Source organism: Sessilibacter corallicola (genome assembly GCF_021290925.1).
Classification (GTDB): domain Bacteria; phylum Pseudomonadota; class Gammaproteobacteria; order Pseudomonadales; family Cellvibrionaceae; genus Sessilibacter; species Sessilibacter corallicola.
The window spans coordinates 115344-230686 of record NZ_JAJSLX010000004.1; the positions used below are offsets into that span (position 1 = coordinate 115344).

The following is a 115343-nucleotide window of genomic DNA, read 5'->3' on the forward strand; positions in this document are numbered from 1 at the left end:
GAACCTATGGTGTTCGATGCCTGCAATCAAGATGGCGTGTCTGTTTATCACACCAATGTCATGATGAGTATCGGTTCTGAGTATTCGTTGATTGGGCTTTGTATGATCAAAAATAAAGCGCGACGCGAAGAAATTGTGCAGCGCTTAGAGCAATCTGGAAAAACCGTGATTCCTCTTAGCTTTGAGCAAATTGCTAATTTCGCAGGCAATGCACTTGAATTGCAGGGTGAGCAAGGCCGAATTTTGGCACTTTCCGCCAGAGCAGCAGCGTGTCTCACCCAGCAGCAGAAAGACCTTATCGAGCAAAGTGCTAAGTTATTGCCGTTAGAAATCCCCACCATTGAAAATTCCGGTGGTTCTGTTCGCTGTATGCTGGCGGGAATCCATTTAGCCGCAAGATTTTAATCATTTCGCCAATTCGCTCGATAATTAATAGAATTAGTTGTCGAGTGAATCAAGAGCCTTGTGTCTGTTGTCTTATTGGCGCATCAGATATTTGGCTGCATTTAACGCGTTTCAGGCGTTAATCCTCAGTGCCCAAATTAAATCGAATTAACCTGTTCAAAATACGCAGAATATTTTGTTTTTAACGGTGTTTAAAACACTAATTCGACTGGAAATCCCTATAATCTTAAGTGTGAGCAAGAGTTTGATCAAACTCTTCGGGCGATTTGGTTCTCTGGTGAAAAAGTAATAGGTAGCCTTAATATGAAAAGTGCAGTTGAATTAAAAAACAGTGCGTTACCCTTTGTCGGCGTTGACCAGATGGTTGATCTTGTCACGACGGTGGGTGTTGAAAAATTTATGCGTGGGCTTGCCAACTACATTGAGGAAGATTTTAAACGCTGGCCTTTGTTCGATAAATCTCCGCGTTACGCTTCGCATTCGCAAGAGGGCGTTATCGAATTAATGCCCACCAGTGACGGTTCTTCTTTTACCTTTAAATACGTAAACGGACACCCCAAAAATACCAAAGTGGGTTTGCAAACCGTGACTGCTTTTGGCGTATTGTCAGATGTTAATTCTGGCTACCCAATACTATTATCCGAAATGACCGTGTTAACAGCACTTCGTACGGCGGCGACCTCGGCAATGGTGGCTAAGTATTTAGCGCCCGAAGATTCCACCACCATGGCTATGATTGGTAATGGCGCTCAGTCTGAATTTCAAGCATTAGCGTTCAAAGAAATTATTGGTATTAACACAGTTCGACTTTACGACATTGATCCTGTTGCTACTGAAAAAGCGGTAAAAAACTTAACCGGTAAAGGGTTAGAAATTATTGCTTGTAAATCCAGAGAAGAAGCTATTGACGGTGCGCAGATTATTACAACCTGCACCGCAGATAAGCGATACGCCACTATTTTGGAAGACAGCATGGTTTCCGCGGGTGTTCATATTAATGCCATTGGCGGGGATTGCCCGGGTAAGACGGAATTAGACGGTAATATTCTTAAGCGTGGCGATATCTTTGTTGAGTACGAACCACAAGCGCGCATTGAGGGTGATATTCAACAATTGGATTCCGACCATTCTGTGACCGAGTTTTGGCAGGTCATACTGGGCAAAGCGCCGGGCCGTAAAAACCGAGAACAAATTACAATTTTTGATGGTGTGGGTTTTTCGGTAGAAGACTTCTCGGCGTTGCGTTTTCTGTATGATCAACTGAAAGCGGTTAACAATATTCTTGAGATCGACTTAATTGCTCAACCGAATGATCCGCGCAATCTTTTTGGTTTTTTCGAAGACAAAGCCGACAACAAGAATGAGAATTTTTGCGGTAACGTCAGTCAATTTGGGTAACACTGCTCTGATATAACCAGAGGTGCCTGTATTTATCAGCATGCGAATGGTTGCGTGCTGATAAATTTTCGTTTCTTTTTGCCTTCCTTCCGCCTTTCTTTTTATTTCTTTATAAAACAATCGACTTCTATTGGTTGGTTTATTTCTACTCGATTTTAACTCTATTGCTTGTTAGCCTGAGTTAATGAACTAGGTAGCCATTATGACCAAGAAATTGCCCTCTCTTAATGTTTTAAAAGTATTTGATACAGCCGCGCGCCAAGGCAGTTTTAAACTCGCGGCGCAAGAGTTGTGTTTGTCGCCATCCGCTGTCAGCCACCAAATCCGGGTGCTGGAAGAGCAGTTGGGAGTAATGTTGTTTGAACGGTTAAATCGTTCCATAAAGTTAACCATTGAGGGTGAGCAATATCACAAGGATATTCAAACGGCGATGTCACTTATTGAGCGAGCCACTGATCGGTTAGTGGGTGTCAATCAAAAGAAAAGTATCACCATTAGCTGCATTCCTTTTGTGACAAATCATTTTTTAATTCCGCATTTGCCCACTCTCAAACAAGCGCATTCGGATTACAGCATTAAGCTACTTTCTCAAATTAAGTTAGTGGAATTAAAACACGGCCAAGTGGATTTGGCGGTGCGTTACCAAAAACAAGACCGCAATGATCTTGAATATGTGCCGCTGACCAACGTGAGTTTAACTCCCGTCTGTAACCCCGAATATTGGCTTAAGTTCGAGCAAACTGGGCAGGGTTTTGACGATCATAAATTTATCAGTCTTAGCGTTGATACTAAAACCTGGACGACGTGGTTATCGCAGTTTCGTCCCACTAATACACTGCCGGATTTCGAAATTGAACTGGATAATTACCAAGCCGTCAAACAGGCGGCTGTGCAGGGGTTGGGATTGGCTATGGGTTATTGGCCCGCAGTTCAAGACGAGGTTAGCAAAGGCAATTTAATCGCTCCTTATGGCGAACAAGTCTCTGAATTTGGGGCTATGTATTTGGTGTATCCGAAAGTGGATCAAGACCGAGATTCGGTTAGGATTATCCGAGACTGGATGGTGAGTGTATTTCAGCAGTTTACAGTCAGTTGAATTAATTTCACGTGAGCGCTAGAGAAATCTCGTTTGTTTATATATGGCAGCAGACCTAACCTGCTGGAATGTACTTGAAGTAGGTTCCGCCATGAAAAAAATAATGATCACTGCAAGCGACGGTATTGAGCTTTCTGCCAATGTTTATACCCCCATTGATAGTTCGCAGCCCTCTGGCGCCAAAAACTCCTGCGCGTATGTAGGTGGCGTCATCATTAATTCCGCAACTGGTGTTAAACAAAGTTATTACCGCTCGTTTTCCGAATATATGGCTTCTCAAGGTTATGTGGTTATTACCTACGATTATCGTGGAATTGGTGCGTCTTTGAATTTGCCTTACCGCGACAGCAGGCTGACGATGACCAATTGGGGCGAACAAGATTTTGAAGCGGTTTTAAGCTTTGCTTTGCAAACACACCCTAGTTTGAATTGGCACTGCATTGGTCACAGTGTAGGAGGGCAAATAATAGGCTTGGCGCCAAGTAGCCATAAATTAACCTCAGTGTTTAATGTGGCTTCTCAAAGCGGTAATTGGCGGCTTTGGACAGCCAAATTCAAACTGCAATTAATACCCGTGTGGTATGTATTGATACCGCTGTTGAGTCGAGTGTTGGGTTATTTTCCTGGCAGTATTATTGGCGGCGAGCATTTACCAAAACATGTGGCATTAGATTGGGCCAGATGGTGTCGCAACAAAAACTACATTTGCGATAAAAGCGGAAATACCTACCGTCCTCACTTTAACCAGCTCACATTACCCATGCATTTTCTTGTGATTGATGATGACCACAAATTCGCGCCAGAAGTGGCCGTGAAAAGTTTGGCCGGATTTTACGAGAACGCAAAAACCGATATTAGCAAAACCACGAAAGACGAGAGAGACGGTGGATTTCTGGGCCACTTTGGTTTCTTTCGACAAAAACACCAAGTGCTTTGGTCGAAAGTTACCGATTGGTTTGAAGCCCACAGTGATGTGTTGCTCGTTAAATAAATTTACAGAAAACAAAAAGGCCTTCGTTAATGTGAAGGTCTTGAAAACACTTGTTCAGTTTATTTCCTCGATTTAAATACCTTCTCTTAACCCGCATCTTCATTGACTGCCAGTCGAACGCCTGTAAGTAATATTCTCAACAGAGTAATTGCCCGCGATTTGACGGATTTCGAATGATATTCCCCTTTTATTCGCCATAGTGTGTTGGTTTTATGCCCATATTGAGCGGCTTTTTTGGTTGGCTGTTGAGGTTGGTCTTTAATTATCGTTCAATATTGCGTGGTTGGTTTGCGTGAGTTTCGAAGGTTTTAACACACTGGTTGATAGAATTGCTGTCGTTTGATTCCCTTAATTGGTATAAATCTAAAAAAAGATATTGACATAATCTAACCGTTACTGAACAATTGCTGCATTGCAGCATACTGATGGGTTTATGATTTGGCGTTGAATTTCTGAGTTTAAATGTCTGAGGTAGTCATCAACCCGATTGAGACAGCCCCATTGGGCTCGATCTATTGAACTAGCGATCTAATGATCTAGACAGTTAATTTATGACCACCTATTCCTATTTAAGGAGCGCGTTATGACAGATGATATGATGAAACCATTCGAATCAATGAAATCACTTTTGGCTATGCAAGCTGATGTGATCTCTAAAACTGTTGCCCAACAACAAAAAGCGGCTCAGTCACTTTCTGGTTTCTTCCAAGACGAAGCCAAAAAAGCACAATCTCTAAAGTCTCCTGAAGAGCTTGTTCAGTTCAATATGGACACAAGCAAGGCACTTTTTGAGTTGTTGAAGTCTCAAGGTGAAGAGTTCTCTACTATCGCCGAAGAAGCTCGTGAAGCCTTCGTGAACGAGATTGGCAGCTACTCACGTTAGTAAGCCGAGCTGTTCATGCACAAACCCCGCTATAGGCGGGGTTTTTTATGTCTGTTCAAAATGTGCGTGATCGCATTCGAAAAGAAACTTTGGTGTCGGCGGCAGCTTCGCTATACTGCGGGCTGGTTTCAATTTGAGTGAAGATTAATGTTTTTCGGAAAAATCATTGGTGGATTGTTCGGCTTTTCCATAGCAAATATCCCAGGTTTAGTGATTGGTGGGGTTCTTGGTCACTTTTTCGACAAGGGTTTGAAGCAATTTCGGCCTACGTTATCGGAGCAAGAGCGCGCAGACGTAGAATCGGTCTTTTTCAAAACGGTTTTCCAATTGATGGGCCACGTGGCGAAATCAGATGGCCGTGTTTCTGAAGAAGAAATCGCCGGTGCCGAACACATTATGGCGCACATGCGTATCTCTGGAGAGATGCGAACCAAAGCCATCGGCTTTTTCAAGCACGGCGCATCCGACGAATTTGATCTCGCTGCGGTTGTTGCTGAATTTAATAAAATTGGCAACAAAATACCGAGCTTACGTCAAACCATTCTGATGTATCTCATCAACATTGCGCTGGCCGACGGTAAAATTGAAGCGTCTGAAGAAGCCTGCCTAGAAAAAATCTCTGAGCATTTGGGCATCTCAAAGTTTGCCTTCAAACAATTGATGGCCATGCTCAAAGCCCAGGCTAATTTCCACGAAGGCGGCGGACAAACGCAAGCCACTCGCGAAGACGAATTGGCACTTGCCTATGAAGTGTTAGGTGTAGACGCCGATGTTTCTGAGCCAGCGTTGAAAAAAGCGTATCGTAAATTAATGAGTGAGAACCATCCCGATAAATTAATGGGGCAGGGCGTTCCTCAAGATATGGTTGAAATGGCGACTGAACGATCACAGAAAATTCAAGCCGCTTACGATTTGATTAAAAAACACCGCAAAAGCCAAGCATGAGTCAAAACGACACTAATATTAAAAGTAATACCAACACCAAAGTATTTTCCCGTTCAGCAATGGCGGATGCTTTAGGCGTAAGCTTAAAAGAAATCACCGAAGCGTTGCTGCGCGCTGGTTGGGTTCAGCAAGTCGATAATTCCTGGAAATTAACCGCCAAGGGTGAATTCGAAGGCGGTGAGATTCGCCAGAGTAAAAAGTTTGGCGACTATTTGGTGTGGCCTGAATCTGCTCTTTCGCACCCCATTTTTCGGTTTGATAAAGACGATACCTTAACCGCCAGCGAGTTGGGTAAAGAAATTGGTTTAAGTGGTCGTTTAACGAATTTATTGCTGCAACACTGCGGTTGGCTTAAGCGCGAACACAAAGGTTGGGTGCTTTCAGCCTCTGGTTTAGCGCAGGGTGGTATTCAGCATGAAAATGCAAAGACCGGAGTGCCCTGGTGTTCTTGGCCAAAAAATTTATTGGCAAATGAATACTTTCAACGTGCGTGCGTGACTTTAACCAACGCCGAAATTAAAGAAGACATTACCTCGCTAAACGGCATTGCTGTTTCCAGCCCGCAGGCGGCGGCGTTTCATTCGTGGTGTTATTTAACCGGAGTGGTGGTTGCCCAAAACGTTAAGCATCCCTTGCGCGATAGCTTAGTGTTCGATTTTTACATGCCCAGAATTGGTCTTTTTATCGATGTCTGGAATCAATCGCTTGGACCAAGTGAATTGGCGGCGCGCTTAGAGCGAAAAAGTGTGTGTGAAGATTTAGAAATCGATTATTTGGTTTTCGAAGATGTCGACATAATGACACTTGAAGAAGAGTTGCCAAGAGAACTCCTAAAACGTGATTTAGAAGTTCTTTGATACCTGACTCAGAGGTTTTTTATAAAAAGCCTCTGATTATTTCCCCACAATAATGTCTAACCATTCCTTTAAATTGTGGGTTTTACCAAGCTCTGACTGAGTTTCTTTCTGAATTTCCAGTGTGCCTAACGCTAGGTCAACAATCGTTGAGTGATAAACCGAGTTTGGATGACTGAAGCCTTTTTCTTTGGCTCGCGCTTCTAACAAATCCGCTAGTGCTTGCAAATCTTCCGGGAAAACGCCTTGTTTTTGTAACGGTTTTAAATAGTTCATAAATAATTAATGGTTTTCTTTCGATGAAGTCGCTGGGTTGAGTAAGGTAACTTCCCGCTGAGGGAATGGAATTTGGATATTATTATCCGCTAACGCGTTAAAAATCGCTTGGTTAGTTTTAAATTTTTGCTCGAAATAAGTAATGGTCGGCGCCCAAAAACGAATACTGAGATTAATGCTGCTGTCGCCAAAGTTATCGATACCCACTTGCGGTGGCCGTGGATCATTACCTTCAATGTTGGCAAGAGCGGCGGTAATAACGTGTTTTGCCAAATCAATATCTGCGTTGTAAGCCACACCAATAGACAGCTCAACAACTCGGCTTTCTTTTGAGTTATGAATAATCTCGCCAATCACATGCCGGTTCGGAATCGTAATTAATTCTTCGTCTTCGTTGGTTAATAGCGTGTGTGAAAGATTAACTTCTTTAACCACGCCAGTAACGCCCAATAACGAAATGGTATCGCCGACAACGTACGGACGGGTCACGATAATATTCAAACCGGCGCTGTAATTGGTGAGTAATCCCTGAACAGCCAAACCAGCACCCAAAGATAAGGCACCAATGGCGGCGACCATGGGTGTGATGTTAATACCGAGTTTGTTTAAAACGATAACGACAACAATTGCGACAATAACAATTTTTGCCACGTTGGCGATAAATTGAGAGAGCGTAACATCCAGTTTTTTAGTCAGGCAAACTGCCTTCACCCAGTTAGACGCTTTGTTGGCAATAAATAATCCGAAGATTAACACCACAACAGCACCAATAATTTGGAAGCTATAATTAACTAAAAATGTTGTTATCAACTCATAAAGTGTTGTTAACTGAGATATCGAAAGCTCCACCGGGTTCTCTTCCATCAGATTCTTTTCTCTGTGTTTTAGACTTAAAAATACAGACGCTAATATTTGGTCACTTAACTACGAGCTGTGCTTTTATTTTTTTGCCGATACTTCGTAAGGCAATTTTGGCAGCAGTGGTTGCAGTGCTTCGGCGGTTTCGTCGTAGATTTTTTTAACGTTGGGTTGTAAGCCCACTTCCATGCGACGCGATAACATGGTGATTGGAAATAAACAGTGCTCGGTATCTTTAAAGCACACTGCGCGGCTTCTTCCGGCTTGGTCTTCGTAAATGCGCCAAACCAAATTGAATTCACGCTGAAATTGATCGCCAATAATGACACCCAAGGCTTGCAATTTAACGCGCTCATCTGAGGCAATTAATCGAGCGTCGATAATGCGTTGCAGAACATCAAGGTCTGATTTATTGCCGCGAATAGCGTCGCCCAATTTCAATTTCGCCAGCTCATTTACCGAGGCTCGTTGATTGTTCAGGTGCTGATTGTCCAGCCAACCCAATTCTTCGATTTTTGGCCATACTTTTTCGTCGCCAAATTGAGCAAGGCTGACTTGGGTAAAGCACAACAGGGCAAAGCCAACCAATAACTTGGCAATCACGGGAGTGAAACGTACGTCTGTGTTGATCGATTTCATATTCAGGAATGGAAGCGTTAACGTTGTTTAAATTGTTTGCAATGGTAGTAGAAAACGCCGGTTTTGTCTGGTTAAAAGTTGTTCGCAAAGTGCGGCGTTAACTACCGAGAGGTCGTGACTTTTGAGCGGCTATTCTTCTTGGCCTTCAGTTGTATCGACAACCTGAAGGCGCAATCAAAAACTCAGGTGAATGGGCCTGATTGTTCATGGACCTGATTGTTGATGGACTCAGTTGTTTAGCGCTAATTGGGTTTTCGCGTCTGACAGATTAACCGCATTGGCTAAATCCGTCGCTGAACTGAATGGAATGATTTCGGTGGTGTTTTCTAGTTCAATGGTTTGGTTGAGTTTGTTGCTCAATACACGTTCAAGCGCTTCAACATCGACAGAACCGTTTACGGTGATTTGCTTGAGTTCTTCTTCGGTCAGCTGGCTGGTTTGAGTGCCCGGTAAGTAAATGGTGCCGTTGTAGAAATCGACTCCCAGAGCAACGATACCAGGTATTAAAAACAAAATTAGGCCCAGGCCGTCCAACGCGACGATAGCCGGGTCGAGTCGACCACCGGATAATCCCTTGCGCTCTGGGTAAAAGAGGGTGCCGCACCCCGTTAATTGAGTGACCAGTGCAATACTGAGAAAACTCGCGGCAACCGCTTTGAATTTACGCTTAGGCTTAAGGTGGCTGTTGGAATTCATCATTGGGTGTACTCTTGTTTTAAAACGATAAATATCTGTGATTCACAGGGATGCGTATAATACGACACTTCGAAACATCGTATTGAGACCAATCCTAGACATTTTTAAACGCATTTGTCTCCGATCTTTCGGCAGAATCTATTCAATTGCTATCGACAGGCGTCTACTATTCCATGATTTCCGTTATTTTTGAGAACGACGACTTTATTGTCGTCAGCAAGCCTGAGAATGAAGATTTTCACGATACCGATGAGCAACTGGGTTTTTTCAACCGAGTCAAGGAAACTCTGGCCTTAGATGAGCTGTATCCGATTCATCGTTTGGATAAGGTGACCTCAGGATTGCTGTTGATGGCGAAAACCTTGACTGCGTGTCAGGCGCTTAATCTCGGCTTTGAAAACAGAACCACGCGCAAATTGTATCTGGCGATTGCCACCGGCAAGCCTAAGAAGAAGCAGGGGCTAATCAAGGGCGATATGGAGCGGTCTCGGCGCGGCAGTTGGCGTTTATTAAGAACCACCCAAAATCCGGCAATCACCCGTTTTTTAAGCAGTGGTTTGGGGGAGGGCACGCGTGCCTATTTGCTCTCGCCAAAAACCGGAAAAACTCATCAATTGCGTGTGGCGATGAAATCCATAGGCGCTCCTATTCTGGGGGACAGCCTGTACGCGGGTGACGCCGCTGATCGAGTGTATTTGCACGCATTTGCGCTGCAACTGACATTCAACAACACGCCTTATGTTTTTAGCTGTTTGCCCACTACCGGAAAGTACTTTCAGCATCTGCTTGAGCACGAATGGCTAGCACCTCTGTTATTGCCTGAAACTGATACTGGCTCTCAAACTGATTTAAATCCGGAAATTTGCCACAAGCAGTATTTAGAAGGGTTGTTTGAGCGCTTGTCTTGATCAGTGTGTTCGAGCTTTCGATCTCCGAATACGTAACCTGGTAAGCTGACGTGATGTGTTAAACCGTTACTCTTTGCTGCTTTCGTGATTTAATCAGCGTTGCTGACGTGTGGCGTCTTATTCCTATTTACTTACTTTACTTCTATCTTTCTTATCCGACTGTTTGAGCATGCCGAAATCCAGATTCGTTGTTTCCATAGTGTTGCTCATCGGCATGGCTTTCATATCCGTTGTTGCAATTGATGGGTCGCCAGAAGAGGGGGTGTCTGATCAAACTCAGGCATCACAGAACCTGACGTTAACCGAGTGCCAATACGAATTTACCAACAATGTTAATCTCTTATGTGGATATTATACCACCCCCGGAAATAACACTGTTCAGTACGAGCTTCCCTTTGTTGTAATCAATGGGGAGGAGAGGCAAAACCCTAAGACAGATTCAACGAACAGCACGAATTCAACAAACGGTTTACGGGAATCTATTAACGAAGCGCTGATGGTGTTGCACGGTGGACCGGGCGCCGGAGTTGGTTTGGGGCGAACTGAAATTCATTCTTGGATTGGTTGGTATCAACAGCAAAGAATTTCAGGGCCGTTGATTGTGTTCGATTATCGCTCTACTGGTTTATCGACACCGTATTACGACTGCGAGCCTCGTTCGTTTGCGCCAGACCGCTCTGGATCTTCTCCAATTGAACAACAAGAAAACTTATTCGCAGAATTTAAGCTTTGTCTTGAGCAAATAAAACACCAGGGCGCGCACGAACTGGATTTTAGCTCCGAAACCACCGCATTGGATGCGATTGCTCTCGCCAAGGCTTTGGGTGTTGAATCTTTGAATGTGTACGCCAATTCTTTTGGTACGCGGGTTGCGCTCTGGCTTGATCGATTGGAGCCAAATTTGATTAACCGCATGATTTTAGATGCGCTACATACACCAACCAACGGCGATATGAATCGATGGCCCCAACGCTACGTAGGGGCGTTTAAACAATGGTTTGCTTTTTGCGCGAGCGATCGTTCCTGCGATGCTAGCGAACAAAAATTATTTCGGGCATTAAAAGTCAATAACCATTTAAACGTATATCCAACAGCTGACGCTTTTATCGAGACGCTGTATTCAAATTTGTATTTTGCAGGCGGTTACGTAATTAACAATCAATTGATTGATGAGGTAATACGCAACCAACAGGTTTCGTCTGACAATAATCGTCAGGAAGACGTTCAAACACGGCCTTTGTCTTCCAATTTAAAGCGAACGCAGTTTAATAAATTCGTCCATTATTTAACAAACTGCGTCGATAATCCGCCGGTGTCGCTCACGCAGTTTGATCGTAATAAATCTGAATTTCCGCGCTGGCAATCTTTGATTCATTACGACCCTTCAACTGATGTATGCCATCACGTTAAAACCAATAACCAAATCGCATCGGTGAGTTGGGATTCTATTCAGGCAAAAAGCTTAATTTTATCGGGCGGACTGGATCCGGTAACCTCGTATCGTTCGGCTGCGGAATTTTTCTCCAATTTTAACGATGCCGTTCATGTCAGTATTCACGACGGTGGTCACGGATTGGTGGAATCACAAGCGTGCTTTACTGGCCTTATTTCTTCCTACCTTTCCGGTTACAATATCAATCAGTTTTTGGAAGCCAATTGTAGCCACCGAAGTTTTAATATTACTCAATAATTATAAAAGTATGGCCGTTCTGTTCGATCAAAACATTTCTGACAATCGTTATCGTGTAACTAAAGCGGGCAACAGCATTCGCTTGTACACCAACGGTTTGTTTCATTCCCAGTTTAACGAAAAATCCATTTTAAGCGGTGCGGTTTGGGATTTGCTGTTTTTACCGTCGTTAGCGCTTAATCATCGGTTAAGTAAGGCGCTGGTTTTGGGGGTTGGCGGTGGTGCGGCTTTAAGAATGCTGAATTATTTTCACGATAATGTCGCGATTACCGGTGTTGATATTAATCCCGTCCACAACGATTTGGCGTGCCGATTTTTCGGTTTAAACCAAAACGACTACCGTTTGATAACCGCGAATGCCTTGTCTTGGATTCATCAGCAAAAACGCGCCACCTTTGATTATATTGTCGATGATGTATTCGCCGGGCGTTTAGGCGACCCCAATCGATCAATTTCTGTATCGCCACAATGGGTTGAACGATTAGAGCAACGGCTTAGCGCAAACGGTGTATTGGTGTTTAATTTCGACCGGGGTGTGGATTTAAACCGAAGCGTTAACGAACTCTCAAGACACGAATTTGCCGACAAGCGTAACCTGCGCGATTTGTTTCAATCGGCGATTAAATTAACCTGCCCAGGTTATGAAAATACTATATTAATGTTGTCAAAAGCGGCTGTTAGCGCCAATGACCTTGATGGCCGAATTTTAAACCACCCTAAAATTAATCTGCCACACATCCGAAAAAGCTTAAAATATCATCTAAGAAACATTACGTTGTAACTTGGCTGATTGTTTTTTATCGATTAATTTGCCAATACTAATACTTTAAAACCGTTTTCAGTGGTCAGTGTTTGAATGGTTTTAAAGTAACTCTGGCCGAATTTTTCTACCGGTATAAACTGGTTAGCAACAAGAAATACCTTGCCGTTGTGTTTGATGAGGCGTTTTAGGGCTTTTAAAAACGTATCGGTTAATGGATAGCTGTGATCAAATCCTTTGTGAAACGGAGGATTGCAGAGAATTAAATCGTATTGTTTATCGGTGGATTCTGCGCAGTGGTCAGCCCAAATCGAGAACGCCAAATTATTTTCTTTTGCCGTTGCCGTTGCCGTTAATGCGTTGACGGCGGCGGCGTTATTATCGGTTGCGTCAATATGAACGTACCCCAGCCGATGCAACGAGAGCGACAAATAGCCCCAACCACAACCCAGATCCAATACACTGAGTGATTGTTTTTCTTCTTTGGTTATCATCTGCGTGTGACTTTCAAATTGCTCCAATAGCAACTTGCTGCCTTGGTCAATTTTATTCCAACCAAATATGCCTGGTTTACTGTAGCATTGATAGTTTGCGAGGCCGTCAATTTCTCGAAGTGTGCAGTAATCTTGATCGTCTAGCAGGTTTTCAGCGTGATCTGATTGGGTTTTGGTTAATACAACAAGATACGTATTTTTGGATTTTTTAATCTCTGACGATCCAAACAGCGCTTTGGCTTTTTTCTCGTAAGTTTTTACGCCTTCGTTTTTCTCGCCAGTAAGAATCAGTTGGCCGCCTAATTTTAGCGCGTTAAAGCTTTGATTGATAATGTGGTGGACAACCGCTTTTTCTTTGCACAATCGAAAAAATACTGTGTCTAATTCACGATAAGCGGTTAAATCGTAATCCGAGAAATTACCGTGTTGGTTCAATTGCGTGTGAATGTCCCAGCGGTTAGTCACGTAAAGACTGTTTTTATCGTTGCGCAAATTTCGCGTTAGATAATCTGAATTCTCGTCTAACACCCACAGTGTGCTTGGGTCACTTTCAGTACATTTGTCTGTATTGCGGTACTGATTCAGCAAAAGCTCTTGGCACGGATCAATCATAAATAAATTGGTTAATTTCTTGGATGGTAAGATGTTGGTATTGGCTCTGGGTTGGAATATCGTTTAAATCAATCTCGCCAATTTTAAGACGGTGCAGTTCGACCACTTTATTGCCCACCGCCGCCAGCATTCTTTTGATTTGGTGATACTTACCTTCACTGATGGTCAGACTGATGTCGGTATCGTAATGCTGCTCTATTTTTGCCGGTTTGGTGGGTTTGGGTTCACCTTTCAGAGTAATACCGCGAGTTAACGCTGCTATGTCTTGCGCCGATATTGGTTGCGCTAGTTGTACCCGGTAGGTTTTATCGCAGTGACTTTTGGGGGAGGTGATTCGATGATTCCACTCGCCGTCAGTGGTTAACAGCACCAGGCCCGTGGTGTCTTTATCGAGCCTACCAACAATTTGTAGATTGGCTTTTTCGATGGCCAACAACGTTTGGGTGTCGTTTTCTAATTCTGCTTGCTGAAAAAGCTCGTCTATGACCGTCGGGTTTTCAAAATCCGATGTTGCACAGACAACCCCTTGGGGTTTGTGCATTTTTAAATAAAGGTGTGTTTGCTCTACAATGTTTTTGCCTTCAACACTAATGGTTTCTTCGCCCGAAACTTGAACGGCAGTGTTGGTGATAACAGAACCATCCACCATAATGCGTTTTTGTTTTGCCAGCCGTTTGATTTCACTGCGCGTAAACAAGCTGTTATCTGCAATAAATTTATCTAAGCGCATAATAATAAACGGTCTAATATTTCGTCGGCGTTTGCAAATTGAGCAACCACGGTTTGCAGGGTTTCATCCAGCGGTGCGGTAATGTCTATTGTGCGTTCTTGTTGGTAAGGGTGGGGCATCGATAATTTGCACGCGTGCAACAATAATCGGTGGGCGTTAAATTCGGTTTGAAAAATACGGTTGTGTTGGCTTTTGCCGTATTTCGGATCGCCAATGATAGGGTGACTTAAATGTTTTAAATGTCGCCGGATTTGATGTTTGCGCCCGGTTTGCGGTTTGCACAATACCAAACCGTATCGACTGGTTGGAAAGCGATCATTGGCAACAGGAATTTCCAGAGTGCTCAATGGCGTAAAATCGGTGATGGCATCTTGAGGCGGTTTGTTTCTGCGTGCTTTTTTATCGGTGAATTTATCGAGAATTTCTTTCAGCGCATGATCGACGTGAACCGCTTCGCGCATCCAGCCGCGCACCACCGCTAAATAGTGTTTTTCTACCTGATTTTCTTGCCAAACTACCTGAATATCGCGAGCGGCTTGCTCGCTGAGTGCAAACAATAAAGCGCCAGAAGTGGGTTTATCCAATCGGTGGACCGGATAAACCCATTGACCAATCTGGTCTCGAACACGTTGCATAGCGTATTCGGTTTCATGCTTATCTACCGCGCTTTTATGAACCAATAAACCCGAAGGCTTATTAATGGCAATAAAATGCTCGTCTTGAAAGAGAATCTGGAGTGGGGCGGTTTTCTCAACGTTATCAGTTGTTGAGCTATTACAAGTCAGATTCTCTTCTAGCATTGAATAAAAGTTTATCGATTAATTGGTTGTTGGTTGTTGGTTGTTGGTTATTGAGAGGTGATTTTCTTTTCGCCAGAATCAACAGATTGATAAATCAGCGTGTTAATGGTCATTGGACCAACGCCACCAGGAACAGGCGTATACGCGGCAACGCGATCTTTTAGCGGCTCTAGTTCGATATCGCCAACACCGCCTGGATGGTAACCCGCATCGACAACAACGGCTCCGTCTTTAATCCACTCGGCTTTAATAAATTCCGGCTTGCCCACTGCACCGACAATAACGTCTGCCTGCTTGATGTGCTCTTGCAAATTTTGAGTGCGCGAATGGCAAATGGTTACGGTTGCGTTCGCGTTCAACAGCATTAATGCCATTGGCTTGCCCAAAATAGGGCTGCGACCCACGACCACGGCGTGTTTGCCAGAAAGCTCAATATCAAACGCTGCTAATAAACGCATGATGCCTTTAGGGGTTGCGCATCCGTAGGCGTCTTCGCCCATACTCATACGGCCAAAACCCAAACAAGTCACGCCGTCTACGTCTTTTTCCAAGGCGATAGCATCAAAACAGGCGCGCTCGTCTATTTGTGGTGGTACGGGGTGCTGCAACAAAATACCGTGCACGTCGGGGTTGTTGTTGAGGTTGTCGATTTCTTGTAAGAGTTCTTCGGTGGTGGTTTCTTCTGGTAGCTCAACCTTCAAAGAATCCACGCCAATGCGTTCACACGCGTTACCTTTCATTTTAACGTAGGTCGCGGAGGCGGGATCACCACCGACTAGAATGGTCGCTAAGATTGGAGTTTGGCCGCCACTTTGCTCTTTGAGCTTGGCAACGCGTTGGCTGAGTTCTTGTTCAGTTTTTTTGGCGATGGCTTTGCCATCAAGAACCAATGCTGTCATTTGCTTAATCCAGAATAATGGTGTCTTCGAATTTGCTTGCTGTAATTATGATTCAAGAATATGACTATGTTCTTGATCGACTCTTCATAGAGCGTAGTCGTTATTTGAATATATTATCTCTACAGCGAAGGCGCAGTATTCTATATCTAAGAGGGTATAAATTGGAGTGAATCTTTTATCGGCTTTCTGGTTTATTAAATTGATCGTTATTTGTTGTACTTATAACAACCAGTTTTAGTTGCCGAAATTAGGAATCGATCAGGAAGTATTCGCGCTGGATTAAAAATTGTACCAAATTGGCTAAGTGCTTAATTTAATTTAAAAGATTTCCATTTTCTTGCAAATTAATCGTTGACGGATCGGAAACCCATGCGTATTATGCGCCCCACTTGAGAGGCACAGCCACTTAGCAAAATTCTAGTTGCAATTAGCAATTAAAATTGGCTTAATACGCAGCTTCTTGAAGAAGTACATCGGAGTGTAGCGCAGCTTGGTAGCGCATCTGGTTTGGGACCAGAGGGTCGGGGGTTCGAATCCCTCCACTCCGACCATTTTAAGAGACGCAAGGTAAGTGACAGCGATGCGCCCGTAGCTCAGCTGGATAGAGCAACGGCCTTCTAAGCCGTGGGTCGCAGGTTCGAGTCCTGCCGGGCGTGCCATTCGGAATTCGTAAAATCCTTGTTGGCTCGGTCTAAGATGACCTAAACTCTTATTATCTCGATGGTGGCTGTAGCTCAGTTGGTAGAGCCCCGGATTGTGATTCCGGTCGTCGGGGGTTCAAGTCCCCTCAGCCACCCCATTATCTCCTCCTGATCTAACGATCTCTTCAATCAAAATCTAAAAGTCATCATTCCTAATATTCTTATTTAATAGAATGTTATTTCGGTTATATCTCCCTAGTAGTTCAATTTTGTTAAACGCCAAATTACCAGAATTTTCTTTACTGTCGGATTTAGTCTGTAATGCTTTTAAAAACTAAAATATTAGTAGGGTTTAGTTTTTTAATTTTTATCGTCTTGGCAAATGTTCTTTATTTGGTTTTTTCAAGAGTTAATTCTGGCTCAAATTGTTTTGTAGCAGACCAACCATACAAACTATCTTCAAACCAAATTAACGGCGAATCCTATTCAATATACGCGGTAATTTCTGGGTTTCATGAAAAGTCTCAATATTTCTACTTGTTAAAAGAGCCAGTGGAGTTTGACGATTGTGGTTATTTTTATGGCTCAGCTGTGTTCTCTAATTCTCCAGATTTTCCTGTAACAGAGCATGGTATTACCGAAATCTTGGTAGATTCTAATCTTACGTTTACCTTTAAATACTCTGTGGGAGTTCCTACTAGCCATGATGAAATCATAGTTGTTTGGAAAAACGATCAATAAAATTTCTGCGGTTTTGAAAGTTGCGCAGAATTCTATTTTTTCTTTCTCGGGTTATTTTTGAAATTGGGGCTGCAATTTAATAAATAAAAACACCTCTAATTTTTATCTAGGATTTATAGCTAAAGCCTAAGCTAACAAACAACCGTTAACTTGATCGTTGAGTCAAAAATTGTCACCGCTTGTCTAACGGGTTTCTAACAATAAAAAATTAAAACGTTAACAAACCGTTATTTTTGTCGGATGAAAAATAAAACCCATTTATAAAATTTATTATTATTTTTTCTGTGTTCAGCTTTTGTTTAGATTCAGTCGTGAGTTAAAGGCTAGTAATATAAGTGTTTTATAGTAAAAGCACAGTGCTTTTTAATTTTTTATTAGAAAATGATAAGTTAAAAATTAATTTTATTTTTTAGCAAAGTTCCGCTGTTTTTCTTTGTGCTTTTCTATCTTGTTGATAAAAGATAACCATCGATTTTTTTAATCCTTTTTTACAGTCCCGCGTAAAATCTCCGGTACTTTTCATTTACACAAACGCTCAGCGTTCTGAAATTAAAAGTATTCATGCGATGAGTTGATCGCGATTAAAAATAAAATAAGAGTAAAAAAGGTTAAACAAATGCAGAAAATCAGATCATTGGCCATGATCGCTGGCGCTTCCGCTGTTTTAGCAGCATGCGGCGGAGGAAATGGTGGCAATAATAACGTGGTTGTTACTCAAGACTGTCCTGCTGTTGGTAATTTAGAGCCGGTAGATATCGGACCGAACCAATGCCAAATTAGCGGAGAGCTAACCCAGGACGCAACATTAAGTGCAAACTTTATGTGGTTTTTAGAGGGACGACTCCAAGTTGGTACCGCTGAAAGCAACGCAACTTTAAATATTGATGCCGGCACCGAAATTCGCGGTGATAACGCAGGCAGTGTTGATCATCTCTTAGTATTTCCTGGTTCGGCATTGAGTGCCAATGGAACCAGCGCCAACCCTGTTAGATTTTTATCCGACGATGACAACGTCGACGGAACCGCCGAGTGGGGTGGGTTGTTTCTGCGCGGTTTTAACGGTTTAACCAATTTAAGTGGTACTCAAGGAGAAAACCGACTTGACTACGTCGTGGTTGCCGAAGCGGGCGCCGAGGTTTCAGTGACTATTGATGAGCAAGAAGTTAATTATCAAGATAATATCGTTTTAAACGGCGTTGATAGTTCCACCACACTTACCTTTGTACAATCTCATAATTCTGCTCGTGATGGTTTGCATATTTTAAACGGTGATCCACGTTTATCTTGGATTTTAGCCACAGGCAGCGGTCGCGACGGCATATGGTACCGCGATTTTACCGGTCTTATTAAAGATTTGATGGTCATTCACAATCGCGACATGGATGGTTCAAGCGGTCGCGCCGGAATTTACGCCAGTGAAACCATGGCTGGAAATTCCAATCCGCGAATCGTTAACGCAACTCTGGTTGGGCGTGACAACAGCAGTGATGTTGCCGGGATGAACGACAATGAATTTGGTATTTTATTCGCCGACAATACCGATCAAATTCGATTGGCGAATGTATTAATCGCTAATTTCCGCAACGGATGCTACGAAGCCGATTCTGGCGCTGATTTGAGTCAGATTGATGTCAGTGTGCCTGGGCCAACCTATTTAGATGGTGTTCACTGTGCGAATGAAGCCGGTGCAAATCCTAACTTTGGCATTGTCCGTGACGGCTCTATGGGCTTCCCCGACGGAGTCATTGCCGCGTCTAACAGCATTAACGCAAATGGCTTGGTGTATTACAACGGTGCCGTTAATGGCGTTACCTTTACCGGAGAAATTGCCGATCGCAGCGAAAACTTCACCGCCAGTTGGTACCTCAATAATATTGGTGGTATTGGCAATGGCTTAGCGGGTGACTCAACATCATTAAATGCTTTTCTCGATGGCGATACCAATAACGACCGCGTTGTAGACAGCAATGATACTAATTCACCATTTATTATTATGGATGATGGCGCCGATGGTTTTAATCAAGATGTAGCAGAAGATACCGGCGGTTACGATTTAACTCACATCGGTGCCGTACGTGGTGGTGCAATCACCAATACCCAATTTGATGGCTGGACAGTCGCTACCGATTCCGATGACGGTTTTGTGGTTGGTATTAACGAAAACTTAGTTGGTATGTCGCAATGTCCAGAATTTCTTGGTGGTGCGTCGGTTAATCCTTTAGAGCGTATCAGCGGCAGAAATGTGTGTGAAATTTCTGGTGTGATCAGTACCGATGCCATGCTAACAAGCAACATTGATTGGCAGTTAGAGGGCGCATTACAAGTTGGTGATGAAACCAATTTTGCGACGCTAACCGTTCAGAGCGGGACACGGATTACTGGCGACAATGTTGATGCTACCGACTATCTTCTAGTATTCCCAGGTTCCGCCATTGATGCACAAGGCACGAGTGCAAGGCCCGTTCGATTCACGTCAAACGACGCCGACATTAATGGCAGTGGCGAGTGGGGTGGTTTATTTATCCGAGGTTACAACGGTTTAACCACCTTAAGCGGAACCCAAGGTGAAAACAGTTTGGACTACGTTGTTGTTGCAGAAGCTGGTGCTCCGGTTGCAGTAACTATTGATGGGCAAATGGTAAATTACCAGGATAATCTTGTTGTGAATGGCGTTGATCGCACATCCACCTTTACCTTTGTTCAATCCCATAATTCCGCCCGCGACGGTTTGCATATTTTAAATGGTGATCCGCGCATGTCTTGGATTTTAGCAACCGGTAGTGGTCGTGATGGTATTTGGTATCGCGATTTTAACGGCTTAATTAAAGACTTAATGGTTATCCATAATCGCGACATGAATGGCAGTTCAGGCCGTTCGGGTATTTATGCCAGTGAAACCATGGCTGGAAATTCTAACCCGCGTATCGTTAATGCAACCTTGGTGGGTCGAGACAATAGCAGTGACGTTGCCGGAATGAACGACAATGAATTCGGGATTTTATTTGCTGATAATACCGATCAAATTCGTATGGCGAACGTATTAATTGCCAACTTCCGTCACGGTTGTTATGAAGTGGATTCTGGTGCTGATTTAAGTGCAATTGATACCACTGTACCGGGTCCTAATTACCTAGACGGTATTCACTGTGCAAACGAAGCCGGTGCAAACCCTAATTTTGGCATTGTGCGTATGGGATCAACAGGTTTTCCAATGGGAACAGTAGCGGCTAATAACTCCAACGGTGATGGTTTGGTTTATTACAACGGTGCCGGAGCTGAACTTGCTAATGCCAACACGCCATTTTTCTCCGAATCGGGCGGTATTAACTTTACTGGCGAAATCATGGAGCGTGCGAACAATTTCACTGCCGGTTGGTATCTCGACAATATTCGCGGTATTGGCAATGGGTTAGCCGGCAATGCAAACTTCCTCAATGGTTTCCTTGATGGCGATACCAATCGAGACGGCGTTGTCGACGCTGATGATACTCGCTCGCCCTTTATTATCGCCGATGATGGTATGGGTGGGTTCAATCAGGATGTCGCCGAAGATACTGGCGGTTACGATTTAACGCACGTTGGTGCCGTTCGAGGTGGTGCTGTCAGTAATACTCAGTTTGATAACTGGACCGTAGGTACAAACCGCAGTGGTCAATTTACCGTTCGGTTAACACAATAATGATTTAACCTATTTGTTTTGCAAAGCAGGGTTTGTAAAAACTCTGCTTTGCTTTTTGTCGATTTATTCATTATTCCTTTATTTCTCATCCCTCTATTTATCATCTCTCCCGGAAATCCACTTTATATCTCCTCTTAATAATATGAACATAAATTCAATTTTGTGTATTGAAATTCGATAATTTATATATGTTTAAACGTCATATAAAAGCCTAGAAATAACCCGATTTCTACGAGTTAACAAAATGAATAAATTCTGGTTTCTGCTCGGATAAAGTTTTATTAGAATTTCTCAAAAATGAATGTTGATATTTTCACGGAAGCAATCACCAAGGTCGATTATCCAATTCAAAAAAATTCAAAAATACTCCATAACTGTGCCAATGTTTATCAATAAATTAACTGTTTCTTTCGCTGCCTTGTTATTTCTTGCAACTGCTGCTGGGCTATACGTTTACCGTCCTGTGCAAGAGTTTTCTAAGGATATTGATCCTCAGTTAGAGCAAGTGGTTGCAATGCTGGATGGCATTAAAAAAACAAAAAATGTGGATGTAATTGATTTGTTGGATGGAAAGTTAAAGCAGCAAACGGAGATAAGCCCAAACGAACGCACTGTGCTAGAGATTATGGATCAGCATAACATCAAGCGTGTGTTGTATTCTGATGTGGTGGAACCGAGGGCAATGTTTATTCTTAGCTCTTTTAGCTTGGGTGCCATTTGGTATTACATATACTCCCCTGACGGTTACACTGAAGAAGAGCAAGTCAGCTCAATTTACGAAACGGTAAAACATACCACCAACGATGTTTATCATTTTTGTGAAAAAATGAATCAAAATTATTGGTTTTTATGCACAAGTCGTAATTAATTTTCTCGCCTATTATCTATTAATATTCCTTTCTCTAAAGTGATACTTCCTAGCATAATGATCCCTAAGCGGTTCATTACGTCACTCTTTAATTAAATTAGAAGTAATAAAAACGATAAAATATTGTGGAGTGGAATTTTACATTTGGTAAAAGCCTGGGAGTGCCGACCGCTTATTTATCTTTACAATAATTAATCAAAATCCCCTTATATCTTTTACCTTACTCAATTTACTGAATAAGTTAACAAATTTACAGAACCATTATTAAACATTCGACAAATATTCAATATCATTAAAAACTTTATGTGAATAATAATAAGATTCATATCACGCCAACATAAGTCGTTACATGATGATTAGGTGAATGTTTATGGGAAATGCGGTTAAGCTAGGCGACATTGGAACCGGGCACGGGGGATTCCCGCCAACGCCAGTAATATCTGGCTCCTCAGATGTTTTTGTTAATGGTCTGCCTGCCGGTCGTGTGGGGGATAGTTTATTGCCTCATTTAAAACCGAAGCATCCACCGCATCCTCGATCAATTTCTTCCGGTTCGTCTTCCGTATTTATTAACGGTAAAGCCGCAGCGTTTACTGGCGGTAGCATAAGCTGCGGCGGTACGACTGTCGGCGGCGGCAACGTTACCATCGGTGATAAATGCGTCGTAAAAAATTCATCGTTTGCCGACATTGAAGAAACCGTTAACTTCAACCGAAAATTCATTTTTAAAGACAACGAAGGCAACATTATTCCCGGCGTGCGCTACAAGCTTGAATTAAGCAATGGCGAAATAGTAGAGGGAACCTCTGATGAGAATGGCGAAAGTGATTTCGCAACCTCGGAGGGATCGGCTGTAGCGGTAAAAGTACTGATACAGGCTTAAACAATGAGTATTAATTGGGTAGAAATTCGAGAGTTATCGACAACTCCAGACAAAATTAATGATCCAGTTGATATTGTTATTGATTGTCCACATGAAGACAGCGCACTCGATATCGCGATCTACATGGTTGATGAAATTCAACGCAATACCAAATCGGACGCTGCCCTGCAAATGATCGCGGGCAATCAATACGACGCCGTGGAAGAGATTGGCAAATGGCAAGAGCAGGGCAAAGACAAAGGGTTCGTTGGTAGCCTTATTCATTCGGCTACCATGCCCGAATTCTTCAAGCTGCAAACCATTCATCGAGCCAATGCATTTGTAAAATGGACGGAGATGGTTGCGCAAAACAATGCGTGGGATCACAAACCCATTATTGCTGCTAAATTCCCCACCAACGGAAAATCCACTCGTTTCCACCACAAGTACAAAGAATACGAATACTACTATGACATTTGGTCGAATATTCACTACGGTTACGTTGGTGTTTACTGTGGATTTTCGAAGTCGGTACTCTTAGATGGTGCAGGTCTTGAACAAATTGGCAGTGATTTATTAAGACCGCAATTGCCAGAGTCTCGCAAAGAAGCCAACGGCAGCGGCTTGCGGCAATTTGACGATACAACCGACAGTTTGTCTATTGCTTTAGGTATTGAGTTGTTTGAAACTTATCCAGATCCGAACAGCCTAACGCCAATGATTTTAATGGAAGCAATTACTAAAGTGGATTACCCCATTAGAGACGGTTCAAAAAAACTGCACAAATGTGCTGATGCCTACAAACAATGAAATTAATAAAAATACTGATACCGTTTGTTATTGTATTAACCGGTTTGCTCTATTTTTACACATCTAATAATACAATTATTGAAAAAGACATTAATCCCAAGGCAGAAAAACTGGTCGAAATTTTAACTAAAATCAGTGGCGAACAAAAAATTGAATTGTTTAACTTCACAAAAACAACATTAAAAAACGAAGCAGCGCTGACAAATAATTTCGATGAAATTACGCAAATTTTAAATGCGCTTGATGTAAAGCGAGTGGTATTTTTAAAAAGCGGCGATTATTTTAAAGGCACTTTTATTATCGATAGCTTTAATTTAGGGAGCAGTTGGTATTTTGTTTATTCTGAAGACGGATACACAGAAGAAGAGCAAGTTGATTCAATAGAAGATGCGATAAAAAATAACAAACAAGAGTACTACCATTATTGTGAAAAATTGAATCAGAATTATTGGTTCATTTGTTCAAATAATGCTTGAGTTGAAATTGGTCAAATTAAAAAAAGTGGTTAACTTAACTGCGGTTATTTCCGATATAAGGAACCGTTAGGTTCCTTATTGCTGTTTGGTATCTAAAACACGTTCGAATTGATCCAAAAAAGATTTATCAAACCAATAGCTAATTGACTGTTGATCATCATGAATAAGTACCTGATAACCGCGTTCTTCAAGTACATCAACTATGCTTCCAGGAGCAAGCTGCAAATCGGTATTCATGATCTCCATATCAATATGGGTTTTAGACTGCCATTTTCCTAGGTATTCCATACTTCGCCTTTTATGTATAAATATACAGTAATATTTTAAAGGATATTTCTCAAAAAAGACATTGGCTGATTTGTCAGTTTTATATCATTACTGAATCATTGGCAATAAATTACGCCAACATTGGTTTTAACAAACCGTTTGTTTCGCTTGAATTGTTTCTTCCGGTTAATTCGTCGAGTAAAATATTGCAGGAGCCTCTGATTAACCTATAGGTCAATTTATGATTTCGTGTGAGATTCATGATTACGTCGAAATTGCTTGCATGTACAAGCTTTCTATAACCGTCACGTTTAAAACAGGCGAAAAATTATCAGGTATTGCATCCGATACAGGATACGATGCCAATCGGGCAGAGTGTATCAAGTTGATCGTCGATAACGAAACTCGTTTGCTGCCCTTGGTTGATTTAGAGTCAATGACGGCAAATCAAGCCAATCCTCATTTTGATGTTGTTAAATTTTAATCGATAACGGTTCGGCCAATGATTACTCACTCATGAGCGGTAGTTGTATAGTAATGGTCATGCCATCACCGGTGTTGTTGTAGGCCGATATATCGCCATTGTGATGATCAGTAATGATTAAATAAGAAATAGAAAGGCCAAGTCCCGTCCCCTCACCAATACGCTTGGTTGTGTAAAATGGTTTAAAAATATTGGTTAATTTTTCCTTTTCAACACCTGGACCGTTATCTTTGATTTTAATCACAAAGTGCGTGTGCGTGTTGTCGGTAGAGACCAATATATCGGCACTTTTATTAATGCCTTCGCACGCCTGAATCGAATTTTTTATCAAATTTAAAATAACTTGCTGTATTTCCGGTGGCGAGCACAAACAAATATCGCGTTTGGCTCGTAACGAGCGTTTGATTTTATGATCAAACGGATTGGATTCATGGCTGCTTACTGCGTGCCTTGAACGATGCTCGATATCCAGTATGGTATCTATTAAGGTATTAACGTTTTCTGGGCCTTTAGTATTTTTACCGCTGTGCGCAAAATTTAATACATTAGCAACAATCACCATCGCTTGTTTGGTGGCTTCTTTAGCGTTTTCAAAAAAGTGATCCACTTCTCTGCTGGTTAAATAGTGTCTCAGCGTTTCTAAATCTAACCCTGTTTCTTCGGCTGCGATTCTGTTCGCTTCTAGAGCAGGGCTGGTTCTGCGATGAATATTTTGCAGATTATTCAGTATCGCGCTTAACGGATTATTGATTTCGTGCGCTAATCCTGCGGCCATTTCTCCCAACGATGCCAATTTTTCGTGTTGTATTGCGTTGTGTGAACATTGAGATTCACCCATAGCTGAATCGTGTAAGTTATCCGAATAGCTGTGCGATTCAACGTGTTTCTCGCACACATAAATTAACCAAGTATCTGGGATGTCTTTTAATGGAATAATATTCGCGGAAAATATGTGGCGTTTATAAGTGAATTCAAGTTGAGTTTTTCCGTAGTTTGTTTGCTCATATCGAATAATATTTTCGATTGGCTTAAAACACGGCAGCAATATAAACAAGCTTTTATTCAACGCTTTGTATTTCGAAACCTTAAATATTAATTCTGCTTTTCGGTTTAACGACTGAATTGCCCCTTTGTTGTTCACAACAAATACCGCAGAGGGCAGGGCATTAAACGTGGCGGTGGTTTGCGATTTAATGGCTTCTAAATTCGATTCGCACAAACGTTGTTGTTCTAATGCCTCAGACGCTAAATGACTTTTATTAGCAAGTTCTTTATTAATTCGATGTTGAGCATTAATGAGGCCGTCGGTTCTGGCAATTAATTTTTTATTCTTTGCCTGCGATAAAAAATACAAGCCTGCCGCCGCCAGCGAGAACAACGATAATAAAACAATAATAAGGGAATCCACCGGTGTAGTTGCTCCGGTGTGCTGAGAGTAGCCACTTTGTGACAGTAAGCTGAATAGGGTAAATAGAAGTAGGCGCAAAAAGTTTATTCCCTCAAGTTTAATTTTAGTTTTAGTGTACTTGGGATGGTTGAATAACTTTATTTGGTCACACAGCTAACGATTGTGTGTTAAAACTTCTGGATACATCTGTTTGGAGCAGTGCCAGAATAACGGGATTTAGAAATGAAACAAGGTTTCTAAATGTTATTGTTCGTCAATTGTTCGCCATCGGCACCTTTATGGGTTAATTTTCTTGGTGGTTGCTTCGTTCAAACAATCGTTGTGATTGTCCCCTTTATAGAAGCTTTCAACGAGGTGCTTGCTTAGGCGGTTAGTTATTGTCCGTTGTCGATTATCAAATAGACTATCTGTATTTATTTAAAACTCTTTTGAATTCAAATAGTTATCTGTGAAAAAAATCTTACAAAATGTTTGACACGGCATCTTAAATCCGTAAAATGCGATTCCAAGTTGAGGGGGTGGTTAGCTCAGTTGGGAGAGCGACGGCCTTACAAGCCGTAGGTCACAGGTTCGACCCCTGTACCACCCACCACTTGTCGAAAGAACTACCCGGCAAGTTGGTTAAACTCAGTCTGTAGCGGACCGGTAGTTCAGTTGGTTAGAATGCCGGCCTGTCACGCCGGAGGTCGCGGGTTCGAGTCCCGTCCGGTCCGCCATTTAATTCTTAAAAGAAGCTCCACATCGTTGGGGCTTTTTTTATGCCTGTCAAAAACCCACCTCACTGAATCATCTAATCAGCGCGCCTTCTCTCTCAAGCGCTAAAGGCTAATCTGAGGGGTTAATTTGAGTGGCTAATTCAAAAGACTAGTCTAAAAGGTTAAGCAGGCAACCAAAGCATAGTTAGCCCGCTTGTTTGCTTTGTTTATGATTGTGCAGGCTTGTCCATAAATTTCCCGTCGACAAAAACGCAGTACTCACCCGGTAGTATCGCATGCCAGGTTTCGTCAATAGTCAGTGGTTCGGTGGCAATCACACTGACGACATCGTCAGCGCTGGTCACGCGAGAAAAATCAATGGTCACATCTGTATCGGCTAAGCGTGCTGTGCCAAACGGCGCCTTGCGGGTAATCCAGCTTAATTTACTGGAACAAAATGCGAACAGAGCGTCACCGTCGCTTAATAAAATATTAGCAATTCCCGCTTTGTGTATTTGCAAGCAGCACTCGTGGATTAATTTTTGCCATTGCTCCATCGGCGGCGCGGAGGAAAATTGTTTATCCAATTGCCCCATTAACCAACAAAACAAATGTTCACTGTCTGTTGAACCGACCGGTTGAAAACGCGATAACGGGAATTGTTTGAAGTCATTGACTTGGCCGTTGTGGGCAAAGGTCCATTGCTTACCCCAAAGCTCTCGTTGAAACGGGTGTGTGTTTGCCAGCGATACCTTGCCCACATTGGCTTGGCGAATGTGAGAAATAACAATGTGGCTTTTGATGGAGTACTCTTGTAAAAATTTAGCGATGGGCGATTCCGAACTGGGCAAGTGATCTTTAAATTCACGCACGCCGCCTGTTTCGTAAAATACCAAACCCCAACCATCTTTATGAGGGCCAGTGGCTCCGCCTCGACGTAACAAACCGGTAAAGCTAAAGCAGATATCTGTTGGTACATTGGCACTCATCGCTAACAATTCACACATTGTGGTTCCTTTTCGAATAAGTAATCCGGTAGCGCTATCAAGCATTTTTGTATCATAAAGCGTAGAGTAAACGCCATTGCTTAATCAATACATCGAAATAAACTGATTATTTGCTCCATAAATTCGAATTTTATCACGCTTGCCTCTACCCTAGAATTGCCCGCCAAGCAGAATGTGCACGCTTTAAAGAATGCACTACCGTTTGCCCGAATACATTCTTCTGCCGGTATAAAACGAAGTTTCTTGTGAGGTAGTTAGGGTTTTGCTGAATGCATTTCTTTCTTGTTTTAGGTCGATAACCGCGTACTTGTCTTCAATATCTTCAATTCAGTCACGTATTTTTATTCCCTCGTTTTTAATCATTAGCCAATGTGAGTTGTTTGCTTAATGGCGAATACCCAATGTAAACAGCAAACACCTAACGTAAACAGCAAACACAATCGCGATGAATCAGGGTTTTCTAATAGAACAACCATCTATGAATAGAACAACTAGCCATAAATAGAACAACCAGCCATGTTTTGTAGGCCGTTTTCGGAGATCGTTCGTTGAAAATAATGTTAGACCACCAACGTATATTTAATCATTTTGAGCTTAAGCATATCCGTGGTGATATTTTCGGCGGTGTAACCGCTGCTGTTATTTCTTTGCCTATGGCATTGGCCTTTGGTGTTGCCTCGGGAGCAGGGCCAGTGGCCGGTTTGTACGGGGCAGTATTGGTTGGTCTGTTTGCGGCTCTGTTTGGTGGTACTTCCACCTTGATATCGGAACCCACCGGACCGATGACTGTAGTGATGACCGCCGTACTTACCACAATGATGGCAAGTAACCCAGAAAACGGCATGGCCATGGCGTTCACCGTGGTCATGATTGCTGGTGTGTTTCAAATTATTCTTGGTGCCTTAAAGTTAGGAAAATACATCACATTAATGCCCTACAGCGTTATTTCTGGGTTTATGTCGGGCATTGGTTTAATTTTAGTGTTGCTTCAAATAGCGCCTTTTTTGGGCCAAGCACCACCGGCCGGCGGTGTTATCGGTACGCTTAACAGTGTGCCTGAGTTATGGCAAAACATTGAAATAAGCGAAACGTTACTCGCATCGGCATCTCTTGCCGTGCTCTTTCTTGTGCCCAAGCGCATTGCCAGTAAAGTGCCGCCACAGTTGATCGTGTTGGTGCTGGGTACCATCGTGTCGTTGCTGGTGTTCAGTGACGATAGCATTCGACGAATCGGTGAAATTTCCATTGGTTTACCGACTCTGTATTTGCCCACGTTTAGCCAAGAGCAATTAACCACCATGGTTCTCGATGGCATGGTGTTGGGCACCTTGGGCTGTATCGATTCTTTACTAACCGCCATGATTTCCGACAGCCTAACTCGCAAAGAACACAAATCGAATAAAGAGTTGGTGGGCCAGGGCGTTGCAAATGTGGTTTCTGGATTGTTTGGCGGCTTACCGGGCGCCGGTGCCACCATGGGAACGGTTGTAAATATTCAGGCGGGAGCAAAATCCGCTTTTTCCGGCGTTGCGCGAGCGATTGTTTTATTGGTGGTTATTTTTGGCGCGGCCAGTCTCACAGAACATATTCCATTGGCAGTATTGGCGGCAATTGCACTAAAAGTTGGTTTAAATATTCTAGACTGGAGTTTTATCAAGCGTGCTCATCGCGTTTCGAAATTATCAGCCTCGATTATGTATGGCGTTATGCTACTGACAGTATTTTTCGATTTAATTGTCGCTGTTGGTCTCGGGGTTTTTATAGCGAACATTCTAACCATTGAGAAATTAAGCCAACTGCAAACCAAAAACGTTAAATCATTCAGCGATACCGGCGACGATGTACCATTAAAGCAGGAAGAAAAATCCTTGTTGGATCAAGCAAATGGTCGAGTGTTACTGATGTATTTAAGCGGCCCTATGATTTTTGGTGTTTCCAAAGCCATTGCCCGTGAGCATAACACCATTCAAAAATACGATTGTGTTGTTTTAGATTTACTCGATGTGCCGTTACTCGATACCACCATTTCAATCGCCATTGAAAATACCATCAAAGACGCAATTGATTCGAACAAAGGCGTATTTATTGTCAAGCCTCGCGCTCAAGCGAAAAAAACGCTGGAGCGCGTTGGTGTTTTTGAATTAATTCCAGGCACTCAATTATGTGAAAACCGCATGGAAGCCTTATCCAAAGCCGCAAGCTATTAACGACTGATCGATACAACCCATAACATCGAACTGAGCGCCCGTAGTTTTACGCCGCCCCGGTATTAATGGGCTGGGATTCGAAGGGTTCTGATTCTTGTTCAGAGTTTTGCTCCATCAGCTCGAAACCGGCGTGAGATTTTCGACGTTGCAGGGCTCGGTCAAACCGACGACCCACGGCACGTTTTATACGGTGAGAGCAGTTATTGATGGAATCGTAAATATCGTCGGCAGTCTCTTGGGTTATGGTAAGTGGGTAGCGATCGGCTTTAACGACAATTTTACAGCGCATATCGTTACCGCCTTTGGGACCGTTTTCATCGGTGAGAAACACATCGACCACTCGAATTTTGTCGCGATACAAGCCTAACGCCAATCGGATTTTTGCGTCGACGTAATTACTCAATGCGTTAGTTTGTGGAAACGTTGGAGTGTGTATTTTTATAAGCATATGGAATGCACCTAATTTTAGAGTTAATCAGAGGTTCCTATCTTTTGTTTTTAGCTCCACCTGTTTAAGGTTCTGAAAATATACTCGGCTCCCAAGCGATGAAAAAATCGTTTATTGTTTAGGTAATAAATCGGTAAAATCGAACTGTTGAGCGTATAACGAAGCCGCCTTTTGTAAGGTTTTTTCCATGAGGAATCACCATGCCCGATACCATGAACTACAAGCACTTACATTATTTTTGGGTGGTTGCTCACGAAGGTAGCATTGCCAAGGCGAGTGAAAAACTGCACATTACACCGCAAACCATCAGCGGGCAGTTATCACTGTTGGAACAACGCATTGGCAATGCGCTGTTTGAAAAAGCGGGGCGTGGTTTAGCGCTAACCGATACCGGGCGCTTAGTGTTGCGCTATGCCGACGAGATTTTTGAGCTCGGCCGAGAATTGGGTGATGTCTTGCGCGGCGCCCCTGTTGCCGGGCCTTCTGAATTTATCGTCGGTGCGGCCAGTGCGTTGCCAAAAACCATTGTTTATAAAATTATCGAGCCCGCGCTGCATTTGCCTCACGACATCAGCCTTACCAGCAGAGAAGGGCCCGTTGATGGCATGCTGGCAGACTTGGCGGTTCATAAAGTTGATATGGTGTTAAGTGATACCCCAGTGACTAGCGCCGTGAGCGTGAAAGCTTACAATCATCTTTTAGGTGAAAGCGGATTAAGCTGCTTTGCCGCACCACGATTATTAAAAACCTACAAAAAGAATTTTCCGCAATCGTTAAACAATGCGCCGGTATTACTGCCCACGCCGCAGTACGCCATACGCCAACTGATTGATGGCTGGTTGCAGGAACACAATATTTATCCCGTAATTTGTGGCCAATTTGATGACAGCGCATTAATGAAATCTTTTGGCCAGGCAGGAATGGGCATTTTCTTTATGTCTTCTGCCATTGAAGAAGAAATTTGTAACAATTTTAATGTACGAGTTGTTGGCAGAATTGACGACGTAAAACAGAAGTTTTACGCAATTTCAGCCGAGCGCAAAGTGAAACACCCGGCAGTAGCTGCTATTTGTGACACCGCGCGCAGTGCGCTTTTTGGTGAATAACATTAGCCAAAGTTTTTTGGTGTTAGAGTGATTTTTGCTGGAGCTATTGTGACTTTTTCTCCTTAGCCACAGTTGCACCATTGCCTTCTTTCCAGGCATTAAATCCGCCGCGAACATGGGTAATTTTTTCCATGCCCATATCGAGTAAGGTCGCAACCGCTAAAGCTGATCGCCAGCTCGACTGACAATACAAAATAAATGTTTTATCTTCTGAAAAAATGGGTTTGAAATAAGGACTGTTTGGATCAACCCAAAATTCCAACATGCCTCGTGGGGCGTGCACAGCGCCGGGAATCATGCCTTCTCGTTCAAGCTCTCTTACATCGCGTATATCAACAAAAACAGTATCGTCGCTGTTTAATTTATTGATTGCTTCTTCAACAGAGAGTGAATCAATTCGAGCATTGGCTTCTTCAACTAATTGGGCGGCGTTTTTTAATAAAGGCATTGATACTAATCCTATTAAAATAAATATGTAACGTTGGAATAGGGTGATTTACCGTATTGCGAGGGTTAACTTTCTTTCCTAACCTTTTTTATCTCTTAATTTTTAGTTATCTGATAAATAGATTAACTATATCGGTTTGGTTGATAAGTGGAATATTAACAAGATAATTTTGAATGGTCATTAGTTATTTTTTACCGTTTTCATTGCCTAACTAATTACCGACGAAGCTAGATAAAAAACGATACAAATTAAAAACGATTTAAATAATTTACTATCAATTATCTATAAATATGTTTACTGAATAAAAATAACAGTATGAAATTATTATTCTTTTGTGTTGATTGAATAAATACTGTTGATATTAATAACAACACGTTCTTGATTGCTTGTTTTTCATGCAGTAGCATAAAAGTTGTCCGATCCGACATCTATTCTAGCGCTAGTCATACCCTCTTATTTTTTAAGAGAATTTATCTCGACTATTTATGAGGTGTTTATTATGACAGGTCAGGAATTTATGGGATTAATTGTAGGTCTGTGCGTTATTGGCCTACTGGGCAAATTGTTAGAACAGTTACTAAGAGAACTGTACAAACTTTATAAAGCAACCGCTCGGGTTGTGGTTGGAGTAGCGGGTGCTGTAGGAACCTATATTTTTACCAGCGCCGTGTTCGGTATTCCTATTACCGAATTAACCTGGACTGGCGTAGCTACCGGCGTCGTGTTATCGGCTTTGTTTCCAGGTGCGTCCAATGGTGGTGGAGCACCGCCAGCATAAAACAAGTTTACCATTTAACGGTTTATTAAATTTTAATTAGTCAACAAAAGCGTGCTTTTCTAGCACGCTTTCTTCTCTCCCTTTTTAATCTGTCTCGATTATTTTTCCTAGTATTGTTAATAATCTCGCTAAATTTCTCGAATTATTTCGGTAACTAAACAGAAGTTTCTGTAGTGTTAAATAGACCTATCGAAAATTATCACTAAACAATTTTCTGTCGTTATAATTTTAAATAAGCAATAGATTATTTTTCTGTGTTTTTTGGAATAATTTAAGGCCAATATCATACGCACAAGAATTTTACACAAATTGTAAAATTGACAGGATATGTTTGATAAATTGACATGTGCAAAAACACAGTTATTGCGCGCCCGAAATGATGCTGTTCTAATTCCCAACGCTAAGAACTGACTTATGAAAGGGAATTTGTATGACCAAGCCGTATTTTCGCTACTGGGGAAAATCTTCAACCAAAGATTCTGCCGGTAATCTGCTACCACGTCCTAATTACCACCTCTTAGCGTTTCATTCTTTGGATGTTGCCGCTGTTGGCTACGAGCTGCTTTCGCCAAACGGCCCTTATAACAAGGTGTTAGCACAGCAATTAGGCGTAGGCGGTGAATGGTTGCAGAATTGGTTTAGCTTCTGTTTGGTCTTGCACGATTTGGGTAAATTCTGTTCAGGGTTCCAGCAGCAATGTGCAGGATTGTCTGATCATTTGGTTCAAGAGCCTAAGCGATACTCTTATGAATTACGACACGATGCTTTAGGGTATCTATTACTTAAAGAAATCGACAATCAATGGTTATCGACTAGAAACCAACGTTGGTTAAAAATTACGGTAGGCCACCACGGTAAACCCGTCGATCAACGAGACGAGAAAAGTAGAAATATTCGCACCTATGCCAGCGAACAAGATATTCAAGCCGCTACGGAATATACACAAGATTGTGTGGAGTTATTTCAGTTAGGTTTATCAACTCATGTCAAAGTTGAGCCAAATAAAATCAAACAAGCCTCTTGGATGTTGGCTGGGATCAGCGTACTGGCAGACTGGATTGGTTCAAATCCAGATTTTTTCCGTTACAAAAACTTTGAAAATTTAGAGTCAGAAAAAATTAACTTAGAATATTATTGGCGAGAAATTGCTTTGCCTCAGGCGGCAAAAGTACTGGATTCCCCCGCATTTGCGTTTAAAAAGAAAAAACCGTTTACCAGTATCACTCAGCAGTTTGACTACATTAAAACCCCAACGCCCTTACAAGCAAAAGCCGCTCAAATCGAAATTTTAGATGGCCCGCAATTATTTATTTTAGAAGACGTAACCGGTGCTGGGAAAACCGAAGCTGCGATGATATTGGCCCATCGATTAATGGCGGAAAATCTCGCCGATGGACTGTATGTGGGTTTGCCAACTATGGCGACCGCAAATTCTATGTATAAACGCTTAGCCAAAAGTTATCGCGCTTTATACGACGAATCTGAACGGCCTTCGTTAGTATTGGCTCACGGCGCTAGCACCCAAAATCAAGATTTTTCAGACGCAATTATGTTATCTAAGCAACAACAAGACAGTGATTACATTGCCGACGAAACATCCGCCAGTAATTACTGCAATGCTTGGTTTGCCGACAGTCGCAAAAAAGCATTAATGGCCGAAGTGGGCGTAGGCACGATTGATCAAGCCATGCTGGGTGTGTTGCCAGTTCGCCATCAAGCTTTGCGATTATTAGGGTTACACCGAAAAATATTAATTATCGATGAAGTACACGCTTATGACGCCTACATGACACAAATTTTAGAGCGGTTAATCGAATATCACGCCAATACCGGCGGCTGCGTGATTTTATTGTCTGCGACATTACCTAATAATCAACGAGATAAATACAACAATGCCTTTATTAAAGGTTTAAGTGCAAAAAATAACTTGAAACAAGCGGGAAAAATTAAAAGCGAAGCGACACTCAACAGTTTTCCGTGGTTTACTCAAACTGCTTTGCAAACGATCGATAACCTTACAGGTGTTTATTTTGAAGAAGAAAAAGTCGCCACCCGCGCCAGTGTAGAGCGTACCGTGCAAGTGGATTTAATCCATAATGAACAGCACGCAATAGATCTGATTATTAAAGCAGCCAATAATAACCAATGCATTTGTTGGATTCGCAATACCGTAGCGTTGGCGCAACAAACCTATCAAGAATTAAAAAATCATCCTGATCTACAAGATGCCGAAATTACACTTTTTCACAGTCGTTACGCATTATTAGATCGTCGATCCATTGAAGAAAAAGTGCTCGAAAAATTTAATGATAAATCTGAATTTAATCAACGAAAAAAACAAATACTTGTTGCCACTCAGGTGGTGGAACAAAGCCTCGATCTTGATTTCGATTATATGATAACCGATCTCGCTCCCATTGATTTAATCATTCAAAGGGCGGGGCGCTTACAGCGCCATGTTCGCGATCAAAACGGTAATCCTGCTGAACAAGAACAACGTTCGGCACCGACACTCACCGTGTTAACGCCAGAGCTGGATTCGGCAACGCATCGAAACTGGCTAGAAGCCTTATTGCCTAGCAATTCCTACGTTTACAAAAATATTGGCCAACAATGGTTAACCGCAAAAATACTCAGCGACAAAGGGCAATTTACCATGCCCAACGATGCACGTTTACTGGTCGAAAGCGTTTACGGTGATGACTGCGAACAAATCCCCGAAGCATTAACGAAAGTAACCGAAGAGGCCATTGGTAAAGACAAAGCAAAATCCAGTACCGCCCATAACGCGGTGTTAGAGATTGCCGACGGCTACTCTGCAACAAATGGCAGGTGGGACGACAAAGCAGACTTTGGCTCGCGACTTACCGAACAAGAGACCGTAGAAGTTGCCCTAGCAACCCTGGAAAACGACCAACTCGTCCCTTACGCCAAAGGCGAGCAGCACGCCTGGGCACTGAGCATAATAAAAGTACCGCAAACGCAATGGCACCAAGCACAAAACACATTAGACGAAAAAGCGAAAGATACTATTTTCGAGCTAAAACAAGAAGTTAAAGCATTAAAGTGGCTTGAGGTGTGGTTGATCGATAAATCTCAACTAGATTTTTATTCAAACGAGGTAGGTTGGTTTAGCAATGAATAAAAATTTAATCCACCTGTAAATAATAGTGGTGAAATAAACTGATACACCTTTCTATAAAATAGCACTATATGTGATAACCAAAATACCCCAGACGGAGCTGACATGTGAATTTAATTACTACTCCTTGGTTAAACGTTATTCGCGTTAATGGTGATTTAGACGTCATTACGCCCGCGCAATTGGTTGAAACCGATAATCCCGCTTTTGATTTAAACAGTTGCCGCCCAGATTTTAAAGGTGGGTTGTATCAATTGTTAATTGGTTTATTCCAAACTTTTTTTGCGCCAGAGGATAATGACGATTGGTCGCAATGGTATGAATCACCGCCATCCATTGATGATGTTAATCAAGCATTCGCAAATTACATTGATTATTTTGAATTGTTTTCGGAAAAAATCGCTTTTCTACAAGATTTTGATTTACCCGAAGCAGAAACAAAATCTGTGTCTGCTTTATTAATTGAAGCACCGGGTGCGAAAACCATTAAAGATAATCTGGATCATTTTATTAAGCGAAATCAGGTTAATGCCATTTGTCCAGAATGTTTGTCGGCGGCGTTATATACCTTGCAAACCAACGCACCCAGTGGTGGTGCAGGGCATCGTACTGGAATGCGCGGCGGAGGCCCGTTAACTACTTTGCTAATGCCCCATGATCCAAAAGCCACGCTTTGGCAAAAAATTTGGTTAAATATTTTAACCGCCAATAACGGCCCCGATGACTACTCAGACGTGTTTCCGTGGTTAAAACCCACCAAAACTTCCGAAAAAAAGGACGCAGGTACAGTTGTAAACGAGGTGCATCCGTTGCAGATGCATTGGGGCACACCGCGACGTATTCGTATTAATTTAGATTCTATGCACGAAGGCGATTGTGATTTATGCGGCAAGCATTCCCAGCAATTGATCAGTGAATATCGCACCAAAAATTACGGCATTAATTACGATGGCGAATGGATTCATCCACTGACACCACACCGTGAAGACCCCAAAGGCAAAAAACCAACTTTAAGCATAAAAGGTCAGCCCGGCGGTGTGGGGTATCGCGATTGGTTGACGTTAAATTTTACCTATAAAAACGGCGATACCTTACCTGCCAAGGTTGTGAATGCTTTTTATTCCGATGAACGCTTGGAGCTTTTAAAAGAAGAGTATCCCGATATTGCCAAAAGTTTTGGTCTTTGGTGTTTTGGTTACGATATGGACAACATGAAGGCCCGTTGTTGGTATGAAAGCCAAATGCCGGTGGTGGGTATCAATACCAGCTTGATCTATGCCGATAAATCGCCGTTTGTCGATTTAGTTGAGGTCTACGTTAAAAAGGCGCAAATTGTTTTAAAAGCCCTAAAAGATGCTTTAAAGCAAGCAAACTCTGATACAAAATTTGTGGATGATCAATTTTGGCTGGCAACCGAAGATGTGTTTTTTAATCAAATTATCGACATTTCTAAATACGATCAGTTAGCGAATAATATTCCCGAAGCTGTATTTGAGCGTTGGATTTATACCTTAAGAAATACGGCTTTTTCTATTTTTGATCATAAATCCCTAGATTATCCAGTGGATGAAAAAAATCTAAAAAATATTGCTGCCGGTAGAGCCAGTTTAACCAAAAAACTAGGCAATAAAAAAATTATGGATGATTTCAATAGCTACATACTGAATGAAGAAGGTGACAGCTAATATGAAAATTAATATTTATTATTTAACGAAGGATGAGTTGGGTTCTTTGATTGATTGGCATGCTAAGCTAGAAGATCGTCGTGGTGACAGAGCGCAATTGCGTAGAGCGTCTAATCCAATTGAGGTGGTGAGTAGTCCAGCATTTCATCGTTTTTTAAGTTTTATGAAAACGGAAAACCCTTCTTATCATAGCGCTGATAAATTCCCGGAAAATAAATTAATGTTATTAGCTATCATTGTAGGTCTTGTGGCTAGATTAAAGTCAGAAAGTACGGTTGTATTTGCAAAAGCATTAGGTGCGGGTGATCGAAAATATTCAGAGACTAGATTTCAGCAGCTGTTGCAAAGTCGTGACGAAGATGAATTTTTTCGTCGTATGTCTTTAGCTATTCACTTCTTAAAGGGTGAAGTTTCGGTGAAAGACATGTGTGAGTGTATTTGTAAGTGGTATAAAGAGTATAAGGTGCCTTCGAAAACTCATCTTTCAGATCAGTTTAAATTTCAAATGACAGTAAATTACTATCAATTATCTTCCGATTAGTTTAAGTAAACTTCTACCATAAGATAGACACTATATTCCTGGAAGATTAATTGAAATAACTGTTAACCCATAAACAGAATTCGAGATTATTATGAAAAATTTCCTTCAATTACATTTATTAACTCACTACCCACCCGCCAACTTAAATCGAGATGATTTAGGTCGGCCTAAAACCGCCAAGATGGGTGGTGTTGAGCGTTTGCGTATTTCTTCACAGAGCCTAAAACGCCATTGGCGCACGTCGGAAATTTTTGAAAGCGCTATGGCGGGTCACGTGGGCACACGTACTAAAAAGCTTGGTGTTAAAGCGTATGAAGATTTATGCGCAAAAGGTGTCGATGAGAAAAAAGCGATGAAATTCGCACAAGCCATTGCTGGTGAATTTGGTAAGTTAAAAAAAGAAGATAAAGAAAAACCGCTTGAAGGCTTAGAAATTGAGCAGCTTGTACATGTTAGCCCAGCAGAACAGCAAAAAATTGATGCCTTAGTGGCTGAAATCGCAGAGTCGGGCACAGCGCCAACCAAGGAGCAGCTGGCATTATTTCGTAAAGATGAAACCGCTGTTGATATCGCGTTATTTGGCAGAATGCTTGCCTCAAAACCAGAATATAATGTTGAAGCCGCCGCACAGGTTGCTCATGCGTTGACCGTGCACGGTGTAACCATTGAGAACGATTTTTTTACCGCTGTTGACGATTTCGATCAATACAAAGCCGATGCGGGTTCTTCGCATTTGGGTGAAACCGGTTTTGCTGCGGGTCTTTTTTACACCTATATTTGCATCAATAAAACTGAACTTTTAAATAATCTAAATGGCGATGCCGAACTTGCCAATAAAGCCTTGCAAGCATTAACCGAAGCCGCTATTAAAGTTGCTCCTAAAGGCAAACAAAACAGTTTTGGCTCTCACGGTTACGCCAATTACGTAATGGCCGAAGTGGGTGATCAACAACCGCGTTCGTTATCGGCCGCATTTTTAAAACCCATTATGCAAGATGCGGATTATCTTGGTGCGTCTATTAAACAGCTTAATCGACAAAAAGAAAATTTCGATAAGGTTTACGGTGATTGTTCCGATGCTAAATACGCATTAAATGCGTTAAAAGGCGAAGGCTCAATAAAAGAATTAATGGCGTTTATCTGCGAATAAGAGGTGATTATGAATTACCTAGTTTTTCGCTTATATGGTCCCATGACCAGTTGGGGTGAAATTGCCGTGGGTGAGTCTCGTCATACCGCGGTTGCTCCGAAAAAGTCCGCCATTACCGGGCTATTGGCCTCCGCCTTGGGTATTCGTCGCGACCAAGAAGCAGAGCAACAGCAATTAAGGCAAAGCTTTTTAATGGCGAGTAAAATTATTCGCCAGGGTGATTTATACAATGATTATCACACCACCCAAGCACCCGATTCAGCCGGAAAGTTTGTCTATAAAACACGCCGCGACGAACTGGTCACTGGCAAAGAACGCTTAGGCACCGTATTATCGACGAGAGAATATTTATCCGATGCGCATTGTATAATTGCCATTACCACTAACGAAGATCAACCAGTGCAATGGTCGTTAACGGAGCTAAAAAGCGCGCTAGAAAAACCCAAATTTCACTTGTTTTTAGGCCGAAAATCTCATCCATTGGCGGCGCCATTAAGTCCAGAGCTAATCAGTGCCGACAATTTTTACCACGCCTTAAATGCCTATTGCGTTAAACCGGTACTGAATATCGCCAATGACAAACAAATGGAAGATAATACAGAAAATAAAATTCCAGATTATATTACTGATAATCGCTGGCTAAAAAATGATGATATCCTGCAATATTATTGGGAAGGTAACTTACAAGATTTTCGCGAACAAGACGAACAATTCTCACATCAACGCGTGCAAACGGTATTTCGTCGAGATGTGCCATTATCCCGAAAACGCTGGCAGTTTTCAGAGCGAACGGAATTTTATTGGGCGAGTGTGTTATCAAACAAGGAGGTTAATTGATGTTTTTATCAAAATTCAGTTTAAAAACACCATTGCATCAAAATCAGTTGCAATTCATTTTAACCCAGCAAGTTTATGGATTGCATCGTTTATTAAAACAAGCCTTTGACGACTCTTTTTATTTGTTTCGCGAAGAAGTTGTACAAAGTGTGGGCAGCAGCGGGCAGCGCCTTTATTACGTGTTGTCTACCAAAGAACCCAAGCCAAATAACATTTTGTTTAATATTCAAAGTAAACGTTTCGAACCGCATTTAATGATTGATCAACACTTGGAATTTCGATTGCGGGCCAACCCTACGGTGTCAAGAAAAACACCTGGTAAGAAAAATTCCATACGTCATGATGTTGTTATGGATACTCAGCGCCAGCATTTAATGCAACTGTTGAATATTTCAGAAGCTTCTACCATCAGCAAGGTCAAAAAATCAGAGCTTAAAAAACGAGTGTTAGCCGAAGTTAATGGTTATACCGTTAGAGATTTAGAAACCGAGTTAAAATCAGTTACCGAAACCGCATTAAAAAATTGGTTAGATAGCAAAGCTGAAAAACACGGTTTTCAGTGTTTATCCTGTCAAGCGGATGGTTACCAATGGCAATCGCTTCCCGAAAAAGGTCGCACAGCAGGTTTTAGCACCGTCGATTACCAAGGTATTTTAAGCGTTACTGATCCGCAAGCGTTTTTAGCGCAACTGTATAAGGGCTTTGGCCCAAGCAAAGCCTTTGGTTGTGGGTTAATGATGATCCGACCTGCTTGGTAAATTTTAAATATCTTCAAAATTGTATTTTAAAAAGTTCAGACATACTAAAAACAAGGAGGTTGTTATTGGCGTTTATTCCTTTAAAACCCATTCCCATTAAAGATCGCGTTTCGCTGATTTTTGTTGAATACGGTCAAATCGACGTTAAAGACGGTGCTTTTGTTGTAATCGACAAAACCGGAATTCGCACACACATTCCGGTGGGAACGGTTGCGTGTATTTTATTAGAACCAGGCACGCGCGTTTCTCATGCGGCGATTAAATTGGCTGCCACGGTGGGCACACTGTTAGTTTGGGTGGGCGAAGCGGGTGTACGTTTGTACGCAAGCGGCCAACCCGGCGGCGCAAGAAGTGATAAATTACTTTACCAAGCTAAGCTCGCCCTAGATGACGATTTACGTTTAAAAGTGGTTCGCAAAATGTACGAATTGCGTTTTGGTGAAGAGCCGCCGTAAAAACGCAGTGTTGATCAGTTGCGCGGTATTGAAGGCGCGCGAGTACGAGAGACCTATAAAATTCTTGCCAAACAATACGGCGTTAAGTGGAGCGGGCGCAATTATGATCCCACTAATTGGAATGCCGGAGATCACGTTAACCAATGTTTAAGCGCCGCCACCAGTTGTTTATACGGCATTACCGAAGCCGCCGTATTGGCCGCAGGTTACGCACCAGCAGTTGGCTTTATTCACACGGGCAAACCCTTATTGTTTGTTTATGACATTGCCGATATCGTTAAATTTGAAACCGTTGTGCCGTTGGCTTTTCGTATCGCCGCCAAAACCGTTCACGCTCCTGACAAACACGTGCGCCGTGAATGCCGAGAATTATTTCGATCCAGCAAATTATTAAATCGAATTATTCCCATGATTGAAGAAGTACTTTCCGCCGGTGAAATCGACCCACCGTTACCACCGGAAGAATCCATTCCGCCTGCCATACCGGCACCCGAAAACATCGGCGATAAAGGCCACCGTACCTAAGGAGCGCGTATGGCTTTTACCGTTGTTGTTACAGAAACCATTCCACCACGCCTGCGCGGGCGACTCGCCGTTTTTATGATAGAAGTGCGTGCCGGTGTTTACATTGCCGATTTAAGTAAACGCGTGCGCGAAAAGATCTGGCAATACATTGAGGCCGATATTGAAGGCGGCAATGTAGTGATCGCTTGGGCCACCAACACCGAATCCGGCTATGAATTTCAAACCCTCGGTGAAAACCGAAGAGAACCGGTGGATTGGGATGGATTACGCTTAGTGAGCTTTAAACCCTTGGATTCGGACGACGAAAACACCAGTAAAATTTAGACTAAAAATCAATCAAAGTAGTTGGTAGAAAAAACAGGGTGGTATTTTCCTTTTAAAAACAATCGGATACAGTAAGAGTGTTCCCCACATGCGTGGGGCTAAACCGCAATGCTGAATCCGCACTGCATTTAAACTCTGGTGTTCCCCACATGCGTGGGGCTAAACCGATCGACGGCACATTCCTACTGGTCACCGCCGCGTGTTCCCCACATGCGTGGGGCTAAACCGCTTTTTCACGTATTTTTTTATCACTAGACATTGTGTTCCCCACATGCGTGGGGCTAAACCGGTGAAATTTGAGCAGGAATGCCAGAGACATCAGTGTTCCCCACATGCGTGGGGCTAAACCGGCTTGATCGTCTTCACGAAATAATTTATTTAAGTGTTCCCCACATGCGTGGGGCTAAACCGAAACTGAATTTGTTACACGATTTAATACTGTTGTGTTCCCCACACGCGTGGGGCTAAACCGTGCCCCCCAAGAGCGAGCATCAAGAACACAATGTGTTCCCCACACGCGTGGGGCTAAACCGGCAAATTTAGGGAATATGTAAGCGCCAGATTCGTGTTCCCCACACACGTGGGGCTAAACCGAATTTTTGCATGAAATGAGATCGGATGGCTAAGTGTTCCCCACACACGTGGGGCTAAACCGACACAGGACTACTCTGAGCTGTTTGAGAAAATGTGTTCCCCACATGCGTGGGGCTAAACCGTGAGGTTGAGGGGCGGGGATTTCAAAACCCACACAATATTTTACTTATATATTGCATCAATCCCGCTTGCATATAGTGCAATAGACAGTGTGTTCGTGTTTACGAAAGTTTTGGCGTAGAGCTACCTTCAATTTGGTGTCCAGTTTCTTTGAAAATTAATCCAGTTAAATTGCTGTTTTCAAATGTATCTTTAAAAATCTGAGTGCAATAAACCGTTGTGATGTTTTTCATAGTTTTAAAGAGCATGACAGGAAAGTCGTGAATACGCGGAGTAGCGCTTAGGGTATTTGCGTATTGGTCTTCCATAGTGTCAACCGCAATATCTTGTGATTCGAGGGTTATTGCTGGATTAAAGAAAAAACCTTTAACAGGTTTACCATTGTTATCGTAGAAGACTTCTACAAATTCACCAAAATTTGGATTTTCGAAGAATTCTTTTAAAGATACTTCTTCTTTAAGTGTTGTTAGAGCTTGTTCAGTAAAGAATAACTTACCCATCATGCCAGAGGCATCCGCATGATTTAGGTTTTTTCCGGTCACAGTTTCAAGGTGTATTTTAATTGCTTTCCAATTTCCATCATATTTATCTGGACCTGGATTGCATAGATAGACGATCTGCTTGAAGACGTCTGGATCAGACCCTTGTGCTTGCATAAGCTTGCTTGGAGACGGCAACATATAATTCAGGTTATCTTCTTCGACTTCATACAACATTGGATCACACCCTTCTGATCATATTTAGTTGCGGGTTAGCTGCTAAAAATTTTGCAGTTTTTTCACCGTAATCGTCATACTCTAAGGCTTGTATGCCTTCTTCATCGAGATCTATAAGCGTTTGAGCACTTAAACCCTCATAGCTCCCAGCTTTTTCAGTAATATATCTTGGGTGGGTACCCGTTTCCATTCGAAACTGCATGAGCCGTAATTGAAATTTAACGGATTCCTTAGTTGGTGTATTTATTATGTTAATTTTTTGGTTCAACCAACCTTTGATATAAGAATTTTTTCCAAGATTTAGATGAGGTACACGGTTTTTATGGGATACATTCACCAAATTATTATCTATAACTTTTTGGCTGGAAGGTAGGGCTACGCCGTTAATTTCATCATTTATCCGAATCTTATGCATTGCAAGTAAAACTCTTGTTTGAAAAGCAAGTATTTCATTGAAAGGAACAATATGATGCGCATGGCAATATTTGGGTGTTGTTACACCTGCGTGCTTCATATAACGTTTTAAAGTTGACGCCTTACCGTTTTCGTTGAAAAGCTCGTCGTGCTGCATCTGAGCAGCTTTTGCTCTGTATTGTTTCAGACTTGCTGAGGCTATGCGATCCTCAAGCTGGGCAACAACTTTAAGATGGGAATATAGCAGGGAAACCTGTTTGGAATCTCGTGTATCTGCGTTATTTGCTGCTCTTAGAAATTGTCGACCGACATGCCCAAGTAATGTTCTTGGTTGAGGTTTTCTCATGTTTTTTCGCCCCTGTAATCTTTGTGCAGAAGATGGATTGAAATGAGTCACGTAGTAAATTTTGAAAGCGCACCAATATTAAATAGAACCGTGAAATTACAGATTAATTTCTCTCATCCAGTCGGAGTCTATTTATTCAAACCTGTCAATATATACAGAAATATAGTTGTAAGAACTTCTCGTTTGAGGGTGATTGTTTTTTAATCGGAAATACATGGATATAGTTGGTAGAAAAAACAGGGTGGTATTTTCCTTTTAAAAACAATCAGATACAGTAAGAGTGTTCCCCACATGCGTGGGGCTAAACCGCTTTAAGTCATTTTCTATTAAATCTTCAGAAAGTGTTCCCCACATGCGTGGGGCTAAACCGTTTTAACGTCAGGGGAATGGGGGAGCACGTAGGTGTTCCCCACATGCGTGGGGCTAAACCGTAGGGGGTTGCTGTTTCACGATAATGGTGCGGGTGTTCCCCACATGCGTGGGGCTAAACCGATCTTCGTTTTAATGTTGAAATCTATGACGATGTGTTCCCCACATGCGTGGGGCTAAACCGGATTTGGCTGAACTAAAAAAATTAGTCTCTGTGTGTTCCCCACACGCGTGGGGCTAAACCGCCCCAGGTAAATGGGGCTATATCAGGTCTTCCGTGTTCCCCACACGCGTGGGGTTAAACCGCCTCAACGAGAAATCATCTCCTATCGATTTGAGTGTTCCCCGCACACGCGGGGAATCCCATCAACCGTAGCATTTATTAATTTTGGTTTTTAATAATTGGTCGATCAGTTCTGTGGTATACGCGGGAGAATTTAATGATCGGCACCGTTGGATAACTGCGCCGCTAATGGCGTCTAGTTCCAATGGTTTGCGGTTTTCAAAATCCACTAACATGGAGGTTTTTATGGCGTCGAAGCCACAGATTAATTCGAACATAGCGTCGATGTCTGATGAGCTTATTTCTACACCGTCGGCGTGTGCGGCGCGTGCGGTTTCTTGCATAAGTTGATAAACGGTTGCGCTAAAGACGTTATCGGATGTTAACGTTTGGGTGTCTAGCTCGGTCAGTGCAGAAATAGGATTAACACCGGCGTTGATTAATAATTTTTTCCAAATTTCTTTTTGTATATTGTCATTTAGGTGGTTATCGATTAACGCTTGGGTGAACAGTATTTTTAATTGCTGACAAAATTCGTGGCCTGTGTGGCTTTTATGATTTTGTCTAGAATGATTCGGCCAAGCACCAAAAATAATTTGTGCAATTCCTGTTGCTTCTATATGGCCAGGTTGCGTGATGTGTGCACCAATTCTTACGGCAAGGCCGCCTAATACTCGATGGCTCTCTATAATGTCACACAATTGGTTTTCGTTATCGACGCCATTTTGAAACGACAAAACATAACACTGGCTTGCCTGTAACCAGCGTTTTGCTCTTAATAGCGCATCACCTGTGTCGGTGCTTTTTAAACACAAAATCACAAGGTCGGTATTTTCAGGAGAACTTTGTGTTAACCAGGTTGCTTCGTCAACAGCGTTAACTGGCCCATTAAATGTGAATTCGGGATGCTTTACGGTTAAGCCATGCGCTTGCAAAGCCAGCAAATGTTTACCGCGAGCAACAAACGTTACATTGGCGCCAGCGTTAATTAATCGGCTGCCGTAATAACAGCCAATTCCGCCTGCGCCCCAAATGACAATATTCACGGTGGTAATACTCGCTTTACTAAAAAATTAACGGTCTGTTACGGCGTATTGTGCAATTAATTTATCGTGCTCGGTGGAGGCGCCAGAAATACCAATTGCACCAATCACGCTGCCATTACGAATAATCGGGATGCCGCCTGAAAACCCCACTAAGTGTTGATTCGTGAGTTCCATTCCCGTTAGCTGTTCGTCTCGAATTAATTGTCCGAACTCGTCACTGGGTAACGGAAATAAAACTGAGGTTCTGGCTTTGGCAATGGCCACATCAATAGAGCCGATAAATGCTTGCTCCATACGGTAAAACATCGCCAAGTGTGCGCCGCTGTCGGTGATGGCAATGCACACATTAACATTCAGTTCACGCGCTTTTTGCTGTGCTTTTTCAACAATGGTTTGTGCTAAATCTGTAGTAATTGTAGTCATGAGCGTTCATCTATTTTACGAATTCGGTAGGCGAGGGTAGGTCGAGAAATTCCCAAAATTCTCGCCGCTTCTGAGACATTACCGCTGGCTTTATCCAAAGCGTAATCCAGTAATTGTTGTTCGATTTGTTCTAACGAATCACTGGTATTAATTGCGGTTTCAATCCAGTGATTATTATTAGTTTGACTGTTTTCGTTTGGATTGTTTTCATTCGGATCGGCGTTAGCTTGATTACTTTGGCACTGATTGGTTTGCGTCTCGGTAAAGCTGAGTTCCGTAAACGCATTTGAGCTGCTGTTTAAGGTAGGAAACAACGACTGCGGTGTAATTTTTTCTCCGGCATCGGTAAGAATCAATCCGCGCTCAATTAAATTTTCCAGCTCGCGCACATTGCCTGGCCAAGTGTAATTCATAATAACGTCTATGGCATCGTCCGATAAACCAGCGGTGTGTTTGTTGTAATAAGCGTGGTATTTTTTAAGAAAGTGTTCGATCAGTAGTGGTAAATCTTCTTTGCGATCGCGTAATGCCGGAATGCAAATTGGATAAACATTTAACCGGTAATAAAGATCCGCACGAAACTTGCCTTTTTTAACGGCTTGTTCCAAAGATTCATTGGTTGCCGCCACAATGCGAGTATCAATTTTGCGCGTGTGATTATCGCCAACGCGTTCAATTTCACCTTCTTGTAAGGCTCGCAGTAAGGCGGCTTGTGCTCGTGAAGACAGCTCAACCACTTCGTCTAAAAAAATAGTGCCTTGGTGTGCGCGTTCAAATTTTCCTTCTCTCGATTGTGTGGCACCAGTGAACGCGCCTTTTTCAACACCGAATAGTTCCGATTCAATTAATTCTGGTGGAATAGCTGCGCAGTTAACGGCAACAAAATTTTGGTGTTTTCGAGGGCTGGAATCGTGGATTGCACGGGCTACCAATTCTTTACCCACGCCGGTTTCACCTAATAATAAAACCGTGACGTTGGCTTGAGCTGCACGGTTGGCAAGCTTACACACTTGTTGATAGCCCGCCGATTGGCCACGAAAATTCCCCAAGGTAGATTTATTTTCTACCTTGTGGCGCAACACTGAAATTTGAGATTGCAGTTCGTACAATTCTTCAATAATGGGCGATTTTTGAAAATAACCGCGCATAACATCGGCGTCTTGCCATTGATCAGCGGGTTTACCAATAATTAAGCACGAGCTGTCACCACAACCGCGACAGGTGATTTCTTTGAATAAAATCTCTTGGCCGAGCAAGGCCGAGGTAAAAGCACTGGCTTGACCCAATAAACTCCAGCAAACGGGTTCTTTGAGTTGCCCCAGTTCGTTGATAAACATTTCTGCTTCGTAGGAGTCTTGCATGACGTATTCAGCGTAAAAAGAGCGATGATCGCATTCCAGCTCCAAACGCTGTTCTTTGATTCGAACCAACCCTTTGAGTGAATGCAAATCAAATCCGGTTCTTATCAGTTCTTTTAAATTATTGGTGTCGGTTAATTTGCGAATCAGCTGCGCGTCTTTTTGTCCCATGCTGTAGCCAAGACGCATAAAAAAGCCTTTGGCGCGTTCTAAACCGAGAGTATCAATTTGTTCCTTTCGAAATTCTGCCAACGCCGCCAGTTGCAATAACAGCATTCGCTGTTCGCCCAACCAAATTTGTCCGTCGTGTTCGTTAAAGCAAATTTGTTGACTCAGCTGGGTTTCTAGTGGAACAGATAGCGCATCCATAGTGAAACTCTCTAGTAGAACTCTCTGAAATTTTTAGTTGATTCTACCTCGTCTCGTATTATAAATTTACAGCTAAAAATAGAAGGTTAAATCCTAAATATGGGATTTGAAATATGGATTACCACAATCTTTATCTTTTCGTAAAAATTATCCAAAAAGGCAGCTACATTGCGGCAGCGGATGAATTGAATATTCCTACCTCAACTTTGAGCCGTCGTGTTCAACAGCTGGAGGAGCAATTGGGCTATCAGTTGTTGTACCGCAGCGCTCGCAAGCTTTCGCTCACCGAAGCCGGGGCGTTGTTTTACCGGCGTTGCCAACCGTTGTACGAAGAGCTGATTGAAGCAACCGAAGGTCTAGAAGGCGAACTTACTTCACCAAAAGGCACGTTAAAGGTAACGGCGCCGATCAGTTTGGCAAACGAGTTATTGAATCCGTGGTTTTTTGAATTTATGAAGCAGTATCCGGGAATTAATTTGGATTTATTGCTGGTTAACCGAAATATCGATGTTAAAGAAGAGGGCGTTGATGTTGCGTTTCGGATTGGCGAAATCCACATTCCCGATTGGATTGTACGGAATCTATTTACTTCTAAATTTACCCTGTGTTGCAGTCCTGGATTGATTCGTGAACTGGGTCATCCGCAATCATTGGAAGACCTTCATCAATACCCACTAATACAATCCCGTCGTTCTAAGCGCTGGCAGTTTTATGATCATAACGGTGCGGAGCATTTATTTGTTGGTGAACCTCGATTTATTTTTGATGAGTTACGTGGAGCGGTTGAAGCCGCAGAAGCTGGAATTGGTGTTTGTAACTTGCCCGATTACGTTATTGGTGATGCGTTAACGGCGGGGCGATTAATAACGTTGTTACCACAGCTTCATCCCGCCGACCGCGAAGTAAAGATGGTGTATCCACACCGTAAATATTTACCTGCTAAAGTTCGACTATTTATTGAATTTATTATGAAAAAAGTTGAACAAGAACGAGACAATTTATCGGTTTAGTTTTGTTGATTTAGTTTTGTCGGCTTAACTAGGTGCTTTACGCTATTTCCCGAGCTTTTTAGCAGAGTGGCCACCAATGCCAAAATTCTGTTTGGGCATTTCATTGAGCATAACACGTACGCTTTCTTTCGGCGCATTCAGGGCTTTTACACACGCTGCGGTCAATTCTTCAATGAGCGCTTCTTTTTGCTCGTCGCTGCGTCCTTCTAATAAATTGACTTGTAAAATAGGCATGGCATTTACTCTTATGTATTCACTGTTTTTATTGACTGTGATTTGCTATGAAATTAAAAACCACTGATTTCAAATTAATCAGTGGTTTTTAATCAGAGGCTCCTATACCGGTATATAAGTTAAACAAATTTACCGCTGACGGTGCCAAGATCTTGATAACGTACGGTAAAGCTATCACCTTTGTTTACCGCAACAGCGGCGGTAATTGCGCCAATCATAATAAATGTGCCTGCTGGAATTTCTTCTCCGCGTTCGCCCAACATATTGGCAAGCATGGCAACCGATGACGCTGGGTGACCAAGTACGGCGGCGCCAGCGCCAACTTGTTTTACTTCGCCGTTGACTTCAAGCACAACACCTATGTTTTTTAAGTCCAATTCACTGGGATCTTTCATGGTGCCGCCGCTGACAAAACGCGTGGATGACGAATTATCGGCAATCACGCTTTTTAAATCGAATTTAAAGTCTTTGTAGCGCGAATCAATCACTTCCACGGCTGGCATCACAAAATCGGTTGCCCGTAATACATCGCCAATATGAACGCCCGGACCTTTTAACGGCGCTTTGGTAACAAAGGCTAATTCTGCTTCAATTTTAGGATGAATTAATTCATCGTGCTTAATTTCCCCACCGTCGGGAACGGAAAAGTAATCGGCTAAAAACCCGTAGCAGGGTTGTTCAACCCCCATCTGGGCCATTTTTGCCCACGAGGTTAACCCCATTTTCATGCCGACAATTTTGTGTCCGCGTTGCTCTTTGCGGCGGCGAATTTGCCATTGAATATCAAAGGCATCTTCGTAGGTCATCTGCGGGAAATCATCGGTAATTTTTGTGATTTCGTAAGCGTTTAATTCGGCATTTTCGCAGTGTTCCGCCAGTTGTTCGATTTGTTCGGTTGTTAAATTTCCCATTAGATTAACCCTTTTTCTTTCGCCATGGTTAAGGCCAAATCTTCAATCATATCTTCTTGGCCGCCTACGGTTCCGCGTTTGCCGAGTTCTACTAAAATGTCTCGGGCTTGAATGTGGTATTTTGCTTCGGCGCGCTTGGCGAATAATAAAAATGAACTGTAAACACCGGCGTAGCCGAGCGTTAAGGCATCGCGATCAACCCGAATCGGTTGGTCCATCAGCGGATTAACGATGTCTTCGGCAACGTCCATAATTTTGTACAAGTCAATGCCATGATTGGCGTTCATTCGCTCCAACACAGCCACTAATACTTCCAGTGGCGTGTTGCCCGCACCTGCGCCTAAGCCTGCCACGGAACCGTCAATGCGTGCAGCGCCTGCTTCAATGGCTGCCAGTGAATTGGCGACAGCCATTCCCATATTGTGATGGCCGTGAAAACCCACTTCGGTGGCGGGATTTAATTCGGCTCTTAACATTGCGATTTTTTCGGTGACTTCGTCGGGCAACATAAATCCGGCAGAGTCTGTACAATAAATACAGTTTGCACCGTAGCTTTCCATCAGTCTGGCTTGTTCTAATATTTTATCCGGCGACGCCATGTGTGCCATCATTAAAAAGCCGACAGTATCGAGTTCCATTTTTGCCGCGAGGCCAATGTGTTGTTCTGAGACATCGGCTTCTGTGCAATGGGTTGCTACGCGAATACTGTGTACGCCGCAATCGCGTGCCATTTTTAAATGATCAACCGTACCAATGCCTGGTAACAACAAGGCTGAAATTTTGGCGTTTTTCATTTTTGGCACAACGGCATTTAAATATTCTTCATCAGTGAAGGCGGGGAAACCGTAATTAACCGAAGATCCGCCCAAACCGTCGCCGTGGGTGACTTCAATTAATGGAATGCCGGCGTCGTCTAAACCGGTGGATACGGCAATCATTTGTTCCAACGAAATTTGATGGCGTTTTGCGTGCATGCCATCGCGCAAGCTCATATCGTGGAGTTTTACTGTTTTACCTGATAAATCCATAATTAATTCTCCACTTAAGAGTTAACGTGCTGGAAGTGTAATTTCGCCGGAGTTGGCAAGTTCTGAGAACATTTCTGCGGTGCGTAAACCCGCCGCCGTCATAATGTCTAGATTGCCTGCGTAGGTGGGTAAGAAATCGCCCAAGCCTTCGACTTCCATAAATACCGAAACTTTATTGCCATCAAATATTGGTCCGTTTACTAATTTATAACCGGGTACGTATTTTTGAACCTCGGCAACCATTTTATGGATAGACTCGGTAATGGCTTCTTGATTGGGCGTGTCTTTGGTTAGGCAGTGAATCGTGTCGCGCATCATTAATGGCGGCTCGGCCGGATTAATAATAATGATGGCTTTACCTTGTTGCGCGCCGCCGATTTTTTCGATGGCATTGGCCGTGGTGCGGGTGAATTCATCAATATTTTGTCGTGTACCTGGGCCCACCGAACGCGAAGATACCGTGGCGATAATTTCGCCGTATTCCACCGCTTGTACTTGCGATACGGCGGCAACCATTGGGATGGTTGCTTGGCCGCCACAAGTCACCATATTAACGTTCATGGCCAATTGCGAGGCGTGCTGTTTTAAATTAACTGGCGGAATGCAATAGGGGCCAATTGCGGCGGGGGTTAAGTCAATCATCACCACGCCCAAGGCGTTTAATTTACGACTGTTTTCAGCGTGAACGTAAGCCGAGGTTGCATCAAACGCGATTCGAATATCGTCTTCGGCAACAAAATCCAGCAGGCCGTCAACGCCGGTGCTGGAGGTTTTTAAACCGAGTTCTTGTGCGCGTTTTAAACCGGCGGATTCGGGATCAATGCCGACCATCCACACGGGCTCAATCCACTCGGAACGCATCATTTTCATTAATAAATCGGTGCCGATATTACCAGGCCCAATAATCGCGGCTTTTAATTTTTTACTCATAGGATTATTCCTTGTTGATACGCCGAATTAAGTGAATCGAACCGACGCCGAGCCAATACCACCGATGCTGACGCTCATAAAGTCCCCGGCTTGAACACTTTCCAGTGGCACCAGCGAGCCCGATAAAATGACTTCACCCGCTTTTAATGGAATACCAAATTCACCCAGGGTATTCGCCAACCAAGCCACGCAATTAACCGGGCTACCCAATGCGGCGGCACCTGCGCCAGTTGAAATGATTTGTCCGTTTTTCTCTACCACCATGCCGCATGTTGATAAATCCACTTTTCTTGGGCTAACGGCGTTATCACCTAACACAAATAACCCGCACGATGCGTTATCGGCAATGGTGTCTTGAATTTTTATTTTCCAATCCTGAATCCGCGAATCGACGATTTCAAAGCAGGGCATAACGCACTCTGTGGCGGCGAGAACATCGGCGTTGGTAATTCCCGGCCCCAACAAATCTTTTTTTAGAATAAACGCAATTTCGCCTTCGGCTTTGGGTTGAATTAACCGTTCGCTAATGGGCATTTCTTCGCCCTGACTAAAAGCCATGTCGTCGGTTAAATATCCGAAATCCGGCTGGTGTACGTTTAACATGGTTTGTACGGCTTTGGATGTTACGCCTATTTTTTTGCCGATAATTTTTGCTCCGGCATTTACTCGGTTTTCAACCATGCGCAGAGAAATATGATAGGCATCTTCAAGAGTGATGTCGGTATAACGTTCAGTAATCGGTGCTATTGTTTCTCGATGTTGTAATGCGTTATACAACTCATCACCACAGCGTTCGATGATGTTTTTATCCATGAGTTATTCCTTAATGATGAATTTTTGGTTATCAAAAAATTTGGCTCACAGTTTTACGCAAATATTTTTGAGTTCTGTGTAAAATTCCAATCCGTGAACGCCACCTTCGCGGCCAATACCGGATTCTTTAGCGCCGCCAAATGCCGTTCGCAGATCGCGTAAAAACCAGCTGTTAACCCACACCAAACCCACGTGCATTTGTTCGGCAACACGGGTGGCTCGCGAGGAATTTTCGGTCCAAACAGCGGCGCACAATCCGTAGGGAGTGTCGTTGGCGAGATTGATAACTTCTTGTTCTGAATCGAACGGGCGAATGTGGCAACACGGGCCAAAAATTTCTTCTTTAATTACGCGTGCGTTTTCGTCGAGGCCGGTCCAAATTGTTGGTTGCACCCAAGCGCCATTTTTTAAGTTTTCGCCCATGTCGGGAACGCCGCCGCCGGTAACGACCGTAGCGCCTTCTTCAACCGCCAATTGGTAATACGACAATACTTTTTCTTTATGGCTATGGCTTACCAGCGGGCCAAAATCGACATTGGGATCTTCAGGACGGCCCATCACTAATTGTTCCGCTCCGGCTTTTAAGCGAGCGACAAATTCTTCAAAAATAGTGCGCTCAACGTAAACTCGTTCGGTGCCTAAACACACTTGTCCGCAGTTAACGAACGCGGATCGCAAAGTGCCTTCTATGGCTTTATCCATATCGCAATCGGCAAAAACAATGCCCGGATTTTTACCGCCGCATTCCATAGAAATATTGCGTAATCCTACCGATGCTGCTCGCATAATGGTTTCGCCTGTGCGAGTTTCTCCGGTAAAGGTAATTGCGTCGACATCGTTGTGTTCGGTTAAATAAGCGCCTGCGGAATTAGGGCCAAAACCGTGAACCACGTTATACACACCCGGTGGCACGCCGCATTCGTTCATGACTTCACCCAATAGCGTTGCGGTAGCCGGTGTTTCTTCCGACGGTTTCACCACAACGGTATTACCGCAAGCCAGGGCAGGGCCAACTTTCCAGGTCATGAGTAACAGCGGTAAATTCCAAGGGCTGATTACTGCGATCACTCCTTTGGGGCTTCTGTGGCCGTAATTTAATGCGCCTTTTCCGTCGGGAGTATCCATGCGGAATGATTCGGTGGGGTGATTGGCCACCGTTTCTGAAAAGGCTTTAAAGTTTGCCGCACCTCGGGGAATATCAATGTGTGAGGCAATTTTTTGCGGTTTTCCGGTATCCAAACATTCGGCTTCTAAAAATTCGTCGAATCGTTCGTTAATGCGGTCGGCAACTTTATTGAGTAATTGAATGCGCTGTGCTTGAGTGAACTTACCCCAAGGACCATGCATTGCAGATTTTGCGGACTTAACGGCTGCATCAACGTCGGCTTTTCCGGCTTCGTGGACCAGGCCAATAACGTGATCATCAACGGGACAGCGATTTTCAAACGTTTTACTGATTGAAGAAGGCACAAATTGTCCGTTGATAAAATGTTTAAATTCTTTCATTTTATTTTCTCAGGCATAAAATTGATGTGTAACAATCCACTGCTCAGTAAAAAGCATGAATAGAATTGTTTGAAATTTTTAACTGAGCTAAAAACGTAATTCGTGTTTGCTCAGTTTTTTAACAAGACGTTTTAAATGTGGATTTTCTAACCACACCGTTGCGATAAAATCGCTGCTGGAATAATTAGGTGAGCACTGTTAAAAATCGCTCGTTGAGTGCTCGGTCGTGATAGAAAATGGCTTTGCCTAACGCTTCGGCCTGCCAGGTAACAGTTGGGTGATCTGGGTAGTGGTAATCGCCGCCGCAGAAAACTTCCGACCGATTACCGCTTGGATCAAAGAAATAAATAGTTTTTCCGTGGGTCAGGCCATGACGAGTCGGGCCAATATCGAGGGCGACGTCTTTCATAGAAATTAAATCCGCTGCGCGAAGAATATCCTCCCAGGTTTCTAACCAGAACGAAGCGTGGTGAAATTTTCCGGGCTCGTCGTGATTGATAAAGGCGATATCATGGGCTTTTGAACTGCATGTTAAAAAGCTGGATATTCGCACGTTGTTTTCGTCAATGACTTGCTCGGCCACGTCAAACCCTAATACGTTGCAAAACAGTTGCGTTGTTTTTTCGATATCGGGACCATAAAGAAGGCAGTGGTCAAATCGAACCGCTTTCATGCCCGTTAAACCTTCGGGCCATGCCTCTGGATTAACGTTATCTAAACCCCATTTGCCGGTTTGTTTTTTATTGGCAAACAATTCGAAGGTATGGCCAGTTGGTGTGGTAAACTGAATTCTGCGTCCGCAATCTTTAAGATTGTTTGCCGGTAATTCTTTGGTTCGACAGCCAAACTCAATTAAATCAATATTGAGTTTATCCAGCGTGTTTTCATTAAGGCATTTAAAACCAATAAAATCGAGTCCAGGTTCGTCTGCTTCTCGAAGTATCACGGAGTATTTATCGACTTCTGTCCAGGCTTTTAAATAAACACGCCCTTGGTCGTCTCTGTCCATTTCGATAAGACCGATTAAATCACGATAGTGTTTTAGGGCTTCTTCCATTTCGAGTACTCGAATTTGAACATGGCCCGGACGCATCACACCTTTCTTCATGGTATCCCTCTGATTTTTATTATGAGTTATTGAGAACTGGGTTAATCAATTATTTAATAATTCTATGGTTAAATGACTTTTCGGGTACGTTCGGCACGCAAGCACATAACCCTCATCGATATCCGATGGTGTAACGTGGGCTTTACTCATGGCTTTGCAGGTGAATTCACCCGTTACAATTCTGATTTTGCAAACTCCACAGCCGCCACCTCGGCAACCTATTTTTACACCGTCTTTTTTACTGTTTTCAAAGTGCTTCAATAAGCTGGTTTCTTTGTCGCAGAAGAATTCCTGATTACGATTAAGCACTTTAATTCGATACTGTGTTTTCATGCCATTTAACGAGCCAAAAATTTATTTATTCTTATTTGAGCTGTTTTTATCTATGCAGTCGCAACAGTTGTGCCATAACCGAGCGTTATTTTTGTGATGATTCTAACTTATTGATATTTATGAAATTTTATAAGGTGTGTAAGGTAATGCCTACATTGTGTTGTATAAAAAATAGGGAGAGCCGTACCGTTAAATCATTATATGATTAAGTTAATGTAATAAACTTAATGAGTTGGTGAACCGTGATTTAGAGAACAGCTTTGAGATAGATTCTTATGGATGGATTTTTATAGATCGATTTGTACAGATCGACTTTTAGAGAGCGATGAAACCGTTACCTTGTACATAAGTTAACGGTTTCATCGTAGGAAAGTGTAAATAACAATCGCTCGATAATTGCGATTGAATCGTTACTGTTAAAATAGAAAATATTACTTTTTAATGCGGTACGCCATTTGTGGACGAGTAATTCCTAATAAATGCGCAGCGTGTGTGATATTTCCTTTTGATTTCTCCATAGCGCGTGAGAGGAGGGCTTGTTCAAAGTGGTTGAGATCAAAGTTACTGTCTAGTAGTTGATCAATCAGATCGTCATCGCCAGAAGACTCTTGGCCTTCACACAGCTCTCCCGTATTACTGGCAATATTCAGCGGGTGAGTGGGTTCTGCTAAAGAGGGGAAAAAAGATTTCATGTCGATAGTGCGATTATTATCGGTGAGAATAATACCGCGCTCGATCATGTTTTCGAGTTCTCTAATATTGCCTGGCCATTTGTATTTACTCAGCGATTGCAGTGCTTTATCGGAAACCCCCAGAGTTTTCTTATTGTACATGGAATGATATTTTTCTAAGAAATGCTCAATTAATAAGGGAATGTCCTCGGTTCTTTCTCGTAACGGTGGAATATTAACGGGAAAAACATTTAACCGATAAAAAAGGTCGGCGCGGAATTTACCTTTCTCTACGGCTTCAGCAAGGTTTTCATTGGTCGCGGCCACAACGCGCACGTCTATTTTTCTAACTTGATTATCACCGACGCGCTCCATTTCTCCTTCTTGTAATACTCGCAACAAGGTTGCCTGAGCTCTGGGACTGAGTTCTACCACTTCGTCGAGAAAGATTGTGCCACCGTCGGCGCGTTCAAATTTGCCCTCGCGTGATTGTGTAGCGCCGGTGAAAGCGCCTTTACGCACGCCAAATAATTCCGCCTCAATTAAATCCGGTGGTATGCAAGCGCAGTTTACGGCAATAAAGGGTTGTTCGCTGCGTGTGCTGGTTTGGTGTAAACCGCGCGCTACCACTTCTTTACCGACACCGGTTTCTCCCTGTAATAAAACCGTCACGGTGCTGGAAGAGGCTCGCTCAATTAAATGACACACTTCTCGGAACGCTTTCGATTGACCGACAGAATTAAAAATTTGCGCGTCGTTAGCGGGCCGGTGTACGTCTAAATGCTCGCGTAAAGTCGACATTTCGTAGCGCAATGCAAACAGTTCTTCGATAATGGGGTCGGGCAATAAACAGCGTTCCAATTCTTCTTGGTCTTCCCACTCTTCGGCCGGTTTACCGACAATGTGGCAGTGAGAGTCGCCGCAACCTGTGCACTGGACTTCTTTATACATGATTTTGCGACCCATGTAATAGCTGGTAAAACCGCTGGCGTAGCCGAGCAGTGTCCAACAAATAGGGTCTTTCGACATGCCAAATTCGTTGATGTGAACTTCAGATTCGTAGGAATCAAACCAACTGAATTCGCCGTAAAATTTTCCTTTTTCGATATCGAATTCTAACGCCACGGGCTCAACCCGCACCATGCCTTTGATACCGTGCATTTGCGGACCCACTAGGAACGCTTCATCTGTTGTGATTTCAGGACGAACTTTATGCGCGAATTCCGCGTCTTTTATGCCGGATTGATAACCAAAGCGCATTAGAAATCCACGCGCTCGCTCATAGCCCAGTGAGGCGATTAATTCTTGGCGCAGAGAGCCCATGACCGCTGAGTGGATCAACAGCATACGTTGTTCATCGAGCCATATTTTCCCGTCTTGATAAGCAAAGTGTATCTGTGAAATCAGATCTTTAGAGGTTGGTAATTTAAGGGCAGATTGATGGCTCATTCTATTCTCGCTTTTTATTTTTTTTATCAGCTAGAGCATTTTATGCTCAAACAACCGCGTTAAGGAAGCAAAGTTTCAATTAAGAGTACCACAGAGTTTTAATGTGTTTGCAATGTTTGTTCAAGTTGCAGATTTGACGGGTGATCAAATAATTAAGTGAAAAATTTGCCTAATTATTTGATTACCTAGCTTGGGTTGATGGCTGAATGTGTGAGTTATTTTTTCTTCGTGTTTTCCTACCGCCAGAAAATTATTTAACCCATTTTTTCTTATTAAATCGTTTAAATTCAGTGAGTTAATTGTGTTGCGGTTTTCGGATGATTTGACGTTTTTAAATTTGGTACAGCAATTGCGTTTGGGAGCATAACGAGAGATTTAAAATAGAAAAATAAGAATCTAAAAGTAAAAACCTAAGAATAAAAACCTAGGAATAAAAATTGAGTAGGCCCATGACCCAGGCATTCCCCACAACCAATTCCGACGAACTAACGCAACCCTTCGATAAATTAATTAAGTACGTGCGAGTGAGGAGTGACCCTGACGCAAAATTTGTCGAGTTCGACTTTGCCATTGGTGACCCTAATTTGTACGTCGAATTAATTATGCCGCGCGTTGTATTTGATTTTTTCTGTGAAAAAAATTCAGTCACTTTTATGACCGAAGAACAAGCCGAAGCTGTCGATGAAGCAATGAAAAAATGGCGTTACGGTGAGCAGACATTAATGTCAAAAAACTATGAGAATAAAAACCTGTAAATTTTCTAGGATTCTATAACGATGACCATCGAAATTAAAACTTCCACGTTGGCCCCGGTGCGTAATACCTACGCTCATATCGAACGTCGTTTTGGTGATAAACCGGCAACGCGTTATCAAGAAGCAACTTACGACGTTCAGTCAGAATCTTATTTTCATTATCGGCCCCTGTGGCAGCCAGATAAAGAACTCAATGACCCGAGCCGAACCGCCATCACCATGGAAGACTGGTACGATTTTAAAGATCCTCGCCAATATTATTACGGGTCCTACGTACAGCAGCGGGCAAAGATGCAAGAAAATGCTGAAAATAACTACGCTTTTTTTGAAAAACGAAATTTGTCTGCGCACTTGAGCGATGACGTTCAGAAAAAAATCATTCAGTTTTTATTGCCGTTGCGCCACGTAGAGCACACAGCAAACCTTAATAATGTTTACGCCAGCGCTTACGGTTACGGCACGGCAATTACGCAAGCGTTTTTATACAACGGCATGGATAGGTTGGCTATTGCCCAATATCTTTCGCGAATTGGTTTGATCCTTGACGGAAATACCGGTGAGTCTTTACAGCAGGCTAAATCCAATTGGATGGATAACTCGCTCTGGCAAGAAATGCGTCGATACTGCGAACAAACCACCACCGTTGAAGATTGGTTTGAAGTATTTATTGCCCAAGATGTGGTGTTGGATTCCTTGGTGTATCACCTGTTTTATGAGTTGCTTGATAAGCAGTTGTCTGACGAGGGTGCTTCTGATCTCGGCATGCTTACAGAATTTATGCGCCAGTGGAATAAAGACACAACCCGCTGGGTTGACTCGGTATTAAAAGTCGCTATTGCAAAATCGGACGACAATAAACGTTTAATTGAAAATTGGATCAGTCACTGGTTGGAAAAATCAACTGTGGCGTTACTGCCAATTTCCAACACCTTGTTGGGCGATGCTGGTTTGCAAGAAAGCCAAGTATCATTCAATAAACGATTAAATAAAGTGGGCTTATTTAAATAGAAGGTTTAACCATGTCGAAGGTATACATCGCACTGCAAGATAATGATGAGTCTCGTTTTATTGTCGAAGCCATTGAGGAAGATAATCCTCAAGCAACGATTATTTATATGCCAGCAATGATTCGCATCGAACAGAACGATCACTTGGTCATTAACCGAGAAACCGTTGAAGAAAAAATTGGCCGTGATTGGAACGTGCAAGAACTGCACATTAATCTTATTACGCTCGGTGGCAACGTTGACGAAGACGACGACCGCTTAAGCTTGCACTGGAACCAATAACAATAAAGGCAGATTTTAACATGGCTAAGAAGCTTAATATTAAAGACAAATACCGTTTGTTAACTCGTGATTTGGATTGGGCGTATTCCTACGCAGATCGATCGAAGGCGTTTCCGTTTGAAGAGTTTGAAGGCATTAAAATCACCGATTGGTCGAAGTGGGAAGATCCATTTCGTTTAACCATGGATGCCTACTGGAAGTACCAGGCTGAAAAAGAGAAAAAACTGTACGCTATTTTTGATGCTTTTTCTCAAAACAACGGCCACTTAAATATATCCGATCCGCGTTACGTCAACGCCATTAAAATCTTTTTAACGGGTGTATCACCGCTGGAGTATCAAGCTTATCAGGGGTTTGCTCATGTAGGGCGGCAGTTTGGTGGTGTCGGTGCACGAGTGGCTTGTCAAATGCAATCGCTCGATGAGCTGCGCCATGTGCAAACCCAAATTCACGCAATGAGCCATTACAATAAATTTTTTGATGGCTTCCAAGATTTTAGTCACATGCACGATCGCGTGTGGTATCTGTCGGTGCCTAAGTCATTTTTTAATGATGCGCGTGCGGCGGGCCCGTTTGAATTTATGATTGCCATTGGTTTTTCATTCGAGTACGTACTCACCAATTTGTTGTTCGTGCCGTTTATGTCTGGTGCGGCCCATAATGGCGATATGGCAACGGTTACTTTTGGTTTTTCTGCTCAGTCTGATGAAGCCCGTCACATGACGCTAGGCTTGGAGATTATTAAATTCTTGTTAGAGCAGCACGAAGACAATGTGCCAATTGTGCAAAAGTGGATTGATAAATGGTTCTGGCGCGGTACGCGTTTATTAACCATTGTTGCGATGATGATGGATTATATGTTGCCTAACAAGGTGATGTCTTGGAAAGAAGCTTGGGAAGTTTATTTTGAGGAAGCAGGCGGTGCTCTGTTTAAAGATCTTGCCCGCTACGGTATTGAAATGCCGAAATACGCCGATGTGATCGAAAAAGAAAAAGATCACGTGTCTCATCAGGCGTGGTGGACGTTTTACACGCTCGGGCACGCGGCGGGATTTCACACCTGGATTCCTACTGACCAAGAGTTGGATTGGCTCTCTGAAAAATACCCCGATACGTTCGATAAGTATTATCGACCCCGCTGGGAGCTGGCTAAGAAAATGGCCGATGAGGGCAATCGTTTTTACAGCCCTGGATTACCTCAGTTGTGTACGACCTGCCAGATTCCAATGATTTTTACGGAGATGGATGATCCCACAAAAACATGCTATCGCGACCATGTTCATAATGGCGAACGTTATCATTTTTGTTCGGACGGGTGTAAAGATATTTTCTGTGACGAGCCGGAAAAATACGTTCAGTCTTGGTTGCCAGTTCATCAAATATTCCAGGGGAATTGTGGTGGTCCTGACGTCGCCGATATTTTAAGTGATTTTTATAAAATGAACGTAGGTGCGGACAATCTTGATATCGAAGGATCGCCGGATTTAGAACGCTGGAAAAAGTGGCAAAACGCCAGTTAATCACAGTTTTTTATTCGATATTTTCAATTATTTTGTGCGAGAAACATTATGCCTATTAAAGCGATAACGCCAGAGTATTCCGGTGAAGTACTCGATAAAAAAGAAAACTTTCATGGCAACCAAGTGGTTTATGTTGGCTGGGACGATCATTTAATGTTTTGTGCTGCGTTTGCGTATTTGGTGTCGCCCACCTTGACCTTTAGGGCGTTAATTGACGAATGCATTCACTCGTCTTTTAGCGTTCATCCAGAATTCAATGCGATAGATTGGCACAGTGCAGAATGGTTGTTGGACGGGCAACCATTTATTCCCCAATTGGACGTGCCGTTAGAGAGCCAGGGTATCGACCATAAATCTTTGTTGAGATTTTACACCCCTGGATTAACCGGATTTAAAGGGGCGGGAGTGTAACACTCCCGTTAATTGGAGAAGAACAATGACATACGAAGTTACCGTAGAGCCAACCGGTGAAGTTATTACTGTAGAAGAGGGGCAATCCATTTTGCACGCGGCGTTACGACAGGGCGTATGGTTACCATTTGCCTGTGGTCACGGAACCTGTGCAACCTGTAAGTGCCGAGTATTGGAAGGTGATGTTGATATTGGTGAAGCTTCTCCATTTGCGTTGATGGAAATGGAACGCGAAGAAGGCTTGATCTTAACCTGCTGTGCTATCCCTGAATCCGACGTAACGATTGAAGCCGATATTGATGTTGATGACGATTTTATGGGATTCACGGTGAATGATTACCAAGCGACGGTAACAAACATTGAAGATTTATCGCCAACCATTAAAGGCATTACTTTTCAATTAGATTCAAGCATGGAGTTTCAAGCGGGCCAGTACGTGAATGTGTCGATTCCGGGTGTTGAGGGTACGCGTGCTTTTTCGATTGCCAATACACCTTCGGATAACCAGGTTCTAGAGCTTCATGTGCGATTGCTGCCCGGTGGTTTGGGAACAACGTATTTGCATGAGCAATTGCGGGTAGGGGATTCCCTTGAGGTGTCTGGACCCTACGGCCAGTTTTTTGCGCGTTATTCAGACCCCAAAGACGTTATTTTTATTGCCGGGGGTTCGGGTTTATCGAGTCCGCAATCGATGATATTGGATCTTATTGAACGCGGCGATGATCGTAAGATTTATTTATTCCAAGGTGCCCGTAATCTATCGGAACTATACAACCGAGAACGCTTTGAACAGCTGCAAAAAAGCCACAGTAATTTTCATTATATTCCTGCGTTAAATGAGCCGGAAGCAACCGACGAATGGACGGGCTATCGCTGTTTTGTTCATGAAGCTGTGAATCAATACTTTGACGGTAAATGCGAAGGGCATAAAGCCTACTTGTGCGGCCCACCGCCGATGATCGACGCTGCGATTACAACGTTGATGCAAGCGCGCTTATTTGAAAGAGATATTCACATGGAACGATTTGTGTCTGCTGCCGACACTTCGGACGGCGCCAGTAAATCGGCCTTATTTAAACGCATATAAATGTGTGCTAGCCGGTTTTTATAAATAATAAATTTCATGAAATGCTCACCTGTGTAAATCGCATTGATTATTTCATGAAAAAAGCCGGCGTAATTGGTTGAATATTTTTTAAGTTATTTTTTGTTTTCTTGTAACTGTCTGATTTTTATAGATAAAAATTTATCTCTTTGGTTTGGTGCAAACTTTGCGTTATGACTGTTGTAGCTTGCACTCAGTGTTAAAAATAATAATTATTGATGAGATAAGTATGGCGTCAATTACTAAAAAAAATAATGTCAATTATCGGTGCTTAAGTGTACTGATGTTGGGTTCTCTCCTTGTTGGATGTGAGGCTTCTCTTAATTTGGAAGGCGTAGCGCAAGAGATGGATAAACCCATTCGTAGAACGGATCAATTCCAGGGGGTTGCGTCAAACGGTTCCACCATTGTTGCGGTTGGGTCGGATGGATTAATAGTGACAAGTGCTGTTAATGATTTAACGTGGAACAGAAAAGATATTGAAGGTTCGCCATCGTTTGTGGATGTTGATTCTTGTAGCGATAGCACATTCGTCGCTTTATCCATCGACAAACGGGTTTGGATAAGTGATCCGCAAGGAGAGCATTGGTTACCAACGGAATTGCCAACGCCTGAAGATATGGTTGATGTGTCTTGCTCGCCAACGAATGATATTTGGACCGTTGGCAGTTTTTCTACTGTATTGTATTCGAGCGATAAAGGAAAAAGTTGGACAGAATCGACATTAAACGAAGATGCGTTACTGACCAGCATTCAATTTTTAGATGCTCAAACCGTGTTAGTCAGTGGTGAATTTGGGGTACTGTCGAAAACTACGGATGGCGGTATTACCTGGAGCGCGCCAGAGTATATTCCCAATGATTTTTACGTTCAAAGTGCATTTTTTAAATCCATTAACGAAGGCTGGGTTGCCGGTTTAAGCGGAAAAATTCTTTATACCAACGACGGTGGTTTAACCTGGAATACGCAAGTTACCTCTACCGAATCGCCATTGTACGGATTCATCGAAAGTAATAATCGTATTTTTGCCTATGGCGATCATTCTACCATTTTGGAATTGTCGGGTGAGCGTTGGCAATCCATCCCCAATGCTCAGTCACCGGTTTATATTCGCGCGGCATTGCAGCTAACAAAAAAGACCTTGTTAATGACGGGAGGCTCCGGTGCCTTATATACGCTCGATGTGCCGTTTCGCGATATGAAAATTAGCCAGCAATAAAAAGAGTGCAAAGTTATGGACAGAAAAATAACAACCGAACATAAGGCAACTCATTGGCTGCATTCATTGGATGAATCTGTGTTCAGACACCCGAAAAAAATTCTTACGGCCATTGCATTAATTACCGTGTTTTTTGCGCTGCAAATACCTGGCGTAAAAATGTATTCCGACTTTTCTGACCTGTTACCGCAGGAACACACTTACATTCAACTGCATAACGAAATTAAAGAATCATTTGGTGGTGCCAACGTTATTATTGTGGGTGTTGAAGTTGAACAAGGCGATATTTTTACCAATCAAGCGTTGGAAAAAATCCATCGCATGACGCTCGCCGTCGACAGCTTGCCTGGAATTAATCACAACTTAGTGGCAAGTGTAACACATCGTAATTCACGCAAAGTTTGGATGACCCCAGAGGGGAACGTAAATTCCGAACCGTATTACGATCCTCAGGGCGGTGAGATGAGCCCCACGGCATTAGCAAATTTGCGTAGTGATGTGATTGCTAATCCAAGAGTGTATGGGCCGTTGGTTTCGCCTGATCGCAAAATGGCGCTAATTAAAGCTCAGTTGAATGAAGGGCAGTTGGATTACGTGAATACATTTTCTGAAATTCAGAAAATGCGAGCGAGTGAAAGTACCGACGGTTTTAAAATTCATGTTACCGGCCAACCGATGTTGGTGGGCTGGGCTTATCAGTATCTTGATCAGATTATCGAGATATTTTTATTTACCGCGTTAATCATGATTGCGCTGTTAATTTTCTATTTTAGAAAAGCGTACGGTGTGCTCGTTCCTCTTGCGGCCGTTGTGGTGTCGTCGATTTGGGGCATTGGGATTATCTCTTTATTTGGATACAACCTAGATCCACTGGGCTTGGTGATTCCATTTTTAATTTCCGCGCGGGCTATGTCGCACGGTATTCAGATTGTTGAACGCTATTATCAGGAATTAAGCGAGCACGCCGACCATCATTTATCGGCACGGTTAACGTTCGAAAGTCTGTTTCGCCCTGGCAGCCTAGGTGTGGTTTCCGATGCAATTGGTTTGTTGTTAATCGCTATTGGTTCCATTCCGCTAAACACCAAGCTCGCGCATTATGCGTCTCTGTGGGCACTGTGCATTATTATTACTGTTTTACTGGCAGTGCCGCTGTTGTTGTCGGTGTTGCCAAAACCGAAACAAACTTCGATCAAAAATAATGCCTTAAGAAGTATTGGTGTAGGGTGTGCGCATATTGTACACAGTGAACGCGCGGCGAAAAAAGTCCTGTTAATTGCAGCCGTGACCTTGGTGTGTGGTTGGTATTTCTCGTCGAATGTGGTGATCGGAGAATCTGAACCCGGCTCACCAATTTTGTATCAAAGCCACGATTACAATGTTTCGTCGAAAGCGATAAACGACAGTTTTCCGGGCTCCGAAGAATTGTACATTGTGGCTGAAACCGATGCGGTTGGCGGTATTAAACGACCTGAGGTTCTCAACGCGTTATCGGATTTACAGAAACACATGCTGTTAGATCCAGAGGTGGGCGGCGCCAAAGGTATTCCCGATTTAATCAAGCAAGTAAATCGTTTATTGCACAATGATGATCCGCGTTGGATTCAAATTCCCAACGATCAGCAGTATGTGGGTGGCCTGATGTTTACCTACATGATGTCGAGCCCGATTCCTGGTGCGCTCAATGAATTTATCGATACCGACGAACGCATTGCTAATTTGGTGTTTTATTACAAAGACCATCAAGGTGAAACCATTCGTCGAGCCATTCATACGGCAAAACAGTGGATTGCCGACAATGAAGGAAAAGTAGAAGGGCTCACCATTCGTTTAGCGGGAGGAACTATTGGTGTAACCGCGGCGATGAATGAAGCCGCCTACGAAACGAATTTAATGGTGTTGCCGTTAGTCTTTTTATTAATTTTTGCCATGGTCATGTTCTTTTACCAGTCGTTAGCGGCCGGTGCCATGATGTTTATGGCCATGCTTTTCGCTACCACATTAACTTACGCCTACATGGGTATTTCCCACATGGGTATCAATATTAATACGGTGCCTATTATTGCCGTCGGTGTTGGTGTGGGCATTGATTATTCGATTTACATGATGGATCGCATTCGTACCGAAATGGTCCATTGCCAAAATTTAAAAGACGCCGTACGCAAAGCGGTAAGCACCACCGGATTGGCAATCAGCTTTACTGCAATCACGTTAATTGCGGGGATTGTTATGTGGGTATTACTTTCTGACCTTCGGTTCCAATCCGATGCGGCATTACTGCTCACCGTTATGGTGGTACTCAACGCGATTGCGGCGATGTTGTTGGTGCCAAGTTGGGTGCTTGTCTTTAAACCGAAATTTATTTGTCGAGTGTATCAAGACGAAGATCTAGTGATTCACACCGCTACGTGAGGCGCTAAATTCCCGGCGAATGGATTCGTATTTACATTATAATAAAAATCTAAATAGGGCTAATGAGATGATAAAAAATATAACAACCCTTAATCGAAACAAGCTATGCGTTGCAATGACAATGTCTATTACCGCTGGTTTTTCTGTTCAGAGTTCAACTGTTCACGCAGGTGAGACAGACTGGTCTGGATTTGTCGAAAATGCTACCTATGTAAGAGACGCTGTGGGGTTATCTAAATTTCGCAATACGTTTCAGGGGGAATTTACGCACGAGATAGACAGCCAAAGTTGGAGTAATGTTCGAATTAACGGCATCTTACGCGGCACCTACGACGGTGTGTATGATTTAAATGACGACGAATTTGGTCGTGACGCCCAAGAGCCGTTTTTGGGGTCTAACTTTCACGACCGTGGACCGGCGACCACTGTAATCCCTGGCCCAAATACCACAATTTTATCGGCCGGTGTTCCGTTTCCCTGTGAAAATGATCCGCTTTTGTGCCGGAATTTAGACGGCTATCAAGATGAAAAAGAAAGTGATGCTATTTTCCCGGAGTTTAATGATCGGCTCGATTTTTTGAGAGAGTTGTATATTACCGCCGATAAAAATTTGGCGAACGGCGATATCTTAAATGTGAGTTTTGGTAGACAACAGGTCGTGTGGGGAAAAACGGATTTATTCCGGGTACTGGACGTTATTAATCCCGTGGATTTTTCGCGTCACAATATTTATGACGAACTGGAAGACATTCGAATTCCACAGTGGATGATTACCACCGAATGGCGGATGGGTCCGAATAAACTGCTGGATGATTCTAATTTATCCTTCGTTTGGAACATTGATAAGTTTAGGCCCAGTAATTTAGGTACTTGTGGTCAGGCTTACCGTATTTTGGATGCCGGTTGTTTCTTTGCGTCTTACCTAAACGCAGCCGATTTGGGCATTCCTCTTTACGACGAAAACGTGCCTATCATTCACGATGTAGAAGAACCGGCTTGGAGCTTAAGCAATACTCAATACGGCGTGAAGTGGGAAGGGGTTTATCAAGATTTAACATTTTCTTTAAACGCTTTGCACTACCGTCAGCAGTTGCCGTCTCTGCATTTTCGCCCGAACGAGTTAGACCCTAATTTACCGGCCGCAGACGGTGTGTTCGATATTCGTTTTCCTCGGGTGAATTTGTTGGGTGGCTCTGCGGATTATTATTCTGGTGCAATCGATGCCGTTTGGCGATTGGAACTGGCTTATACCCAGGGTGAAGAGCTGCCGCGCGATGCTAACGGCCACAAAGAAACGGACATTGCCCGTTACGTGATTGGTTTTGATAAAAACCAAGTGATTCGTTCATTGGGAACATCGAGCGCGTTCTTAATTTCTGCGCAAGTGTTTGGCGAACATATTTTGGAGCATGAATCCGATATGCCGAACGATGAAGACAACTGGATTGCAACGTTATTGTTTAAGGGATTTTATAAAAATAATCGCCTAAGTCCGCAAATCATTATTGCCCACGATTTTGGCGCTGAAGCAACCGTTGTTGCGCCGAGTGTGTCGTGGATTCCCGATAACCATTGGTTGTTCAATTTGGGGTTAAACGTTAAAACCGGCGGTGGTCAAAAATTCTTTTGGTCAGTAGCAGGTACTGAAACCTACGAACCTTTAGCTCGATTTACCAATGGCCCCATTGGCGTTGCCAATCGTGAAGACGAATTGCAATTCACCGTTCGCTACAGCTTTTAAGTATAAAAAAGGTAAATAGACATGTTTAACAAACTTATATTAGCGTTTACAACGAGTGCCTTATTCTCGGTTGGCACGACAGCCGCTGTGATAACCGACGAGATTATCCAAGAATCCTTTTATCCCTACGCTCAGGGTGTTCCGTCAGCTGATTCTGTACAGCCAGGTATGGTGATTAACGCCGGTAATGTAGATTCGGTAAAAGACTATCTTGATCCCGCCATGTATATGTTCATCAAAAATGGCGATTACGAAATGAAGGTGGGTGAGACAACTGATTTTGCCTTGCATCAATCTTATGTTGATGCCACAAAAAAATATTCCGGTGATGTAGTGCTCGGTGAAAAACCCGGAGAAATCACCGGCTCTGTGGCCGGGCGGCCGTTTCCTGAAGAGCCGTCTATGGATGATCCTCGTGCGGGAGAAAAATTAGCGTGGAATTATAAATACGGTTACAACTGGGGGGATTCTGCGTCGATTTATCCTTTTTATTGGAAGTATCGCGATATGAAAAAAGGAAAAGTGGAAAGAACGGTAAAAATGAATTTCCATTTTTTAAACTTTACCCATCGTACTCAACAAGAACCGTACCCAGCAATTACGCCAAATCCATCCAATTTATTCCGTGGTATTTACGTGCAGGTGTTGGAGCCGTTTGATGTCAAAAACACACAGTTGTTAATTCAACGTTTTGAAGATGACTTAAAACGCGATAACGCCTATTTGTACTTAGGTTTTCAGCGTCGAGTGCGACGCTTATCGTCGGGGCAGGTAACCGACGCCTTTTTGGGTTCCGACGTTATGATCGAAGATTTTGAAGGCTACAACGGTCGCATCAGTGATATGAATTGGACCTACAAAGGCACGAGAACCATGTTGTTACCCATGTACAATCACAACGATATGGATCTAGACACAGAAACACACAAAGACGACGATGGTTATCAAGTGGTTAAGTTTGGTGGTAAAGGCGGGTGTTTTCCTGAAATTACCTGGCAGTTGCGAAAAACCTACGTAGTGGAGTCTTCGGCGGTGGATTCTAATCACCCAATCAGTAAGCGTGAACATTTTATTGATGCGCAGACATTCACGATCCCAAGAAATATTACGTACGATAGAAAAGGTGATATGTGGAAGAGTTGGTCGATAGGTCAGGCTCACCCTGATCATCATTTACCCATTAACAAGGGCACTGGCGTTGCCATTGATGACAGCTTTTCTATGATTGATATTCAAGCAAATCACTGTACTACTGGTCAGTTTAAAGGAATTGTAGATCCAAAATTAACACCACCAAGCAAAATGACGGTACAAAACCTACGCGCATCAGGCCGCTAAAGATACGTTAAAATAACCTTATTGCCGCGCGTTTACTCGAAACAGCAAACGCGCGGCTTTTTTATAGTCGTTTATTTTTTTATTTGGTTTTATTCTTTGTTTAGGCTGAATTTTGGAATCTGCTGGAAGTTCCTATAGTATAAATTGCGTTACTTAATATTCTAAAGGAACGTTCTTATGCTTTCTTGGATTGTTCACATTATTGGGCTTGGGGTATTTTGGCTTCTTATTGATACTGCATCAGATTCCACGTTTCTCAACACCGTTTGTCCTCTCTTATTTGGCGTATTGTTAATTTCCTTGGTGGTAAAAATTGCGTTGTCGATGGGTTCCTCTAACGGTGGCAGTGGCGGCGGTTTTGGCGGCTACGGCGGAGACGGTGGTGGTTTTGGCGATGGTGGCGGCGGTGGAGATGGCGGCTGTTAGGGTTGACGTGCTGAAGAGTATGCAATGTAGCTTAATATTTGTTTAACGTGCGTAAAGATAGTTAAGGTGAGGTGCTTTTGATAGGCGATTGAAATAATATTGATTCTTATTTGCATAAATTAAGCAAACGCTAAATAGCGGTTTAATTTAAACGCTGTGAGAGTCGTTAGGGATTTATTTTGTGACCAATCTGAAAATTCCCACCGCTGAAGAATTACTGCTGATTTTATTTGTGGTAGTGCCTATATTCGCAGTGTGTTACTACTTTTACTATTACCTTCCTCATAAAGAAGGTGAGATGGAATGCCGAGACTATTGCAGTTTAAAAGGCTATGTCAGCTACGAGTATGTACATCCGTCTAAAGGAAATCTGGGTAAATCTCGCGTTAAATGCCGGTGTAAAACCAAACAAAATTCAACACGCTAATTTCTACTTAAGTGTATCTTTATTTAACTTCATTTCTATTTAACCTCATTCTAGTGAATGATGCCCTGTTTTTTATTGCCTTTGTTCTCAACGTGTAAACTTTTGCGAACTCGTTTTATTAGTCATGCCTCCGTAGAATAAAATGCCCTAAAAAGGAGGAAATAGAATGTCTGAAGCTTGGGGAAGTTTGCTGATTAAATCTTCTACTGATGTCATGTCGGGGTTAGAACAATCCGATGAAGGTGTCAGTTGGGAGTTAATTTTAGCGCTGTTTGCGTCTGCGGGTATTGAATCTCCGCTTGAAACTCATTCAATGCTGTCTTTCAGTGAAGGTAACACCTTTTATCACGAAGGCTTGGAGAAATCGGCTGATTTTATAGAGATCAGTATTTTTGGTGACGAGTGGATGCCGGTGGTACAGTCGTTAGTGAAGCTGGGCAAAGGCATCGAGCTATACGGCATTATCGGCCACGAATACGGATTTAATGAGTACTATGTATTGAATGCTGACGGTAAGCATTTCTTTGACGTCGTCGATTTTGAAGGCGATGAGGACGTTGATGAAGATGCAGTAACCGAGCAGTGGTTAAAATGTATTCCCCTTGAAATACAATCTGCATTTCCTGCTATTTTTAATCGTGGCAATGATGATGAAGAGGAAGAAGGCGAAGAATAAATAATTCTTTTGTTGTTCTTTTACTGTTTTTTAGTCGTTGTTTTTTTATTGTTATTAGTATCTAAAGAACGCTTTGGCGGTGGCTTTATCCTCTGTTGGAGCGTTTCAAAATGGTCTTTTCTGTTGTACGTAATTTGGCTTTTATTGTCGCTTTTTGCCGCTGCTTTAGAGATTTTTCACCGTTCTTTTTCAACCACAGTTGAAGCCATTTCCTATCTATTCGTCCTTAAATATAGGCAGATTTTTGATCAATTTTGAACGGGTCAATCCCTGGCGTTACATTGGCGCTTTCGGATTTTCAAACCAATATTCAAAATAAGCCGTCTAATTTATGTTAGCCAAAACAGCAATGAACTGTTTTGTCGATAATAATCATTCTAATTTAAACTCTTAAGGCTACCTACTGGAAGATTATGAAATTTAAATCATTCACATTGGCACCCTTGGCGCTGGCTGTAGCGCTGAGTGCTTGTTCGGAGAAGCAATCCAGTACTCAATCGGCTGCGGTTGAGCAACCTAAATCGGCACCTGTAGAGGTTGTTGTGAATCAAAACAAGGAATTCTTGGACTATATTGATTCCATCGCGAAGGATGTACTTCAACGTGATCCTTTCTCAGCGACGAGTTTGGGCGTAACCGAAGAATACGTTGGCCAGAGTTTTAACGATAAAATTTCTGATATGAGCCAAGCGTCGGTAGAGCATGAAAAATCCGAAAATGGTCGTTTGCAAGAAGCGTTGTCGATGTACGATCCGGCGAATTTGTCGGGTACTGCATTAACAACGTATCAATTGTTAAAAAATTCATTGGAATTGGGTGAGTCTTTCAAACCCATTTTAAACGGTGCGTTTGGCGCGTTCAGTTATTTTACGCCGTTCCCCATTACCCATATTTCTGGTCCGCACATTAATTTGCCGCGCGCACTGCAAACCGAACATCCTCTGACGTCTGAGAAAGACGCACGCGACTACATTTCGCGTTTGTCTGCGGTCAAAGAAGAATTTACCGGCCTTGCCAATGTCATCAAAAAAGACATGGAAATGGGATTGTTGCCGCCTGAATTTGCGGTCAAGGGTGCGATTGGTTTTATCGAGCAGTTTTTGTCGCCATCGTCTGAGCAGCATCCGTTGGTGGTAACTTTTGCGGCGCGTTTGAAAGAGGGCAGTGATCTCTCTCAAGAACAGGTTGATGAATTAGCCGCTGAGGTTTCAGAGATTGTCGCTGCCAGAGTTTATCCTGGCTATGAAGTTCTGAAAGATTCGTTGATCGATATGCTCGCCAATGCATCAAAAAATGCGGGCGTTTGGGATTTGGAAAACGGCAAAGAGCTGTACCAACTAGCCCTGAAAAACTTTGGTTCTGGTGATAAAACCGCAGAAGAAATTCACCAACTTGGGCTTGCCGAAGTCGATCGAATTCAGAAAGAAATGGCGGCTATTCTTAAAGCTGAGGGTTATGAAACCGACGATGTGATCGGTACTTATAACAAGCTCAGTGAAGAAAAACGTTTCCTTTACGATAACAACGATGAAGGTCGCCAGAAGTTATTGGACGATCTAAACAGCCAAATGGCTAACATCACCGATTTACTGCCTAACATTTTGGTTACCCTGCCGAAAGCGGGCGTTGAAGTTCGTCGTATTTCAGAATTTGAGCAAGACGGTGCCCCAGGCGGTTACTACACGCCGCCATCTTTGGACGGTTCTCGTCCGGGTATTTACTGGATTAACCTTAAAGATACCGCAGATTGGCCGAGTTTCACCCTGCCAACGTTGACGTATCACGAAGCCAGTCCTGGCCATCACTTGCAGGTAACCATCGCCCAAGAAATCTCCGATATGCCAATTTTGAGAAACTTGATTTGGTACAGTGCCTACGGTGAAGGTTGGGCGCTTTATGCCGAAGTTTTGGCCAAAGAATTGGGTTTGTACGACAACGACGCATACGGTGATTTGGGCCGATTACAGTCTGAATTATTCCGTGCCGCTCGCCTTGTGGTCGATACCGGGATTCACCACAAACAGTGGTCACGAGAAGAAGCCATTGAATACATGCACGGTGCCGTCGGTGGTTCTTTAGCCTCGGTAACCCGTGAAGTTGAGCGTTATTCAGTGTGGCCAGGCCAGGCGTGTTCTTACAAGCTGGGTCAGATCACCATCTTGGAACTGCGAGAAAAGGCGCGCAATCAGTTGGGTGATAAATTCGATTTGCGAACGTTTAACGATCAAGTATTGATTCACGGTGCGATTTCGTTGCCGGTATTGGTCGAAAAAATCGATACCTGGTTAGCTGATCAAGCGTGATTGACGCCGGATGCCATTGTTTGGCATCTGCTTTGAAAAACCGCCGTAATCGGAGACGATTTACGGCGGTTTTTTTGTTTTATTACTATATAAATCAATCAGTTATGCCCTTCGCTTGTGGTTTTTATCACGCTGCTCATTCGGCTTGTTTAACAACTGTTATACTCAATTGAGATTCTGCAATTGACTTATTAGGCCGGCCCTGTTTCTCTAGAGGCTAATCTTTTGGAGGGCGCTTATTCGCAAGCTCAGCGCTTGTCGAATGGTTATTGATAAATTAACCAAAATAGGGTGTACGATGAAACGTTTATTAAAAGTCTTTTTTATTCTGTGTATGGGCGCGAGCAGCCAATCGTTTGCATTAAGCCCAGCCGAACTTGAACACGCCGTGCGAGAATTGTCTGAGCAAGCTAAGGGCAAAAACGGGTTTATGGAGTTTTACATCGGCGAAATTCAAATGTTTATGGTGATGGACCCAAACAGTAATCGCATGCGCATCATCAGCCCAATCACCGATTACAAGAATTTAACCTCTGAGCAAAAAGACGCCATTATGGTGTCGAATTTTCATGGTGCACTGGATGCTCGCTACGCGGTAAGCAATGGCGTTTTGTATTCTGCATTTATGCATCCAATGGCAGAGCTGACTGTACAACAGCTGTTATCTGCCATTTATCAGGTGGCTAATTTATCAATCAGTTTTGGCTCCGAATATTCAAGCGGTGTTTTTAATTTTCAGGGGCAATAAGTTTTTACTCAATACTTTATTTGCTCAGTATTTTATTGACAAACAATCTCTTCTCTAAAAAGCCCGCTTCTGGGCTTTTTTCTTATTAAATTCCTGTCTTTTATTTAATTCTTTAGTTAGTGAATGGAACTTTATTATTACGACGTTTTACATTCTTTTGAGAGTGTTAATTTGGCGCCTGAGTAACCGAGAAGGATTTCTTAATGTATTTAAGGCGTTAATAGTGTGAACCGGTTATTGCGGCTGACGGGAGTTTTAATGCCATTTTTACTGGTTTGCGATGAGTGTTTGCGGTTGTTTTTTATTTAAATTGTTTTTTATCGGTTTTTTAATTCAGAGCTTTTAAAGATCTTATTTCTAAAAATTATGAATGATTCGGTTAATTTTTTTGTAGAAGATTAATTGGGGGAGAAGTGTGCGGGCAAAAAAAAGCCGGGACATGCCCGGCTAACTCCTAAATAACGGTATCAATGACTATTTGTAGATAATCTGAAACTTTAATGAAATCTTAGATAACTGCAATATGCTTAGCTTAGAAAGAATGCAGTTTATTCACCGAATCAACCGAGTGTGCCATACGAATGAATTAAAGCAACAAGAGGGCAGAGCAAATAGGTTGGTGACTAGGCAACGCAATTTATTCAGTTTAAATTCAGTTAATAATTTAACCCATTAAACCACTTGTTGATTCAGGTGAGGTGTTAGGAATAACACCGTTAACAATTAAAGTATTGGATGACTTACCGACTAAATAAGTTCCAACCTTTGCTGGCCAATCTCCGTACTGACTCAGAACTTGTCAACGCTTGTAGTTTATTTTCGGTGGAAAATTCTTGTATCACGAAAACATAACGAATTCTTAACAAACGATCATTCAAAGTGATTGTTTTAATTTTTTATAAATAAAAGAATGTTTGCCGACAGCAGTTTGTATTTATTGTTATTAGTAAAATATTATTTGCAGTTGATTAATGAATTAATGCGTTTTCAAACTACGCCAAAATTAATTAAATAATTAATTAGAAAGTAGGGGTATTTTAAATAGTGTTTTATTTAAATATTGCGATAAACCATTTATTTATTCGGGTTTAACGTCGGAAGGTTAATCGATTTGAGTGGACTTTAATCGTTTAATTTATGTATTAGTATTTTTTAATATTCTATAAATGTCTGCACAGTTTAATTAAAAGGTTTGGAAAAAGCCTATTTTAATAACTACTTATTTCCTGTCCTTCCAATTGTTCCGCTAAATCATCTAATTTTTGAGCGTTATCATCAAAAGATTTAATCGAGTCGTAGGTGTAGGTGACGAGTATTTCCAGATCAGAATTGAACCGTTTCACTTTGCAAAAACCAATGTAACCGGATTTGAGTTCCGCTAAAAACTTTGACGCTTTAGCAGCGGTTGGAAATTGATAGGCGAATTGTTTTTCCATGGCGGTTTAAAATTAATATTGAAGATGTTGTTAGAATATTTCGAATAATTATTTCATGCTCCGTTATGGAGCGATTTTTTGCCATTAAAAAACCAGTTATAAAACTGGCTTTTTAATGGTCGGGTTCCAACAAATAAACGGTTGGCGTTTTATTTTGTTGGGGGAATTGGAAAACTGACCAAATCCCAATGATCCGGTTTAACACTCAAGTACCACCCGGTTTCTTCCCAATCACCCAATACGATTCGCTCGCCAGGTTGATTATTAACGGTAAGGTCGTGGCGGTTGGGTCGATGTGTATGACCGTGAATCAGCTTTTGTACCTTGTCTTGCTCCATCACAGACACCACTTGCTCGGGTGTTACGTCCATGATGTCCTCAGCTTTCATGCTACCCATTGAACGACTTTCTGCGCGTAGCTTTTCGGCCAATTGCCGGCGAACCGCCAGCGGTTGTTGCAGCATTTGATCTTGCCATTGTTGCGAGCGAACTTGCTCTCTAAACGCCAGATACTCAACGTCGCGAGTGCACAGAGTGTCGCCGTGCATCAACAACACCGGCTCGTCGTAGAGATTAACAACGGTGCTTTCTTGCAAAAGCACAATGCCGGTTTCTTCTGCGAATTTTTCTCCTACGAGAAAGTCGCGATTGCCGTGAATAAAGTACGTTGGCACGCCGGACTCGGAGTATCTGAGCAGTGCTTCTTTTATATGCTGCAAATACTCGCTGTCGTCGTCATCGCCAATCCAAGCTTCGAACAAATCTCCAAGAATGTATAACGCATCGGCGTGAGCCGCTTGGTTAAACAGAAAGCGTAGAAACGCTTTCGTCACTTGGGGGCGCGATTGTTCTAGGTGTAAATCTGATATAAACAGTGTACTCATGACAGACCGTTAGGCGTCAACAGTTGCTTTCTCAATAACAACGGCCTCTTGTGGCACGTCTTTGTGAAAACCGTGATCGCCTGTGGAAACTCCTTTGATTTTGTTGACGACATCCATGCCTTCTACGACTTTACCGAACACACAGTAACCCCACCCTTGGGTGTTTTTACCGGAGAAATTTAGGAAGTCGTTGTCTTTTACGTTGATGAAAAATTGTGCAGTTGCACTGTGCGGGTCCATGGTGCGGGCCATCGCTAGTGTGCCAACGTCGTTTTTAAGGCCGTTATCGGCTTCGTTTTCAATGGCAGCGCGGGTGGCTTTTTCTTTCATGTTTTCATCCATGCCGCCGCCTTGGATCATGAAACCATCGATTACTCGGTGAAAAATTGTGCCATCGTAGAAGCCTTCTTCTACGTATTGCTTGAAGTTAGCGGCAGTTTTAGGTGCTTTGTCAAAGTCGAGTTCAATTTTTAGGGTACCGAAATTGGTTTCTAGGGTAATCATTCAACTCTCCGCTTGCAGATTTTTGGTTATTAATAAGGCGCTTAGCACATGAAATGCGAAAAAAACTGTTTTCGCGGGTTCTCGGGCGCTGGCAGGCGGCTATAATACGCGCTTTGAGTGTAATCGCAAAACCCATGATGTCTGCCGCCTAATCGGTAAACCTCAGCCATTTGCCCAGAGCCGATGGGCACTAAACTAAAAGTGAAAATTACAGAAAAGTAGATCAGTTAATGAGTAATGAATCTGCGCTAGAAAATAGCCGACCACTGAATTTTATTGAGCAAATTATTACCGACGATTTGGAGTCTGGAAAAACTCAGCGAGTTGTAACTCGATTTCCGCCAGAACCCAACGGGTATTTACACATTGGCCACGCCAAATCGATCTGTTTGAATTTCGGCTTAGCTCAGCGATTCGGTGGCGAATGTAATTTACGCTTTGACGACACCAATCCTGCGAAAGAAGATCAGGAATACATCGACTCAATTCGTCGCGATGTCGAATGGCTCGGTTTTAAAATTGGTGAGCCTGCCAGTCCGAATGTTTTTTTTGCGTCTTCTTATTTTGACAAACTCTACGACTGGGCCATTACCTTAATAAAAGAAGGTAAAGCGTATGTGTGTGGTTTGTCTCCCGATGAAGCGCGTGAATACCGAGGCACGCTGACGGCGCCGGGTAAGAACAGTCCATTTCGTGATCGAAGTGTCGAGGAAAACCTGACTGAATTTGAAAAAATGCGCGATGGCGTGTACGACGAAGGCGCGTGTGTTTTGCGGGCAAAAATCGATATGGCCGCGGGCAACATTAATTTGCGTGATCCAATTTTGTATCGTATTCGCAAACAATCTCATCACCAAACTGGCGATAAGTGGTGCATTTATCCTACTTACGATTACGCCCATGGCCAGGAAGACGCGATTGAAGGTGTCACTCATTCGATCTGTACGTTGGAATTTGCGGATCACCGTCCTTTATACGACTGGTTGATTGAGAATTTACCGGTTCCGTCGCAGCCAACGCAGTACGAGTTTGCTCGCCTGGAGCTGAATTACACGGTCACTTCTAAGCGCAAGCTCAAGCAGTTGGTTGACGAAAATTACGTTGATGCCTGGGACGACCCGCGCATGCCGACCATTTCGGGTATGCGTCGTCGAGGTTATTCGGCGGCATCGCTGCGCAATTTCTGTGAGTTGATCGGTGTCACCAAATCTGCCAGTACCGTAGATGTTGGCATGCTTGAATACGCCGTGCGCGATGATTTGAATGCGAATGCTCCGCGTGCAATGTGTGTTTTGTCACCTTTGAAAATCGTGATTACGAATTTCGCCGAGCAGACCGCTGAGTCGAGCTTAATGGTGACTCAGCCAATGCACCCCAATAAACCAGAAATGGGTGAGCGCAAAATTCCGTTTACCTCTGAAATTTATATTGATCGTGCTGACTTTACCGAAGATACAACGCTTTCGAGAAAGAAATTTAAGCGTTTGGTCAGCGGTGAATACGTTCGTCTGCGCGGCGCTTCGGTAATCAAAGCGGAATCTGTCGAAAAAGACGAAAACGGTGAAATCGTTACCGTGAATTGCACCTTGGTTCCCGATACTATTGGTTCCAATCCGCCCGAGGGTATTAAACCGCGCGGTGTTATTCACTGGGTTTCGGCACAGAATTGCGTCGACTGCGAAGTTCGCTTGTATGATCGTTTGTTTAACGATGAAGCCCCGGATGCTGGTGGTAAGAATTTCTTAGACTGCATTAATCCTGATTCGCTGGTGATTGTCTCGGGTGCGAAAGCCGAAGCCAGTTTATCGTCTGCCGAAATCGGCACGGCTTATCAGTTTGAACGCGAAGGTTATTTCACGCTCGACAGTCGTTATTCAACCGAGGGTAAATTTGTTTTTAACCGTACTATCGGTTTGAAAGACAACTGGGCGAATAAAGTGAAAGATTAAGTGGTATTGGGCCAGCAATAAATGTTCACAAATTGCTGGTTCTTTTACGTACTTATATACGTACCCATAACTCATCAAGTTTGTACCCCACACGGTCATATTTAGCTGGTAGGTTAGATTATCGGTGCGGTGAATACTTATTTTAATTGTGCTACCGGATTAGTCGGTAAGATTTATGAATGCAAATGTTTCCCTGCGAGTTTACAACACCAAAACTCGCCAAAAAGAAGAGTTTCAACCTTTAATTCCAGACACCGTGACCATGTATGTGTGTGGTCCAACGGTTTACAACTACGTGCATATCGGCAATGCCCGACCTGTGGTTGTGTTTGATACTTTATTTCGCGTTTTGAATAACCTGTATTCCAAGGTTACTTACGCGCGCAATATTACTGATATTGACGACAAAATCATGCAAGGCGCTGCGCAAGCGGGTCAAAGCATTGCGGAATTTACCGAAATTTATACCCAAGCCTATCAGGAAGATATGGCGGCATTGAATAACTTGGTTCCGACCATTGTTCCGAAAGCAACTGATCATTTACCTAATATGGTGGAATTGATCGAGCAATTGATCGCTAAAGGGCACGCCTACGCCGCTGAAGGTCATGTGTTGTTTGCGGTACAAACAATGGAAGATTACGGCAAATTATCGAATCGTTCATTAGAAGATATGTTAGACGGTGCGCGTGTAGAAGTTGCTCCTTATAAAAAGTACGCCGGTGATTTCGTGCTTTGGAAACCGTCGTCGGACGACGAGCCGGGTTGGGACAGTCCTTGGGGAAGAGGGCGTCCGGGCTGGCATTTGGAATGTTCGGCAATGGTTAAAGCGCATTTAGGCGAAACCATTGATATTCACGGCGGTGGCCGAGACTTGGTGTTTCCGCACCACGAAAATGAAGTGGCGCAAAGTCAGTGCGCACACGGCGGTAAAGAATACGTTCGCTATTGGATGCACAACGGTTTTGTGAATATCGAAGGCGAGAAAATGTCTAAGTCGTTAGGCAATTTCAGAACAGTTCGTGATTTGCTCGGTTCGCACAAAGGTGAGGCGATTCGTTTTGCCTTGTTAACGGCGCAGTATCGTTCAGAAATAGATTTCAGTGCTGATTTATTGCATCAATCGAAAGCCACTCTCGACAGTTTTTACGGCACCTTGCGCGATTGCGCTGATATCGAAACGGTAGACACCGATATTTCTGAATCGGCCGGTTACCAAGCGTTGCTTGATGATTTAAATACACCGGTTGCCATCAGTGAATTACACGCGCTTGCAAAAATGTTAAATAAAGGCTGCGATAATGCGGCGGCGGTTAAATCGGAATTTTTGCAGCTCGCTGGATTTATGGGTTTATTGCAGCAATCGCCAGAAGTTTGGTTTAAAGAATCAGTCGGTGAAGACGGTCTGAGTAACGAAGAAATTGAAGCGTTAATTGCAGAACGTAAGCAGGCAAAAATCGATAAAAACTACGCTCGTGGCGATGAAATTCGCGAGTTGCTGAAATCCAACGGTATTGTGCTTGAGGATTCTAAACAAGGCACTCAGTGGCGCCGTTCTTAATTTCTAAACAACATTAAAACCATTATTTTTGTGATTCTAGACTGGGTGTATTTGACGTATGAAGGTTCTTTTTTGGTTTGGCGTCATTGCTAGCAGCGTGTTGTTAATTGCCGTTGGTATTTTGCTGATTCCTGAACCCGAAGTCGCCCCAGTCTACGATGAAGCTTGGTGTGAATTAATGATGGTTAAACCTAACGCTGATTGGGTAGAAGACGAAACAATTGCATTCAGCAAACACTGTTTGGTTGAGTAGTACAAACTGACATTAATTTCGATGTATTGGTTTACCGATGTATCAGTATTTATCAGTAAAGGGTTTTAGCGGTGAACGGTTTCCAAAAGATAAAGCAACCTTTAACGTGGTTTCCATTTGTTATTTTTAGCTTTATCTCGATTTTATGGATTACGTGGCAACTGCTTTCAACAGTAAATTTTTCGTACCCGTTTTGGTATCGTGTGTTAGATGTCGGTGCGCATATTGAAAAATACGCGCCTCAAAATCGAAATAAAGATAACTTTCAGTTAACCACCGAACAAGAACGCTTTGATCTTTTTGCTCAGGTTGTCGATAGCATTAATAACGATGGTGAAGGCTTAGCGGAAATCAGTTACCACGATCCCTCGGGTAAGGTGATTGATACTTTATATTGGCACGATGAAATCGGTCATTTACGCGACGTGGCTGGATTAGTAACGAAGTTTGATTACGCCGCTTATTTTTCTTTATTGGTTGTTGGACTGTATTTATTGCGGATATTTGCCGTCATTGGCGAGTGGCCCATTAAGCCGAAATGGGCGCAGGCGAATTTATTTGCCGCCGGTGTGCTTGTTGTAACGGCCGCAGCCGTGTTTATCATCGGTCCAAAAGCGGTTTTTTATTGGTTGCATGAAGTTGCTTTCCCATCGGGCGCTCCCTGGTTTTTTTATTATCAAGATTCACTGATGTCAACGGCGATGAAAGCACCGGATTTATTCGGTGGAATTGCCGCTCAATGGTTTGGACTAACGCTGTTGGTTTATATTGTTTGGATTTATTCGGTGGGTTATTTGGCGAAACAAAAAATTAAGTCGAGCGGAAAAATTATCCATAATTGACGTTATAGAAACTGCTGATTAACGTTTTGACTGCCAAAATCAGTGCGTTAATCAGGGGCTCTTATTTCATTTTTCAATCACCTGTATGTATCTAAGCCAGTACAATGTGGTTGTGTTCCTCACAATGTTTTGTTTGTTCAAAATTGTATCGTTAGCGTTAAAATGTAATCAGTGTAAATCCCGTTTTTACAAAAATTAATGCGGTCTACCGAGATTTGTCTTATCCTCATTTCACAGTATATATGGTTGTTTAAATACCTATTTTTTATATAGAAAATTATATAAAGAGAATTTCTGTATTATTCAGCGATTCTATGGCTTTGGTTGAATTTTCATCTCATTTTACAAAGTTTTTCATCGTCGTTTTTTTGTTATAGTGTCTAATGTAAGTCGCATTGAGTACAGGCATTAATTTTATCTAATCATCGATGGATTTTTCGAAAAAAAATCAATGGCGATTTTGCTTGCTTTTTATTTGTAATCTACTAATGGCAGGTATAAAAAGGTGAGAAAAATTGCTCCGACACGCTAATTTCAATGTATAATTATTAGTCCTACTTCGGACCTTTAAGGCTTATGTTCCAACACGATATTTCATTAGAGCAGGCGTACAGTTTTTCCAGATTGGACGAAACCTGTTTACTTTCTACCGTTACTGCGCATCCGTTCGAATTGGAAGGGGATACGTGGGCTACCGCTGAGCATTATTACCAAGCGAAAAAATTTGTTAAGCCTCAGGATATTGAAGAAATCACGAAAAGTGAGTCTGGTGTCGATGCCTATAAACTGGGTAATCGTTGGTGGAAACGTGGTCGTGCAAAAGATTGGAAACAAAAACGTCGTGTCATGATGACTAGGGCACTTTACACGAAAGTCATGGCATTTGAAGAAGTTAAAGAAGCACTGTTAGATACCGGCGACGACAAAATTGTAGAAACTTCAATGTACGATCCCTATTGGGGAATTGGCCGTGATCAGCGCGGTGAAAATATGATGGGTCAAATATGGATGGATATTCGTGCAAAAGTGCGTGCTGATATACGCATCAAAGCGCATGGTATTAGTGCTTAATTTATCCCTTTAAATTTTATTTATAAAAAAGGCTTTCAATGTTGAAAGCCTTTTTTGTTTTTGCAGGATAAGCGATGAACTTAACGTCGTTGGTACAACGGTTTTGGTTCATCAACACCGGCTTGATAGTATTCGGTGAAGTCGCTAAGTGACGCTAGAGCGGCTTCTACGTCTACGCTCTCATCGCCAAATTCAAAGGCGTTGAAACCGCAGCGCTTAAGATAGAGAAGCTGGTCGCGAATAAACTGACCGGTAGCTCGAACTTCACCTTCAAAGCCCAGTTCTTCACGAACAATGCGCGCTTGTGAAAAGCCGCGACCGTCCATAAAGTTTTGGAATTCAAACGCAACCACAGAAACTTTATCCAACAAAGGCGCGCTGTCTTCTGCTGCATCCGCCGGCAGAATAATAATGCCTAGGTTGTCTTTGCTGATTGTGATCTCATCAATATTGGCTTGAACAAAAGCAAGCGGCAACAAGACTTTGCCTTCAGGCAAGGATGCTACGTCGGTTGGCTCGCTGATGGTTTGCCATACGTTCTCTTCTAGAACCCCATTATTAATTAGCTTTGGCATAAACTCGCTCCTTAAATGGCTCTAATCCGATACGCTGATAAGTATCGACAAAGTGTTCTTCTTCGGTTCGTTGGTTGACGTAGATATCCAAGATGGTTTTGATGACTTCTGGAATCTCTTCACGAGTAAACGCAGGTCCAAGCACCTTGCCTAACGAGGCGTCGTTACCGGCTTGGCCACCAAGCTGAACTTGGTAGAACTCTTTACCTTTTTTATCGACACCCAAAATACCAATGTTGCCCACGTGGTGGTGACCACATGCATTCATACAGCCTGAAAGGTTCAGGTCGATAGGGCCGAGATCGTACAAGTAATCCCAATCGTCGAAGGTACGTTGAATATCTTCGGCAATGGGTATTGATTTGGCGTTTGCCAATGAACAGAAATCACCGCCTGGGCAGCAGATCATGTCGGTTAGCATGCCGATGTTTGGTGTTGCGAAACCGTTATCTTTAAGGGCTTGCCACAACTCTGGCAAATCTGCGGTTTTAACATCCGCTAAAACGATGTTTTGCTCGTGAGTGGTTCTGACTTCACCAAAGCTGTATTTGTCGGCTAGATCGGCAATGGCTTCTAGCTGACTGTCAGTGATGTCTCCGGGTGCAACGCCGGTAGGTTTTAGCGATAGAGTCACCGCGCTGTAGCCCGCTACTTTGTGTTGCTGGGTGTTGCGATCCATCCACTTTTTGAAAGCCGTGTTGTCTTCGGCAAAGCTTGCGATTGCTTGGGTGCTGTCGGTTTCCGATAAAGATTCGTACGCAGGCGTGGTGAAGAAGCCTTTCAAGCGATCGATTTCTTCACCAGGTACTTTGGTGTAGGAATCTTTCATTCGCTGCCATTGCGCCGTTACCTTCTCTTTGAAGGTATCGATACCAAGGGCACGAACCAGAATTTTAATACGCGCTTTGTATTTGTTTTGGCGGTTACCGTTCAAGTTATACACTCGAATGATCGCCTCAAGATACGTGAGCAGGTCGTTTTCGGGTAGGAAATCGCAAATTTCTTGGCCGATCACAGGTGTACGGCCAAGGCCGCCGCCGACGAATACTTGGAAGCCCACTTCGCCAGCGTCGTTTTTCTTAACGCGCAAGCCAATATCGTGAACGCGGATTGCGGCGCGGTCAGCATCGGCACCGGTTACGGCAATTTTGAATTTACGTGGCAAGAAAGCAAATTCTGGGTGGAAGCTGGACCACTGGCGGATCATCTCGCAGTAGGGGCGAGGATCAACGCTCTCATCACTGGCGATGCCTGCGAATTGGTCAGAGGTAGTGTTACGAATACAGTTACCGCTCGATTGTGTGGCGTGCATGCCGACTTCTGCCAACTCGGCAAGAATATCGGGAACCTCAGCGAGGTCAGGCCAGTTGAACTGCACGTTTTGACGGGTACTGATGTGGCAGTAGCCTTTGTCGTAGTGACGTGCAATATGCGCTAGGCGACGCAATTGAGTCGAGTTCATCATGCCGTAGGGCACGTTGATTCTAAGCATTGGCGCTAAACGCTGAACGTATAGCCCGTTTTGTAACCGCAAGGGTAGGAACTGTTCTTCTTTCAGTTCCCCTGCGAGAAAGCGTTCTGTTTGCCCGCGAAACTGAGCAACGCGTTCGCTCAGGATTTTGGCATCATGCTGGTCGTAGACGTACATTAAATCAGTTTACCTTATCGAGGTTTATCATAGCTGTTATGAGTGTTATGAAACTTGGAGGCATTTCCTGCCAGAATTCAAATTGGCGCGAAGCATACACTAATCTGGATTTGGCCGCGAGGTAGCATTTGGGAAGGTAACACGAGTAGTTTAGTAACAATTTCTTCAGTTTTATTATACTTTAGTGAAGTTATCGTTCTAATTTCTAGACTTATTCTTACCAATTGCAATAATGTTACTCGTGATCAAAATAAATTCACTAATTCAAGTGTGAAACTTATCAGTACCAGCGTTTATAACAATAATACTTAAATTTAAATCTATTGGAGCTTCGTCTATGAGCAATACAAATAACGATGTTCAAATGCAACATGAAGAAGATAACATTGCCGATTCAATCGCATCTGTGGTGTTAATCGTTATATTTGTAGCAACATGCTTATTTTGGATCAGCGGTCAATAATAAATGGATTTAAACGGGCGCAGCTTTCGCGTCCGTTGACCTTTCCCTTCATTGCTTAACCTTTAATCACACAACAGCTACTTACTCAATTATTTTCTGCCAATTAGTCACTTCCTGCCAAAACGTCACAAGCTCAGCGCTATTCGTTCTGTTTTTAAACAATAATTAAACCACTTTTCCCTGTGTGCTGATAAACATTGCTCCGATAAGCAGTGTTCTAATCAATACCGCAATCTGCACAGGAAAATATGATTGGTAGGCTCTTATGTTCGCAAAATTCAGTTAAACGGTAAAACGCATAGTTTCACTGATAAAAATCGATAACTTGAATATGAGATTAAGAAGTGACGGCGAGCGAACGATTATCCGGCGGAGGATTGGATAATCCACTGAACAAGAAACGCCAGTGACACCACGAACACTACCGTAAACAAAACACCGCCGACAACAAAAACAACAACGCGGTTGCGAGAGAAATCCCGTTCTTGGTTCTTTTGGCTTTGGACACCAAAGGCGGCTGCGAGAATGCTTAACAAGACCTGCCAAAACGACAACTTATCCTGATTCATAACGGCCACCTGTTGGTTGCTGTGTATAGGAGCCTCTAATTAACCTCAAGATCACTCAGGCCAATCAGTTTTTTTCTGATCGAGGCGTGCTTTTGAAGGTCTAACGGGTTAAATCGAAAAAGCACAACGCGGAGCAGGGAAAAACTGGTAGGCCCCGCAGGGCGTGGTCTCAAGCGCACATTTGCAGCGTTGCCGTTTTTATTAAGGACTACGGCCATTAATGGCAAACGCCGCCTTGCAACTGCACGCTTGAGATCACGCTGAGTAATGTTGAGGTTAATCAGAGGCTCCTATATTAGTTATCGTAGTCTAGATTCGGTTGTAACCATTTTTCAACCACTGATGCATCACAGCCTTTGCGTTTTGCTAAATTTTCCACCTGATCGACGCCAATTTTGCCGACCGGGAAGTATTTTGCGTTTGGATTGGCAAAGTACCAGCCCGATACCGACGCCGCAGGAGTCATCGCAAAGTGCTCGGTCAGCTCAATGCTGGTGTTTGTGCTGGCCTCAAGCAATTTAAACAGTGTGGCTTTTTCTGAGTGATCGGGACAAGCCGGATATCCCGGTGCCGGGCGGATACCTTGGTACTTTTCTTTGATCAACGATTCGTTGTCTAAGGTTTCATCGCTGGCGTAGCCCCAGAATTCTTTTCGAACTCTTTCGTGCATGTGTTCGGCAAAGGCTTCGGCCAGGCGATCGGCCAGGGCTTTGACCATAATGCTGGAGTAGTCGTCGCCTTTTTGCTCATAAGATTGAGCCAGTTCTTCAGCGCCGATACCTGCGGTAACTGCGAAACCACCCATGTAGTCTTTAATGTTGGTGTCTTTGGGGGCGACAAAATCAGCCAGAGACAACATATTCTTCACGTCATTGGTTTTGTTGTACTGCTGACGCACATGGTGACAGGTGCCGATTAACTCACCGGATTCTGGATCGTAGACTTCGATATCGTCATCAATGCTGTTGGCGGGCCAAATGCCGATAACGCCGCGAGCTTGAATGAGCTTTTCGTCGATAATTTGCTTCAACATGCTTTGGGCATCGTTGAAGAGGTTGGTCGCTGCTTCACCAACCACCTCGTCGGTCAGAATTTTTGGGTATTTTCCGGCCAAATCCCAGCTGATGAAAAACGGCGTCCAGTCGATGTAATCAACCAGATTTTCCAGTGGGTAATCGTCGAAAACTTTCACGCCGGTTAAATTTGGGGTAGGCGGCTGTGATTCTGACCAATCAGTGGCTTGTTTTTGCTGTACTGCCTTTAGGTAAGGTACGCGTTCACCACGAGGTCTGCGGTTGGCGGTGCGTTCACGTACTTTAACGTATTCTTCTTTAACGTCGGTGACGAAATTGGTGCGCAATTCTTTTGATAGAAGAGAGGTGGCAACACCCACAGCTCGGGAAGCATCCGGCACGTAAACCACTTGGTTGAGATCGAATTGCGGATCAATTTTTACCGCAGTGTGTGCTTTCGAGGTGGTGGCGCCGCCGATCAACAGCGGTTTATTGATGTTTTGACGTTCCATTTCTTTCGCCACTGACACCATTTCGTCCAGCGACGGTGTGATCAGGCCAGATAGGCCGATGATGTCGCAGTTTTCTTTAACCGCAGTTTCGATGATCTTTTCGCCCGGTACCATCACGCCCAAATCGATCACTTCAAAGTTGTTACACTGAAGAACCACGCCCACAATATTCTTGCCGATGTCGTGAACGTCGCCTTTTACGGTGGCCATCAATACCTTGCCGTTCGACTTCGTGGCCTCGTCTTTCTCGGCTTCAATGTAGGGTTGCAAGTAAGCAACCGATTGCTTCATCACGCGTGCCGATTTCACAACCTGGGGCAAAAACATTTTACCGGCGCCAAATAAGTCACCGACTACGTTCATGCCGTCCATCAATGGGCCTTCAATCACTTCCAGTGGGCGCGAGGCTTCTTGGCGGGCTAGTTCGGTATCTTCTTCGATAAACGTACTGATGCCTTTAACCAGCGCGTGTTGCAGGCGCTCGGCTACCGGTAATTCTCGCCATTCGAGATCGTCTTTTTTGGTCGCTTGGCCGCCTGTGTCTCGGTATTTTTCGGCGATTTCCAGCAGAGCATCGGTCGCATCGGGGCTGCGATTGAGGATCACATCTTCAACGCGATCGCGCAGTTCGGCCGGTAAATCGTCGTACACCGCCAACTGACCGGCGTTCACGATGCCCATATTCATACCGGCCTTAATAGCGTGATAGAGGAATACGGAGTGAATGGCTTCTCGAACTGGGTTGTTGCCTCGGAAAGAGAACGAAACGTTACTCACGCCCCCAGAAACACCGGCACCGGGAAGATTCTTGCGAATCCAGGCCGTTGCTTCAATGAAATCCACGGCGTAGTTGTTGTGTTCTTCAATACCGGTGGCAACCGCAAAGATATTTGGATCAAAGATAATGTCGGTCGGGTTAAAGCCAACTTTATCCACTAACACGCGGTAGGAACGCTCACAAATTTCGATTTTGCGCTCATAAGTATCGGCTTGGCCGGTTTCGTCGAATGCCATTACGATAACGGCGGCGCCGTAGTCGCGGCACAGCTTTGCCTTCTCGATGAACTCTTCTTCGCCTTCTTTGAGGCTGATGGAGTTCACAATGGCCTTACCTTGCACACACTTTAAGCCCGCTTCGATGACTTCCCACTTGGAGGAGTCAATCATCAACGGAACACGGGCAATATCGGGTTCAGAGGCAATCAAATTCAAGAACGTGGTCATGGCCTTTTCGGCATCCAACATGCCTTCGTCCATGTTGACATCGACCACCTGGGCGCCATTTTCAACCTGTTCAAGCGCGACTTCTAATGCGGTGTTGTAATCTTCTTCAACAATTAACCGTTTGAAGCGAGCGGAGCCGGTAACGTTACAGCGTTCGCCCACATTGACGAATAGTGAGTCAGCGCCGATGTTAAAAGGCTCAAGACCTGATAAGCGACAGGCCGGATCGGTTTGCGGGATTTTTCTGGGTGGGTGTTGTTTACAGACTTCGGCAATTGCCTTGATGTGCGCCGGCGAGGAGCCACAGCAGCCGCCCAGAATATTCACCAATCCACTTTGAGCGAATTCACCGACGATTTCTGCCATTTCTGCGGGCGTTTGATCGTATTCACCGAATTCGTTGGGTAAGCCAGCGTTAGGGTGAGCGGAGACAAAACAGCTGGCCGAGTTAGACAGCTCAACCACGTATTGGCGCAGCATATCAGCACCCAAAGCACAGTTAAGTCCCATACTGAGCGGCTGTGAATGCGAAAGCGAGTTATAGAAAGCTTCTGTGGTTTGGCCCGACAGGGTTCGGCCAGAGGCGTCGGTAATGGTGCCGGAAATCATCACTGGCAGCTCAACGTTTTGTTCTTTGAAGTATTTTTCGATGGCAAAAACCGCGGCTTTGGCGTTCAGCGTATCGAAAATGGTCTCCACCAAAATAATGTCGGCTCCGCCTTTGATCAATCCGTCGAGGGCTTCAACGTAGTTGTCGACCAGCTCATCAAAGGTCACATTGCGCGCGCCTGGGTCGTTAACATCCGGGCTGATAGAGCAGGTGCGCGAGGTCGGGCCAAGCACTCCGGCCACAAATCGTGGTTTATCCGGGTTTTGTGCCGTGACTTCATCGGCTGCTTGGCGCGCCAATTTTGCCGATTCTAGGTTGATTTCGTGGGCAAGGGATTCCATATCGTAGTCAGACATGGATAATCGCGTCGCGTTAAAACTGTTGGTTTCAACAATGTCTGCGCCCGCGTTTAAGTATTCTTTATGAATGTCTTTAATGATGTCGGGTTGAGTGATCGACAACAAATCGTTATTGCCGGCGATATCCATGTGGTAGTCGGCAAAGCGTTTTCCTCGGTAATCAGATTCTTTTAATTTGTAATTCTGGATCATGGTACCCATGGCGCCGTCCAAAATTAAAATTCGCTCATTAAGGGCAGTTTCTAAAAGCTGTCTGCGAGGTGTTGTTGTCATGAATAAAACCCGTCATCTCTCATTGTGGGTCTATATCAATATTTTTTGATATAGATGCAGGGCCGGAATTCTAACAGAGATCTCCTGCCAAGCAAGTATGCGATAAATTCGATATACGCGTCGAAATCCTGCTTATATCGTATTGTGCGGTCAAAATTGGGCCTGAAAACGGACGCGCTGACCGATTTATCGGCGCGATGGTTGGCAAACCTTGATAAAAGAATAGTTTTTGCTGGTGGATCTTGCGATGATTTGGCAAAATCCCTAGTAGAATACTCGGATATTAATCGGGTGGGTCCCACCAAAGTGGTCTAGTGTACTGAAAACATCGCAGTATACTCGCATCATGAAACCCAGTAATTTCGGGAAAATTAGAAATAAGCTGTTTATACGGCAGCAACTTATTACAGTGGTTAATTTGAATGGCTATGGTTGAAATTACAGAATCTGCTCAAGATTATTTGGCTGAATTGCTCGGTAAGCAAAATGTTGAGGGGATTGGCATTCGTATGTTTGTTTCATCACCAGGAACCCCTACGGCAGAGACTTGCATTGCTTATTGCAAACCTGGCGAAGAGCAAGAAGACGATGAGGTTGTTGAGTACGGTAAATTTAAGGCATTTTTTGAAGGCCGCAGCTTGCCGTTTCTCGAAGATGCAAAAGTGGACTATGCCGCAGATCGCATGGGTGGTCAGTTAACAATTCGTGCGCCGAATTCAAAAATGCCTCGAGTCACTGACGACAGCCCAATTGAAGATAAAATTAACTACGTTTTATACAACGACATTAATCCCGGTTTGGCTGCGCACAACGGTAACGTAACGCTGGTAGAAGTGAACGACGAAAACTTCGCAATCTTGCAGTTTGGTGGCGGTTGTCAGGGTTGCAGTGCCGTAGACATGACACTAAAAAATGGCGTTGAGAAAACGTTAAAAGATAAAATCCCGGAATTGGCTGGGGTTAAAGACATGACCGATCACACCGATACCACCAACGCATACTACTAGGTTGGCCATCTAGGCTAACCGTCATTTAATGTGATGGTCCTTCTGGTCAGTGGCTTTTTGATTCGTCTATTTAAATGCTGCTGACCAGCCACGTTGCCTGTTTTGATTATTTAATATGGCCGATTATTTAACTGAGCGATTCTTCAGATGAGTAGCCGAATCATTCAATCTCTTCAAAATCTTCTACGCTGATACTGGAATTAAACAGGGCATTAAGAAATTCCGCCTTTGATGCTGGATTTCTTTCTTTTGGCCGAACCAATTGCGCGCCAGTTTCGGTCCACACAAGGCTGAATCGACGATATTGTTGCTTGCCGAACTGATTAAAATGCACAGCAATAATTTCGGAGCTAGGGTATTCCAGCAAAACATCATCCGATAAGTAGGCGACTAACTCTTTTAGAATTAGGGATTTATCAATCTCTTCCAAGCTCACAATAAAGACGTATTCTTTATTGCTTACTTTCGCGAAGCGGATGCTACAAGCTTGGCCAGTGACAGAATTCACCAAGCTTTCGGGGGTTTTACTGGATTCAAAAAGAGAATTACTCCAATCAAACATTCCCCTTTTTCCTCTGTTATTAAGTTTGTGGATAATGTGTATAACCTAAGTTATGCACAGCCTGTGTTGGTTTTGAATAAGTTCTTATTACTAAATTACTCTAACATGTAGGTAATTGGATAACTACCGAGAATATACGAATTACCGAAGATTTGACAGGTACTGTGTCTCGGTTACGTGCAGTTACTAAAATATTTGACGTTCAAGTAATAATTTTCGCCTAAAAATTATATTTTGAGAAAGTAACTAAAGTAAGTCAGCACATAAACTGAATTATGTCCTAAACCTATTTTAGTTGATAGTTTGGATTGATGTGAGCGATAGCTGCTCTATTGGGTGAGTTTTTGTGGATATTTTTTTGATTAAAATATGATCTTTTATAAGCTTCGGCGCATAAAAAAACCACAGGGCTTGCGCCGCTGTGGTTTTTTAGAGCTGCTAGCTGTCGCTTATCGAATTATCAATTAACGAACCATCAATTTACGAACAATCAATTAACGGCTAGGCAATTTGTCTTTCAATGCTTCACTCATCTTGATGAGCTGATCAACGGTGGTGTCCCAATCGATGCACTTATCGGTGACTGATACGCCGTAGGTCAAGTCTTCAAGATTGGCAGGTATTTTTTGATTACCCGGACCAATGTTACTTTCGATCATCAAACCAATAATGGACTTGTTGCCTTCAAGAATTTGATGAGTCGCGTTTTCAATAACCAGCGGTTGCAATTCGTGGTTTTTGTTGGAGTTTGCGTGGCTGCAATCGATCATAATGTTTGGCTTGATGCCAGCAGATTCCAGCTCTTTCTCACAAACGCTCACGCTTACTGAATCGTAATTTGGTTTGTTGTTACCGCCACGTAAAACAACGTGACCGTATTGGTTGCCGCGAGTGTGAATAATGGCAACTTTACCTTCGTTATCAATACCCAAGAAGCGGTGTGGGTTGGCAGTTGATTGCAAGGCGTTAATAGCAACAGTTAAGCCGCCATCGGTACCGTTTTTAAAACCGACAGCAGACGATAATCCACTGGCCATTTCGCGGTGAGTTTGTGACTCGGTGGTACGTGCGCCAATAGCAGACCAGCTGATTAGGTCTTGCATATACTGTGGCGAAATTGGATCTAGGGCTTCGGTAGCGGTAGGTAGACCAAGCTCAGAAATATCCAACAGTAACTTACGGCCAATGTGAAGACCTTCATCGATTTTAAAAGAGTCGTTCAGGTGTGGGTCGTTAATTAAGCCTTTCCAGCCTACGGTGGTACGTGGCTTTTCAAAATAGACGCGCATAACAATCAATAGCGTGTCTTTCACTTTTTCTGAAAGCTCTTTCAATCGTTTGGCATAATCCATCGCTGCATCAACATCGTGGATGGAGCAGGGGCCAACAACAATCATCAATCTTGGATCGGTGCGATCAAGAATATTGCGAACGTCCATTCGGCCTTGAGCCACGGTTTGCTCAGCTTTGGCGGATAAAGGCAATTCATCTTTGATTTGCTGCGGTGTAATGAGGATGTCCTGGGAAACCACGTTTAGGTCATTTATCTCTTGCTCTTGGCTCATAGTCGTGCCTGTCTTTTCTAATCTAGGAATTTATAATGTGCGACAATTTTCCATGCACTCGAGCACTTTTCAGTCGTTGAAGCACAGTCTGATTCTAATCCATCTATGTAACGAATATTAACCCCGTAAATCCAATTTATTTTATTATCCACATTAATTTTTTTAAATTTCGTGGAATAAATCCTCTAGGGGGAAGTATAACGCCATTTTTGTCGGAAGATTTTCGCGTTCTTTAAACAGTCTCGCATAGTTTTCTAATGTGGATCGGTGTTGCTCAGATTCTCTATTTAAGAAAACAGATTGCGATTCGCCCTGTGTTGGGGCAGTAGTTTTAAAATCAATAATCCACCGAATGGCTTTGCCACTTTGCTCAGTAATAAAAGTGCGGTCAACAATATAGTGTTTTTCTTGATCGCAATCGAGCAGAGAATATTCGCTACGTGCGCTGCGATGGTTACTCAGCAACCAGCGTCCGCGCTCGGATTTTAACGCGCATTTACAACAATTGATAACCCGCGCAACAGCAGTATTGGCGTCAATACCAAAAATCCCTTCTTGAATTAGCCACGACTTGATTAAATTTCTGTGATTATCGACGGTTTTTTCCGTCCAGCTTTCAATGTTGGTGTTGGCGATTTTTTCCAACATGCGGTGAATAATGGTTCCAATGGAGCGGCTTTGGACGTTATCCAGATTCAATGTTTCTGGAATATTATTTTCGTCGCTAAATTCGTGGCCGCGAAACGGTTTTAGCAACGGCTCTTCTGGGAACTCGAAAATTTCGTCGCGATTATTTCTGAGAATTTTGTGCCAGCGAATAAATTCTTCAGAATTGAGTGGATTTGATGAGTCAGATACTGTTGTTTGAGAATCGTTTCCATTACCGTCAATCAGCGGTTGCTTAGAAAACCCCGCCCAAATCGATGCCAACGCAGAATTCGATGACGGTGTTTTCAATATGCCGTCGTCGTCGCACTCTATATTTGCCATCAGGTGCAGGCTTTTTACCGCGCGCGTGCAACCAACGTACAGCAAACGCACAAGCTCGTAGTAATTGCGTCGTGTGGCCTCAAAGCGTAAAAAATTGTAGAGGTTATTTTCCGGCTCTTTTTCTGAAATTTTTATTTCAGGGTAGGGCGCCATCAACAGCAGCTCTTCGCCGGTTGAGCTGATATTGGTGTGCCAACTGAGTAAGGCTTTGTCGTCTTGGCGTGAGGTTTTATCGAGACCGGGAATAATCACATGATCAAATTCTAATCCCTTCGATTTATGAATTGTCATGACTTGTAGTAGAGGATCGGCGTCATCTGCGGCGCTGGCGTAGAGCTGATCTAGGGCTAATTCAAAATATTGCCAATCTTTAATAGCGACGCCGTCATCGAATTCTTCAATCAATTGCCAAAAGGTATTGCTGTTATCAATGTCGCTTGAGTCAATAAGATTTTCGTTGCCGCCGAGTCCGTGCCAAATGGATTCTAACCACGTGCGCAACGATTTGCGTTTGCGCGTAAGCCACGCCTGCGCAACAACTTGGCTTAATAGCCGTAATTTTGCAAATCCCGATTCGGTTAAATTTGCAATTTGCGACTGAATCGGTAAGTGCTCAATAAAATGAAAAACACTGATAAAGTCGTTGCGATCTAAATATTCGCGAATCGCCAATAAATCCGACGGCGGTAATGCACACCAAGGTGCGCGCAATACCGAAAACCAGGCCAGTTCGTCGGTGGGATACAACATTGCGCGAGTCAAACTCATTAAATCGTGAATCGCCATGCGCTCTTTTAGCGGTTCGATTTCAGTGGCTTGGGGTTTGAGTTGTTGCAGTGTTAGCGCCGATTGGATTTCTTTTAAATGGCTGCGGCTGCGAACCAAAATGGCAATTACGGAATCCGGTTCTTTCGCTTTGAGCGATTTCACCAGAGCCACCACTTGCTGGGATTCCTGTTCGCGCGGCGTGAGTGTTTCTTTGGCGCGTGTGTGCGCGTAACAGTGTACCGACGAGGTGATGTCGTCTTCGGCGTCTTTGGATTCTGGCGCAAATGCGACGGCGCTACTGTATTGTACCGCGGCTCGACTGATGTCGTCCTGAGCCGGAAAGGCTTCAAGGAATGTGGCGTTAACCCAATTAACAATTTCTGCGCTGCTGCGAAAATTGGTGTTTAATGCCATGTCTTCAAGAATAATATGGCCCAAACCTCGTTGGCGAGCTTCCAAAAATAACCCAACTTCGGCGCCGCGAAATCCGTAACACGATTGCATGCCATCGCCCACAAAAAACAGCGTTCGGCCGTCATCGTCTTGCCAACCGCTGGTCAATTGTTTTAATAATTGCCACTGCACATGGGAAGTGTCTTGGAATTCATCCACCAAAATATGACTGATGCGATGATCCAATTTTAACAGCACGTCACTGACGCTGGTATCTTCAACGTGCAAGGCATCCAATGCCGCTTGGGCGACTTCAATAAAATCCACCGAGCCAAGCTGACCAAATAAGATTTTTAAATGGCCGACCAACAGCGGTAATACTTGGGTTAAATTATCTAAAAATTGCCATTGGTTATCGGAAAATTTAGGGTGCGGCAAAACCGCAATTTGCTGAAATTTTTCCAGTAACTCGTCGTCTTGTTGCAGTTGAGCAATAACCGATTTAAGTCGATCCTTCATCTCAACGTGGGTTGGATTTTTCCCCGCCGGTAAGCCAATGCTTTTATCAAATCGCTTGCGCCATTGACCTTTTGCAGTGGTTAACAAACTGATTAATGCGCGCCACTGCGGTAAATAATCTTCGTGGGCGTCGGGCAAACCCGTTGATCCCAATAATTCGGTAATTGGGCTGTCTTTATTCTCAGAAGACAATTGATTGGCGCAAAAGTCGGCGACGATCATTAATTCGCTGGCGTTGGCCATTAATGCCTGCGCGCATTGTTCTAAATGATCTCTGACCAGTATTTGTGCGTTGTCTTCTAATAATTTGCGTTGATCGCGAATGCCAATAATTAAACTTAACCATTGATCTCGTTTCGACAATAATTGGCAGAATAAATCTTCGACTCGTTGAGTGTTGCCGTCCAAGCTTTCAATCAAAGACACCAGGGGTGTGTGATAAGGCGAGTTGGTTTTTTCCAGCCAACTGAGTGTTTCGCGTGCGGCTTGGCGATAGGTAATTTCTGGAAAATCCAAATTGCCTAGCTCGGCCCCGAGTCTGGATTCAATGGGCAACTGCTGAGTGACCGAACGACAAAAACCGTCAATGGTGGTGATTTTTAAGCGGCTTGGGTTTTCCAACAAATGCCATTGCTGCTGTTCGTCTTTTTGCAAAACCGCTTGCGCCAGTGCCCAGGTGTGCGCTTGGTAACTTGGGGTGTCGTCATTGAGTTGATGGCAATCTCGCAGGGCGCTCATTAATCGCGCGCGCATTTCTGCGGCCGCTTTACGGGTAAAGGTAATACACAACACTTCTTCGGGGTATTTCGATCGTGCCAACAACGCCAGTGCTCGTTGAGTCAACAAACTGGTTTTGCCAGATCCGGCTGGAGCCGTGACCACAAACGATTGGCTGGTATCCAGGCATCGCTCTCGAACCGAGAGATCCGCTGGTTGAGTGTGTTGATTATTCTCCATCGTTTAACGGCTCGACTGGACGGTTAGATAATTCCGATGCGTCATCGGCATGATTGCTGGTGTGCAGATCATCGAATGTAATGGTGTTTGGATTGTGCGACCAGAGCGTATACAACTGATGTTTTTCGTTAATGCGATTAAACGGCAAATACGCCTCTTGAAACGGCGCTGCACTCGCGTGATAAAAATGATTCACGTAAACGCCTTCAATAAACTCAGAGCACAACACGCCTAAATTTTCTCGCCATTTTTCAACCAACACATCCCAGTGCGGCAGCTTTTCACCGTCTGCCGAAGCAATGCCTTTAATAGAGGCATTAAAATTACCAATGCCTCTGAATTCTGTATTTTTAGTGCTTACAAACGCAAACGAAATGCCCTCCGGTTGCGGGTCCACCATCATTAAATACAACGGCAATTGCGGTTGTTGGGGGCGCTCGTCAAGCCATTGTTTGGTGCTAGAAATAGCCCCCGATTTATAATCGATAACCAGAGTTTTATCGCCAATTTTATCGAGCCGATCAACGCGTACCGAAAAATTCAAACCGTTAAAACTCGCCGATAACTTAAACTCCGTGGCCTCAACATTAAAATCACCGCGTTCCAGTTCGTAGGTTAACCAGTGGTCAATTAAATTAACCTGTCGGCGAGCTTCAATTTTTTGTATTTCGGGAGAAAAAACGTCGCCTTCGGTGTTTTGGCCAATGTAGCGAATGGTGCGATTAACCCGCGATTCAATTTGCTCGCGCCTTTGTTGCTCAGACAGTTCTGATAATTTGTCTTTGGTTTTTACATCGTCCCAAAACAGCGATAAAACATCGTGTGTGATTTGCCCGCGAGTGGTTGGTTTGATGTGGCGGCTGGCAGGCTCAATCGTTTGCAATTTCAGTCGGTATCGAGCAAAGGCATTAAACGGTTGTTGAGCTTGCCATTGCAGCAACGATGTGCCGCCTTTTTGTTGGCTCGGATCTTCTACAGCAGGGGCAAACACGCAATCTACCCAGGTTTTATGGCTGTGTTTAAATTGCTGTTCGTTGTAGAAATCAATCAGCGTTTTGGTGGTTAATGGCTGGCTGGAATCGTCAGTGCTTGGCGGTTCTTGTTCTTCAAAATCAAACGCCGCTTGCTGAACGTGGTTTTCTTGCTTGGCCTTTTCTTCATGTGCGTCTTCATGTGCGTTCGCTAACGCATTTAACGTCAAACGTGACAACGGAATTTTAGTAATTAAACCGCTGGGCGAGAGTTCGCAGTCTTCGTGCCATTTCGCTGAACTTATATTGACGTTGCGAGCACTGGAAATATACCGCTGCGTCAGTGAATTCGCGTAATTTAATTCTCTCTCAGCCGTGGCGTTGGGAAAATTGTGTTGGCGTTGCAAATCAATGGGCAGCAACGGGTTAGGCGATGGCGGCGCAGGCCAGGTTTGATCATCCAGCGATAACACCCAGGTTGCGTCAAATTGCAGGCCCGCGGCTTCGAGTGCACCAAGTATTTGAATCGGCGTGCCGCGAGTTTGTGCCTGGAATGGCGTGGTCGATGCCGAGCGCGATAATTCAGAAATAAACTGAAACACCGTTTTGGTTTCAGAAAATAAATCCAAATTCACAAGCGACGTCAGCAAATTTTGCCATTGAACCACTTGCTGATATTCCATCGAATCCAAGCGCCGTTGCCCAGGCCAACCAATAATGTCCAACGCTTCAACGCAGTGTTTTACCCAATCTCGATAGCGCAAGCGTTTGGGTAATCGTCGAAAATATTGATCAAACTCTATTAAGCGTTGCTTTAATTGGCTTTCGTCGGCCAGGGCGTGGCGAAAATCGGCGAAATTCAATTCCACCTTTTCCACGTTTGATAACCGCTTGATTGCCAGTGTACTTTCTTCTTGTGCGTAGCCACCGGCCCAGAACGGCGAATTGAGCAAATTGATGCAATCATCCACGGTTAAAGTGCCGCTGTTTAATTTCAGCAGCGATAACGTATCGTGAATTAACGGCGTTGAAGACAGCGGTGTACCCGCCGAAAAGTTAAAGGGCAGGGCGTAGCGTGCGCGGGTAACATTGCGGTAGTGTGGCTCAAATACCTGGCAAAACACGGTTTCTATTAAATCGCGGGTTTGGCCTAAATTGGGAGAAATAATTCCAAGGGTTGTGTCTGGATTATTCAGCAGTTGCTGTTTTGCCCAATTTGCCGCGGCAATGATTTCTTCTTTTCGCGACTGAAATTCAAATCGTTTTACATGCTTTTCTTGCGTGTTTTCCTGTACGTTTTCCGGAGTACTTTCAGGAATATGATTGGTAACTTGCTCGGCGGCGTGATGAAACAACGACAGCGTTAACGGCGGTATGTCGTCAAAACCAATTAAATGAATGTGCCGAGTTTTCTCTAAAACACCATCGTTAAACGCGTCTTTTAAAACGGCTTGTTGTTTTTCGCCAGTGGTCCAAGCGTTTTTTTCCAGTGTTTCATTAAACTGCTGAAACCAGGCAAGAAACGGGTATTGATTGGCTTGGGTTCCGTACGGTGCCAATTGGCTTTGGCTGATTTGCCACAATACCAAACTGCGATACGCCGAATCCGCTTGATTCGATAAGTGTTCCGGCTTTGCCATTGGCATGGCGTCAATATTATTGGCAATAATGCTTTGCCAAAGCTGAACGCGTTGCATTTTCGACAAGCAAACCGACACCTCTAACGGAGCGTGATTGGCCTGAAAGTGATTCCACGTTTGAGTGAGCCATTGGTTGAGGCTAACAATTTTAGGGGATTCAACAATAACGGCGTCAGTGATTGAATCCGCATCGCGTTGGGCGCGCACCACCTGTGCGTAGGCGTTGCGCATGGCGTCGCTGATTCGAGAATTAGCCGTGATGAACGTATCGTGATGTTGGAGCGATGCTAAATAAGGCGTGATATTGAATAGGGTAGTCAATGGACACCTTTTTTAAACGAACAATTTTAAACAGACAAATTTAAACCGGTAATAGAAGATAAATACGCCAGGATTATACAAGGTGCCATTCATTACTAAACCATTGCGACAAATAATGGATTAATCCCGGATTATCGTCCACTGATTTGCTGAACAAACTCGAATACTGTGGGCCATGTGCTGAGTTTTGCTCAAGCGTTAGCCCCAGCTGATGGGTTAATAAATATTCAACGCGATTGGCAATAGCGTCCCCGGAATCAACCCAGTATTTCACTTTTGGCATCAGTTGCTGAAGCTGGGCTTTTACCAGCGGAAAGTGCGTGCAGGCAAGCACGACGGTGTCCATGTCTTTTTCGCTGGCTTCAATCAACACCGACAGCTCTACTACCAACTGGCGGTGGTTTTCTTGATTGATCACGCCTGTTTGGTTGTTGTCGGCGCTCATCAGCGAGCTTTCCGCAAATTCAACCAATTGGCTGCTGCCGCAACGAATCACTGTGCAACCGCTGGCAAACTGAGCGATTAAATCATCCGTATATTGACGGGTGACCGTGCCGGGGGTGGCCAACAAGCCAATGGTTTTGGTTTCCGACAGTTTTGCCGCCGGTTTAATCGCAGGTACAACACCCACAATGGGTAAAGAGAAACGTTCTCGTACACGTTCCAAAACGATGGTGCTGGCCGTATTGCAGGCAACAACAATCAAATCGGCGCAGGCGTGTTCTTGAAAGCGGTGCAAAATATGATCAATGCGATCAACCAGAGCTTGCTCGGTTTTTACACCGTAGGGAAAGTGGAGGTTGTCGGCGGCGTATTGAATATTGACGTTGGGTAATTTTTTGATCAGTGCTTGGGTAATGCTCAATCCGCCAACGCCAGAGTCAAAGACCAAAATTGAGGGAGCATTTGAGGATCGTTTACGTGCGTTTTCCACTCAGTGTTTAACCTACAAGATCAGTAATGTGGCTCAGGTATTTAATGGGCTCGTTGTCAAATAACGCTCTTCCGCTGGTTTTGTAGGCTTTAAGCAGCTCTTTTCGGGCTCGGGTAATCTCGCCAACTTCGGTCAGCGATTGGCCCAGGCGCATGTGCACAAACGGATTGCCGTCAATGCCGTCGCAGTGCAAACACGATTCAAGGGCGTTAATGGCTTGCTCGTATTTGCCGATTTTGAAATAAGCGTCACCGATGGCAGTCAGCACCCACCCGGCCTCTAAATAGTCGGTTTGCGGTGAAGGAATCATCAGCCAAGCTTTGTAGAACAATCGCAGTGCGCGCTCGTACTCGCCGCTGTCGTATTGCTCGTAACCATCACTGCAAATTTGTTTAATATCAACGGCTTTGTCGGTTAACTTGCCATCCAGTTGGGACATGGATTCCTACTCATCAATGAGTTAAAACAAGCTGGGATATCGTCATAGTGGTTTCTTTTCCATCAAATTCCCAGAGGTATTTGAAACGATGGTAACAAATTGGATTTTGTAGGCCAATTGTCTCGTGCCTATGGTATCCTCCGCAGCCGTTTCGAATTGCGTAAGGTCATGGCTATGTATTTGTACATTTTGTTAGCTATCGGGATTGTCATTGTTCTGGGGTTGTCTGCCGTTGCGGGCTACTACCTGTGGCAATTGCATTTGCAACGTAAACAACTCGCCGAAGTAGAGGCCGAACAAGAGCGTGTTCTGCAAGAGCAACGCAAACGCCTGAACAACTCCATTCAACGCCTGGCTCAAGGGGTTATTGGCGAGCAGTTAACCAAAACCGAAGCCGCCATTCGCATTCGTGTGTTGCTCGACGGTTTGGGTGTTGACGACGAAGTGCGCAAAGAATACACCGCCTTTTATATTCTAGCTGGCAAAACCGACCACATTCCCATTTTAGAAGAGTGGAAAAAGCTGCCCAGCAAAGAAAAGAAAAAATTCGATAAAGAGCGCGAGAGCCTAGAAAAAGAATACGGCGATTTTGTACTCGACGCCGCACAGCGGATTTTAGGTAAAACCTTTTAAGTTTTTAACATCGCAGCCCTTCTGGTTAACTGCAGCACGCGTTAATCGTGATAACAGAAGAAGGGCGCTTACTAAATTAGTTTGATTACCAAAGTTTGATTCCTACTATTTGTATTTGATCACTTGCGCACTAGCTTAACGCCGCACTCGATGTGATCGGTGTAGGGGAATTGATCAAACAGCGCAAATTGCGTGGCGGTGTGGGTTTTACTGAGGCTTGCTAGGTTCTGCTCCAACGTGGTTGGATTGCAGGATATATACAAAATTTCGTCGAACTTAGCGACAAATTCAACCGTTGCCGGATCAAGCCCGGCTCTTGGTGGATCGACAAACACGGTAGAAAACTCAAACTTTTGCAGATCAATTTCTCGCAGTCGTCTGAATTCGCGAACACCGTTTAAGGCTTGAACCAATTCTTCGCTCGAAAGCCGAGCAATTTCAATATTGTCGACCTGATTCATTTCAATATTTTTGTGCGCTGCTTGCACAGAGCTTTTTGCAATTTCCGTAGCAAGAACGCGATTAAAATTTTGCGACAGCGGGAGCGTAAAATTGCCATTACCGCAGTACAGCTCTAATAAATCACCGCTATTATTGCGCGTGGCATCCACCGCCCAGGTCAACATTTTTTCGCAAACCTGAGCGTTGGGTTGGGTAAAACCGCCTTCCAATTGCTGATAGGTAAATTTGCGCTCATTGACCGTTAGCGTCTCAAAAACAAAATCTCGATCGAGCACAATTTTTTGCTTGCGACTGCGACCAATAATATCCACTTGGCAATTCAACAAATTAGACAGCTCAGCTTTTAATTGCTTTGCTTGCTCAATCCATTCTTCATTTAATGGCTTGTGGTAAATCAGGGTAATTAACAGCTCATCGGTGAGCGTCGATAAAAACTCGCACTGAAATAATTTTCGCTTGAGCAATTCATTCGGCGTAATGTGCGTAATCAACAGTGGCATAGCGCGATTGATTAATTCATTGGCCACCGAAAACGTTTCCACCTTAAACGGCTTACTCTTTTCCCCAGGCTGGTGCATGGCAAAATAGGTTTCAGTGCCTTCGTGCCATATTTTGAATTCTGTACGCATGCGATAGTGTTGTTTTGGCGACTCAAACACGTCCATTTCAGGCATATTGTATGCAGAAAAAAGAGCCTTAACTTTTTGTATCTTTTGTTCAAGTAAGGATTGATACTGATCTGGCGAGGTAAATTGGTCGGTCATATTAGCGTAACAGTGTGAGAAAAAAGGCTGAGAATTCTACAGCAAACACGAGCGATGATCGAATTTAAACGATGGAACGTTGATTGAATACTAAACTCCATTACAGGTGTGCTGTATATGTAATCGAGTCAATAGAGACAGCAGTGATTAAATTTATCGAAAATACCCGTAAAGTGCTCAGCGTTTTTCGCCAACAAACACAGAACTGGCGAACAATTTTGAAGACTAACTCCAGCGAGAAGCGAAAGCTTCATGGTTGAACGGTAATATGAGCGTCGGCTTAAAGAGTCAGTGCGCTGGCATTGAAGATGGCGTATCCATTCGTGCTAAATTATTCGTTATATTCGGTTCAACTACGCTTAGAAAAGCATCAATAGATGCGTTTTATTGAGCGTTTAACAGTTACACTGTGCTTTTTAGTTCTTATAAATATAGGCAGTAAAAATAAGAGCGCAAAAGAGTGCTTAAATTTACGATGACGTTTCATCATTAACGTAACGGGTTGTATGACACAACATATTCCCATGACTGCACAGGTTGAGAGGTAACTATGGCAGGTAAAGAAAGAGAAATTACACTTAGGTTTCTAGCCGAGCCCGCTGATGTTAACTTCGGCGGTAAAGTGCACGGTGGTGCAGTGATGAAATGGATCGATTTAGCAGCCTACGCCTGCGCGGCAGGTTGGAGTGGTCGCTATTGCATTACCGCCTACGCCGGTGGTATTCGGTTTGTGAAACCCATTATGGTGGGCAGTGTAGTTGAGGTAGAAGCCAAAGTGATTTACACCGGCCGAACCTCCATGCACATTGGTTTATCGGTACGCGCTGGTGACCCAACCTCCGACCAACGCAATCTAACCACTCACTGCATTGTGATTATGGTTGCTGTCGACAGCAACGGTAACCCAACCACCATTCCAGAGTGGATTCCAGAAACCGAGCACGATATTTTCTTACGAAACTCCGCCATTGCCCTAATGGAAATGCGCAAGAAAATCAGCTCCGAAATGGAAGCTCATGTTGACCCCAATATGGTGATTCCTGAGAAAGAGAAAAGCAAAAAAGATAAGTGATTTATTGGTTTAAAAAATAGTAGCAAGATATAAAAACGAAAAGCCCTGGTTATTTAGCCGGGGCTTTTTGATTTAAATAGGTTAATTATTTAATTTACTTTCTATTCTTTCATACCACGAAAGAGCTCTTTCTATATGCGGATGGCCTTCGGGGTAAGTGTTTTTTAATATCTCCAAAGCCTTTTCAATTAGCGAATAAGCTTGTTGGTAATCTTGCAATTCATATAATAATGTTGCTAAGTTGTGATAGCTACTTCCTGTAGAGGGGTGATCTTTACCCAAATTTTTCTCATCAGAAATCCTGGCTTTTTCGAGTAAGGTTTTTGCCCCCTGTAAATCACCTAGATCTTGAAGCACTCCCCCTAAATTCGAATAACGAATGGCGGTTATTGGGTGATCTTCACCAAAATTTTTCTCACCAGAAATCATGGCTTTTTCGAGTAAGGCTTTTGCCCCCAGTAAATCACCCAGATCTTTAAGCACTATCCCTAAATTAGAATAATTTCTAGCGGTGTATGGGTGGTCTTCTCCGAAGTTTTTCTCATCGGATACCATGGCTTTTTCGAGTAGGGTTTTTGCTTCCTGAAAATCACCCAGGTTTTGAAGTGCTATTCCTAAATTAGAACAATTTATAGCGGTGTATGGGTGGTCTTCACCGAAGTTTTTCTCATCAGAAATCATAGCTTTTTCGAGTAAAGTTTTTGCCCCCTGAAAATCACTTAGATCTATAAGCACTGACCCTAAATTCGAATAACGAATGGCGGTTGTTGGGTGGTCTTCGCCAAAGTTTTTCTCGGCAGCAAGCATAGCTTTTTTGAGTAAGGTTTTTGCCCCTTGTAAATCACCCAGATTTTGAAGCACCAGCCCTAGATTAGAATAACATCTAGCGGTGTTTGGGTGGTCTTCACCAAAGTTTTTCTCATCAGAAATCATAGCTTTTTCGAGTAAAGTTTTTGCCCCCTGAAAATCACTTAGATCTATAAGCACTGACCCTAAATTCGAATAACGAATGGCGGTTGTTGGGTGGTCTTCGCCAAAGTTTTTCTCGGCAGCAAGCATAGCTTTTTTGAGTAAGGTTTTTGCCCCTTGTAAATCACCCAGATTTTGAAGCACCAGCCCTAGATTAGAATAACATCTAGCGGTGTTTGGGTGGTCTTCACCAAAGTTTTTCTCATTCGAAATCATGGCTTTTTCGAGTAAGTTTTTTGCCCCTTGTAAATCGCCTCGATCTCCAAGCGTCAAGGCTAAATTATTTTGCAAGGTGGAAACTCTGTCATCGGTTGATTCATTCAATAAACCCTCGATGGTTTGGCCAAAGGGAATCCAAGGGAATTTATCAATGGGGTTATCTTTAGTGTCATCAAGGTACAATTTATCATTTATATTTTCGATCAAAAAATCCACATCATCAAGTTTTACATTTAACTGTGTAAATAATGCCATCTGAATCACTTGATGCATTTTATAGCTGTCGTTTTTGCTATCAGCAATTAACCAGCCGCTTTCTTTAAGGTTTTCGAGTATTTCAGAAAGCGTAATATCGAACTCTTGTTTTACATCCAATAGTTCCTCTAAGATTTCGTAGGTGTGAAATTCTGTGGGTAAGCAGGTGAGCTGTTTTAATAGATATGTTTCAGGCTCAGAAAGTTTATCGGCTTTAAAAATAGAACATAAATATGAACGAATTCGCTCAACCTTTTCATCGCTTAGTGCGTGGTTAATATGTACATTGGCATTAACGTCTTTTTCTATGGCGGTGAGTAAATCTTCTAGCGTGGCGCGTTTACGTTGCGCTATTTTAGCTAACAATTCGATGGTTAGCGTGTGGTAGTCTAGGCGTTTAACCAGTATGGCTATGTCTGCATTTTGCAGTTTAGTAAGAGAATAATGACGCTTAAATAAATCGATGGCAGCGGCTTCCGATAAAAACCCCAGCTCTTTAAGTTCAAAGCCTGCAATCTCTTCTCTTGAGGTAATTAAAATATGCCAGTGCGGCTGTTTGGGTAATTGGTCTTTAATTTTGGTTAATGACACAAACGCATTATCAATCACCAACAAATTAGGTTGGCTCTCTATTGAGCGAAGTTTATTGATTACTTTAGGGAATAGTTCTTCGACGGTGCCCGTGGTAGAAAGATTTAGACTATCCAATAAGCCCTCAGCAGAGATTAAATCTTGCCGAAAATCGTCACTGGTTTGTTGCACCCAAGCAATGTGTTCGTAGTTCTTGCGATAGAACGTTGCGTAGGTTTGTGCCAAGGCGGTTTTACCAATACCACCCATACCGTTTACCAACACCACTTGCTGTTGGTTACTCAAGTGTTCTCGTAAGTCTTTCAGTTCTTGTTCGCGACCAATCAGGTTTTTAGGGTCAAATTCCGGTATTCGCGTTGTCAGTAGTTTAGGAATTTTCTTGTCTGATTGGGGGTTTACGTCTTTTTTACATTATAATCTCCGGAAACATTGACTGTAATGTTGTCGCCTTGGACCCCAATATTGGTTTCATCGTGATTTAAAAACTTTGCCAGTTGTTCTTTGCCAGATTGGGTTTGTTGCAGTGCTGCTATCAATTCTTTAATAAGCGTTTGTATTTCTTCTTTATCGGAGATTTTGTGGTTTTCCAATTCCTCCGCCAATACCGTTTTATAACCCTTCGATTCTGGGTTTTGTTCCAGTGATTCTAACGCTTTATTGGGAGGGTTATCTGGCCCCAATAAATCGGTTATCTTTTGTTTTATGGCATCAAATGCACTTTTAACGGCGCTATTGGCAACTTCCGTTGCGCCAGAGCCAATGGCAACACGAAGAGTCTCAACAATATCCGGTACAGAAATCAGGTCCATCACTTCAACACTCCTAAACGCGATAGCGCTATAAAAAGGCTTAACTAGGCAAACTTTTTATTAGTATTTGGTTTTCTTTTGATTAAAAGCTAGACAAAAAATACTAAGCAAATATAAAAATCATTCAAACAATCATTAAGCATAGGGTTAGCAAGGTCAAGCGCTTCAAGGCCCATTCGACCGATAAATGTTGATGAAAAACAGGCGAGTAATTTGATTATTTTCTGCGCCAAATGTGCAGTGCTTTTGGTGTGAAAGTCCTGTATGTTTTTTCAGCAAAAAATTGCGTAATAGTTGGTAGAAAAAACAGGGTAGTATTTTCCTTTTAAAAACAATCAGATACAGTAAGAGTGTTCCCCGCATGCGCGGGGCTAAACCGGCAGTTTCGCAAAAAGCCGTCGGTTCAATGGAGTGTTCCCCGCATGCGCGGGGCTAAACCGCAACCTGCACGACGTAAGTGTTGTATTTACAGGTGTTCCCCGCATGCGCGGGGCTAAACCGAAACATTAACTACAGATGTCGAAAATAGGATTGTGTTCCCCGCATGCGCGGGGCTAAACCGGTCTCGTTCCATTTTCTTAATATCTCGATCGTGTGTTCCCCGCATGCGCGGGGCTAAACCGCGGACGACGGGACGAAATACCGCGTAGCGCTCGTGTTCCCCGCATGCGCGGGGCTAAACCGAATGACATTACCCAGGTCATTATTAGTAATGGGTGTTCCCCGCATGCGCGGGGCTAAACCGAAGGGAGAGAGAAGGGGGGAGAGAAGGGAGGGGTGTTCCCCGCATGCGCGGGGCTAAACCGCTCGCTCATGGTTCGGTCACTACTGTGAGTGTGTGTTCCCCGCATGCGCGGGGCTAAACCGTGCGGGGCTTATACGCCACATCGCGATAATATGTGTTCCCCGCATGCGCGGGGCTAAACCGCTTTATACGCACATCATTGATTCAGAAATCGTGTGTTCCCCGCATGCGCGGGGCTAAACCGATCTTTTGCTCGTTATCACTTGCAGATTCGTGGTGTTCCCCGCACTCGCGGGGTTTACTCTCTATCGTTGTCTTTTAATAGCTGCGGGTATAGAGGGTGTACGCAAAAATTTATCTTACCTCTATAGGTAATAGTGAAAGATCAGGTGATGAATAGGGTTTGTCTCCATATTCAACATCAATCAATAAATCCTGGATTACGATTTTCACTGGATTATTCCCAAGGTCACTAACAGGAACCTGGGATAACTGAGGTTTGCTGGGTTCGCCGCATTGATCAAAATCAGGTTTTAAATCATAAAACTCCAAATACGATATTTTTTCTGAAAATCCGCTGCGGCGTTCATACAAATAATAGTTTTTATTGCCTATCGAAAAATCACTGAGAAATTTAATTTGATCAGATACAGCGCAATCCAGGCTGTCCTCATTTGTACAAGCATTGAGAAATAACAAGAGAGTTAGAAAGCAGAGCAAAGAGGGTATTTTTGCCATTATATTCACACCCAATCCTCCACCCATTCTGAATAATGCTTAAAACTGTTAGCAACACCGATCTTTGTTAGACAATGAGATAAACCATCGGGAAGTTTCAAAGTCAATTTATCCGCCAATTCTAGATGAGTAATGTCGCCTTTAGAAAAGGGTTCGAAATCATAAACCCTATCAACACGCCAAGTGGTCTTGAATTTTTGGGCGATTCTAAGTGTAGAAGCTTGTAGAATAAATCTATGATCAGTATTAACAATATATTGATCACTGATTTTGTCCGATTGTTGAATGATGGACGTAGGCTTTATCTTACAATCCACCATTACACACCAAATAACTGATGCTATGGTTTCATTCACCGAAAAGTTATGGGTGATGTCAGCCATTCGGCGGTCTCCCAGTCAATAAAATAAGTCTCAGTCGCTTACTTTTGAAACTTCTGTGAATATTCTTCTTGGAAACTTTCGATCATGGTATCTATCAGCATTGCATCATTCGATAAGTGCATGTGTTCGTCACTCTCTTCTGATAATGCGTTTAATTTATCGGTAGTATCTTCGAGAAGTTTCTTTAGACCTAAAATTACTAAACGATGCTCTTTGGCTTGCAGTTCCATAATCAGTTACCTATTGATCGATTAGATGTGGCGTAGCCGAATGTTTTCTCTGCCGACACCGCTAATTCTTCAAGTAATGATATATAACGTGAAAGGGGCATGTCCACTAATGGCCGAATGGTATAGTGGGTTGGTTTTTGAGACGGATTGGTGTTGAAATCTTTACTGACTCTTAATCCTTCTGGAATTTTGGTGCCTTTAGGAATTTTCCACCAAAAAGCGCCAAAATTGGAATTAGCACGGTTAAACGTAGATATGCCTCCAGTATCTTTTGATACGTAATCAACACCGTCCTTCTTATACAACTCAATATCAAAAGTCTCTTCTATTTGTCGTGGCGGCATAGTTCGAAGCTTGTGGAGTTGAGGTTTATTTTTAGCTCCTCGGCGAAATAGGTCAACAGGGATAACTTTGACGTACAATTCAACTATTGTATGGCTCATGGGTATTCCTTGTTTAATGTTAAATTAATTGTTACAGGAATTAGAGAATGGTTAGAGCGGGAAGGGAACTAGCAGGATTAGCAGTTACTGTGGTTCTAGGTAACGAGGGGTTCACATTTAATCAATTGATTTAGGTTTCTAATTTCTACCTACATCTTAATCAGTCAAATAAACTGCGTATAGAGATCTCTAACTTCTTAATTCAGTGGTGTTTCGTACTGATCAGGTGTATTCCCCGCATACGCGAGGCTTAAATGTTGATTATCTCGTTTTAATGGTTAACTCTATTTTTACAGGGTAATTTGCCAATGTATTAAATTAATCGGGAACCAGAAGTACTTAAAACTTATAAGCCGCTGAAACCCGAAGTGTGCGCGGTTCTAGCACATGAAAATGAATATCTTCTGTGCCTTGGCCGCTGGCTTCGCCGGGTAAACGTGATTCGTAGAAGTAATCAATGTCGTGGTCGTCGCTGTCGGTGACATTTAAAACATCGGCTTTTACGGACCAATTATTTGCATCGTAGCCTACGCGTAAATTCATTAATGTGCTCGCGTCCGAGGTAACCGATCCGTCTTCGGTTAATGGTCGTTCGCCAAAGTAACGCAGGCGTAAGCTGCCGTACCAGCCACCGTCAAAGTTGGCGTTAATTCCGGCTTGAAAAACGTCTTCAACGGTGCCCGGAATTTCATTGCCTTCGGGGGCGGAATCACCGAATTCAGAATCTGTGTAAGCGTATTCAATGTCCACCGACCATTGATCATTAATGTAATAATACGCGGTTAATTCAATGCCTTTGCGTTCGGAGCTGCGGCTGGCTTCGGTATTGCCTGCATCGCCGACGAATAATAATTCGCTGTCTAAATCTAGGGTCCATAAGGCAAGGGAAGTATTAATGCGATTGCTGATAAATCCACGCACACCAATTTCGTAACCTTCTGAACGCACTAATGGGTCAACAGAATCGACGGCGTCGCCGCTGGAAGGATCAATTCGAATTGTGGTGCCGCGCGCATCGTTGGAATGAAAACCTTGTCCGGCCGATAAATAGGTTTCCCATTCGTTGTCGAAGGTATAAATTAAATTACCTTTTACGGATGTGAGATTGTCATCGGTGCTGCCACTGTTCGTGGAAAGATCAACGCTGTTGGCATTAATACCCACTTGGTCGTCTACGTCGAAATCGTAATAGTCGTGACGCACGCTAACTACGCTGCGAAATTTTTCAGTCCAGGCAATGCGATTTTCCCAAAACAAACCAACGCTGGATTCTTTGACTGTGTCGTTCCGTACTACGCCCAATCGTTGGCGTTGGCGAGTTTGGTACAGGCCCACTTCGTCAATATCGTCAACGCGCAATTCAGCCCCAAAACGGTTGGTCATGGTTCGGCCTGATAAATAACCTTCGGCTAGGTAATTTAATTGGCCGCCGTAAATGGTGCGATCGTCGACTTGTTCGAATTGGTCGCCATTAATTTCGTCTTCTAAAAATAAGGTGAAGTTCGACCATAGATTAAGATCGGAATCGATAAAATACGCCGAGCCTTGCCAATGATCAAATTGCCAGTTGGTGTTTATGCTGTAACGGCTGGATTCGCCGCCAACGCTGGTATCAATTGAACCAAGATCGCTAATCAGATTTTGTTCTACGGCGCGCAACGGAATTTGATCGGCGCTGTTCCAGCTGTTGTCGTACCCCATAAAAGCCACGCTGATTTGACCTTGGCTTAATGGAATGGTGTGCTTGGCAAGCACGTTTATTTTTTCAAGGTCTTCGTCGATGTCGGTCCAAGGGCCGTCGGAACGATTACTTTCTAGCGCAAAAAGCGTTTCGCCACCGGCAAATTCAACGCTGTTCATAACGAGCAATCGAGCAAAAGAATCTTCCCCAACTGTGCCTTCTATTGTGCCGTGCTCGACAGAATTCGCTGTGGTAATTTCTGCGCTGCCTGCGCCACTGAAATCACCAACATCGGCGTAGTAAGCGCCTTTTTTGTAGGCCAGTTGTGAGACGGTTTCGGGAATTAAAAAATTAAGATCGGTGTAACCTTGGCCGTGACCGTGGGTTCGCATATTTACCGGCATGCCATCAATAAACGTGGCAAAGTCGGTGCCGTGGTCTAAATTGAATCCGCGCAGAAAATACTGATTTGCCTTACCCGTGCCGCTGTGTTGAGTGGCAACCAATCCCGGTACTAATTCCAGTACTTCGCCGGTACGCAACAACGGACGAATTTCAATTTCTTCTTGACCCACAACGCCTTCGGAGGCAGAAATTGCATCGCCGACCAAGTTAGTTTGGCGGCCGACAACGGTGATGGATTCAAGGCCAGTGCCGTGAGCACTCGCTTGAGCGGCGATTAATTCACCGAAAACACCCATAAGCAAAACGCCTTTGATCCTTTTCATCACCCGTGTAACCCCTTATTATTCGGTATCTTTTGGCACAGTGATTGCGCCGAGTTGTCTATCTGTATTATCAATCACGAACTGAAAACCGATAAGTCATAGGCTTTTATGAAGAAGATCGCCCACACATTGGGACAGTTGTTGGGTAAACCACGGTCACAACCTGCGCCGCAACTTGGCGAGCGGGAATTAGAGGTGATGAAAATCTGCTGGCAATCGAATACCTTGTCGGCGAAAGAGATCTTAGAACAGCTCTCCAGTGATTCACTCAGCTTAAGTAGCCTGCAAAGTACCTTGGAGCGATTGCACCGAAAAAATCTGTTGCTGCGAGAAAAGCAGGGTAGGTTTTATGTGTATTCGGCGGCGGTGAGTCGTCGGGAAATCATCACGCAATTACTGGGCGATATTACCGAGCAAATCAGTGATGGCGATATTGCTCCGATGATTTCCGGGTTTATGGATTTTATCGACCAAACAGACGCTAAGCCGTTAAACACCAACCTGAAAAAATCCATCGAGCGTTTGCCCTCCAACGATGACGAGTAGCGTGTTATTGGCGGTGTTGAATTACCTGTTCGGTTGGACGACATTAACCGTGCTGTTGTCTTTGCTGTTGGCAGCGGGCTATCCAGTTTTTGCTCGAATTGTTAAACACAATTCCGCCGAAGACTCCGCATTTTTTACGCTAATATACGGCTTACTTGCGCCGATAGCGACTACCGCATCTTTGGTGGTGTTATCGTTACCGGCGTTGTCTTCTTACATTATTGCCGATCATTGTCACGGTGATGATTGCACGCCGCACGCGCTTCATATCACCACCGATACCGTTGAAGGCGTTGTTACCGTGATTGCTGCGGTTGGATTATTAACGGTGTTTATTGTTGCGGTATTAATGCAGTTAATGCGCGCGCAACGAAATTTAAATACGTTGAAGAATTTTTCCGAACCCGCGCAATCGACTTTTCGGGTGGTTGAAACTGACGCTCACCTGGCGTGGTGTGCGGGGTTATTTAAACCACAAATCTACGTATCCAGTGGTTTGATTCAATCGTTAACGACTGAACAATTAAACTTGGTTTTGTTGCACGAGCATTCTCACGCCGTGCGCAAAGATAATTTGCGCAAGTGGTGTTTGCATTGGGCGTCTATTATTTGGCCGAAAAAGCTCAGAGCTAAAATCCGCCAAGATCATTCTAATTATGCCGAGCTTGCCAGTGATGCTGCCGTAGCTCGCAGCTACAACAACATTGACCAAGACGTATTCGTTAGCACATTGCAAGCGTGCGCGGCGTGTAAAAAGCCGAATCAGGAATTTGAGTCGGTTGCCAATAAGTTGCGAGAAAATGCCTTTGAAAGCCAGAGGATTGAACAATCCACTCACAAAGATGCCTTGAGTCGATTCTCTTTTTTCAAATCTATGGTGATTACTCTTTGGCTTTGGGTGGCAGCGGTTATATCCTCCATTTATTTTGGTCACCCGCTGTTGGAGTGGTTGTCTCGATAGCGCTTGTCTTGATAACACTTGTCTCGATAACCGGTGTCCTTATAACAACAGTCTCTACAGCAGTCATTTCTATATGTTTTCAGAATTATTGGTTTTGTTCATATTGTTCATGAACAGTATGAACAAAATTATCAAAAGGGCTTAAATGCACATTAGTACCACAAAATAGTAATTCAACGACGTCATTTGTAACCTCTCTTTCACACGATAATAAACATAAAATAAAAAGAGAACGTTCAGATGAAAAAAATCTACACCTGCGTGGGGCTTTTACTCACGTCCTCTGTTTCATTCGCCGAGGTCGATCTTTCCAGTTTAGAAGCCAGAATCAAACAGCTCGAAGAACAGCTTTCCAATCAAGAAATCTCCCGCAAAAAACAAGCAGAATTACTTACCTTCGGCGGCCGCCTGCAACTGGACTACAATCAGTTTGATGGTGCTTACAATGCTGTCAATGGTGGCGACACGGGTGCTGAATTATTTCCGCGCCGAGTTCGCATTTCTGCGGAAGGGGAGCAGGACGATCTCGATTTTAAACTGATTATGGATTTTTCCGAAGGCGAAGCTGAAATTCTGTTATTGCGTTTTCGCTATACCGGTTTTGAAAACGGTCCCAAAATTAAATTTGGTCGCATTCGTGAAGATATTTCATTGGATGCATTAACCAGCAGCAAACACCTCGCGCTTATCGAGCGCTCCAGTTACGCAAACACCATGTCTCCGTTTTTCCGTTACGGTGTTTCCGCGTATCAATCGTTTGATTCTGGCCTTCGCTACGCCGTGGGTGTGTACAACAACGATGCTTTTGGCTCCGATGGCGATGATGAATCCAGCAATTTAAGTTTGTCTTACAGCTCGCGTTTAACGTGGTCTCATGTGCCAGCTCAAGGTAACGTTTTTCATGTGGGTGCTTGGCATTCGTTACGTGAAATGGACGGCGATATTTTAAATGCAGCGTTTGCCCGCGGTGAAATTCGTGAACCCGAAGTTCGTTTGGTGAATTACGCCGCAGGTGGTGATACCGCTGCGGTTGATCAAATCAATCAATACGGTGTTGAGTTGGGTTGGCAGAAAGACGCATTTTTATTGCAAGCAGAATACGGCGAGCGTGAAATCGAAACCGAAAATTCTGCGTCCATTTTGGATGGCGAAACCTACGAAGGTTATTACGTGCAAGCCAGTTATTTTTTAACCGGTGAATCTCGACGTTATTCAAAAGGCAGTGCCAAGTGGAGTTCACCAAAAGGCGTTCGAAACGCGTGGGAAGTGGCGGCACGTTTTTCTTCCTTTGATGCCACCAGTGATAGCCAAGGAACTGAACTCGAAACATTTACTCTCGGTGCGTCTTATTATTTAAATCCCGACGTTCGATTTATGCTGAATTACGTTCACAGTGAAGTTTCTGGTCCGGGTGTTTCGGCACTGCTCGGTAATGAAGACGAAGGCGACGGCATTACCGCAAGAATTCATTACGAATTTTAAGTGCGCTTGAGTTAATCCGTTTTTAATTTTTCAACTGCTCGTCAAAATAAGTTAGGTCGTAACATGAAAAAATATAAGCTTGCTCGAAAAATTCTCGCAGTTGCTTTGGTCGGTGTCTTTTCTCAGTCGAGTATCGCGTTTGA

The 115343-nt window shown here is 43.4% G+C and carries 103 protein-coding genes, 5 tRNA genes, 1 pseudogene and 3 CRISPR repeat arrays (2 of these 112 cut by a window edge); of the genes and pseudogenes, 61 read left to right on the forward strand and 48 right to left on the reverse strand.

Annotation, left to right across the window (positions count from 1 at the left end):
• The 7 genes from ctlX to LU361_RS17180 form a co-directional block, all read left to right on the forward strand.
• Positions 1–405, forward strand: partial view of a citrulline utilization hydrolase CtlX gene (gene ctlX / locus LU361_RS17150; RefSeq protein ID WP_233090200.1) — the 3' end only. 534 nt of this gene lie to the left of the window's left edge; 405 of the gene's 939 nt are visible here — the last part of the coding sequence; the start codon falls outside the window, past its left edge; the stop codon is at positions 403–405.
• A 303-nt stretch (positions 406–708) separates the two neighbouring features.
• Positions 709–1803: an ornithine cyclodeaminase gene (gene ocd, locus LU361_RS17155; protein ID WP_233090201.1), complete on the forward strand. Its 1095-nt coding sequence runs from the start codon at positions 709–711 to the stop codon at positions 1801–1803.
• Between the two features lie 202 nt (positions 1804–2005).
• Positions 2006–2899 carry a LysR substrate-binding domain-containing protein gene (locus tag LU361_RS17160; RefSeq protein WP_233090202.1) on the forward strand — a complete coding sequence of 298 codons (894 nt, stop codon included), beginning with the start codon at positions 2006–2008 and terminating at the stop codon, positions 2897–2899.
• Positions 2900–2990: 91 nt separating this feature from the next.
• Positions 2991–3890 (forward strand): alpha/beta hydrolase family protein, encoded by a 900-nt coding sequence (locus LU361_RS17165; RefSeq protein ID WP_233090204.1) that lies wholly within the window; start codon positions 2991–2993, stop codon positions 3888–3890.
• A gap of 583 nt (positions 3891–4473) precedes the next feature.
• On the forward strand, positions 4474–4773 hold the full coding sequence (locus LU361_RS17170; RefSeq protein WP_233090205.1) for a hypothetical protein: 300 nt from the start codon (positions 4474–4476) through the stop codon (positions 4771–4773).
• A gap of 147 nt (positions 4774–4920) precedes the next feature.
• Positions 4921–5718 carry a co-chaperone DjlA gene (gene djlA, locus LU361_RS17175; RefSeq protein WP_233090207.1) on the forward strand — a complete coding sequence of 266 codons (798 nt, stop codon included), beginning with the start codon at positions 4921–4923 and terminating at the stop codon, positions 5716–5718.
• A complete protein-coding gene (locus LU361_RS17180) occupies positions 5715–6575 on the forward strand; it encodes a hypothetical protein (RefSeq protein ID WP_233090208.1) in 861 nt (286 codons plus the stop codon). Before djlA ends, LU361_RS17180 begins: the two co-directional genes overlap by 4 nt.
• A gap of 36 nt (positions 6576–6611) precedes the next feature.
• Here LU361_RS17180 and LU361_RS17185 read toward each other — a convergent pair whose 3' ends face one another.
• The 4 genes from LU361_RS17185 to LU361_RS17200 all read right to left on the reverse strand — a co-directional run bounded on the left by LU361_RS17185 (position 6612) and on the right by LU361_RS17200 (position 9044).
• A complete protein-coding gene (locus LU361_RS17185) occupies positions 6612–6848 on the reverse strand; it encodes a hypothetical protein (RefSeq protein ID WP_233090211.1) in 237 nt (78 codons plus the stop codon).
• Positions 6849–6854: 6 nt separating this feature from the next.
• A complete protein-coding gene (locus LU361_RS17190) occupies positions 6855–7712 on the reverse strand; it encodes a mechanosensitive ion channel family protein (protein WP_233090214.1) in 858 nt (285 codons plus the stop codon).
• A 75-nt stretch (positions 7713–7787) separates the two neighbouring features.
• Positions 7788–8345: a DUF3806 domain-containing protein gene (locus LU361_RS17195; RefSeq protein WP_233090216.1), complete on the reverse strand. Its 558-nt coding sequence runs from the start codon at positions 8343–8345 to the stop codon at positions 7788–7790.
• Between the two features lie 228 nt (positions 8346–8573).
• On the reverse strand, positions 8574–9044 hold the full coding sequence (locus LU361_RS17200) for a hypothetical protein (protein WP_233090217.1): 471 nt from the start codon (positions 9042–9044) through the stop codon (positions 8574–8576).
• A gap of 170 nt (positions 9045–9214) precedes the next feature.
• Here LU361_RS17200 and LU361_RS17205 point away from each other — a divergent pair, with 170 nt between their 5' ends.
• The 3 genes from LU361_RS17205 (at position 9215) to LU361_RS17215 (ending at position 12420) form a co-directional block, all read left to right on the forward strand.
• Complete coding sequence (locus LU361_RS17205) at positions 9215–9949, forward strand: TIGR01621 family pseudouridine synthase (protein WP_233090218.1); 735 nt, start codon at positions 9215–9217, stop codon at positions 9947–9949.
• Between the two features lie 169 nt (positions 9950–10118).
• A complete protein-coding gene (locus tag LU361_RS17210; RefSeq protein WP_233090220.1) occupies positions 10119–11639 on the forward strand; it encodes an alpha/beta hydrolase in 1521 nt (506 codons plus the stop codon).
• A gap of 10 nt (positions 11640–11649) precedes the next feature.
• Complete coding sequence (locus tag LU361_RS17215; protein ID WP_233090223.1) at positions 11650–12420, forward strand: spermidine synthase family protein; 771 nt, start codon at positions 11650–11652, stop codon at positions 12418–12420.
• Between the two features lie 23 nt (positions 12421–12443).
• Here the strand turns inward: LU361_RS17215 and LU361_RS17220 are convergent, their stop codons facing one another.
• The 4 genes from LU361_RS17220 to folD are packed head-to-tail and all read right to left on the reverse strand — an operon-like array spanning position 12444 to position 15934.
• Positions 12444–13505 carry a methyltransferase gene (locus LU361_RS17220; RefSeq protein ID WP_233090225.1) on the reverse strand — a complete coding sequence of 354 codons (1062 nt, stop codon included), beginning with the start codon at positions 13503–13505 and terminating at the stop codon, positions 12444–12446.
• Positions 13498–14235: a pseudouridine synthase gene (locus LU361_RS17225; RefSeq protein ID WP_233090226.1), complete on the reverse strand. Its 738-nt coding sequence runs from the start codon at positions 14233–14235 to the stop codon at positions 13498–13500. Before LU361_RS17225 ends, LU361_RS17220 begins: the two co-directional genes overlap by 8 nt.
• Positions 14226–15035: a pseudouridine synthase gene (locus LU361_RS17230; RefSeq protein WP_233090229.1), complete on the reverse strand. Its 810-nt coding sequence runs from the start codon at positions 15033–15035 to the stop codon at positions 14226–14228. Before LU361_RS17230 ends, LU361_RS17225 begins: the two co-directional genes overlap by 10 nt.
• 47 nt (positions 15036–15082) lie before the next feature.
• Positions 15083–15934: a bifunctional methylenetetrahydrofolate dehydrogenase/methenyltetrahydrofolate cyclohydrolase FolD gene (gene folD, locus LU361_RS17235; RefSeq protein WP_233090230.1), complete on the reverse strand. Its 852-nt coding sequence runs from the start codon at positions 15932–15934 to the stop codon at positions 15083–15085.
• Positions 15935–16408: 474 nt separating this feature from the next.
• Here folD and LU361_RS17240 point away from each other — a divergent pair.
• From LU361_RS17240 to LU361_RS17280, 9 genes are all read left to right on the forward strand, one after another.
• A tRNA-Pro gene (locus LU361_RS17240) sits at positions 16409–16485 on the forward strand.
• Positions 16486–16516: 31 nt separating this feature from the next.
• Positions 16517–16593 (forward strand) — tRNA-Arg (locus tag LU361_RS17245).
• A 64-nt stretch (positions 16594–16657) separates the two neighbouring features.
• Positions 16658–16733 (forward strand) — tRNA-His (locus LU361_RS17250).
• A gap of 163 nt (positions 16734–16896) precedes the next feature.
• The gene (locus LU361_RS17255; protein WP_233090231.1) at positions 16897–17316 is read left to right on the forward strand and encodes a hypothetical protein; all 420 of its coding nucleotides are present in this window, start codon (positions 16897–16899) and stop codon (positions 17314–17316) included.
• Positions 17317–17932: 616 nt separating this feature from the next.
• Positions 17933–20995 (forward strand): beta-helix domain-containing protein, encoded by a 3063-nt coding sequence (locus tag LU361_RS17260; RefSeq protein ID WP_233090233.1) that lies wholly within the window; start codon positions 17933–17935, stop codon positions 20993–20995.
• A 382-nt stretch (positions 20996–21377) separates the two neighbouring features.
• Complete coding sequence (locus tag LU361_RS17265; protein WP_233090234.1) at positions 21378–21863, forward strand: hypothetical protein; 486 nt, start codon at positions 21378–21380, stop codon at positions 21861–21863.
• A 370-nt stretch (positions 21864–22233) separates the two neighbouring features.
• Complete coding sequence (locus LU361_RS17270; RefSeq protein WP_233090237.1) at positions 22234–22746, forward strand: type VI secretion system PAAR protein; 513 nt, start codon at positions 22234–22236, stop codon at positions 22744–22746.
• A 3-nt stretch (positions 22747–22749) separates the two neighbouring features.
• Positions 22750–23535: a polymorphic toxin type 44 domain-containing protein gene (locus LU361_RS17275; protein ID WP_233090240.1), complete on the forward strand. Its 786-nt coding sequence runs from the start codon at positions 22750–22752 to the stop codon at positions 23533–23535.
• On the forward strand, positions 23532–24011 hold the full coding sequence (locus LU361_RS17280; RefSeq protein WP_233090243.1) for a hypothetical protein: 480 nt from the start codon (positions 23532–23534) through the stop codon (positions 24009–24011). Before LU361_RS17275 ends, LU361_RS17280 begins: the two co-directional genes overlap by 4 nt.
• Before the next feature lie 75 nt (positions 24012–24086).
• Here the strand turns inward: LU361_RS17280 and LU361_RS17285 are convergent, their stop codons facing one another.
• Complete coding sequence (locus LU361_RS17285; protein ID WP_233090246.1) at positions 24087–24299, reverse strand: hypothetical protein; 213 nt, start codon at positions 24297–24299, stop codon at positions 24087–24089.
• 220 nt (positions 24300–24519) lie between these two features.
• Between LU361_RS17285 and LU361_RS17290 the strand changes: the two genes are divergently transcribed.
• Entirely contained in the window at positions 24520–24762 is a 243-nt protein-coding gene (locus LU361_RS17290) for a Rho-binding antiterminator (protein WP_233090247.1), read from the forward strand.
• 22 nt (positions 24763–24784) lie between these two features.
• Here LU361_RS17290 and LU361_RS17295 read toward each other — a convergent pair whose 3' ends face one another.
• Entirely contained in the window at positions 24785–26248 is a 1464-nt protein-coding gene (locus LU361_RS17295; protein ID WP_233090250.1) for a PAS domain-containing sensor histidine kinase, read from the reverse strand.
• A gap of 438 nt (positions 26249–26686) precedes the next feature.
• Here LU361_RS17295 and LU361_RS17300 point away from each other — a divergent pair.
• Both LU361_RS17300 and LU361_RS17305 read left to right on the forward strand, forming a co-directional pair.
• Positions 26687–26762: transfer RNA gene (locus LU361_RS17300), tRNA-Val, on the forward strand.
• A gap of 47 nt (positions 26763–26809) precedes the next feature.
• Positions 26810–26886: transfer RNA gene (locus LU361_RS17305), tRNA-Asp, on the forward strand.
• A 206-nt stretch (positions 26887–27092) separates the two neighbouring features.
• On the opposite strand, the gene LU361_RS17310 is transcribed toward LU361_RS17305, so the two are convergent.
• Complete coding sequence (locus tag LU361_RS17310) at positions 27093–27872, reverse strand: class II glutamine amidotransferase (protein WP_233090252.1); 780 nt, start codon at positions 27870–27872, stop codon at positions 27093–27095.
• Between the two features lie 557 nt (positions 27873–28429).
• On the opposite strand from LU361_RS17310, the gene bicA reads away from it, so the two are divergent.
• Positions 28430–30079, forward strand: a complete 1650-nt coding sequence (gene bicA, locus LU361_RS17315; protein ID WP_233090671.1) for a bicarbonate transporter BicA — start codon at positions 28430–28432, stop codon at positions 30077–30079.
• Between the two features lie 46 nt (positions 30080–30125).
• Here the strand turns inward: bicA and LU361_RS17320 are convergent, their stop codons facing one another.
• Positions 30126–30527, reverse strand: coding sequence for an HPF/RaiA family ribosome-associated protein (locus LU361_RS17320; protein ID WP_233090254.1), 402 nt, complete (start codon positions 30525–30527; stop codon positions 30126–30128).
• 200 nt (positions 30528–30727) lie between these two features.
• On the opposite strand from LU361_RS17320, the gene nhaR reads away from it, so the two are divergent.
• Complete coding sequence (nhaR, locus tag LU361_RS17325) at positions 30728–31633, forward strand: transcriptional activator NhaR (protein WP_233090256.1); 906 nt, start codon at positions 30728–30730, stop codon at positions 31631–31633.
• A 43-nt stretch (positions 31634–31676) separates the two neighbouring features.
• Here nhaR and LU361_RS17330 read toward each other — a convergent pair whose 3' ends face one another.
• A complete protein-coding gene (locus LU361_RS17330; protein ID WP_233090258.1) occupies positions 31677–32081 on the reverse strand; it encodes a rhodanese-like domain-containing protein in 405 nt (134 codons plus the stop codon).
• A gap of 499 nt (positions 32082–32580) precedes the next feature.
• On the opposite strand from LU361_RS17330, the gene LU361_RS17335 reads away from it, so the two are divergent.
• The 9 genes and pseudogenes from LU361_RS17335 to cas2e all read left to right on the forward strand — a co-directional run bounded on the left by LU361_RS17335 (position 32581) and on the right by cas2e (position 42276).
• Positions 32581–32859, forward strand: coding sequence for a hypothetical protein (locus LU361_RS17335; protein WP_233090260.1), 279 nt, complete (start codon positions 32581–32583; stop codon positions 32857–32859).
• Between the two features lie 430 nt (positions 32860–33289).
• The gene (cas3, locus tag LU361_RS17340) at positions 33290–36004 is read left to right on the forward strand and encodes a CRISPR-associated helicase Cas3' (RefSeq protein WP_233090262.1); all 2715 of its coding nucleotides are present in this window, start codon (positions 33290–33292) and stop codon (positions 36002–36004) included.
• 104 nt (positions 36005–36108) lie between these two features.
• Positions 36109–37686 (forward strand): type I-E CRISPR-associated protein Cse1/CasA, encoded by a 1578-nt coding sequence (gene casA / locus LU361_RS17345; protein ID WP_233090263.1) that lies wholly within the window; start codon positions 36109–36111, stop codon positions 37684–37686.
• Between the two features lies 1 nt (position 37687).
• The gene (gene casB, locus LU361_RS17350; protein WP_233090266.1) at positions 37688–38227 is read left to right on the forward strand and encodes a type I-E CRISPR-associated protein Cse2/CasB; all 540 of its coding nucleotides are present in this window, start codon (positions 37688–37690) and stop codon (positions 38225–38227) included.
• Positions 38228–38318: 91 nt separating this feature from the next.
• Positions 38319–39377 (forward strand): type I-E CRISPR-associated protein Cas7/Cse4/CasC, encoded by a 1059-nt coding sequence (cas7e, locus tag LU361_RS17355; RefSeq protein ID WP_233090268.1) that lies wholly within the window; start codon positions 38319–38321, stop codon positions 39375–39377.
• Positions 39378–39386: 9 nt separating this feature from the next.
• Positions 39387–40214, forward strand: a complete 828-nt coding sequence (cas5e, locus tag LU361_RS17360; protein WP_233090270.1) for a type I-E CRISPR-associated protein Cas5/CasD — start codon at positions 39387–39389, stop codon at positions 40212–40214.
• A complete protein-coding gene (cas6e, locus tag LU361_RS17365; RefSeq protein ID WP_233090272.1) occupies positions 40214–40972 on the forward strand; it encodes a type I-E CRISPR-associated protein Cas6/Cse3/CasE in 759 nt (252 codons plus the stop codon). Before cas5e ends, cas6e begins: the two co-directional genes overlap by 1 nt.
• A gap of 65 nt (positions 40973–41037) precedes the next feature.
• Positions 41038–41952: pseudogene (cas1e, locus tag LU361_RS17370) on the forward strand (type I-E CRISPR-associated endonuclease Cas1e).
• Between the two features lie 9 nt (positions 41953–41961).
• Positions 41962–42276: a type I-E CRISPR-associated endoribonuclease Cas2e gene (gene cas2e, locus LU361_RS17375; RefSeq protein WP_233090273.1), complete on the forward strand. Its 315-nt coding sequence runs from the start codon at positions 41962–41964 to the stop codon at positions 42274–42276.
• Between the two features lie 77 nt (positions 42277–42353).
• Positions 42354–42992: direct repeats of the CRISPR family, unit length 29 nt; unit sequence GTGTTCCCCACATGCGTGGGGCTAAACCG.
• A 99-nt stretch (positions 42993–43091) separates the two neighbouring features.
• On the opposite strand, the gene LU361_RS17380 is transcribed toward cas2e, so the two are convergent.
• From LU361_RS17380 to LU361_RS17400, 5 genes are all read right to left on the reverse strand, one after another.
• A complete protein-coding gene (locus LU361_RS17380; RefSeq protein ID WP_233090275.1) occupies positions 43092–43706 on the reverse strand; it encodes a hypothetical protein in 615 nt (204 codons plus the stop codon).
• A 4-nt stretch (positions 43707–43710) separates the two neighbouring features.
• On the reverse strand, positions 43711–44466 hold the full coding sequence (locus tag LU361_RS17385) for an AHH domain-containing protein (protein ID WP_233090276.1): 756 nt from the start codon (positions 44464–44466) through the stop codon (positions 43711–43713).
• 280 nt (positions 44467–44746) lie between these two features.
• Positions 44747–45141: a CRISPR direct-repeat array (repeat unit 29 nt; unit sequence GTGTTCCCCACATGCGTGGGGCTAAACCG).
• Positions 45142–45201: 60 nt separating this feature from the next.
• Positions 45202–46164, reverse strand: coding sequence for a ketopantoate reductase family protein (locus tag LU361_RS17390; protein ID WP_233090278.1), 963 nt, complete (start codon positions 46162–46164; stop codon positions 45202–45204).
• Positions 46165–46191: 27 nt separating this feature from the next.
• Positions 46192–46587 carry a GlcG/HbpS family heme-binding protein gene (locus tag LU361_RS17395; protein ID WP_233090280.1) on the reverse strand — a complete coding sequence of 132 codons (396 nt, stop codon included), beginning with the start codon at positions 46585–46587 and terminating at the stop codon, positions 46192–46194.
• Positions 46584–48314 (reverse strand): sigma-54-dependent Fis family transcriptional regulator, encoded by a 1731-nt coding sequence (locus LU361_RS17400; RefSeq protein ID WP_233090282.1) that lies wholly within the window; start codon positions 48312–48314, stop codon positions 46584–46586. Before LU361_RS17400 ends, LU361_RS17395 begins: the two co-directional genes overlap by 4 nt.
• Before the next feature lie 113 nt (positions 48315–48427).
• Here LU361_RS17400 and LU361_RS17405 point away from each other — a divergent pair, with 113 nt between their 5' ends.
• Positions 48428–49324, forward strand: coding sequence for a LysR family transcriptional regulator (locus LU361_RS17405; RefSeq protein ID WP_233090284.1), 897 nt, complete (start codon positions 48428–48430; stop codon positions 49322–49324).
• Between the two features lie 42 nt (positions 49325–49366).
• On the opposite strand, the gene thmT is transcribed toward LU361_RS17405, so the two are convergent.
• From thmT to LU361_RS17450, 9 genes are all read right to left on the reverse strand, one after another.
• Complete coding sequence (gene thmT, locus LU361_RS17410; RefSeq protein ID WP_233090285.1) at positions 49367–49558, reverse strand: 2-hydroxymuconate tautomerase; 192 nt, start codon at positions 49556–49558, stop codon at positions 49367–49369.
• 119 nt (positions 49559–49677) lie between these two features.
• Positions 49678–50469, reverse strand: a complete 792-nt coding sequence (gene dmpH, locus LU361_RS17415) for a 2-oxo-3-hexenedioate decarboxylase (RefSeq protein WP_233090287.1) — start codon at positions 50467–50469, stop codon at positions 49678–49680.
• Positions 50469–51497, reverse strand: coding sequence for a 4-hydroxy-2-oxovalerate aldolase (dmpG, locus tag LU361_RS17420; RefSeq protein ID WP_233090289.1), 1029 nt, complete (start codon positions 51495–51497; stop codon positions 50469–50471). The genes dmpH and dmpG overlap by 1 nt, the downstream gene beginning before the upstream one ends.
• 21 nt (positions 51498–51518) lie before the next feature.
• Positions 51519–52427: an acetaldehyde dehydrogenase (acetylating) gene (locus LU361_RS17425; protein WP_233090291.1), complete on the reverse strand. Its 909-nt coding sequence runs from the start codon at positions 52425–52427 to the stop codon at positions 51519–51521.
• Between the two features lie 27 nt (positions 52428–52454).
• Positions 52455–53240, reverse strand: coding sequence for a 2-oxopent-4-enoate hydratase (dmpE, locus tag LU361_RS17430; protein ID WP_233090293.1), 786 nt, complete (start codon positions 53238–53240; stop codon positions 52455–52457).
• Between the two features lie 45 nt (positions 53241–53285).
• The gene (locus LU361_RS17435) at positions 53286–54746 is read right to left on the reverse strand and encodes a 2-hydroxymuconic semialdehyde dehydrogenase (RefSeq protein ID WP_233090295.1); all 1461 of its coding nucleotides are present in this window, start codon (positions 54744–54746) and stop codon (positions 53286–53288) included.
• A 184-nt stretch (positions 54747–54930) separates the two neighbouring features.
• A complete protein-coding gene (locus LU361_RS17440; protein WP_233090296.1) occupies positions 54931–55854 on the reverse strand; it encodes a catechol 2,3-dioxygenase in 924 nt (307 codons plus the stop codon).
• A 45-nt stretch (positions 55855–55899) separates the two neighbouring features.
• Complete coding sequence (locus LU361_RS17445) at positions 55900–56187, reverse strand: 2Fe-2S iron-sulfur cluster-binding protein (RefSeq protein ID WP_233090298.1); 288 nt, start codon at positions 56185–56187, stop codon at positions 55900–55902.
• A gap of 431 nt (positions 56188–56618) precedes the next feature.
• Entirely contained in the window at positions 56619–58307 is a 1689-nt protein-coding gene (locus tag LU361_RS17450) for a sigma-54-dependent Fis family transcriptional regulator (protein ID WP_233090300.1), read from the reverse strand.
• A 437-nt stretch (positions 58308–58744) separates the two neighbouring features.
• On the opposite strand from LU361_RS17450, the gene LU361_RS17455 reads away from it, so the two are divergent.
• From LU361_RS17455 to LU361_RS17525, 15 genes are all read left to right on the forward strand, one after another.
• Positions 58745–59062, forward strand: coding sequence for a phenol hydroxylase subunit (locus LU361_RS17455; RefSeq protein WP_233090302.1), 318 nt, complete (start codon positions 58745–58747; stop codon positions 59060–59062).
• Between the two features lie 21 nt (positions 59063–59083).
• Complete coding sequence (locus tag LU361_RS17460; RefSeq protein WP_233090303.1) at positions 59084–60070, forward strand: aromatic/alkene monooxygenase hydroxylase subunit beta; 987 nt, start codon at positions 59084–59086, stop codon at positions 60068–60070.
• Positions 60071–60081: 11 nt separating this feature from the next.
• Positions 60082–60351 (forward strand): MmoB/DmpM family protein, encoded by a 270-nt coding sequence (locus tag LU361_RS17465; RefSeq protein ID WP_233090305.1) that lies wholly within the window; start codon positions 60082–60084, stop codon positions 60349–60351.
• 20 nt (positions 60352–60371) lie between these two features.
• A complete protein-coding gene (locus LU361_RS17470) occupies positions 60372–61871 on the forward strand; it encodes an aromatic/alkene/methane monooxygenase hydroxylase/oxygenase subunit alpha (RefSeq protein WP_233090307.1) in 1500 nt (499 codons plus the stop codon).
• 48 nt (positions 61872–61919) lie between these two features.
• A complete protein-coding gene (locus LU361_RS17475) occupies positions 61920–62282 on the forward strand; it encodes a phenol hydroxylase subunit P4 (RefSeq protein WP_233090310.1) in 363 nt (120 codons plus the stop codon).
• Positions 62283–62307: 25 nt separating this feature from the next.
• Positions 62308–63369: an NADH:ubiquinone reductase (Na(+)-transporting) subunit F gene (locus LU361_RS17480; protein WP_233090312.1), complete on the forward strand. Its 1062-nt coding sequence runs from the start codon at positions 62308–62310 to the stop codon at positions 63367–63369.
• 301 nt (positions 63370–63670) lie between these two features.
• On the forward strand, positions 63671–64606 hold the full coding sequence (locus tag LU361_RS17485) for a WD40/YVTN/BNR-like repeat-containing protein (protein WP_233090314.1): 936 nt from the start codon (positions 63671–63673) through the stop codon (positions 64604–64606).
• A 15-nt stretch (positions 64607–64621) separates the two neighbouring features.
• Entirely contained in the window at positions 64622–67018 is a 2397-nt protein-coding gene (locus tag LU361_RS17490; protein WP_233090315.1) for an efflux RND transporter permease subunit, read from the forward strand.
• A gap of 115 nt (positions 67019–67133) precedes the next feature.
• Positions 67134–68759 (forward strand): DUF1302 family protein, encoded by a 1626-nt coding sequence (locus tag LU361_RS17495; protein WP_233090316.1) that lies wholly within the window; start codon positions 67134–67136, stop codon positions 68757–68759.
• Between the two features lie 21 nt (positions 68760–68780).
• Positions 68781–70097, forward strand: a complete 1317-nt coding sequence (locus LU361_RS17500) for a DUF1329 domain-containing protein (RefSeq protein ID WP_233090318.1) — start codon at positions 68781–68783, stop codon at positions 70095–70097.
• 177 nt (positions 70098–70274) lie between these two features.
• A complete protein-coding gene (locus tag LU361_RS17505) occupies positions 70275–70523 on the forward strand; it encodes a hypothetical protein (RefSeq protein ID WP_233090319.1) in 249 nt (82 codons plus the stop codon).
• Between the two features lie 181 nt (positions 70524–70704).
• Positions 70705–70950: a hypothetical protein gene (locus tag LU361_RS17510; protein WP_233090320.1), complete on the forward strand. Its 246-nt coding sequence runs from the start codon at positions 70705–70707 to the stop codon at positions 70948–70950.
• 166 nt (positions 70951–71116) lie between these two features.
• The gene (locus LU361_RS17515) at positions 71117–71626 is read left to right on the forward strand and encodes a hypothetical protein (protein WP_233090322.1); all 510 of its coding nucleotides are present in this window, start codon (positions 71117–71119) and stop codon (positions 71624–71626) included.
• Positions 71627–72039: 413 nt separating this feature from the next.
• Entirely contained in the window at positions 72040–73929 is a 1890-nt protein-coding gene (locus LU361_RS17520; protein WP_233090323.1) for a DUF885 domain-containing protein, read from the forward strand.
• A 298-nt stretch (positions 73930–74227) separates the two neighbouring features.
• Positions 74228–74677, forward strand: a complete 450-nt coding sequence (locus LU361_RS17525) for a hypothetical protein (RefSeq protein WP_233090324.1) — start codon at positions 74228–74230, stop codon at positions 74675–74677.
• Between the two features lie 1208 nt (positions 74678–75885).
• Here the strand turns inward: LU361_RS17525 and LU361_RS17530 are convergent.
• The 3 genes from LU361_RS17530 to LU361_RS17540 form a co-directional block, all read right to left on the reverse strand.
• Entirely contained in the window at positions 75886–76113 is a 228-nt protein-coding gene (locus tag LU361_RS17530; RefSeq protein WP_233090326.1) for a hypothetical protein, read from the reverse strand.
• 149 nt (positions 76114–76262) lie between these two features.
• A complete protein-coding gene (locus LU361_RS17535) occupies positions 76263–76997 on the reverse strand; it encodes a UDP-2,3-diacylglucosamine diphosphatase (RefSeq protein ID WP_233090327.1) in 735 nt (244 codons plus the stop codon).
• Positions 76998–77006: 9 nt separating this feature from the next.
• The gene (locus LU361_RS17540; protein ID WP_233090329.1) at positions 77007–77501 is read right to left on the reverse strand and encodes a peptidylprolyl isomerase; all 495 of its coding nucleotides are present in this window, start codon (positions 77499–77501) and stop codon (positions 77007–77009) included.
• Between the two features lie 230 nt (positions 77502–77731).
• On the opposite strand from LU361_RS17540, the gene LU361_RS17545 reads away from it, so the two are divergent.
• The 5 genes from LU361_RS17545 to ybiA all read left to right on the forward strand — a co-directional run bounded on the left by LU361_RS17545 (position 77732) and on the right by ybiA (position 83177).
• Entirely contained in the window at positions 77732–79450 is a 1719-nt protein-coding gene (locus tag LU361_RS17545; RefSeq protein WP_233090330.1) for a glutamine--tRNA ligase/YqeY domain fusion protein, read from the forward strand.
• Between the two features lie 175 nt (positions 79451–79625).
• Complete coding sequence (cysS, locus tag LU361_RS17550; protein ID WP_233090331.1) at positions 79626–81011, forward strand: cysteine--tRNA ligase; 1386 nt, start codon at positions 79626–79628, stop codon at positions 81009–81011.
• A 58-nt stretch (positions 81012–81069) separates the two neighbouring features.
• Positions 81070–81264, forward strand: a complete 195-nt coding sequence (locus LU361_RS17555; protein WP_233090333.1) for a DUF3012 domain-containing protein — start codon at positions 81070–81072, stop codon at positions 81262–81264.
• Between the two features lie 71 nt (positions 81265–81335).
• A complete protein-coding gene (locus tag LU361_RS17560; protein WP_233090334.1) occupies positions 81336–82106 on the forward strand; it encodes a lipoprotein intramolecular transacylase Lit in 771 nt (256 codons plus the stop codon).
• A gap of 576 nt (positions 82107–82682) precedes the next feature.
• Positions 82683–83177, forward strand: coding sequence for a riboflavin biosynthesis intermediates N-glycosidase (gene ybiA, locus LU361_RS17565; protein ID WP_233090335.1), 495 nt, complete (start codon positions 82683–82685; stop codon positions 83175–83177).
• 80 nt (positions 83178–83257) lie between these two features.
• On the opposite strand, the gene LU361_RS17570 is transcribed toward ybiA, so the two are convergent.
• The 4 genes from LU361_RS17570 to metH all read right to left on the reverse strand — a co-directional run bounded on the left by LU361_RS17570 (position 83258) and on the right by metH (position 90423).
• Complete coding sequence (locus LU361_RS17570) at positions 83258–83752, reverse strand: DUF934 domain-containing protein (protein WP_233090336.1); 495 nt, start codon at positions 83750–83752, stop codon at positions 83258–83260.
• The gene (locus tag LU361_RS17575) at positions 83736–85400 is read right to left on the reverse strand and encodes a nitrite/sulfite reductase (RefSeq protein WP_233090338.1); all 1665 of its coding nucleotides are present in this window, start codon (positions 85398–85400) and stop codon (positions 83736–83738) included. Before LU361_RS17575 ends, LU361_RS17570 begins: the two co-directional genes overlap by 17 nt.
• Positions 85401–86225: 825 nt before the next feature.
• Complete coding sequence (locus LU361_RS17580) at positions 86226–86432, reverse strand: DUF2970 domain-containing protein (RefSeq protein ID WP_233090339.1); 207 nt, start codon at positions 86430–86432, stop codon at positions 86226–86228.
• Between the two features lie 295 nt (positions 86433–86727).
• Positions 86728–90423 (reverse strand): methionine synthase, encoded by a 3696-nt coding sequence (gene metH / locus LU361_RS17585; protein WP_233090341.1) that lies wholly within the window; start codon positions 90421–90423, stop codon positions 86728–86730.
• A gap of 422 nt (positions 90424–90845) precedes the next feature.
• Here metH and nfuA point away from each other — a divergent pair, with 422 nt between their 5' ends.
• Entirely contained in the window at positions 90846–91430 is a 585-nt protein-coding gene (nfuA, locus tag LU361_RS17590) for a Fe-S biogenesis protein NfuA (protein WP_233090342.1), read from the forward strand.
• Between the two features lie 160 nt (positions 91431–91590).
• On the opposite strand, the gene LU361_RS17595 is transcribed toward nfuA, so the two are convergent.
• The 6 genes from LU361_RS17595 to LU361_RS17620 form a co-directional block, all read right to left on the reverse strand.
• Complete coding sequence (locus LU361_RS17595) at positions 91591–91992, reverse strand: hypothetical protein (protein ID WP_233090344.1); 402 nt, start codon at positions 91990–91992, stop codon at positions 91591–91593.
• Between the two features lie 494 nt (positions 91993–92486).
• Positions 92487–93557: a 3-deoxy-7-phosphoheptulonate synthase gene (locus LU361_RS17600; RefSeq protein ID WP_233090345.1), complete on the reverse strand. Its 1071-nt coding sequence runs from the start codon at positions 93555–93557 to the stop codon at positions 92487–92489.
• 162 nt (positions 93558–93719) lie between these two features.
• Entirely contained in the window at positions 93720–97184 is a 3465-nt protein-coding gene (locus LU361_RS17605) for a UvrD-helicase domain-containing protein (RefSeq protein ID WP_233090346.1), read from the reverse strand.
• Positions 97174–100116: a PD-(D/E)XK nuclease family protein gene (locus LU361_RS17610; protein ID WP_233090348.1), complete on the reverse strand. Its 2943-nt coding sequence runs from the start codon at positions 100114–100116 to the stop codon at positions 97174–97176. The genes LU361_RS17605 and LU361_RS17610 overlap by 11 nt, the downstream gene beginning before the upstream one ends.
• 73 nt (positions 100117–100189) lie before the next feature.
• Positions 100190–101050 (reverse strand): glutamate racemase, encoded by an 861-nt coding sequence (gene murI, locus LU361_RS17615; protein WP_233090350.1) that lies wholly within the window; start codon positions 101048–101050, stop codon positions 100190–100192.
• Between the two features lie 7 nt (positions 101051–101057).
• The gene (locus LU361_RS17620; RefSeq protein WP_233090351.1) at positions 101058–101489 is read right to left on the reverse strand and encodes a tetratricopeptide repeat protein; all 432 of its coding nucleotides are present in this window, start codon (positions 101487–101489) and stop codon (positions 101058–101060) included.
• A 99-nt stretch (positions 101490–101588) separates the two neighbouring features.
• Between LU361_RS17620 and LU361_RS17625 the strand changes: the two genes are divergently transcribed.
• Positions 101589–102122 (forward strand): DUF2489 domain-containing protein, encoded by a 534-nt coding sequence (locus LU361_RS17625; RefSeq protein WP_233090353.1) that lies wholly within the window; start codon positions 101589–101591, stop codon positions 102120–102122.
• Between the two features lie 119 nt (positions 102123–102241).
• Here LU361_RS17625 and trmA read toward each other — a convergent pair whose 3' ends face one another.
• Entirely contained in the window at positions 102242–103348 is a 1107-nt protein-coding gene (trmA, locus tag LU361_RS17630) for a tRNA (uridine(54)-C5)-methyltransferase TrmA (protein WP_233090355.1), read from the reverse strand.
• 550 nt (positions 103349–103898) lie between these two features.
• Between trmA and LU361_RS17635 the strand changes: the two genes are divergently transcribed.
• Entirely contained in the window at positions 103899–104420 is a 522-nt protein-coding gene (locus LU361_RS17635; RefSeq protein WP_233090357.1) for an acyl-CoA thioesterase, read from the forward strand.
• Between the two features lie 81 nt (positions 104421–104501).
• Here LU361_RS17635 and LU361_RS17640 read toward each other — a convergent pair whose 3' ends face one another.
• From LU361_RS17640 to LU361_RS17670, 7 genes are all read right to left on the reverse strand, one after another.
• Entirely contained in the window at positions 104502–106829 is a 2328-nt protein-coding gene (locus tag LU361_RS17640) for a tetratricopeptide repeat protein (protein ID WP_350338027.1), read from the reverse strand.
• Positions 106830–106849: 20 nt separating this feature from the next.
• Positions 106850–107263: a Het-E N-terminal domain-containing protein gene (locus LU361_RS17645; protein ID WP_491572581.1), complete on the reverse strand. Its 414-nt coding sequence runs from the start codon at positions 107261–107263 to the stop codon at positions 106850–106852.
• 350 nt (positions 107264–107613) lie between these two features.
• A CRISPR array of direct repeats spans positions 107614–108252; the repeat unit is 29 nt; unit sequence GTGTTCCCCGCATGCGCGGGGCTAAACCG.
• Positions 108253–108362: 110 nt separating this feature from the next.
• Entirely contained in the window at positions 108363–108746 is a 384-nt protein-coding gene (locus LU361_RS17650) for a hypothetical protein (RefSeq protein WP_233090362.1), read from the reverse strand.
• Between the two features lie 5 nt (positions 108747–108751).
• Entirely contained in the window at positions 108752–109129 is a 378-nt protein-coding gene (locus LU361_RS17655; RefSeq protein WP_233090364.1) for a hypothetical protein, read from the reverse strand.
• A gap of 38 nt (positions 109130–109167) precedes the next feature.
• Positions 109168–109359, reverse strand: coding sequence for a hypothetical protein (locus LU361_RS17660; RefSeq protein ID WP_233090366.1), 192 nt, complete (start codon positions 109357–109359; stop codon positions 109168–109170).
• Positions 109360–109361: 2 nt separating this feature from the next.
• Positions 109362–109802: a Tse2 family ADP-ribosyltransferase toxin gene (locus tag LU361_RS17665; protein ID WP_233090367.1), complete on the reverse strand. Its 441-nt coding sequence runs from the start codon at positions 109800–109802 to the stop codon at positions 109362–109364.
• A gap of 339 nt (positions 109803–110141) precedes the next feature.
• Entirely contained in the window at positions 110142–112211 is a 2070-nt protein-coding gene (locus LU361_RS17670) for a TonB-dependent receptor (protein ID WP_233090368.1), read from the reverse strand.
• 108 nt (positions 112212–112319) lie between these two features.
• On the opposite strand from LU361_RS17670, the gene LU361_RS17675 reads away from it, so the two are divergent.
• The 4 genes from LU361_RS17675 to LU361_RS17690 form a co-directional block, all read left to right on the forward strand.
• A complete protein-coding gene (locus LU361_RS17675; RefSeq protein WP_233090370.1) occupies positions 112320–112757 on the forward strand; it encodes a BlaI/MecI/CopY family transcriptional regulator in 438 nt (145 codons plus the stop codon).
• On the forward strand, positions 112747–113718 hold the full coding sequence (locus LU361_RS17680) for a M56 family metallopeptidase (RefSeq protein ID WP_233090371.1): 972 nt from the start codon (positions 112747–112749) through the stop codon (positions 113716–113718). The genes LU361_RS17675 and LU361_RS17680 overlap by 11 nt, the downstream gene beginning before the upstream one ends.
• Before the next feature lie 240 nt (positions 113719–113958).
• Positions 113959–115200, forward strand: a complete 1242-nt coding sequence (locus tag LU361_RS17685; protein WP_233090373.1) for an OprO/OprP family phosphate-selective porin — start codon at positions 113959–113961, stop codon at positions 115198–115200.
• Between the two features lie 63 nt (positions 115201–115263).
• Positions 115264–115343, forward strand: the beginning of a protein-coding gene (locus LU361_RS17690; RefSeq protein ID WP_233090375.1) for a Bug family tripartite tricarboxylate transporter substrate binding protein. Its footprint extends 910 nt past the window's final position; the window shows 80 of its 990 coding nt (coding positions 1–80); the start codon lies at positions 115264–115266; the stop codon falls past the right edge of the window.

Coding starts and splice junctions, on each gene's coding strand:
- dmpH (WP_233090287.1), bottom strand. CDS start 50,469: ATGGGAAATTTAACAACCGAACAAATCGAACAACTGGCGGAACACTGC.
- cas2e (WP_233090273.1), top strand. CDS start 41,962: ATGGCTTTTACCGTTGTTGTTACAGAAACCATTCCACCACGCCTGCGC.
- cas6e (WP_233090272.1), top strand. CDS start 40,214: ATGTTTTTATCAAAATTCAGTTTAAAAACACCATTGCATCAAAATCAG.
- LU361_RS17555 (WP_233090333.1), top strand. CDS start 81,070: ATGAAGGTTCTTTTTTGGTTTGGCGTCATTGCTAGCAGCGTGTTGTTA.
- LU361_RS17330 (WP_233090258.1), bottom strand. CDS start 32,081: ATGCCTTTATTAAAAAACGCCGCCCAATTAGTTGAAGAAGCCAATGCT.
- LU361_RS17525 (WP_233090324.1), top strand. CDS start 74,228: ATGAAACGTTTATTAAAAGTCTTTTTTATTCTGTGTATGGGCGCGAGC.
- LU361_RS17475 (WP_233090310.1), top strand. CDS start 61,920: ATGCCTATTAAAGCGATAACGCCAGAGTATTCCGGTGAAGTACTCGAT.
- LU361_RS17275 (WP_233090240.1), top strand. CDS start 22,750: ATGAGTATTAATTGGGTAGAAATTCGAGAGTTATCGACAACTCCAGAC.
- cysS (WP_233090331.1), top strand. CDS start 79,626: ATGAATGCAAATGTTTCCCTGCGAGTTTACAACACCAAAACTCGCCAA.
- LU361_RS17530 (WP_233090326.1), bottom strand. CDS start 76,113: ATGGAAAAACAATTCGCCTATCAATTTCCAACCGCTGCTAAAGCGTCA.
- dmpG (WP_233090289.1), bottom strand. CDS start 51,497: ATGGATTTATCAGGTAAAACAGTAAAACTCCACGATATGAGCTTGCGC.
- LU361_RS17170 (WP_233090205.1), top strand. CDS start 4,474: ATGACAGATGATATGATGAAACCATTCGAATCAATGAAATCACTTTTG.
- LU361_RS17570 (WP_233090336.1), bottom strand. CDS start 83,752: ATGCCAAAGCTAATTAATAATGGGGTTCTAGAAGAGAACGTATGGCAA.
- LU361_RS17465 (WP_233090305.1), top strand. CDS start 60,082: ATGTCGAAGGTATACATCGCACTGCAAGATAATGATGAGTCTCGTTTT.
- LU361_RS17605 (WP_233090346.1), bottom strand. CDS start 97,184: ATGGAGAATAATCAACACACTCAACCAGCGGATCTCTCGGTTCGAGAG.
- LU361_RS17320 (WP_233090254.1), bottom strand. CDS start 30,527: ATGCTTATAAAAATACACACTCCAACGTTTCCACAAACTAACGCATTG.
- LU361_RS17575 (WP_233090338.1), bottom strand. CDS start 85,400: ATGTACGTCTACGACCAGCATGATGCCAAAATCCTGAGCGAACGCGTT.
- cas7e (WP_233090268.1), top strand. CDS start 38,319: ATGAAAAATTTCCTTCAATTACATTTATTAACTCACTACCCACCCGCC.
- bicA (WP_233090671.1), top strand. CDS start 28,430: ATGTTAGACCACCAACGTATATTTAATCATTTTGAGCTTAAGCATATC.
- LU361_RS17645 (WP_491572581.1), bottom strand. CDS start 107,263: ATGGACCTGATTTCTGTACCGGATATTGTTGAGACTCTTCGTGTTGCC.
- LU361_RS17215 (WP_233090223.1), top strand. CDS start 11,650: ATGGCCGTTCTGTTCGATCAAAACATTTCTGACAATCGTTATCGTGTA.
- LU361_RS17395 (WP_233090280.1), bottom strand. CDS start 46,587: ATGACTACAATTACTACAGATTTAGCACAAACCATTGTTGAAAAAGCA.
- dmpE (WP_233090293.1), bottom strand. CDS start 53,240: ATGGATAAAAACATCATCGAACGCTGTGGTGATGAGTTGTATAACGCA.
- LU361_RS17655 (WP_233090364.1), bottom strand. CDS start 109,129: ATGGCTGACATCACCCATAACTTTTCGGTGAATGAAACCATAGCATCA.
- LU361_RS17380 (WP_233090275.1), bottom strand. CDS start 43,706: ATGTTGTATGAAGTCGAAGAAGATAACCTGAATTATATGTTGCCGTCT.
- LU361_RS17490 (WP_233090315.1), top strand. CDS start 64,622: ATGGACAGAAAAATAACAACCGAACATAAGGCAACTCATTGGCTGCAT.
- LU361_RS17180 (WP_233090208.1), top strand. CDS start 5,715: ATGAGTCAAAACGACACTAATATTAAAAGTAATACCAACACCAAAGTA.
- LU361_RS17190 (WP_233090214.1), bottom strand. CDS start 7,712: ATGGAAGAGAACCCGGTGGAGCTTTCGATATCTCAGTTAACAACACTT.
- thmT (WP_233090285.1), bottom strand. CDS start 49,558: ATGCCTATTTTACAAGTCAATTTATTAGAAGGACGCAGCGACGAGCAA.
- LU361_RS17285 (WP_233090246.1), bottom strand. CDS start 24,299: ATGGAATACCTAGGAAAATGGCAGTCTAAAACCCATATTGATATGGAG.
- metH (WP_233090341.1), bottom strand. CDS start 90,423: ATGACAACAACACCTCGCAGACAGCTTTTAGAAACTGCCCTTAATGAG.
- LU361_RS17535 (WP_233090327.1), bottom strand. CDS start 76,997: ATGAGTACACTGTTTATATCAGATTTACACCTAGAACAATCGCGCCCC.
- LU361_RS17445 (WP_233090298.1), bottom strand. CDS start 56,187: ATGAAAACACAGTATCGAATTAAAGTGCTTAATCGTAATCAGGAATTC.
- LU361_RS17450 (WP_233090300.1), bottom strand. CDS start 58,307: ATGAGCCATCAATCTGCCCTTAAATTACCAACCTCTAAAGATCTGATT.
- LU361_RS17440 (WP_233090296.1), bottom strand. CDS start 55,854: ATGAAGAAAGGTGTGATGCGTCCGGGCCATGTTCAAATTCGAGTACTC.
- casB (WP_233090266.1), top strand. CDS start 37,688: ATGAAAATTAATATTTATTATTTAACGAAGGATGAGTTGGGTTCTTTG.
- LU361_RS17210 (WP_233090220.1), top strand. CDS start 10,119: ATGCCGAAATCCAGATTCGTTGTTTCCATAGTGTTGCTCATCGGCATG.
- LU361_RS17670 (WP_233090368.1), bottom strand. CDS start 112,211: ATGAAAAGGATCAAAGGCGTTTTGCTTATGGGTGTTTTCGGTGAATTA.
- LU361_RS17385 (WP_233090276.1), bottom strand. CDS start 44,466: ATGAGAAAACCTCAACCAAGAACATTACTTGGGCATGTCGGTCGACAA.
- cas5e (WP_233090270.1), top strand. CDS start 39,387: ATGAATTACCTAGTTTTTCGCTTATATGGTCCCATGACCAGTTGGGGT.
- LU361_RS17650 (WP_233090362.1), bottom strand. CDS start 108,746: ATGGCAAAAATACCCTCTTTGCTCTGCTTTCTAACTCTCTTGTTATTT.
- LU361_RS17685 (WP_233090373.1), top strand. CDS start 113,959: ATGAAAAAAATCTACACCTGCGTGGGGCTTTTACTCACGTCCTCTGTT.
- LU361_RS17665 (WP_233090367.1), bottom strand. CDS start 109,802: ATGAGCCATACAATAGTTGAATTGTACGTCAAAGTTATCCCTGTTGAC.
- LU361_RS17480 (WP_233090312.1), top strand. CDS start 62,308: ATGACATACGAAGTTACCGTAGAGCCAACCGGTGAAGTTATTACTGTA.
- LU361_RS17255 (WP_233090231.1), top strand. CDS start 16,897: ATGCTTTTAAAAACTAAAATATTAGTAGGGTTTAGTTTTTTAATTTTT.
- LU361_RS17515 (WP_233090322.1), top strand. CDS start 71,117: ATGTCTGAAGCTTGGGGAAGTTTGCTGATTAAATCTTCTACTGATGTC.
- LU361_RS17680 (WP_233090371.1), top strand. CDS start 112,747: ATGACGAGTAGCGTGTTATTGGCGGTGTTGAATTACCTGTTCGGTTGG.
- LU361_RS17160 (WP_233090202.1), top strand. CDS start 2,006: ATGACCAAGAAATTGCCCTCTCTTAATGTTTTAAAAGTATTTGATACA.
- LU361_RS17635 (WP_233090357.1), top strand. CDS start 103,899: ATGGCAGGTAAAGAAAGAGAAATTACACTTAGGTTTCTAGCCGAGCCC.
- LU361_RS17545 (WP_233090330.1), top strand. CDS start 77,732: ATGAGTAATGAATCTGCGCTAGAAAATAGCCGACCACTGAATTTTATT.
- trmA (WP_233090355.1), bottom strand. CDS start 103,348: ATGACCGACCAATTTACCTCGCCAGATCAGTATCAATCCTTACTTGAA.
- LU361_RS17165 (WP_233090204.1), top strand. CDS start 2,991: ATGAAAAAAATAATGATCACTGCAAGCGACGGTATTGAGCTTTCTGCC.
- LU361_RS17660 (WP_233090366.1), bottom strand. CDS start 109,359: ATGGAACTGCAAGCCAAAGAGCATCGTTTAGTAATTTTAGGTCTAAAG.
- LU361_RS17405 (WP_233090284.1), top strand. CDS start 48,428: ATGGATTACCACAATCTTTATCTTTTCGTAAAAATTATCCAAAAAGGC.
- LU361_RS17220 (WP_233090225.1), bottom strand. CDS start 13,505: ATGATTGATCCGTGCCAAGAGCTTTTGCTGAATCAGTACCGCAATACA.
- LU361_RS17185 (WP_233090211.1), bottom strand. CDS start 6,848: ATGAACTATTTAAAACCGTTACAAAAACAAGGCGTTTTCCCGGAAGAT.
- LU361_RS17435 (WP_233090295.1), bottom strand. CDS start 54,746: ATGAAAGAATTTAAACATTTTATCAACGGACAATTTGTGCCTTCTTCA.
- LU361_RS17265 (WP_233090234.1), top strand. CDS start 21,378: ATGTTTATCAATAAATTAACTGTTTCTTTCGCTGCCTTGTTATTTCTT.
- ocd (WP_233090201.1), top strand. CDS start 709: ATGAAAAGTGCAGTTGAATTAAAAAACAGTGCGTTACCCTTTGTCGGC.
- LU361_RS17260 (WP_233090233.1), top strand. CDS start 17,933: ATGCAGAAAATCAGATCATTGGCCATGATCGCTGGCGCTTCCGCTGTT.
- folD (WP_233090230.1), bottom strand. CDS start 15,934: ATGACAGCATTGGTTCTTGATGGCAAAGCCATCGCCAAAAAAACTGAA.
- LU361_RS17620 (WP_233090351.1), bottom strand. CDS start 101,489: ATGTCCCAACTGGATGGCAAGTTAACCGACAAAGCCGTTGATATTAAA.
- LU361_RS17425 (WP_233090291.1), bottom strand. CDS start 52,427: ATGAGTAAAAAATTAAAAGCCGCGATTATTGGGCCTGGTAATATCGGC.
- LU361_RS17270 (WP_233090237.1), top strand. CDS start 22,234: ATGGGAAATGCGGTTAAGCTAGGCGACATTGGAACCGGGCACGGGGGA.
- LU361_RS17195 (WP_233090216.1), bottom strand. CDS start 8,345: ATGAAATCGATCAACACAGACGTACGTTTCACTCCCGTGATTGCCAAG.
- LU361_RS17470 (WP_233090307.1), top strand. CDS start 60,372: ATGGCTAAGAAGCTTAATATTAAAGACAAATACCGTTTGTTAACTCGT.
- LU361_RS17280 (WP_233090243.1), top strand. CDS start 23,532: ATGAAATTAATAAAAATACTGATACCGTTTGTTATTGTATTAACCGGT.
- LU361_RS17310 (WP_233090252.1), bottom strand. CDS start 27,872: ATGTGTGAATTGTTAGCGATGAGTGCCAATGTACCAACAGATATCTGC.
- LU361_RS17290 (WP_233090247.1), top strand. CDS start 24,520: ATGATTTCGTGTGAGATTCATGATTACGTCGAAATTGCTTGCATGTAC.
- LU361_RS17460 (WP_233090303.1), top strand. CDS start 59,084: ATGACCATCGAAATTAAAACTTCCACGTTGGCCCCGGTGCGTAATACC.
- LU361_RS17520 (WP_233090323.1), top strand. CDS start 72,040: ATGAAATTTAAATCATTCACATTGGCACCCTTGGCGCTGGCTGTAGCG.
- LU361_RS17600 (WP_233090345.1), bottom strand. CDS start 93,557: ATGAGCCAAGAGCAAGAGATAAATGACCTAAACGTGGTTTCCCAGGAC.
- LU361_RS17495 (WP_233090316.1), top strand. CDS start 67,134: ATGACAATGTCTATTACCGCTGGTTTTTCTGTTCAGAGTTCAACTGTT.
- LU361_RS17335 (WP_233090260.1), top strand. CDS start 32,581: ATGACAGGTCAGGAATTTATGGGATTAATTGTAGGTCTGTGCGTTATT.
- nhaR (WP_233090256.1), top strand. CDS start 30,728: ATGCCCGATACCATGAACTACAAGCACTTACATTATTTTTGGGTGGTT.
- LU361_RS17675 (WP_233090370.1), top strand. CDS start 112,320: ATGAAGAAGATCGCCCACACATTGGGACAGTTGTTGGGTAAACCACGG.
- LU361_RS17580 (WP_233090339.1), bottom strand. CDS start 86,432: ATGAATCAGGATAAGTTGTCGTTTTGGCAGGTCTTGTTAAGCATTCTC.
- LU361_RS17400 (WP_233090282.1), bottom strand. CDS start 48,314: ATGGATGCGCTATCTGTTCCACTAGAAACCCAGCTGAGTCAACAAATT.
- ybiA (WP_233090335.1), top strand. CDS start 82,683: ATGTTCCAACACGATATTTCATTAGAGCAGGCGTACAGTTTTTCCAGA.
- nfuA (WP_233090342.1), top strand. CDS start 90,846: ATGGCTATGGTTGAAATTACAGAATCTGCTCAAGATTATTTGGCTGAA.
- djlA (WP_233090207.1), top strand. CDS start 4,921: ATGTTTTTCGGAAAAATCATTGGTGGATTGTTCGGCTTTTCCATAGCA.
- LU361_RS17230 (WP_233090229.1), bottom strand. CDS start 15,035: ATGCTAGAAGAGAATCTGACTTGTAATAGCTCAACAACTGATAACGTT.
- LU361_RS17505 (WP_233090319.1), top strand. CDS start 70,275: ATGCTTTCTTGGATTGTTCACATTATTGGGCTTGGGGTATTTTGGCTT.
- LU361_RS17200 (WP_233090217.1), bottom strand. CDS start 9,044: ATGATGAATTCCAACAGCCACCTTAAGCCTAAGCGTAAATTCAAAGCG.
- cas3 (WP_233090262.1), top strand. CDS start 33,290: ATGACCAAGCCGTATTTTCGCTACTGGGGAAAATCTTCAACCAAAGAT.
- LU361_RS17595 (WP_233090344.1), bottom strand. CDS start 91,992: ATGTTTGATTGGAGTAATTCTCTTTTTGAATCCAGTAAAACCCCCGAA.
- LU361_RS17540 (WP_233090329.1), bottom strand. CDS start 77,501: ATGATTACCCTAGAAACCAATTTCGGTACCCTAAAAATTGAACTCGAC.
- LU361_RS17205 (WP_233090218.1), top strand. CDS start 9,215: ATGATTTCCGTTATTTTTGAGAACGACGACTTTATTGTCGTCAGCAAG.
- LU361_RS17500 (WP_233090318.1), top strand. CDS start 68,781: ATGTTTAACAAACTTATATTAGCGTTTACAACGAGTGCCTTATTCTCG.
- LU361_RS17225 (WP_233090226.1), bottom strand. CDS start 14,235: ATGCGCTTAGATAAATTTATTGCAGATAACAGCTTGTTTACGCGCAGT.
- LU361_RS17485 (WP_233090314.1), top strand. CDS start 63,671: ATGTTGGGTTCTCTCCTTGTTGGATGTGAGGCTTCTCTTAATTTGGAA.